General features: G+C 71.4%; 106 protein-coding genes and 1 pseudogene (1 of these 107 only partly in view). 60 read left to right on the top strand and 47 right to left on the bottom strand.

Features of this window, described 5'->3' with window-relative positions:
- Both O2L01_RS01585 and O2L01_RS01580 read right to left on the bottom strand, forming a co-directional pair.
- Window positions 1-1,510: the 5' portion of a sensor histidine kinase gene (locus O2L01_RS01585; RefSeq protein ID WP_270119786.1), read on the bottom strand. It extends 1,019 nt beyond the left edge of the window; only the first 1,510 of its 2,529 coding nucleotides appear in the window; the start codon lies at window positions 1,508-1,510; its stop codon lies beyond the left edge, outside the window.
- A 56-nt stretch (window positions 1,511-1,566) separates the two neighbouring features.
- Complete coding sequence (locus O2L01_RS01580; RefSeq protein WP_270119785.1) at window positions 1,567-2,589, bottom strand: LacI family DNA-binding transcriptional regulator; 1,023 nt, start codon at window positions 2,587-2,589, stop codon at window positions 1,567-1,569.
- A gap of 181 nt (window positions 2,590-2,770) precedes the next feature.
- Here O2L01_RS01580 and O2L01_RS01575 point away from each other — a divergent pair, with 181 nt between their 5' ends.
- The 8 genes from O2L01_RS01575 (at window position 2,771) to O2L01_RS01540 (ending at window position 11,524) form a co-directional block, all read left to right on the top strand.
- Complete coding sequence (locus O2L01_RS01575) at window positions 2,771-4,414, top strand: glycoside hydrolase family 13 protein (protein ID WP_270119783.1); 1,644 nt, start codon at window positions 2,771-2,773, stop codon at window positions 4,412-4,414.
- 62 nt (window positions 4,415-4,476) lie between these two features.
- Complete coding sequence (locus tag O2L01_RS01570) at window positions 4,477-5,826, top strand: ABC transporter substrate-binding protein (RefSeq protein WP_270119781.1); 1,350 nt, start codon at window positions 4,477-4,479, stop codon at window positions 5,824-5,826.
- Window positions 5,827-6,077: 251 nt separating this feature from the next.
- Complete coding sequence (locus tag O2L01_RS01565) at window positions 6,078-6,911, top strand: carbohydrate ABC transporter permease (RefSeq protein WP_270119779.1); 834 nt, start codon at window positions 6,078-6,080, stop codon at window positions 6,909-6,911.
- On the top strand, window positions 6,908-7,795 hold the full coding sequence (locus O2L01_RS01560) for a carbohydrate ABC transporter permease (protein ID WP_270119777.1): 888 nt from the start codon (window positions 6,908-6,910) through the stop codon (window positions 7,793-7,795). Before O2L01_RS01565 ends, O2L01_RS01560 begins: the two co-directional genes overlap by 4 nt.
- A 102-nt stretch (window positions 7,796-7,897) precedes the next feature.
- Window positions 7,898-9,487, top strand: a complete 1,590-nt coding sequence (locus O2L01_RS01555; RefSeq protein ID WP_270119775.1) for an alpha/beta hydrolase — start codon at window positions 7,898-7,900, stop codon at window positions 9,485-9,487.
- A 229-nt stretch (window positions 9,488-9,716) separates the two neighbouring features.
- Window positions 9,717-10,550 carry an undecaprenyl-diphosphate phosphatase gene (locus O2L01_RS01550; protein WP_270120474.1) on the top strand — a complete coding sequence of 278 codons (834 nt, stop codon included), beginning with the start codon at window positions 9,717-9,719 and terminating at the stop codon, window positions 10,548-10,550.
- A 92-nt stretch (window positions 10,551-10,642) separates the two neighbouring features.
- On the top strand, window positions 10,643-11,215 hold the full coding sequence (locus O2L01_RS01545; RefSeq protein ID WP_270119773.1) for a TetR/AcrR family transcriptional regulator: 573 nt from the start codon (window positions 10,643-10,645) through the stop codon (window positions 11,213-11,215).
- Window positions 11,216-11,242: 27 nt separating this feature from the next.
- The gene (locus tag O2L01_RS01540; RefSeq protein ID WP_270119772.1) at window positions 11,243-11,524 is read left to right on the top strand and encodes a hypothetical protein; all 282 of its coding nucleotides are present in this window, start codon (window positions 11,243-11,245) and stop codon (window positions 11,522-11,524) included.
- Window position 11,525: 1 nt separating this feature from the next.
- Here the strand turns inward: O2L01_RS01540 and O2L01_RS01535 are convergent, their stop codons facing one another.
- From O2L01_RS01535 to O2L01_RS01520, 4 genes are all read right to left on the bottom strand, one after another.
- Window positions 11,526-12,470, bottom strand: coding sequence for a DMT family transporter (locus tag O2L01_RS01535; protein ID WP_270119769.1), 945 nt, complete (start codon window positions 12,468-12,470; stop codon window positions 11,526-11,528).
- A 189-nt stretch (window positions 12,471-12,659) separates the two neighbouring features.
- Window positions 12,660-13,817 (bottom strand): aminotransferase class I/II-fold pyridoxal phosphate-dependent enzyme, encoded by a 1,158-nt coding sequence (locus O2L01_RS01530; protein ID WP_270119766.1) that lies wholly within the window; start codon window positions 13,815-13,817, stop codon window positions 12,660-12,662.
- Window positions 13,818-13,858: 41 nt separating this feature from the next.
- Window positions 13,859-14,212 (bottom strand): YdeI/OmpD-associated family protein, encoded by a 354-nt coding sequence (locus tag O2L01_RS01525; RefSeq protein WP_270119764.1) that lies wholly within the window; start codon window positions 14,210-14,212, stop codon window positions 13,859-13,861.
- A 2-nt stretch (window positions 14,213-14,214) separates the two neighbouring features.
- Window positions 14,215-14,613, bottom strand: a complete 399-nt coding sequence (locus tag O2L01_RS01520) for a VOC family protein (RefSeq protein ID WP_270119762.1) — start codon at window positions 14,611-14,613, stop codon at window positions 14,215-14,217.
- Window positions 14,614-14,697: 84 nt separating this feature from the next.
- On the opposite strand from O2L01_RS01520, the gene O2L01_RS01515 reads away from it, so the two are divergent.
- The 3 genes from O2L01_RS01515 (at window position 14,698) to O2L01_RS01505 (ending at window position 17,871) form a co-directional block, all read left to right on the top strand.
- Complete coding sequence (locus tag O2L01_RS01515) at window positions 14,698-15,663, top strand: helix-turn-helix transcriptional regulator (protein ID WP_270119761.1); 966 nt, start codon at window positions 14,698-14,700, stop codon at window positions 15,661-15,663.
- A gap of 76 nt (window positions 15,664-15,739) precedes the next feature.
- Window positions 15,740-16,123, top strand: a complete 384-nt coding sequence (locus tag O2L01_RS01510; protein ID WP_270119758.1) for a maleylpyruvate isomerase N-terminal domain-containing protein — start codon at window positions 15,740-15,742, stop codon at window positions 16,121-16,123.
- Between the two features lie 899 nt (window positions 16,124-17,022).
- Window positions 17,023-17,871, top strand: a complete 849-nt coding sequence (locus tag O2L01_RS01505) for an NmrA family NAD(P)-binding protein (protein WP_270119756.1) — start codon at window positions 17,023-17,025, stop codon at window positions 17,869-17,871.
- A gap of 158 nt (window positions 17,872-18,029) precedes the next feature.
- On the opposite strand, the gene O2L01_RS01500 is transcribed toward O2L01_RS01505, so the two are convergent.
- Complete coding sequence (locus O2L01_RS01500) at window positions 18,030-18,554, bottom strand: MarR family winged helix-turn-helix transcriptional regulator (protein ID WP_270119754.1); 525 nt, start codon at window positions 18,552-18,554, stop codon at window positions 18,030-18,032.
- Between the two features lie 40 nt (window positions 18,555-18,594).
- On the opposite strand from O2L01_RS01500, the gene O2L01_RS01495 reads away from it, so the two are divergent.
- The 3 genes from O2L01_RS01495 to O2L01_RS01485 all read left to right on the top strand — a co-directional run bounded on the left by O2L01_RS01495 (window position 18,595) and on the right by O2L01_RS01485 (window position 22,941).
- Window positions 18,595-19,200 (top strand): mycothiol-dependent nitroreductase Rv2466c family protein, encoded by a 606-nt coding sequence (locus tag O2L01_RS01495; RefSeq protein WP_270119752.1) that lies wholly within the window; start codon window positions 18,595-18,597, stop codon window positions 19,198-19,200.
- Window positions 19,181-20,407 (top strand): MFS transporter, encoded by a 1,227-nt coding sequence (locus O2L01_RS01490; protein WP_270119751.1) that lies wholly within the window; start codon window positions 19,181-19,183, stop codon window positions 20,405-20,407. The genes O2L01_RS01495 and O2L01_RS01490 overlap by 20 nt, the downstream gene beginning before the upstream one ends.
- A gap of 104 nt (window positions 20,408-20,511) precedes the next feature.
- Window positions 20,512-22,941, top strand: a complete 2,430-nt coding sequence (locus tag O2L01_RS01485) for a S8 family serine peptidase (protein WP_270119750.1) — start codon at window positions 20,512-20,514, stop codon at window positions 22,939-22,941.
- Between the two features lie 39 nt (window positions 22,942-22,980).
- Here O2L01_RS01485 and O2L01_RS01480 read toward each other — a convergent pair whose 3' ends face one another.
- A complete protein-coding gene (locus O2L01_RS01480) occupies window positions 22,981-23,286 on the bottom strand; it encodes a hypothetical protein (RefSeq protein WP_270119749.1) in 306 nt (101 codons plus the stop codon).
- 77 nt (window positions 23,287-23,363) lie between these two features.
- Between O2L01_RS01480 and O2L01_RS01475 the strand changes: the two genes are divergently transcribed.
- The gene (locus O2L01_RS01475) at window positions 23,364-24,146 is read left to right on the top strand and encodes a class I SAM-dependent methyltransferase (protein ID WP_270119747.1); all 783 of its coding nucleotides are present in this window, start codon (window positions 23,364-23,366) and stop codon (window positions 24,144-24,146) included.
- Here O2L01_RS01475 and O2L01_RS01470 read toward each other — a convergent pair.
- From O2L01_RS01470 to O2L01_RS01460, 3 genes are read right to left on the bottom strand one after another with little or no spacing between them, the layout of a single operon-like run.
- On the bottom strand, window positions 24,143-24,508 hold the full coding sequence (locus O2L01_RS01470; protein WP_270119746.1) for a hypothetical protein: 366 nt from the start codon (window positions 24,506-24,508) through the stop codon (window positions 24,143-24,145). The genes O2L01_RS01475 and O2L01_RS01470 overlap by 4 nt on opposite strands.
- 20 nt (window positions 24,509-24,528) lie before the next feature.
- Window positions 24,529-25,323, bottom strand: a complete 795-nt coding sequence (locus O2L01_RS01465) for a hypothetical protein (protein ID WP_270119744.1) — start codon at window positions 25,321-25,323, stop codon at window positions 24,529-24,531.
- Window positions 25,320-26,036, bottom strand: a complete 717-nt coding sequence (locus O2L01_RS01460) for an ABC transporter ATP-binding protein (protein ID WP_270119742.1) — start codon at window positions 26,034-26,036, stop codon at window positions 25,320-25,322. Before O2L01_RS01460 ends, O2L01_RS01465 begins: the two co-directional genes overlap by 4 nt.
- Before the next feature lie 58 nt (window positions 26,037-26,094).
- On the opposite strand from O2L01_RS01460, the gene O2L01_RS01455 reads away from it, so the two are divergent.
- From O2L01_RS01455 to O2L01_RS01445, 3 genes are read left to right on the top strand one after another with little or no spacing between them, the layout of a single operon-like run.
- Window positions 26,095-26,493: a GntR family transcriptional regulator gene (locus tag O2L01_RS01455; RefSeq protein ID WP_270119740.1), complete on the top strand. Its 399-nt coding sequence runs from the start codon at window positions 26,095-26,097 to the stop codon at window positions 26,491-26,493.
- Window positions 26,490-27,632: a DUF1648 domain-containing protein gene (locus O2L01_RS01450; protein WP_270119738.1), complete on the top strand. Its 1,143-nt coding sequence runs from the start codon at window positions 26,490-26,492 to the stop codon at window positions 27,630-27,632. The genes O2L01_RS01455 and O2L01_RS01450 overlap by 4 nt, the downstream gene beginning before the upstream one ends.
- Window positions 27,633-27,652: 20 nt before the next feature.
- A complete protein-coding gene (locus tag O2L01_RS01445; protein ID WP_270119736.1) occupies window positions 27,653-28,516 on the top strand; it encodes a serine hydrolase in 864 nt (287 codons plus the stop codon).
- Here the strand turns inward: O2L01_RS01445 and O2L01_RS01440 are convergent.
- A complete protein-coding gene (locus O2L01_RS01440; RefSeq protein ID WP_270120472.1) occupies window positions 28,510-28,809 on the bottom strand; it encodes a LysR family transcriptional regulator in 300 nt (99 codons plus the stop codon). The two genes, O2L01_RS01445 and O2L01_RS01440, sit on opposite strands and share 7 nt — an antisense overlap.
- 92 nt (window positions 28,810-28,901) lie before the next feature.
- Here O2L01_RS01440 and O2L01_RS01435 point away from each other — a divergent pair, with 92 nt between their 5' ends.
- The gene (locus tag O2L01_RS01435) at window positions 28,902-29,864 is read left to right on the top strand and encodes an MBL fold metallo-hydrolase (protein ID WP_270119734.1); all 963 of its coding nucleotides are present in this window, start codon (window positions 28,902-28,904) and stop codon (window positions 29,862-29,864) included.
- Window positions 29,854-30,687 (top strand): MBL fold metallo-hydrolase, encoded by an 834-nt coding sequence (locus O2L01_RS01430; RefSeq protein ID WP_270119732.1) that lies wholly within the window; start codon window positions 29,854-29,856, stop codon window positions 30,685-30,687. The genes O2L01_RS01435 and O2L01_RS01430 overlap by 11 nt, the downstream gene beginning before the upstream one ends.
- On the opposite strand, the gene O2L01_RS01425 is transcribed toward O2L01_RS01430, so the two are convergent.
- Both O2L01_RS01425 and O2L01_RS01420 read right to left on the bottom strand, forming a co-directional pair.
- On the bottom strand, window positions 30,684-31,289 hold the full coding sequence (locus O2L01_RS01425; RefSeq protein WP_270119730.1) for a response regulator transcription factor: 606 nt from the start codon (window positions 31,287-31,289) through the stop codon (window positions 30,684-30,686). The two genes, O2L01_RS01430 and O2L01_RS01425, sit on opposite strands and share 4 nt — an antisense overlap.
- Window positions 31,286-32,512 carry a sensor histidine kinase gene (locus O2L01_RS01420; RefSeq protein WP_270119729.1) on the bottom strand — a complete coding sequence of 409 codons (1,227 nt, stop codon included), beginning with the start codon at window positions 32,510-32,512 and terminating at the stop codon, window positions 31,286-31,288. The genes O2L01_RS01425 and O2L01_RS01420 overlap by 4 nt, the downstream gene beginning before the upstream one ends.
- Window positions 32,513-32,633: 121 nt before the next feature.
- Between O2L01_RS01420 and O2L01_RS01415 the strand changes: the two genes are divergently transcribed.
- Genes O2L01_RS01415 through O2L01_RS01405 form a run of 3 tightly spaced genes read left to right on the top strand, consistent with a single transcriptional unit; the run spans window position 32,634 to window position 34,553 of the window.
- Window positions 32,634-33,551 carry an ABC transporter ATP-binding protein gene (locus O2L01_RS01415; protein WP_270119727.1) on the top strand — a complete coding sequence of 306 codons (918 nt, stop codon included), beginning with the start codon at window positions 32,634-32,636 and terminating at the stop codon, window positions 33,549-33,551.
- A 20-nt stretch (window positions 33,552-33,571) separates the two neighbouring features.
- A complete protein-coding gene (locus O2L01_RS01410) occupies window positions 33,572-34,294 on the top strand; it encodes an ABC transporter permease (protein ID WP_270119726.1) in 723 nt (240 codons plus the stop codon).
- 16 nt (window positions 34,295-34,310) lie between these two features.
- Window positions 34,311-34,553, top strand: a complete 243-nt coding sequence (locus O2L01_RS01405; protein WP_270119725.1) for a hypothetical protein — start codon at window positions 34,311-34,313, stop codon at window positions 34,551-34,553.
- Between the two features lie 143 nt (window positions 34,554-34,696).
- On the opposite strand, the gene O2L01_RS25595 is transcribed toward O2L01_RS01405, so the two are convergent.
- Window positions 34,697-34,975, bottom strand: coding sequence for a cellulose binding domain-containing protein (locus tag O2L01_RS25595; RefSeq protein WP_344468961.1), 279 nt, complete (start codon window positions 34,973-34,975; stop codon window positions 34,697-34,699).
- Between the two features lie 84 nt (window positions 34,976-35,059).
- Window positions 35,060-36,016 (bottom strand): annotated as a pseudogene (locus O2L01_RS01400) (non-reducing end alpha-L-arabinofuranosidase family hydrolase); the annotation flags it as partial.
- Window positions 36,017-36,324: 308 nt separating this feature from the next.
- Here O2L01_RS01400 and O2L01_RS01395 point away from each other — a divergent pair.
- On the top strand, window positions 36,325-36,864 hold the full coding sequence (locus O2L01_RS01395) for a DinB family protein (protein ID WP_270119723.1): 540 nt from the start codon (window positions 36,325-36,327) through the stop codon (window positions 36,862-36,864).
- Between the two features lie 156 nt (window positions 36,865-37,020).
- A complete protein-coding gene (locus tag O2L01_RS01390; RefSeq protein ID WP_270119722.1) occupies window positions 37,021-38,241 on the top strand; it encodes a sulfotransferase family protein in 1,221 nt (406 codons plus the stop codon).
- Here O2L01_RS01390 and O2L01_RS01385 read toward each other — a convergent pair.
- Window positions 38,238-39,350 (bottom strand): DNA glycosylase AlkZ-like family protein, encoded by a 1,113-nt coding sequence (locus O2L01_RS01385; protein ID WP_270119721.1) that lies wholly within the window; start codon window positions 39,348-39,350, stop codon window positions 38,238-38,240. The genes O2L01_RS01390 and O2L01_RS01385 overlap by 4 nt on opposite strands.
- A 90-nt stretch (window positions 39,351-39,440) precedes the next feature.
- Complete coding sequence (locus O2L01_RS01380; RefSeq protein ID WP_270119720.1) at window positions 39,441-40,640, bottom strand: sulfotransferase; 1,200 nt, start codon at window positions 40,638-40,640, stop codon at window positions 39,441-39,443.
- 198 nt (window positions 40,641-40,838) lie between these two features.
- Here O2L01_RS01380 and O2L01_RS01375 point away from each other — a divergent pair, with 198 nt between their 5' ends.
- From O2L01_RS01375 to O2L01_RS01340, 8 genes are all read left to right on the top strand, one after another.
- The gene (locus O2L01_RS01375) at window positions 40,839-41,285 is read left to right on the top strand and encodes a DoxX family protein (protein ID WP_270119719.1); all 447 of its coding nucleotides are present in this window, start codon (window positions 40,839-40,841) and stop codon (window positions 41,283-41,285) included.
- Window positions 41,286-41,402: 117 nt separating this feature from the next.
- Entirely contained in the window at window positions 41,403-41,714 is a 312-nt protein-coding gene (locus O2L01_RS01370; RefSeq protein WP_270119718.1) for an ArsR/SmtB family transcription factor, read from the top strand.
- Between the two features lie 12 nt (window positions 41,715-41,726).
- Entirely contained in the window at window positions 41,727-41,999 is a 273-nt protein-coding gene (locus O2L01_RS01365; protein ID WP_270119717.1) for a hypothetical protein, read from the top strand.
- 168 nt (window positions 42,000-42,167) lie between these two features.
- Entirely contained in the window at window positions 42,168-44,345 is a 2,178-nt protein-coding gene (locus O2L01_RS01360; RefSeq protein WP_270119716.1) for an MMPL family transporter, read from the top strand.
- A gap of 113 nt (window positions 44,346-44,458) precedes the next feature.
- Window positions 44,459-44,947, top strand: coding sequence for an SgcJ/EcaC family oxidoreductase (locus O2L01_RS01355; protein WP_270119715.1), 489 nt, complete (start codon window positions 44,459-44,461; stop codon window positions 44,945-44,947).
- Between the two features lie 165 nt (window positions 44,948-45,112).
- The gene (locus O2L01_RS01350) at window positions 45,113-46,369 is read left to right on the top strand and encodes a wax ester/triacylglycerol synthase domain-containing protein (RefSeq protein ID WP_270119714.1); all 1,257 of its coding nucleotides are present in this window, start codon (window positions 45,113-45,115) and stop codon (window positions 46,367-46,369) included.
- 62 nt (window positions 46,370-46,431) lie between these two features.
- On the top strand, window positions 46,432-47,490 hold the full coding sequence (locus tag O2L01_RS01345) for an AI-2E family transporter (RefSeq protein ID WP_270119713.1): 1,059 nt from the start codon (window positions 46,432-46,434) through the stop codon (window positions 47,488-47,490).
- A gap of 286 nt (window positions 47,491-47,776) precedes the next feature.
- Complete coding sequence (locus O2L01_RS01340; RefSeq protein WP_270119712.1) at window positions 47,777-48,217, top strand: group II truncated hemoglobin; 441 nt, start codon at window positions 47,777-47,779, stop codon at window positions 48,215-48,217.
- A gap of 55 nt (window positions 48,218-48,272) precedes the next feature.
- Here O2L01_RS01340 and leuE read toward each other — a convergent pair whose 3' ends face one another.
- Together leuE and O2L01_RS01330 are read right to left on the bottom strand one after the other, a co-directional pair.
- Entirely contained in the window at window positions 48,273-48,923 is a 651-nt protein-coding gene (gene leuE / locus O2L01_RS01335; protein ID WP_270119711.1) for a leucine efflux protein LeuE, read from the bottom strand.
- A 274-nt stretch (window positions 48,924-49,197) separates the two neighbouring features.
- The gene (locus O2L01_RS01330; RefSeq protein WP_270119710.1) at window positions 49,198-49,872 is read right to left on the bottom strand and encodes a TetR/AcrR family transcriptional regulator; all 675 of its coding nucleotides are present in this window, start codon (window positions 49,870-49,872) and stop codon (window positions 49,198-49,200) included.
- A gap of 120 nt (window positions 49,873-49,992) precedes the next feature.
- Between O2L01_RS01330 and O2L01_RS01325 the strand changes: the two genes are divergently transcribed.
- On the top strand, window positions 49,993-50,364 hold the full coding sequence (locus tag O2L01_RS01325) for a DoxX family protein (protein ID WP_270119709.1): 372 nt from the start codon (window positions 49,993-49,995) through the stop codon (window positions 50,362-50,364).
- A gap of 27 nt (window positions 50,365-50,391) precedes the next feature.
- Here O2L01_RS01325 and O2L01_RS01320 read toward each other — a convergent pair whose 3' ends face one another.
- The 5 genes from O2L01_RS01320 to O2L01_RS01300 all read right to left on the bottom strand — a co-directional run bounded on the left by O2L01_RS01320 (window position 50,392) and on the right by O2L01_RS01300 (window position 56,483).
- Window positions 50,392-51,321: a GlxA family transcriptional regulator gene (locus O2L01_RS01320; RefSeq protein ID WP_270119708.1), complete on the bottom strand. Its 930-nt coding sequence runs from the start codon at window positions 51,319-51,321 to the stop codon at window positions 50,392-50,394.
- A gap of 12 nt (window positions 51,322-51,333) precedes the next feature.
- The gene (locus O2L01_RS01315; RefSeq protein ID WP_270119706.1) at window positions 51,334-51,945 is read right to left on the bottom strand and encodes a cysteine hydrolase family protein; all 612 of its coding nucleotides are present in this window, start codon (window positions 51,943-51,945) and stop codon (window positions 51,334-51,336) included.
- A gap of 164 nt (window positions 51,946-52,109) precedes the next feature.
- Complete coding sequence (locus O2L01_RS01310) at window positions 52,110-53,249, bottom strand: glycoside hydrolase family 53 protein (protein ID WP_270119705.1); 1,140 nt, start codon at window positions 53,247-53,249, stop codon at window positions 52,110-52,112.
- A gap of 82 nt (window positions 53,250-53,331) precedes the next feature.
- Window positions 53,332-54,447, bottom strand: coding sequence for a glycoside hydrolase family 53 protein (locus tag O2L01_RS01305; protein WP_270119704.1), 1,116 nt, complete (start codon window positions 54,445-54,447; stop codon window positions 53,332-53,334).
- 65 nt (window positions 54,448-54,512) lie between these two features.
- On the bottom strand, window positions 54,513-56,483 hold the full coding sequence (locus O2L01_RS01300; protein WP_270119702.1) for a beta-galactosidase: 1,971 nt from the start codon (window positions 56,481-56,483) through the stop codon (window positions 54,513-54,515).
- A 286-nt stretch (window positions 56,484-56,769) separates the two neighbouring features.
- Here O2L01_RS01300 and O2L01_RS01295 point away from each other — a divergent pair, with 286 nt between their 5' ends.
- The 5 genes from O2L01_RS01295 (at window position 56,770) to O2L01_RS01275 (ending at window position 62,744) form a co-directional block, all read left to right on the top strand.
- A complete protein-coding gene (locus O2L01_RS01295; protein ID WP_270119701.1) occupies window positions 56,770-58,119 on the top strand; it encodes an extracellular solute-binding protein in 1,350 nt (449 codons plus the stop codon).
- Between the two features lie 22 nt (window positions 58,120-58,141).
- Window positions 58,142-59,512: a carbohydrate ABC transporter permease gene (locus O2L01_RS01290; protein WP_270119700.1), complete on the top strand. Its 1,371-nt coding sequence runs from the start codon at window positions 58,142-58,144 to the stop codon at window positions 59,510-59,512.
- 2 nt (window positions 59,513-59,514) lie between these two features.
- Window positions 59,515-60,408 carry a sugar ABC transporter permease gene (locus O2L01_RS01285; RefSeq protein ID WP_270119699.1) on the top strand — a complete coding sequence of 298 codons (894 nt, stop codon included), beginning with the start codon at window positions 59,515-59,517 and terminating at the stop codon, window positions 60,406-60,408.
- 5 nt (window positions 60,409-60,413) lie between these two features.
- Window positions 60,414-61,568 carry a glycoside hydrolase family 53 protein gene (locus O2L01_RS01280; protein ID WP_270119697.1) on the top strand — a complete coding sequence of 385 codons (1,155 nt, stop codon included), beginning with the start codon at window positions 60,414-60,416 and terminating at the stop codon, window positions 61,566-61,568.
- 174 nt (window positions 61,569-61,742) lie between these two features.
- Complete coding sequence (locus O2L01_RS01275; protein ID WP_270119696.1) at window positions 61,743-62,744, top strand: LacI family DNA-binding transcriptional regulator; 1,002 nt, start codon at window positions 61,743-61,745, stop codon at window positions 62,742-62,744.
- A 175-nt stretch (window positions 62,745-62,919) separates the two neighbouring features.
- Here the strand turns inward: O2L01_RS01275 and O2L01_RS01270 are convergent, their stop codons facing one another.
- The 5 genes from O2L01_RS01270 to macS all read right to left on the bottom strand — a co-directional run bounded on the left by O2L01_RS01270 (window position 62,920) and on the right by macS (window position 68,033).
- On the bottom strand, window positions 62,920-63,390 hold the full coding sequence (locus O2L01_RS01270; RefSeq protein WP_270119695.1) for a hypothetical protein: 471 nt from the start codon (window positions 63,388-63,390) through the stop codon (window positions 62,920-62,922).
- Window positions 63,391-63,520: 130 nt separating this feature from the next.
- Window positions 63,521-64,351 carry a DUF6999 family protein gene (locus O2L01_RS01265; RefSeq protein ID WP_270119694.1) on the bottom strand — a complete coding sequence of 277 codons (831 nt, stop codon included), beginning with the start codon at window positions 64,349-64,351 and terminating at the stop codon, window positions 63,521-63,523.
- Window positions 64,344-66,233, bottom strand: a complete 1,890-nt coding sequence (locus tag O2L01_RS01260; protein WP_270119693.1) for a 3-oxoacyl-[acyl-carrier-protein] synthase III C-terminal domain-containing protein — start codon at window positions 66,231-66,233, stop codon at window positions 64,344-64,346. The genes O2L01_RS01265 and O2L01_RS01260 overlap by 8 nt, the downstream gene beginning before the upstream one ends.
- A gap of 50 nt (window positions 66,234-66,283) precedes the next feature.
- Window positions 66,284-66,919, bottom strand: coding sequence for a response regulator (locus O2L01_RS01255; RefSeq protein ID WP_270119692.1), 636 nt, complete (start codon window positions 66,917-66,919; stop codon window positions 66,284-66,286).
- Window positions 66,894-68,033: a MacS family sensor histidine kinase gene (gene macS / locus O2L01_RS01250; protein WP_270119691.1), complete on the bottom strand. Its 1,140-nt coding sequence runs from the start codon at window positions 68,031-68,033 to the stop codon at window positions 66,894-66,896. Before macS ends, O2L01_RS01255 begins: the two co-directional genes overlap by 26 nt.
- A gap of 99 nt (window positions 68,034-68,132) precedes the next feature.
- Between macS and O2L01_RS01245 the strand changes: the two genes are divergently transcribed.
- The gene (locus O2L01_RS01245) at window positions 68,133-70,703 is read left to right on the top strand and encodes an Hsp70 family protein (RefSeq protein WP_270119690.1); all 2,571 of its coding nucleotides are present in this window, start codon (window positions 68,133-68,135) and stop codon (window positions 70,701-70,703) included.
- A gap of 44 nt (window positions 70,704-70,747) precedes the next feature.
- Here the strand turns inward: O2L01_RS01245 and O2L01_RS01240 are convergent, their stop codons facing one another.
- The gene (locus O2L01_RS01240) at window positions 70,748-71,680 is read right to left on the bottom strand and encodes a DUF4349 domain-containing protein (RefSeq protein ID WP_270119688.1); all 933 of its coding nucleotides are present in this window, start codon (window positions 71,678-71,680) and stop codon (window positions 70,748-70,750) included.
- A gap of 247 nt (window positions 71,681-71,927) precedes the next feature.
- Between O2L01_RS01240 and def the strand changes: the two genes are divergently transcribed.
- The 4 genes from def to O2L01_RS01220 all read left to right on the top strand — a co-directional run bounded on the left by def (window position 71,928) and on the right by O2L01_RS01220 (window position 75,301).
- The gene (def, locus tag O2L01_RS01235) at window positions 71,928-72,530 is read left to right on the top strand and encodes a peptide deformylase (protein WP_374727652.1); all 603 of its coding nucleotides are present in this window, start codon (window positions 71,928-71,930) and stop codon (window positions 72,528-72,530) included.
- Between the two features lie 318 nt (window positions 72,531-72,848).
- On the top strand, window positions 72,849-73,466 hold the full coding sequence (locus O2L01_RS01230) for a class I SAM-dependent methyltransferase (protein ID WP_270119686.1): 618 nt from the start codon (window positions 72,849-72,851) through the stop codon (window positions 73,464-73,466).
- 115 nt (window positions 73,467-73,581) lie between these two features.
- Complete coding sequence (locus O2L01_RS01225; RefSeq protein ID WP_270119685.1) at window positions 73,582-74,118, top strand: tetratricopeptide repeat protein; 537 nt, start codon at window positions 73,582-73,584, stop codon at window positions 74,116-74,118.
- Between the two features lie 31 nt (window positions 74,119-74,149).
- Window positions 74,150-75,301, top strand: a complete 1,152-nt coding sequence (locus tag O2L01_RS01220) for an NUDIX hydrolase (protein WP_270119684.1) — start codon at window positions 74,150-74,152, stop codon at window positions 75,299-75,301.
- Window positions 75,302-75,372: 71 nt separating this feature from the next.
- On the opposite strand, the gene O2L01_RS01215 is transcribed toward O2L01_RS01220, so the two are convergent.
- The 3 genes from O2L01_RS01215 to O2L01_RS01205 form a co-directional block, all read right to left on the bottom strand.
- Window positions 75,373-75,936 carry a hypothetical protein gene (locus O2L01_RS01215; protein WP_270119683.1) on the bottom strand — a complete coding sequence of 188 codons (564 nt, stop codon included), beginning with the start codon at window positions 75,934-75,936 and terminating at the stop codon, window positions 75,373-75,375.
- A 304-nt stretch (window positions 75,937-76,240) separates the two neighbouring features.
- Window positions 76,241-77,029 carry an oxidoreductase gene (locus tag O2L01_RS01210; protein ID WP_270119682.1) on the bottom strand — a complete coding sequence of 263 codons (789 nt, stop codon included), beginning with the start codon at window positions 77,027-77,029 and terminating at the stop codon, window positions 76,241-76,243.
- Between the two features lie 87 nt (window positions 77,030-77,116).
- Complete coding sequence (locus O2L01_RS01205) at window positions 77,117-77,692, bottom strand: TetR/AcrR family transcriptional regulator (protein ID WP_270119681.1); 576 nt, start codon at window positions 77,690-77,692, stop codon at window positions 77,117-77,119.
- A gap of 160 nt (window positions 77,693-77,852) precedes the next feature.
- Here O2L01_RS01205 and O2L01_RS01200 point away from each other — a divergent pair, with 160 nt between their 5' ends.
- The 3 genes from O2L01_RS01200 to O2L01_RS01190 all read left to right on the top strand — a co-directional run bounded on the left by O2L01_RS01200 (window position 77,853) and on the right by O2L01_RS01190 (window position 82,336).
- A complete protein-coding gene (locus O2L01_RS01200) occupies window positions 77,853-78,671 on the top strand; it encodes an HAD family hydrolase (RefSeq protein ID WP_270119680.1) in 819 nt (272 codons plus the stop codon).
- Between the two features lie 175 nt (window positions 78,672-78,846).
- Window positions 78,847-80,853, top strand: coding sequence for a GTP-binding protein (locus O2L01_RS01195; RefSeq protein ID WP_270119678.1), 2,007 nt, complete (start codon window positions 78,847-78,849; stop codon window positions 80,851-80,853).
- 157 nt (window positions 80,854-81,010) lie between these two features.
- Window positions 81,011-82,336, top strand: coding sequence for a M14 family zinc carboxypeptidase (locus O2L01_RS01190; RefSeq protein ID WP_270119677.1), 1,326 nt, complete (start codon window positions 81,011-81,013; stop codon window positions 82,334-82,336).
- An 83-nt stretch (window positions 82,337-82,419) separates the two neighbouring features.
- Here the strand turns inward: O2L01_RS01190 and O2L01_RS01185 are convergent, their stop codons facing one another.
- Entirely contained in the window at window positions 82,420-84,108 is a 1,689-nt protein-coding gene (locus O2L01_RS01185; protein WP_270119676.1) for an amidohydrolase family protein, read from the bottom strand.
- Window positions 84,109-84,195: 87 nt separating this feature from the next.
- Here O2L01_RS01185 and O2L01_RS01180 point away from each other — a divergent pair, with 87 nt between their 5' ends.
- Entirely contained in the window at window positions 84,196-84,696 is a 501-nt protein-coding gene (locus tag O2L01_RS01180) for a MarR family winged helix-turn-helix transcriptional regulator (protein WP_270119675.1), read from the top strand.
- A 100-nt stretch (window positions 84,697-84,796) separates the two neighbouring features.
- Window positions 84,797-85,609, top strand: a complete 813-nt coding sequence (locus O2L01_RS01175; RefSeq protein WP_270119674.1) for an HAD family hydrolase — start codon at window positions 84,797-84,799, stop codon at window positions 85,607-85,609.
- A gap of 111 nt (window positions 85,610-85,720) precedes the next feature.
- Here the strand turns inward: O2L01_RS01175 and O2L01_RS01170 are convergent, their stop codons facing one another.
- The 3 genes from O2L01_RS01170 to O2L01_RS01160 all read right to left on the bottom strand — a co-directional run bounded on the left by O2L01_RS01170 (window position 85,721) and on the right by O2L01_RS01160 (window position 89,700).
- Window positions 85,721-86,059 (bottom strand): hypothetical protein, encoded by a 339-nt coding sequence (locus O2L01_RS01170; protein WP_270119673.1) that lies wholly within the window; start codon window positions 86,057-86,059, stop codon window positions 85,721-85,723.
- A 205-nt stretch (window positions 86,060-86,264) separates the two neighbouring features.
- Window positions 86,265-87,044 (bottom strand): class I SAM-dependent methyltransferase, encoded by a 780-nt coding sequence (locus O2L01_RS01165; protein ID WP_270119671.1) that lies wholly within the window; start codon window positions 87,042-87,044, stop codon window positions 86,265-86,267.
- A gap of 280 nt (window positions 87,045-87,324) precedes the next feature.
- A complete protein-coding gene (locus O2L01_RS01160; RefSeq protein WP_270119670.1) occupies window positions 87,325-89,700 on the bottom strand; it encodes an autotransporter-associated beta strand repeat-containing protein in 2,376 nt (791 codons plus the stop codon).
- 176 nt (window positions 89,701-89,876) lie between these two features.
- Here O2L01_RS01160 and O2L01_RS01155 point away from each other — a divergent pair, with 176 nt between their 5' ends.
- Window positions 89,877-90,557, top strand: a complete 681-nt coding sequence (locus O2L01_RS01155) for an NAD(P)-binding oxidoreductase (protein WP_270119669.1) — start codon at window positions 89,877-89,879, stop codon at window positions 90,555-90,557.
- Window positions 90,558-90,629: 72 nt separating this feature from the next.
- On the top strand, window positions 90,630-91,556 hold the full coding sequence (locus O2L01_RS01150) for an aminoglycoside phosphotransferase family protein (RefSeq protein WP_270119667.1): 927 nt from the start codon (window positions 90,630-90,632) through the stop codon (window positions 91,554-91,556).
- 116 nt (window positions 91,557-91,672) lie between these two features.
- On the opposite strand, the gene O2L01_RS01145 is transcribed toward O2L01_RS01150, so the two are convergent.
- The gene (locus O2L01_RS01145) at window positions 91,673-91,921 is read right to left on the bottom strand and encodes an SCO4848 family membrane protein (RefSeq protein WP_270119666.1); all 249 of its coding nucleotides are present in this window, start codon (window positions 91,919-91,921) and stop codon (window positions 91,673-91,675) included.
- Between the two features lie 230 nt (window positions 91,922-92,151).
- Between O2L01_RS01145 and O2L01_RS01140 the strand changes: the two genes are divergently transcribed.
- Window positions 92,152-92,454: a hypothetical protein gene (locus O2L01_RS01140; RefSeq protein ID WP_270119664.1), complete on the top strand. Its 303-nt coding sequence runs from the start codon at window positions 92,152-92,154 to the stop codon at window positions 92,452-92,454.
- 70 nt (window positions 92,455-92,524) lie between these two features.
- Here the strand turns inward: O2L01_RS01140 and O2L01_RS01135 are convergent, their stop codons facing one another.
- Window positions 92,525-92,971 (bottom strand): MarR family winged helix-turn-helix transcriptional regulator, encoded by a 447-nt coding sequence (locus O2L01_RS01135; RefSeq protein WP_270119661.1) that lies wholly within the window; start codon window positions 92,969-92,971, stop codon window positions 92,525-92,527.
- A gap of 162 nt (window positions 92,972-93,133) precedes the next feature.
- Here O2L01_RS01135 and O2L01_RS01130 point away from each other — a divergent pair, with 162 nt between their 5' ends.
- Genes O2L01_RS01130 through O2L01_RS01120 form a run of 3 tightly spaced genes read left to right on the top strand, consistent with a single transcriptional unit; the run spans window position 93,134 to window position 95,860 of the window.
- Window positions 93,134-94,009 (top strand): NAD(P)-dependent oxidoreductase, encoded by an 876-nt coding sequence (locus tag O2L01_RS01130; protein WP_270119660.1) that lies wholly within the window; start codon window positions 93,134-93,136, stop codon window positions 94,007-94,009.
- 33 nt (window positions 94,010-94,042) lie between these two features.
- Entirely contained in the window at window positions 94,043-94,735 is a 693-nt protein-coding gene (locus tag O2L01_RS01125; protein ID WP_270119659.1) for a type 1 glutamine amidotransferase domain-containing protein, read from the top strand.
- 30 nt (window positions 94,736-94,765) lie between these two features.
- A complete protein-coding gene (locus O2L01_RS01120) occupies window positions 94,766-95,860 on the top strand; it encodes an NADH:flavin oxidoreductase/NADH oxidase (protein ID WP_270119658.1) in 1,095 nt (364 codons plus the stop codon).
- Between the two features lie 327 nt (window positions 95,861-96,187).
- Here the strand turns inward: O2L01_RS01120 and O2L01_RS01115 are convergent, their stop codons facing one another.
- The 3 genes from O2L01_RS01115 to O2L01_RS01105 form a co-directional block, all read right to left on the bottom strand.
- A complete protein-coding gene (locus O2L01_RS01115) occupies window positions 96,188-97,909 on the bottom strand; it encodes an ATP-binding cassette domain-containing protein (RefSeq protein ID WP_270119655.1) in 1,722 nt (573 codons plus the stop codon).
- 148 nt (window positions 97,910-98,057) lie between these two features.
- A complete protein-coding gene (locus O2L01_RS01110) occupies window positions 98,058-99,791 on the bottom strand; it encodes an ABC transporter permease subunit (RefSeq protein ID WP_270119654.1) in 1,734 nt (577 codons plus the stop codon).
- Window positions 99,792-99,793: 2 nt separating this feature from the next.
- On the bottom strand, window positions 99,794-101,275 hold the full coding sequence (locus O2L01_RS01105) for an ABC transporter substrate-binding protein (RefSeq protein WP_270119652.1): 1,482 nt from the start codon (window positions 101,273-101,275) through the stop codon (window positions 99,794-99,796).
- A 243-nt stretch (window positions 101,276-101,518) separates the two neighbouring features.
- Here O2L01_RS01105 and O2L01_RS01100 point away from each other — a divergent pair, with 243 nt between their 5' ends.
- Both O2L01_RS01100 and O2L01_RS01095 read left to right on the top strand, forming a co-directional pair.
- The gene (locus O2L01_RS01100; protein ID WP_270119650.1) at window positions 101,519-103,450 is read left to right on the top strand and encodes a glycoside hydrolase family 15 protein; all 1,932 of its coding nucleotides are present in this window, start codon (window positions 101,519-101,521) and stop codon (window positions 103,448-103,450) included.
- A 134-nt stretch (window positions 103,451-103,584) separates the two neighbouring features.
- Complete coding sequence (locus tag O2L01_RS01095; protein WP_270119648.1) at window positions 103,585-103,824, top strand: hypothetical protein; 240 nt, start codon at window positions 103,585-103,587, stop codon at window positions 103,822-103,824.
- Window positions 103,825-103,988: 164 nt separating this feature from the next.
- Here O2L01_RS01095 and O2L01_RS01090 read toward each other — a convergent pair whose 3' ends face one another.
- The 3 genes from O2L01_RS01090 to O2L01_RS01080 are packed head-to-tail and all read right to left on the bottom strand — an operon-like array spanning window position 103,989 to window position 106,657.
- Window positions 103,989-104,681, bottom strand: a complete 693-nt coding sequence (locus O2L01_RS01090; protein ID WP_270119647.1) for a GntR family transcriptional regulator — start codon at window positions 104,679-104,681, stop codon at window positions 103,989-103,991.
- A gap of 54 nt (window positions 104,682-104,735) precedes the next feature.
- Window positions 104,736-105,752: a proline racemase family protein gene (locus tag O2L01_RS01085; protein ID WP_270119646.1), complete on the bottom strand. Its 1,017-nt coding sequence runs from the start codon at window positions 105,750-105,752 to the stop codon at window positions 104,736-104,738.
- Between the two features lie 8 nt (window positions 105,753-105,760).
- Window positions 105,761-106,657, bottom strand: coding sequence for a dihydrodipicolinate synthase family protein (locus O2L01_RS01080; RefSeq protein ID WP_270119645.1), 897 nt, complete (start codon window positions 106,655-106,657; stop codon window positions 105,761-105,763).
- A 286-nt stretch (window positions 106,658-106,943) separates the two neighbouring features.
- Here O2L01_RS01080 and O2L01_RS01075 point away from each other — a divergent pair, with 286 nt between their 5' ends.
- A complete protein-coding gene (locus O2L01_RS01075) occupies window positions 106,944-108,467 on the top strand; it encodes an aldehyde dehydrogenase (NADP(+)) (protein WP_270119643.1) in 1,524 nt (507 codons plus the stop codon).
- Between the two features lie 195 nt (window positions 108,468-108,662).
- Here the strand turns inward: O2L01_RS01075 and O2L01_RS01070 are convergent, their stop codons facing one another.
- A complete protein-coding gene (locus tag O2L01_RS01070) occupies window positions 108,663-110,717 on the bottom strand; it encodes an MDR family MFS transporter (RefSeq protein WP_270119641.1) in 2,055 nt (684 codons plus the stop codon).
- Between the two features lie 111 nt (window positions 110,718-110,828).
- Here O2L01_RS01070 and O2L01_RS01065 point away from each other — a divergent pair, with 111 nt between their 5' ends.
- Entirely contained in the window at window positions 110,829-112,415 is a 1,587-nt protein-coding gene (locus O2L01_RS01065) for a cation:proton antiporter (protein ID WP_270119640.1), read from the top strand.
- A 139-nt stretch (window positions 112,416-112,554) separates the two neighbouring features.
- Window positions 112,555-113,307: a copper chaperone PCu(A)C gene (locus O2L01_RS01060; protein ID WP_270119639.1), complete on the top strand. Its 753-nt coding sequence runs from the start codon at window positions 112,555-112,557 to the stop codon at window positions 113,305-113,307.
- The last annotated feature ends 107 nt before the right edge of the window (window positions 113,308-113,414 follow it).

The raw sequence follows: 113,414 nt of genomic DNA, 5'->3' as shown, positions 1-113,414 counted from the left end.
GGCTGCCGCCGCGCAGCACGGTGCCCGCGAGCGTCGCCAGGGTCTGCGCCTCGGCGCTGGCGCGCGCGGCGACCCGGGCCCGTGCGGCCGAGAGGTTCACGACGCTCGCGCCGCCGAGTGCGAGGGCGATGAAGATCGCCAGGGAGATCAGCTGTTCCTGGTCGTGGATCTTGAACGTGTTGTAGGGCTTGGTGAAGAAGTAGTTGAGCAGCAGGCTACCCGCGAGCGCGCCGAGCAGCGCCGGCCACATGCCGCCGGCGAGCGTCAGACCCATGACGGCGGTGAGGACGATGAGGATCATCGTCGTCAGCGAGAGCTCCTCGTGGAGCGGCAGCAGCGCCATGCACAGCGCGGGGACCCCGATGAGCGCCAGCGCGATCCCGAACCCGCGGCGGCCCCGGCCGATCATGCCGCGGCCCCCGCGGCCGCGCTTCACGGCCGCGACCCGCTCGTGGCTCACCAGGTGGACGTCGATCTTCCCGGAGCTCGCCGTGGTCGTGACGCCGACGCCGCGCGAGAGCATCTGCGCGAACCGGCCCCGGCTGGAGGCCCCGAGCACCAGCTGGGTCGCGTTCACGCCGCGCGCGAACTCCAAGAGCGCGTTCGGGATCGCCCGCCCCACCACCTGGTGGTAGGAGCCGCCGAGGTCTTCGACGAGGTTGCGCTGCCGGGCGAGGTTCCGTGCGGATCGGGCGCTGGTGAGGCCGTCGCCGGACGCGACGTACACGGCCTTGAGGTCGGCCCCGCCCGAGCGCGCCGCGATCCGCGCGGCCCGCCGGATGAGCGTGTCGCCTTCGTCGCCGCCGGAGAGCGCCACGACGACGCGCTCCTTCGACTCCCAGGTCGCAGTGATGTGCTGGGCCTCGCGGTACTGCTCGAGCTGGTCCTCGACCTTGTCGGCCAGCCACAGCAGCGCGATCTCGCGCAGCGCGGTCAAGTTCCCGACCCGGAAGTAGTTGGCGAGCGCGGGCCCGACCTTCTCGGGCGGGTAGACGTTGCCGTGGACCATGCGCCGCCGCAGCGCCTCGGGGGTGATGTCCGCGAGTTCGACCTGGTCGGCGCGGCGCACGACCTCGTCCGGGACGGTCTCCTCCTGCGGCACGCCGGTGATCTGGGCGACGACGTCGTTGAGCGACGCGAGGTCCTGCACGTTCACCGTGGAGATGACGTCGATCCCGGCGTCGAGCAGCTCGTCGACGTCCTCCCAGCGCTTCATGTTGCGCGCGCCCGGCGCGTTGGTGTGCGCGAGCTCGTCGACGATCGCGACCTTCGGCGCCCGCGCGAGCACGGCCGCGACGTCGAGTTCCGCGATGCCGTCGAGGACCTTGCGGGGTACGGCCTCCAGGCCGTCGAGCAGGGCGGTCGTGTGCGGCCGCCCGTGCGTCTCCACGAATCCGACGACCACGTCGGTGCCGCGCTCCCTGCGCCGCTGCGCCTCTTCGAGCGCGGCGAAGGTCTTGCCGACCCCGGGGGCCGCGCCGAGGTAGATCCGCAGTTGTCCACGTGACACGGACCCATCATTCCCCGTGCCGGGGGCGGCGGCCATAAAGAAACCGTCAAAGGTGCTCAACTTCGCGGCGGCGCGGCGGTCTCGCGCTCGACGAGGCGCACCGGCAGGGTGGTCGCGGCCGCGGGGCGCGCGTCGCCGGCGAGGCGGCCCATCATGAGCCGCACGGCTTCGGCGGCCTTCCCGGGCAGGTCCTGGGCGACGGTGGTGAGCTTCGGCGTCACGTACGCGGCGATGTCCGCGTCGTCGTAGCCGATCACCGAGACGTCTCCGGGCACGGACCGGCCCTCGGCGCGCAGGCCTTCGACGGTGCCGATGGCGAGGAGGTCGGCGGTGGTGACCACGGCGGTGACGTCCGGTCGCTCGCGGGCGAGCCGCCGCCCGTACGCGACGCCATCGCCGCGGGTGATCTCGACGGCGGACACCAGCTCGGGGTCGTACGCGATCCCGTGCTCGCCCAGCACGTGCCGGTACCCCTCGAAGCGGCGCCGCACGACGCCCGTGGCGGAGAACCCGGGCCCGGCGAAGGCGATGCGGCGGTGCCCTAGGGCCGCAAGGTGTTCGGTGGCGAGGGCGGCGCCGCCGAAGTCGTCGGAGCGGACGCCGAGGGCGAGCGGGTTCTCGGAGTAGCAGTCCATCGCGACGAGCGCGACGTCGCCCACGGTGCGGACGTTGAGGCGGTCGATCTCGGCGTCCAGGAAGCCGAGGAGGACCGCGCCGTCGAGGTGCCATGAGCGCAGGGCCTCGGTGATCTCGGCCCGGTGGGCGATGCCGCGCAGCATGAGGTGGTAGTCGAGGCGGCGCAGCTCGCGTTCGAGCATGCCGATGACCTCGACGGTGTGGGGGCTGATGGTCAGGCTCGCCTCGTCCTCGGCGGGCACGAGGAGCCCGACGAGGCGGGAGGACTTGGCGGCGAGGCTGCGGGCGGAGGCGCTGGGCACGTACCCGCGGTCCTCGACGATCCGCATGATGCGGTCGCGGGTGGCCGCGGAGACGCGGGCCTGCTTGCCGTTGACCACGTTGGACACGGTCATGAGGCTCACCCCGGCCTCGGCGGCGATGTCCTTCAGCGTGACGGCCAAGGGGGTTCCTCCTGATCAGCAGGCGTTGTCGCGGGGGCGGCCCGGCGCCCGCCGTTGACAAGTCTGTCACCCGGGTCTAAGCTACCGAGCTAGGTATAGCGCTAAACCTAGCATGTGCAGGGCTTACATCCCACCCTGCGACATGCCCTAGGCGCGCTCACAGCAAAGGAACGGAGCCGTCTTGCACCCGGCCAACCCCACCGCCGACCCCGCGTCCGCCCCCGACTGGTGGCGGCGCGCGGTGATCTACCAGGTCTACCCGCGCAGCTTCGCGGACGCCGACGGCGACGGCACCGGCGACCTCGCCGGCGTCCGCGACCGCCTCCCCTACCTCGCCGCCCTCGGCGTCGACGCCCTCTGGTTCACCCCCTGGTACCGCTCGCCGCAGGCCGACGGCGGCTACGACGTCGCCGACTACCGCGCCGTCGACCCCGCCTTCGGCACCCTCGCCGACGCCGAGGACCTCATCGCCGCCGCCCTCGACCACGGCATCCGCACCATCGTCGACATCGTCCCCAACCACGTCTCCGACCAGCACCCGTGGTTCCAGGAAGCCCTCGCCGCCCCGCCCGGCCACCCCGCCCGCGACCGCTTCTGGTTCCACGACGGCAAAGGCGAGCACGGCGACGAGCCGCCCACCCGCTGGACCTCCAGCTTCAGCGGCGGCACCTGGACCCGCACCGCCGGACCCGACGGCGCGCCCGGCCAGTGGTACCTCCACCTCTTCGCCCCCGAGCAGCCCGACCTCAACTGGAACCACCCCGACGTCGCCGCCGAACACGAAGCGGTGCTCCGCTTCTGGTACGACCGCGGCGCCGCCGGCATCCGCATCGACTCCGCCACCATGCCCGCCAAGGACCCCGCCCTCCCCGAGGTCCCCGCGCATCCCGAACCCGGCCGCCACCCCCACATGGACCGCGACGAGGTCCACGACGTCTACCGGAGCTGGCGCAAGACCGCCGACTCCTACGCCGAACCCCGCCTCCTCATCGGCGAGGTCTGGCTCGAGGACGCCGACCGGTTCGTGCGCTACCTCCGCGACGACGAGATGCACATGGCCTTCAACTTCGACTTCATGGCCCGCCCCTGGGACGCCGCCGAACTGGCCGAGTCGATCCGGACCACCCTCGCGGCCCACGCCGCCGTCGACGCGCCCCCGACCTGGGTGCTCTCCAACCACGACGTGACCCGGCCCGTCACCCGCTACGGCCGCGCGGACTCCTCGTTCGCCTTCACCGCCAAGCGCTTCGGCACCCCGACCGACCTCGCCCTGGGCTCCCGCCGGGCCCGCGCGGCCGCGCTGCTCACCGCCGCGCTCCCCGGCGTCCTCTACGTCTACCAGGGCGACGAACTCGGACTGCCCGAAGTGGAGGACCTGCCCGAGGGCTCGCGGCAGGACCCCATGCACTTCCGCTCCGGCGGCACCGACCCCGGCCGGGACGGCTGCCGCGTCCCGCTGCCGTGGACCGCGACCGGCCCCGCGTTCGGCTTCAACGACACCGGCGCCGCCTGGCTGCCCCAGCCCGCCGGCTGGGGCGAGTACGCCGCCGCGTCCCAAGCGGACGACCCGGACTCCTTCCTCAACCTCTACCGCGAGGCGATCCGCCTGCGCCGCAGCGAACCCGCGCTGCGGGGCGAGGACTTCGCCTGGATCGCGACCGCACCCGACGCCCTCGCCTTCCGGCGTGGCGAGGACGTCGCCTGCGTCGTCAACCTCGGCGACGCACCCGCGGACCTGCCCGCCCACACCGAGGTCCTGATCGCCAGCGCGCCGCTCGCGAACGGCCGCCTGGCCCGGGACGCCGCCGTGTGGCTGCGGACCTGAGCCCGCCCCTCCCTCAACGCCCGCAAGAAGGCTCAATGATGAACCGACAAGGAGCACTACCGATGAAACCCTCTCGCACCGCCGCCGCGGTGGCGGCCGCGGCCCTCGCCGCGGTCGGCCTCGCCGCCTGCTCGGACGACGAACCCGACGACGGCCGCACCCACATCACCGTCACCATCGACGCCGGCCTGGAGCAGGCCGCGATCGACGCCTTCGACGCCCGCATCGCCCAGTTCGAGGACGCCCACCCGGACATCGCCGTCGAGACCCAGGAGTACACCTGGACCGCCGGCACCTTCACCGCGCAGCTCGCGGGCGGCACCCTCCCGGACGTGTTCACGGTGCCCTTCACCGACGGCCGCGGCCTCATCGAGCGCGGCCAGATCGCCGACATCGGCGACCTCACCGCCGAACTGCCCTACCGCGACAGCTACAACCCGAACATCGCCGCCGCCGGCGAGGACGCCGACGGCGACCTGTGGGCGATCCCGATCGCCGCGTACGGCCAAGGGCTGCACTACAACCGCACCCTCTTCGAGGCCGCCGGGCTCGACCCCGACGCCCCGCCGACCACGTGGGACGAGGTCCGCACCGCCGCCAAGGCCATCACGGACGCGACCGGCGAGGCCGGGTACGCCGTGATGACCAACGACAACACCGGCGGCTGGATCCTCACCACCGTCGTCAACGCCCTCGGCGGCCGCACCGAGGCCGACGGGCAGGCCACGATCGACACGCCCGCGATGCGCGAGGCCCTGACCCGCCTCCACGACATGCGCTGGGAGGACGGCTCGATGGGCGACGACTTCCTGTACGACTGGGCGACCATCAACCAGGCCTTCGCCTCCGGCCGCATCGGCATGTACGTCTCGGGCGGCGGCAACTACGGGAACCTCTTCACTCAGAACGCCCTCAACCCCGACGACTACGGCCTGACCGTGCTTCCGCTCGCCGCGAGCCCCGACGCGGGCGTCCTCGGCGGCGGCACCCTCGCCGCCGTGAGCCCGAACGCCGAACCGGACGAGCAGGCCGCCGCCGTGGAGTGGATCGACTTCTACTACATGGAGAAGCTCACCGACCAGGCCGCGGCGGTCGCGGACGCCGAGGTGAAGGCCGAGACCGGCCAGCCCGTCGGCGCCCCCGAACTGCCCGTGTTCGACAAGGCCGCCTACGACGAGGCGCGGTCCTGGATCGCCGAGTACGTGAACGTCCCGGTCGACCAGATGGCGCCGTACACCTCCCAGGTGTTCGACCAGCCGCTGCTCACCGAGCCGGTGCACGCCACCCAGGAGGTCTACGCCGTCCTCGACGCCGTCGTCCAGACGGTCCTGACCGAGGAGGACGCCGACGCGGACGCCCTGCTCGCCCAGGCCCAGACCGACGCCCAGGCCGCGATCGACGCGGCCGCGTAGGGGACACGACCGACATGACCTCGATCGACACCCGCCCCGCCGGTGTCACCGGCGTGCGGGGCGCCCCGCCCACCGCGGGCCGGCCCGGCCGCCCCGGGGCGCCGGCCCCCCCCCACCCCCCCCCCCGCCCCCCCCCCCCCGCCGGGCCCCCGGCCGCCCGGCCCCCCCCCCCCCCCCGGGCCCGCCCCGCACGCCGCGGGCCGCTGGCCCGCGCCCGCGGCGGCCTCCCGACACTCGTGTTCCTCGCGCCGATGCTGCTCGTCTTCGGCGTGTTCTCCTGGCTCCCCATCGGCCGCGCGGTCGTGATGAGCTTCCAGCGCACCAATCTCGTCGCCGATCCCGTGTGGGTCGGGTTCGCGAACTTCCAGCAGGTCTTCGCCGACCCGCAACTGTGGACGGCCGTGCAGAACACCGGGTACTTCGCGGTGCTCGCGCTGGTCTTCGGCTACCCCGTCCCGCTCGTGGCCGCGATCCTCATGAGCGAGGCCCGCCGCCTGCGCGGCCTCTTCAGCGCCCTCGCGTACCTCCCGGTGGTCGTGCCGCCGGTGGTCGCGGTCCTGCTGTGGAAGCTGTTCTACGACGCGGGGGAGGACGGCGTGTTCAACACCGTCCTCGGCTGGATCGGCCTGGGCCCCTTCGCCTGGCTGCAGGACGCGGACATCGTGATGCCCTCGCTCGTGCTCGAGGCGACCTGGGCCGCCGCGGGCGGCACCGTCATCATCTACCTCGCCGCCCTCACCGGCGTCGACCCGAGCCTCTACGAGGCCGCCGAGATCGACGGCGCGGGCGTGTGGCGCAAGCTGTGGCACATCACCCTCCCGCAACTGCGCGGCATCCTCCTCATCACCTTCATCCTGCAGATCATCGGCACCGCGCAGGTCTTCCTCGAACCGTTCCTGTTCACCGACGGCGGTCCCGCGAACCGCACGCTCACGCTCCTGCTGCTGATCTACCGGTACGCGTTCACGAACTCCCTCGGCGGCGACTACGGCGCGGCGGCGGCCCTCAGCCTCCTCCTCGCGCTCGTGCTGACGGCGTTCTCCGCCCTGTACTTCCGCCTCACCCGATCCTGGAGCGGCTCATGAGCAATGCCATTGACCGCGGCCTGCTCGCGCCCACCGACTGGAAGCGCCCCAGCGTCCGATGGACCGCCCGCCTCGCCCACGGCGCGCTCCTCGCGGGCCTCGCCGTCGCCGGGCTCGGCCCGATGCTGTGGCTCCTCAAAGCCGCCGTCACCCCCACCCAGGACACCCTGCGCACGCCGATGGTGTTCTGGCCCAACGGCTTCGACTTCGCGAACCTCGCGGAGGCCTGGACCCGCGTCGAGATCGACAAGTACTTCCTCAACACCGTCGCCCTCGCCGCCGGCTCCTGGGCCGTGCAGCTCCTCGTCGCCGCCACCGGCGGCTACGCGCTCGCGATCCTCCGCCCCCGCATCGGCAAGTACCTCTCCGGCGCGATCCTCGCGACCCTGTTCGTGCCCAGCGTGGTCCTACTCGTCCCGCTCTACCTCACCGTCCTCGACCCGCCCCTGCTCGGCACCTCCATGCTCAACACGTTCTGGGCCGTCTGGCTCCCCGCCGGGGCCAACGCCTTCAACGTGCTGCTCATGCAGCGGTTCTTCGCGAACCTCCCGCGCGAGGTCTTCGAAGCGGCCCGCGTGGACGGCGCCGGACCCTACCGCCTGTTCTGGTCGATCGTGCTGCCCATGTCCCGCCCGATCATCGGCGTCGTCTCCGTCTTCGCCGTGATCGCCTCCTGGAAGGACTTCCTCTGGCCGATGCTCGTGCTCCCCGACCCCGAGCTCCAGCCGCTCTCGGTGCGCCTGCCGATCCTCCAGCAGTTCGTGGAGCTCGACGTGTTCCTCGCGGCCCTGGCGATCTCCTCGCTCATCCCCATCGGCCTGTTCCTGGTCTTCCAGCGGCTCTTCCTCAACGGCGCCAGCCTCGGCGGCGCCGTCAAGGGCTGACCCTTGATCACCTGAAACCATGCCGAACCGGACGCCGCCGACTTAGAGTGCGTGCAACACCGCACGGGACGCGGCACGGCCGCGCGGGCACAAGGAGTCGGCATGAAGCGAACGGCCACGCTCAGCGCCGCCGCCGCGGTCCTCGCGGCGGCGGCGCTGGCCGCCTGCGGCCAGGACTACGACGGCAACGGCTCGGCCAAGGCCCGCAGCGGCGTCGCCACCGTCCAAGAGGAGGTCACCGGCGTCGAATGGGGCGACTGCGATCTCGCGGACATGTACGGCGACGCCGAACTGAACGCCGTGCAGACCGCGTGGGCCGAGGCCCTCGAATGCGGCGCGGTCACCGTCCCGGTCGACTACGAGGACACCGGCGGCGACCGCGTCGCGATCGCCATGGTCCGGCACCCCGCCACCGGCGACCGCACCGGCTCGCTCCTCGTCAACCCCGGCGGGCCCGGCGGCTCCGGCATCGAACTCGCCATGTCCCCGTTCCTGCCCGCCGACGTCACCGCCGCGTTCGACGTCGTCGGCTTCGACCCCCGCGGCGTCGGCGCCAGCCGCAACCTCACCTGCGGCAGCGACGACGCCTTCGACGCCGCCCTCACCCAGGTCTACACCGACGAACCGGCCGCCATCCCGGACGCCGAGGCCTCCGCCCTCGAAGACGGCGCCGCCACCCTCGCCGAAGGCTGCACCCAGGAGGTCAAGGCCGACTTCCTCGCCAACATGGGCACCGAGAACGTCGCCCGCGACATGGAGGTCATGCGCAACGCCCTCGGCGACGACGCACTCACCTACCTCGGCTACTCCTACGGCACCTACATCGGCCAGATGTACCTCTACCTCTACCCCGAGAAGGTCCGCGCCATGGTCCTCGACGGCGTCATGCGCACCTCCGGCTCCGTGCTCGACCTCGCCGAAGGCCAGGCCACCGGCTTCGAGACCGCCTGGCACGACTTCATCGCCTACTGCCTCACCATCGAAGGCTGCCCGTTCACCAGCGCCGACACCGCCGACGCCCAGCTCAAGGCCATGCTCACCGACATTCAAGGCGCCCTCGGCGGGCAGCTCACCGTCGGCGACATGCTCAACATGGTCTCCGAGAGCCTCTACAGCGAGGCCAAATGGGCCGCCCTCGAGAAGCTCCTCGCCGCCGCCGGCACCACCGCCGACCGCGAACTCGCCCAGCAGCTCGAAGACCTCGCCGGCGCCACCGGCGCTTCCCGCTTCCAGCCCCGGCGGCTCCCGCCGCTCCCGCTGCCGCGCCGCGACACCGAGGCGAACTTCTACGGCGTCCAATGCGTCGACCGCGACAACCCGGACCACTTCGACGACTACCAGGACAGCGCCCAGACCGCCTACGGCAACTCCGACCTCTTCGGCGCCGGCATCGCCTGGAGCTACCTGCCCTGCGCCTCCTGGTCCGCCTCCGAACCCGGCCCGGAGTCCGTGAGCGGCAAGGGCTCGCCCGCGGTCGTCCTCGTCGGCAACATCGGCGACCCCGCCACGCCCTACGACTGGGCCCAGTCCGTCGCCGACGGCCTCGACGACGGCGTCCTCCTCACCTACGAAGGCAGCGGCCACACCGCGTACGCCTTGGGCCACAAGTGCATCGACGACCCGGTCACCGCCTACCTCGTCGACCTCGACGTCCCCGCCGCCGGCCTGAAATGCCCGCAGGAACTCCGCTGACCGCACCCCCGAACGGGTCCGCGTCCCCTTAGGGCACGGGCCCGGCGCGCCTCACTCCCCGCCGTGTGTGTCGTCCGGTCACAGTCCGAGTCTGGCAAGATGTCCCCGTCGCGCGGCGAGCCGCGATGAGCCCCCCGCGACGCCTGACCGTCGATGTGACGAAAGAAGCGCCAATGCACACGTCCCCCCGCAGCACCCGTGCCCGGAAGGAGGCCTCCCCGTGGTCGACATGACCTGGTTCGAGGCCATCGTGCTCGGGGTCGTCCAGGGCCTCACCGAGATGCTGCCGATCTCCTCCTCGGCCCACCTGCGCCTCACCTCGGCCCTGTTCTTCGAAGAGGACGCGGGCGCGTCGTTCACCGCGGTGACCCAGCTCGGCACCGAGACCGCCGTCCTCCTCTACTTCTGGAAGGACATCGTCCGCATCCTCGTGGCCTGGTGGAAAGGCCTGTGGGACAAGGAGCAGCGCGGCGAGACCGACTACCGGCTCGGCTGGTACGTCATCATCGGCACCCTCCCCATCGTGTTCTTCGGCCTCATCTTCAAGGACGCGATCCGCGACGGCGCCCGCAACCTCTGGCTCGTCGCCTTCAGCCTCATCTTCTTCGGCCTGCTCCTCGCGCTCGCCGAACTGGTGGGCCGCAAGACCCGCACCTGGGACGACTTCCGCATGAAGGACGGCCTCATCCTCGGCTTCGCCCAGGCGGGCGCGCTCATCCCCGGCGTCTCCCGCTCGGGCGGCACGATCACGGCCGGCCTGTTCATCAACCTCGACCGCACGGTCGCGGCCCGGTACTCGTTCCTGCTCGCGATCCCCGCCGTGTTCGGCGCGGGCATCCTCAGCCTCGGCGACGTGTTCGACCCGGCCACCGAGGGCTCGGTTCCGAGCGGCGCGCAGATGCTCGTGGCGACCATCATCGCGTTCTTCGTGGGCCTGGCGGCCGTGCACTGGATGCTCAAGTGGGTCGCCAAGCACAGCGTCTTCATCTTCGTCTGGTACCGCTGCATCCTCGGCGTCATCGTCGTCATCATGCTCGAGACGGGCTACCTCTCGGCCCACTGAACCCCAGCACTGCAACGAGGGCCGGTCGCATCGACCGGCCCTTTCGCGTCTCCGGATTTGACAATCTGACGAAATAAGCAAAGAATGTCAGTATGACAGCCGAGACCACCCGTGACGCGATCGTGGCCGCCGCTGTGCCGGTGTTCGGCCGCTACGGGTTCCGCAAGACCACGATGGACCTCCTCGCCCAGGCGGCCGGCGTCTCCCGCCCGGCGGTCTACCAGTACTTCCCGAACAAGACCGCCGTCTTCCGCGCCGTCGTCGAAACCGTTGGCGCCGAACTCCACGCCGCCGCGCTGGCCGCGAGCGCCACGGGCGTGACCACCGCCGACCGACTGTTCGCACTGCTCCGGGTGAAGCTCGACTTCGCCGCGAGCACCGTCGCCGCCGACTACCGGCAGGAACTCGTGCGCGAGGCCGCCGCCCTCGCCGCCGACCTGGTCGCCGAGTCGGAGGCGCGCTACGCGGCCCTCGTCACTGCAGTACTCGAGGACGCCCCCGAACTCGACCTTCTCGGCGACGCGATGTCCGCCGAGGACGCGGCGGTGCTGCTCACGGACGCGATGGTCGGGATCGCCCGCTCATCGGCCACCGCCGAGCAGATGCGCTCGCGCCTCCGACAGCTCGTGGACCTCGCCGTGCGCGGGCTCACGAGCCGACCCTGACACCAAGCGACAGAACGGAACACGGCCATGACCCAAGCGATCCTTCTCGGCCTCCTGGCGGGCCTCATGATCGGCAACGGCATCCCGCACTTCATCAAGGGCATCACCAAGGAGCGGTACCCGAGCGTGTTCGGCGGCGGCCCCGTGCCCAACCTCGTCGCCGGCTGGACCGGGATCTGCCTGGGCGCCTTGGCGCTCGCGGCCGCCGACCTCCCCGCCGAGCCGTGGCCCGGCGGGGTGTCGATCGCGGTCGGCGTGCTCCTCATCGGGCTCTTCCACGCCCGGATCGGCGCGTTCGGCCGCGAGTGAGTCAGCGCCGCGACTCGGCCAGCGCGAGCGCCGTGATCGAGCCGAGCAGGACCACCGCGCCCGCGACCGTGGCGAGCGTGAGCGGTTCATGCAGGAGCGCCACTGCGAGGAATGCGGCCGTGACCGGCTCGATGAGCATCATCACCGAGGCCGTCGTGGCCCGCACCCGCGCTGCGCCCGCGAAGTACAGCGGGTACGCGAGCGCGGTGGTGAACGCCGCGAGGTAGCCGACGATCGCGAACGTCAACACCGGGTCGCCCGTGGTCGGAGTCAGGCCCTCGAACCAGGCGGGCACGAAGAGGACGGCCGCGCCGATCCCGAAGGACCACATGGTGAGCGTGAACGGGTCCTCGCCGTCGCTGCGGCGGCCGGTGGCGCGGCCGAGGAGCGTCACGGCCGCGTACCCGGCGGCGGAGAGCAGCGAGAGCGCGACCCCGGCCGGGTCGATGACCCCCGCGCCGTTGCCGAGCACGAGCACCCCGAGGCCGGTGACCGCGCCCGCGACGGCGAGCGCGCCCCCGCGGCCGAGGCGTTCACCCAGGAGCAGCCTGCTGCCGAGCGCGGTGAGGATCGGCCCTGATCCGAGCGTGAGCAGCGTGGCGGCGGCGACCCCGGTGGCCTCGACGGCCGCGAAGTACGCGGTCTGGAAGACCGCCATGCCGATCCCGACGCCGATCAGGAGCGGCGCCCGCCGCCGCAGCGGCGCGGCCGCCGTGACCCGGTTTCGCTTGGGCCGCAGCGCAGTGAACGCCAGGAGCAGGACGAGGCCGCCGAGGTGGCGCCAGAACGAGACGGCAGACGGGCCGAGATCGCCGGCGCGGTAGACGAGTTCGGCGGCGGCGCCGGTGGTGCCCCAGGCGAGGCCGGTGACGGTGAGGTACCCGAGGCCGCGCCGGGCCCGGGGTTCGGCGGGTCGGGCGGGCAGGGTGGACGTGGCAGTGGACATGCGGTCTCCGAAAGAGCGTCGCGGACGGTGGACTCACGTCTGCGGGCATGCCTCAATCAGCGCGAGGCTCAGAACGCCTTGCGCGGCAACGGCTCAGATGCCCGCCTCAGGCGGCGGGCGGGGGAAGGAAACCCAAAGGCATGCGCGCCACCCTACCGTCCGGTCCCGGCCCGGTCCAGCCCCGCGGCCTCACAGCCCCGCGCGGAGCCGCTTGAGGCCCTCCTCGATCACGTCGAGCCGCTTGCAGAACGCGAACCGCACCTCGGCCCGGGGCGCCTGGTCAAGGTAGAACACCTGGGTCGGGACGGCCACGACCCCGCAGCGCTCGGGCAGCTCGAGGCAGAACCGCAGCCCGTCCTCGTGCCCGAACGGCGCGATGCCCGCCGTCACGAAGTAGGTGCCCTCCGGTTCGTGCACGTCGAAGCCGATCGCCGCGAGCCCGGCCACCATCACGTCGCGCCGCTCCTGGTACCCCGCCGCATACTCCCGGTAGAACCCGTCGCCCGAGGCCAGCGCCTCCGTGATCCCGTACTGGAACGGGGTGCCGGACGCGAACGACAGCCACTGCTTGACGTCCTTGACCCGTGCCACGAGCTCCGCCGGGCCGGTCGCCCAGCCGATCTTCCAGCCGGTGACCGAGAACGTCTTCCCGGCCGAGCCGATCGTCACCGTGCGGTCCCACATGCCCGGCAGCGTCGCGAGCGGCACGTGCTCGCGCCCGTCGAAGACCAGGTGCTCGTACACCTCGTCCGTGACCGCGATCAGGTCGCGCTCGACCGCGAGCGCCGCGATCGCGCCCAGCTCCTCGCGGTCCAGGACCGTGCCCGTGGGGTTGTGCGGCGAGTTGACGAGCAGCAGCCGCGTCCGATCGCTGACGGCGGCGGCCAGGCGCGCCGGGTCGAGCCGCCAATGCCCTTGCGCGCCTTCAGGGGCGTCGAGCCGCACCGGCACGAGCGTCCCGCCCGCCATGGCGACCGCGGCCTTGTAGGAGTCGTAGCTCGGCTCGAGCGCGATCACCTCGTCGCCGGGATCGACGAACGCGAGGATCGCCGCCGTGAGCGCCTCGGTGGCCCCGGCCGTCACGGTGACGCCCTCGTCCGGATCGGGCGCGAGGTCGTACCAGTGCCGCTGGTGGGCCGCGATCGCCCGGCGCAGTTCGGGAATGCCCGCGAGCGGCGGGTACTGGTTGTGCCCGTCCCGCATCGCCCGCGCGGCGGCCTCGATGATGTGCGACGGCCCGGACTCGTCGGGGAAGCCCTGCCCCAGGTTCACCGCGCCGTGCCGCTGCGCGAGCGCGGACATGGTGGTGAAGATCGTGGTCTCGGGCCGCCGGCCGGGTCCGCTCATGGTGCCTCCTCGTCGCAGCCGTTGCTGCGGCCATCATGCCATCAAGCCGCGTCGGGCCACCGCCCCTCGGCCTTCGCGCGTTCGATCTCCGCGAGCCCGGCGGGCCGCATCCGGCCCGCCGCGACGAGCGCTTCGGCGATGCCCCGGTTCCGCCGCGACCACGGGCTGCGTTTGGTGCGCGGCGAATACCGCTGGAGGAACGAGTCGCCGTCGAGGGCCTTGCGGTGGCCGTCGATCCACCCGAAGCACAGCGCGGCTTCGAGCGCCGGCCCGATCCGCAGCCGCCCCTCGGGCGAGCGCTCCTTGCCGATCCGCAGCCACACCGACCGCTCGCCCGGGTGGGCCGCGAGCCAGGCCTCCCACTCGTCGCGGTCGGCGAGGTCCAGGTACTCCATGATCAGGACCTCGCCGCGAGCGTGTCGAGGTAGTGCCGGTTGAACATGACGCCGAGGACGTTCCCGAACGGGTCGAGGAACGAGGCCGTCTCGAACCCCTCCCCGCGCGCCGTCCGCGGCTCGTACGCCTTGGCGCCCATGGCCTCCAGCCGCTCGATCACGGCCCCGAGGTCGTCCACGTGCCAGTACGCGATCGCGCCGCCGGGCGCCGCGCCCAGATCGTGCCGCGCCCAGGCGCCCTGCACGATCCCCAGCTCGTGGAGGTAGTCGCCCACGCGGAACTCGACGTAGCCGCCGGGCACCTCGAAGTACGGCTCGACGCCGAGCAGCTCGGTGTACCAGGCCTTGGCGGCCTCCAGGTCCTCGGCGAAATAGCTGATGGTGCTGATTCCTCGCAGCATGTGCGTCTCCTTCGTCGTCGTCGAACCCCAAGCTATGACCCACTGCGGAAGATTCGCTTCCTCAATGCGTGCGAGAATCGGGAAATGCTGGAGACCTCCGCACGCCTGCTCCGCGTCCTCGCCCTCTTGCAGGCCCAACGCGACTGGACCGGCGCGGCGCTCGCCGCCCGCCTCGACGTCACGACCCGCACAGTGCGCAGCGACATCGACCGGCTCCGGCAGCTCGGCTACCGCGTGCACTCCACCACGGGCAGTGCCGGCGGCTACCGCCTGGAGGCCGGGAACGCCATGCCGCCCCTGCTGCTCGACGACGAGGAGGCCGTCGCGGTCGCCGTGGGCCTGCGGGCGGCGGCCTCCGGCTCGGTCGCCGGGATCGAGGAGACTTCGCTGCGGGCGCTGGCGAAGCTCGAGCAGACGATGCCCTCGCGCCTGCGCCACCGCATCGACATGCTCAGGGCCGCAACGGCTTCAGCGGCAGGCGCGGGTCCGACCGTGGACGCGGAGGTCGTGACCGCGATCGCGGAGGCCGTCTACCGGCACGAGCAGCTGCGGTTCGACTACCGCGACCGCGCGGGGGAGGAGTCGCGCCGCCGGGCCGAGCCGCACCGGCTCGTCTACACCGAGCGGCGCTGGTACCTCCTGGCCTGGGACGTCGACCGCGAGGACTGGCGCACCTACCGCGCCGACCGCATCCGCCCGCGAATCCCCAACGGCCCCAGGTTCACTCCGAAGGAACCGCCGGAGGGGGCCGTCGCGCACGTCCTGCGCGGGCTGGGCCACAACGCCTGGCGGCACCAGGCCGTGATCCGCCTCCACGCGCCCGTCGAACGCGTCGCCGCGATGCTCCCGCCCGGCAGCGGCCTCCTCGAACCCGCCGGGGACGACGCGTGCCTGTGGCGCACCGGCAGCGACTCCCTGAGGGACCTGACGAACTACATCACTGCGCTCGATCTTCCGTTTGATGTGGAAGGGCCGCAAGCACTCCGGGACCATCTGCGGGTCCTGGCCGCGCGATACGCGGCCGCCGCCGAAAATACCTCCGGCATGTAATGGAATAAAGCATTCCGTTCTGCTATGCTTATCGTATGGAAGCCGGAACATCCGGCAGAATCGAAGGAGTTACGACATGACCGCTTGGCCCCTCCTCGCCGAAGCCCACAACGCTCTGCTCGACACCGTCAAGGGCGTCGGCGCCGACCAGTGGGACCTGTCCACGCCGTGCGACCAGTGGACCGTCACTCAGGTGATCCAGCACGCCGCGGGGGACCAGCTCGCCTACTACGCCGCGATCACCGGCGGCGACGGCCCGGCCGAGAACCCGTTCGCCCCTTCGGGAACGCTCACCACCGACCCGGTCGCGCTCGTCTCGGCCGCGACCGAGGCCGCCGCCGAAGCCTGGGCGATCATCGCCGAAGATGATGCCGCCGTCGCCGTTCCCGTGCCGCCCAACACGCTTGACGCGGTGACCGGCATCGGCGCCTGCGCCCTGGATGCGGCGGTGCACGCCTGAGACATCGCGAAGGCGACGGGTCAGGCCCAGCCGCTCACTGAGGAGGCTGCGAGCGCGATTCTGGTGGCGGCCAAGCAGATCGTCGAGCCATTGCGTGCTTGGGGCGCCTACGCTGCCGCGTTGGAACCGCAGGAGGGCGATGACGCCGTGGCCGCCCTGCTGCGGTACCTCGGCCGCGATCCGGAGTGGACCGCCTCCGCCTGAGAGCGCGTGAGGCTGGGCGGTGTTGGCCGCCCGGCTTCGGGCCGCTGCCGTGGCCGGGGGTTTGGTGGGGCCGGGTTCAGGCGGGCGGCGACGACGGGGCGGCGGGTCTGATCGGGTGGGATGGCGGGGCTCGGGTCGGGTTCGGGGACCGGGCGGGTTTCCTTGCGGCACAGCGGGTCCGGCGCGGAATGTGAGGGTCTTGTATCCCTTTGGGTGATGACGGTGGGTGTTGAGCGGCGGATACTTGAGGTACGTACAAGGACAGGGAAAACGTACAGGTGTTGAGTAGGTGCAAGCAGACTGAGCCAAGCCTCTGGCCTCTCGCAAACCGGACCGATTCCGAGGCGACGACCCGGTAAGTCAGGGTTCTCCTCCTGTTGGGGGCGTCCGATCTCATCCTCTCGTGCTATCGCGTTCCGCAGCTGACTACGGCCCCTTGATGGGTCGTACTGGGCGGGAGATCGTCGGTCGGGATCACCTCGACCGGCGGCAGTGCTCCGAACGAGGCACATGTCAGGCGAGTAAGTCCTGAGCAGCGGCAAGGTTCGGCCGGGCAGTAGAGGACCCGTGCAACTGAGTCGGTTGTGCAAGGCACGCACCATCTTCCAAGGATCGAAGGGGGCGTAGACGAACGCACATGGATCGTGGCGTCCTAGCGATGGGAAGTCCACCCCGGATCGACTTGACTGGGGGACATGAGCAACGAGAACGAAATCATCCTGGTCACCGGCGCTACCGGCAAGGTCGGCCGCCGCCTCACCGCACAGCTTCGCGAAGCCGGGCACAGCGTCCGGGCCGTCTCGCGGAGCACCGAGATCCGCTTCGACTGGCATGACGAGTCGACGTGGGCGGCCGCCTTCGAGGGCGTTTCGGCCGCCTACCTGATTCCGCCGGACGAGCCGTTCCCGGCAGAAGCGGTCGCGGCATCCGCGGCGAAGGCCGGTGTGCGCCGCCTGGTCGCCCAGTCGGGCCGCCGTATCGAGGTGCTGGCCGAAGCGGCCGGCGTCGGTCCCGAAGCAGTCGGGATGTATGCGGCTCAGGAGGCTGTGAAGGCCTCGGGGGTTGAGTGGACTGTGTTGCAGGCCAACAACTTCAACCAGAACTTCAGCGAAGGGGACATGCTGGAGGCCATCCGGGCCGGCGAGCTGTTCCTGCCGGTGGAGGACACGGTGGAGCCGTTCATCGACGTGGAGGACATCGCGGCCGTTGCCGCGGTCGTGCTGACCGAAGACGGCCACCACGGCCGCACGTACGAATTGAGCGGCCCCGAGTCGCTCACGTTCGAAGCGGCGGTCGAGGCGATTGCGGAGGCCGCAGGCAAGGCCATCGTGTTCCAGCCGGTGAGCCCCGAGGACTACGCCGCTGCGCTGCGCGCCGAGCAGCTGCCCGAGGACCTGGTGTTCTTCCTGGATGTGATGTACCGGGTCATGCGCGAGGGCAAGATCGGCGACGTGGCCGACGGTGTCGTGCAGGTGCTCGGCCGGAAGCCGGTCGCCTTCGCCGATTGGGCGAAGCGCGCGGCGGCTGAAGGCGCCTGGTCCTAGCGGCCGGGGGGGCCCGCCCGGGGGGGGGGGGGGGGGGGGCGGGGGGGCCCCCGAGGGGGCTCCGCGCGGGGCGGCTGAGGGCGCCGGGTCCTAGCGGCCGGCGCGACCGGCCGGGCCTCGGTGATCGTCATGTCACGGGTCCGGCCGGTCGCGACCGCTCACTGCGTTGCGAGCTTCTTGAGCAGGCGTTCCAGTTCGGTGCGCTCTTCGGGGGACAGGGTTTCGATGAGCCTTCGCTGGTTCGCGAGGTGGACCTCCATGAGTTCGTCCGTGAGCCGCAGGCCCGCTTCGGTCAAGGTGATCCGGCGGCCGCGCGAGTCTTCCTCCGCCACTGAGCGGTTCACCCAGCCGGCGGCTTCGAGCCGGTCGACCCGCTTCGTGATCGCGCCGGTGGTCACCAGCACGGTGCGGCTCAGCTCGCCCGCCGAGAGCGCGTGAGGCGCACCGGCCCGGCGGAGTGCGGCGAGCACGTCGAAGTCGCCGTTGCCCAGGCCCGCTTCGGCGAAGGGCCCGCGCAGCTCGCGGTCCCAGGCCCCGACGAGCCGGAACATCCTGCCCACCACGAGCATCGGCGAGGCGTCGAGGTCCGGGCGCTCGCGCCGCCACTGTCCCACCATCGCTTCGACAGCGTCTTCTTCGGCAGTGTCTTCTTCAACCGTGTCGGTCGTCGCATCCGCGTTCATGACTTGCATTGTACCTTCCGCGGAAGATAGTATGTCTTCCATGGAAGATAAAACCGTGGTCGACTGCTACTTCGACCCCGCCTGCCCCTTCGCCTGGATCACCTCCCGCTGGCTCCTCGAAGTCGAACGCGCCCAAGCCATCGAGCTCCGCTTCCGGATCATGAGCCTCGCCGTCCTCAACGAGCACCGCGAACTCGAACCCTGGTACCGCGAGTTCAACGACCGCGCCTGGGGTCCCGCCCGCGTCTGCGCCGCCGCCGAACGGCACGCCGGGCCCGGCGTCCTCCGCGACCTTTACACCGCCCTCGGCACCCGCATCCACCTCGGCCGCGACAAGGACTTCGACCGCGTCATCGCCGCCGCCCTCGCCGAGACCGGCCTCCCCGCCGAACTCGCCGCAGCCGCCCACGACACGGCTTTCGATGCGGCCCTGCGCGAGAGCCACCAGAACGGCCAGGACGCCGTGGGCGAGGAGTCCGGCACGCCCCTCACCGTCATCGACGGCATCGGCCACTTCGGGCCCGTCCTCACCTCGATCCCCAAGGGCCGCCAGGCCACCGACCTCTTCGAAGCGTTCCGGACCCTCGCCGGCCTCGACGCCTTCGCCGAACTGAAGCGGAGGCGCAATGCGCTCGACCTCTCCTAGCGCCCGCCGCCGGTTCATCGCCGCGAGCTTCGTCGACGCCATCGGCAACGGCATCTACGTGCCGCTCACCATGCTCTTCGTGCACGCCCTCACCGGCCAGTCCCTCACCGCCATCGGCACCGGCCTCACCCTCGCCGGCCTCGGCGCCCTCGCCGCGATGCCCGCCGTGGGCGTCCTCATCGACCGCCACGGCGGCAAGCGCGTCTACATCGGCTCGCTCGCCCTCCGCGCCGTCGCCTTCGCGCTCTACCCCCTCGCCACCTCCTACCCGGCGTTCCTCGCCGTCGCGCTCGCCGTCGCCGTCGGCATGTGGGCCTCCGCGCCCAGTCAGCAATCCCTCATCGGTGAGATGGCCGAAGGCGCCGAACGAGACCGGCTCCTCGCCTGGAACCGCAGCCTCCGCAACGGCGGCATGGGGTTCGGCGCCCTCGCGGCCGCCGCGATGCTCGCCGTGGGCGGCGGCACCGGCTACCTCGCCGCGGCCCTGGCCCTCGCCGCCGCCTTCGCCGCAGCCGCCGTCCTCGTCGCCCTCGTTCCGGCGCAACGCGACACCACCGCGCCCGAAACGACCGTGCGCGCGGAAGGCGGCTATCGCGACGTCCTCGCCGACCGCCCCTACCTGAAGATCACCGTCGCGAACTTCCTCATCGGCTTCGGCTACACCGCCCAGGCCATCGCGCTCCCGGTCTTCCTCACCCGCGACGTGGGCATCCCCGACGCCGTCGCCGGGCTCGTCTTCGCCGTCAACACCGCCCTCGTCGCCGGGCTCGGCGTCCCCGTCGCCCGCCGCCTCATCCGGGCCCGCCGCGGCCGCGCCGCCGCCCTCGGCACCGCCGTCTTCGCGCTCTCCTTCGCGGCCTTCGCACTCCTGCCCGCCCTCGGCGGCACGATCGCGATCGTCGCCGTGCTCGCCACCGCGGTCGTCTACACCGCGGGCGAACTCATCCACTCCGCGCCCGCCGAAAGCCTCGCCGTGCACGCCGCCCCCGACCACATCCGCGGCCGCTACCTCGCCGTCTACCAGCTCTCCTGGTCCCTGTGCCGCACCGTCGCCCCCATGGTCCTCGGCCTCCTCCTCGACGCCGGCACCTGGCAGCTCTGGGCCGCCCTCGCCGCCGCCGTCCTCACCGGCGGCGCCCTCCTCCTCCACACCGACCGCACCCGTTCCGCCCGCGTCACCGCCCAGCCCGTCGCCGTCCCCGCCTGACCATCGCGAGGACCCTACGCAACGTGATCGGGGCGTAGCCTGAAAGGAGCCGCCCGCCACCGCCCTGACAGGACGGCCGGCAACCCCCTCCGAAGAAGGCCCTCATGTCCAGACTCCTTGTGACCCTTCGCAACAGCGACGACCGCGCCACCGTCCACGACACCGGCGCCGAAGTCCTCGCCGAATACCCCGATCAGCTCCTCGTCACCGGCACGCCCCGGCAGGCCCGCGACCTCGCCGCCCGGGGACTCGAGACCACGCCCCTGCCCGAGCAGCCCGTCCAGACCGCCGGCGCCAGCTTCCGGTTCGCCGCCGCGCTCGACGCCCAAGCCGCCGTCACCCTCGCCCCCGAACCCGGCCGAACCGCCTACTACCTCGTCAAACTCATCGGCCCGCCCACCGCCGCCTGGCTCGACGAGCTCACTGAGGCCGGCGCCGAGCTCCACGGCAGCCTCTCCGGCTTCACCATGCTCGCCGGGTTCCTTCCCGAACGCGCCGAAGCGATCCGGGCCCTCGCCTGCGTCGAGGAGGTCACCCCGTACCGCCCGGCCATGAAGGTCTCCCCGAAACTCCACCCCGCGCCGCGCCGCGACCTCGACGCCGCCTACCTCGCCGCGGTCGACCCCGACGACTTCGCCGACGACGGCCCGCAGATGATCGAGGTCGCCGTCTTCCCCGGCGAGGACACCGCCGCGCTGGCCCGCCGCATCCGGGACGCGGGCGGCTCGGTCTTCACCGCCCTCGCCAAGTCCCTCGTCGCGAGCGTGCCCCGCTCCGTCATCGCCGCACTCGCCGATGTCGAAGGCGTGCAGGCGATCATGCCGTACGCGTTCTCGCAGACCAGCAACGACCAGGCCGCCGCGATCATGGGCGTCCCCGCCGACCACCGCTTCGGCGACCTCGCCCTCGCGGGAACCGGCCAGATCGTGGCGATCGCCGACTCGGGGCTCGACAACGGCGACCCCGAGACCGTGCATCCCGACGTGCGCGGCCGGATCAGGGGGATCACCTCGTGGCCCACCCGGGAAGTCCTGGCGCCCTTCACGAACGACCCGCCCGGCCACGACGACGGCCCGGCCGACACCGACTCCGGCCACGGCACGCACGTCACCGGCTCGGTCCTCGGCAGCGGCGAGGCCGCCCGCCAAGCGGGCGCGGGCGTCGTCCCGGCGGGCATCGCCCCCGAGGCCACGCTCTTCTTCCAGGCGATCAACCAGAAGATCCGGTGGAAGTCCCGCGCCGAGCTCGCCGCCGCCGGCCTTCAGCCGTTCACGAACCCTTGGCCCCCACCGGCTTCGGGCCTGTACGGCATCCCCGGCGACATCGGCGCCCTGTTCGCCGAGGCCTACGAGGCGGGCGCCCGCGTCCACACCAACTCGTGGGGCGCGCCGCTCGCGGGGGAGTACGGGCAGAACGCGCGCGCCGTGGACGAGTTCATGTGGACGCACCCTGACATGCTGGTGCTCTTCGCGGCCGGAAACGACGGCGCGGACGCCGACAGCGACGGCCTCATCGACCCCGACTCGATGGGCTCGCCCGGCACCGCCAAGAACTGCCTCACCGTGGGCGCCAGCGAGAACCGCCGCCCCAGCGGCTCCGAGCCGCCGCCCGGCATCGACCGCAACTGGAGCCAGCTCGGGCGCTACCCGAAGCTCGGCGCGGCCGGGCACGTCTCGGACGACGCGGACGGCATGGCTGCGTTCTCCTCGCGCGGCCCCACCGACGACCTGCGCATCAAACCGGACGTGGTCGCCCCGGGCACGAACATCCTGTCGATGCTCACCTCGGTGTACGCCGGGGACGACGAGCCGCTGTGGGGCCGCCTGCCCGAGGGCCACCCGCTGCGCGACCGGTACTGCTGGAGCGGCGGCACGAGCATGGCCACACCGCTCGTCGCGGGCGCGGCGGCGCTGGTCCGCCAGCGCCTCACCGAGCAGGGCCACCTCGCGGACGGCCGCCGTCCCTCGGCGGCCCTGCTCAAGGCGCTCTTGGTGAACGGCGCGGTCGCGATGCCCGGCCAGTACCCGGGCGAGGTCCCCGAGGGCCCGAACCCGGTGAGCGGCTTCGGCCGGATCGACGTCACCCGCGCCGTCGGCCTCGCCGACCGCAGCCGCTTCGCCGACGCCCCTGACGACGCGGTCGCGACCGGCGAGATCCGCCGCTACCGGCTCGAGGCCGCCGACCCGGCCGCGCCGCTGAAGCTCACGCTCGTGTGGACGGACGCGCCCTCACTGGAAGGCCTGGGCGGCTTGGTGAACGAGCTGTACCTGCAGCTCGAGACCCCGTCCGGCGCGGTCCTGAACTGGGACGCGAACCCGGCCACGCGCGTCACCAACAACGTCCAGCAGATCACCGTGGCCGCACCGGAGGACGGCGTCTACACCGTCCGCGTGCGCGGCGTCTCGGTCACTCAGCACGCGCCGGGCGCGGCCCCCTCGGACGGCCTGCGCCAGGACTTCGCGCTCGCCGCGTCGAACGCGATCGCCGAAGCCGACGGCGACGCCGCGCTCGCCCCCATGCCCGCCTCCCGATGAACGGGAACGGCGGGCCCTCGGCCCGCCGTTCCCCCTCGCTCAGCCCAGCGGAGGGCGGGACAGGACCTCGACGTAGACGATCCGCTCGTCCACGACGTCGAGGATGAGCATGCCCTCCTCGGGATCCAGCAGCACGTTCCGATGGCCTGGACCATAAGGCGTGCCTGGAGGATGCTCGGAGGTGCGGAAGCTCTGGCAGAAATCGTCCCCGCACCCGCACGGCGCGACGAGCCGGAGGTCGTGCGCCACGATCGCCAGGTACCGCTCGCCCTCGGCCTCGAGCAGCCGGGCCAGCTCGGCGACCAGCTCCGGGTAGACCTCCCGGACCAGCGGATACTCCTCCATGAACGCCAAGCATAATGACGCCTCTCCCGCGGCGAAACACTATTGCCCTCGGGCTCGCGCTTCCCTAGGCTGCGGAGATGGAATGGGTCGAGGACTTCTACTCCCGCACCGGACGCTGGTGGGGCGAGGCCGAATCGGGCATCGGCGACCGCGATCGCGACCGCGTCGAACGGTTTCGCCGCGTCTGCGGCCCCGAACCGAAGCGCGTGCTCGAACTCGGCTGCGGCTACGGGAACACCGCCGCCGCGTTCGCCGACGCCGGCCACCGGGTCGTCGCCGTCGAACTGACCGACCGCGCCGACCGCGCCAAAGCCCACACCGAGCGCCTCGGCCCCGACCGGCTCCGCGTCGTGCGCGGCGACTTCTACACCGCGGCCTTCGACAGCCGTTTCGACGCGGTCACGTACTGGAACGGCTTCGGCATCGGCTCGGACGCCGACCAGCGCCGCCTGTTGCGCCGCATCGCGACCGAATGGCTCGCCCCCGGCGGCACCGCCCTCGTCGACGTCTACAACCCCTTCGTGTGGGCCGCCTGGAACGGCGATGTCGAGCTGCTGCAGGCGAACCCCACCCGCGGCTACCACCACGAACTCCAGCAGCACCTCGAGTTCGACCCCGTCAGCGCCACCGCCGTCGACACCTGGTGGGACACCGCCGAGCCCGAGCGCCGCATCACCCAGCGCCTGCGCTGCTACAGCCCGGCCGACCTGCGGCTCCTCCTCGAAGGCACCGGCCTGGCCCTCGCCGGGGTCCTGGCCGGCGGCGAACCGGTGGATCTCGCCGCCGACCTCACCGGCGACGCCGCCTGGCTCAGGGACCACTACGAATACCTCGCCGTCCTCACCTCGGCCGCCGACTAGCGACGCGAGGCCTCAACGGCGGCAAGGATCTCCGCGACGCCCGCCACCGGGTCGTCCACTTCGAGGAGCAGCCGGTCGTATCGGGCGCCTTCGAGTTCGACGACGATCGCGAGGTCGGGATTCGCGACGTCCCAGAAGTCGCGCTTGCCACCGCGCCGGAAGGACCCCACGTTGACGACGCCGGGGATGTTGGTGGCCACGCCCCAGCGCGCGCCGGGGAAGGCCCGCGCCGCCGCCGGATCGGCGCGGACGGCCGTGACCGCCGCGAGCGGGATCATGAGGGGACGCCGGCGTCCGAAGGCCCGCCGGACCCCGGTCAGCCGGACGGTCAGGTGCGTGTCGGTGCAGTGCAGTTCGGCCATGTCGTTGCCCTTCTCGGAGTTCAGGTGACGTCGCGCCGCATGGGCAGCAGCACGGCCGCCGCGGCGGCAAGGAGCGCGTACGCCAGCAGGACCGCCGCGCCGACAAGGGGCGGCAGCAGGTGCGCGGCCGAGCCGGAGACCTCGACGGCGGCCTCGCCCATGAGGCTCGCCTGGGTGAGCGCGGCGGTCGCGCCGCCGGGCAGGAACGGGTAGACCGCGCCGACGCCGGGGATGAGCGCCAGCAGGTGCTCGACCATGTACAGGTACGCGCCGAGCACCGCGAGCGTCGCGGTCTGGTCCCGCAGAAGCGCTCCGACGCCCACGCCGATGACGGTGTAGGCGGCCATCGCCGCCGCGAGACTCGCGAGGATCCCCGCCACGGTCTCGGGGGAGGCTCCGATCGCGACGCCGCGCACGGACGCCGCGCCGTAGAGCGCGGCCGCCGCCGATCCGGCGACGATGAGCCCGTACCCGGTGCCCGCCAAGGCATAGGCCGCGAGTTTCGCCGCGAGGACACGGTGCCGCCGGGGCGCGAACAGGAACGTGTACGTGATGGTCCTGTGCCGGTACTCCGAGGTCACCGCGAGCGCTCCGAAGAGCGCGGGCGCGAGCACGGTGAGCCCGATCAGGCTGAGCACCAACCGAACGCCCGCCTCGGTGCCGATCCCGGGCATGGGCGGGTCGAAGTGCTCGGGGCCGACGAGCACGGCCATCGCCGTGAGCGCGCCGCCGGACAGGAGGGCGACGGGCGGACCCCATCGCCACAGCGGGGTGGAGAAGAGGCGGCGCAGTTCGGCGCGGACGAGGCGGTTCACGCCGCGGCTCCCGTCAGTCGGAGGAAGGCCGCTTCGAGGCCGATGCCATCGGCGGTCAAAGCGGCGAGCGGGCCGGTGGCGAGGAGCCGGCCGCGGCGCATGACGACCACGTCGTCGACGAGGCGTTCGGCTTCGGAGAGGACGTGGCTCGCGACGAGGACCATGCGGCCTTCGCCGGCGAGCCGCCTCAGGAGGCCGCGAAGCCAGGCGATGCCCTCGGGGTCGAGGCCGTTCGTGGGCTCGTCGAGGACGAGGACGGGCGGGTCGCCGAGGAGCGCGGTGGCGAGGTTGAGGCGCTGGCGCATGCCGGTGGAGTAGCCGCCGGCCCGGCGGTGGGCGGCGTCGGTGATGCCGGTGAGCGCCAGGGCCTCTTCGACGCGCGCGGTGGGGACGCCGAGCATGTCGGCGTAGACGCGCAGGTGGTCGCGGCCGGTCCGCGCGGGATGGAAGTTCGAGGCCTCCAGTGCCGCGCCGACGGTGCGCGCCGGCTCGGGCAGGTCGCGGTAGCGGCGGCCGCCGATGCGGGCGGTGCCCCCGTCGGGGGCGACGAGGCCGAGCAGCATCCGGAGGGTGGTGGTCTTGCCGGATCCGTTGGGGCCGAGGAAGCCGGTGACGCGCCCGGGTTCGACGTCGAACGTCAGGTCGGTGACGGCCTCGACCTTCCCGAAGCGCTTGGTGAGGCCCCGGATCTCGAGGCGGTGCGGTGGGTGCATCGCATAACTCCATCTCTTCTATCTGTTCTAGTTCATGTATATCAGATAGACTTGACGGATGCGCATCACGCTTGCGGTGGACAGCGAGACCCCGATCTATCAGCAGATCCGGGACCAGATCGTCACCGCCATCGCCACGGGCGAGCTCACCGCCGAGACGCCGCTGCCCTCCACCCGGCAGCTCGGGGCCGACCTCGCGGTCAACTTCCACACCGTGAACAAGGCCTACGACCTGCTCCGGCACGAGGGGTTCATCCGCGTCAACCGCAAGAGCGGTGCCGTGATCCGCCGCGACCGGACCACCCCGCCCGACCCCGGCGTCGCCGACGCCTGGCAGGAGCGGCTCGCGATCATGCTCGCCGAGGCCGTCGCCCACGGCCTCGACCGCGACGAGGTCCTGGCCCGCACCGCGCAGACGCTCGAGGCCTTCACGGCCGCAGAGAGGACCGGCCCGTGACCCTCCCGCTCATCACCCTGCTGGTGGCGATCGCGCTCGTGACCGCCGTCTGGCGCTCCGTGCCCGCCCTCGCCCGTCCCTCCCTCCCGTTCGGCGTCGCCGTCCCGCCCGACCGCGTCGCCGACCCCGCGATCGCCCAGGCACGCGACCGCTTCTCCCGGACCGTGCTCGCCTCCGGCGCGATCGCGGCCGCGCTCGCGCTCCCCTTGGCGCTCCTGCTCGATCCCGAGCCGGTCATCGCCGCCGCCGTCACCGCCCTGGCGCTGGCGGACACCGCCGCCTACACGCTCGCGGGCCGCCGCGTCCGCGCCGCGAAGGCCGCCGGCGACTGGTACGCCGGGGCGAAGCAGGCCGTCACCGCCGACCTGACCTTCCGCACCGACCCCGTCCGCGTGCCCTGGCACTGGGCCCTCCCGGCCGTCCTCGTCCTCGCGGCGACCATCGCGATCGGGCTCGCCCGCGCCGGATCACTCCCCGCCACGCTCCCGGGCCTCGACGGCGTCGCCCTCGACGGCGGACCCCGCGTCCCCACATGCTTCCTCGCCGCCGCCAACCCGGTCCTCGCCCAAGCCGCCATCACCCTCGCCGTGCCGCTCCTGCTCGCGGCGATCGTGAAGTCGCGCCCCGAGATCGACGCCGCCCGCCCGGCCGACTCGGCCCGCCGCTACCGCGTCTACCTACGGGCGCTCGCCGGCCTGCTGCTGTTCGCCGCCGCGTGCGCGAACCTCACGCTCCTCGGGATCGCCTTGCGCCTCTGGGAGATCCTGCCGCCCTCGGTCCCCGCCACCGTCGTGATCTTCACGCCGCTGCTCGCGCTCGCCGTCGCCGCCGTGGCCCTGGAGATCCGCGTGGGCGCCGGCGGTCACCGCCTGCCCGGCGGCGCACCCGAGGACACCGGACTGGTGCAGCGCGACGACGACCGCCACTGGCACCTCGCCGGCTTCGTCTACGCCAACCGCGACGACCCGGCGGTCCTCGTGCACCAGCGCGCGGGCGGTCTCCAGTGGACCGTCAACCTCGGCCACCCCGTCGGCTGGGGCGTCACCGCGCTCCTCGCGCTCATCGCTGCCGCGGCCATCGGCGCCGCCGCCCTCGACGGCCTCGGTATCGTCGACCTCCCGAACACCCGCGGCCTGTGACGGGCGGACCAGGAGCCTCCATGGATCTCGACCAGTACTTCGACCCCTTGGGCGCGAAGGTGTCCGCCCATATCAGGGACCTCTCGGACGGGCGCGGGCTCGGCGTGCGCGAGAGCGACCCGGTGATCCTCGTGTCCGTCGTGAAGCTCTTCATCGCCTGGGAGTTCCGCTGCCAGGTCGAGGCGGGACTCATCGACCCCGCCGCGCCCGTGCGCGTGACCCCCGCCGACCGGCTCGGCGGCACCGGGGTGGCCGGGTTCCGCTACGACTCGCAGATCTCGGTGTGGGACCTCGCATCCCTGATGATGGAGGTCTCGGACAACTCCGCGGCCGACCTCGTCGTCAAGCAGATGGGCGCCGGCGCACTGCGCAGCCTCCCGGCCCGGCTCGGGCTCAAGGACACCCGGCTGCTCGGCTCGCCGCGCGTGATCCTCGAAGAGGTCGCCCGCGACCTCGACATCGCCGATCTCGAAGCCCTCGCGCACGTCCTCGAGAGCGGCGCGCTCACGACCGAAGAACTGCGCGCCACCAGCGCATGGGACCCCATGCGCACCAACGCCTCCACGCCCGCGGACATGACCGCGTTCCTGCGCCACATCTGGGACGGCCCCGCGCCCGTGGCCGCCGACGTGCGCCGCTGGATGGGCCGCCAGCTCACCGGCGGCCGCCTCTCCCGGCTCGCCCCGAGCACCGTGAAGCCCTTCGGCCGCTCCGGGTCGCTCCCCGGCTGGCTCAACGAGGTCGCCGTCTGGGAGTGGCCCGATGGCCGCCGCCACGCCCTCGCCATCTTCGCGCAGGTCACGCGCCGCAACTTCCGGGAGGTCGAACTAGCGATGAGCCGCGCCGCCCTCGCCCTCACCGAAGCGCTCGCCGAAGGTCAGTAAAGCGAGGACCAGGGCCGCGGCGGGTTCGCCGGGTCGGTCTCGGCCGCGCGCCGCACCAGCGTGCGCATCCGCTGATGCGCCCGCAGCAGCTCCGGCGCCTCCCGCATGAGCACGTGTCCCGCCGGGGTGAGCTGCACCTGCCCGCCGCCCCGGTCGAACAGGTCCGCTCCCAGCTCCTTCTCCAACCGCCTGATCCGCTGGCTCAGCGGCGGCTGCTCCATGCCCAGACGCTCGGCGGCCCGGCCGAAGTGACGTTCTTCACCTACCGCCAGGAAGCATTCCAAGTGCCGCATGATGTCCACGCGGCAACGATATCAACGCAGATATCGGCCCATAGGCGCGTTGATATTGGACGGAACGGGACACGGCGGCTTGAATACCACCCATGACCACACCCGCTGATCCCACTCCGCCGATCCGCCGCCGCGGCCTGCTCATGGGCACCGGCGCGGCCGCGCTGGCGGCCACCGCCACCGCGGGCGGCATCGCCGCCGCGCAAGAGAACGACGCCGAGTCCGAGGCCGCCCCGAAGGTGCGGCTGCGCTGGCTCGGCACGAACGCCTGGGAGTTCACCACCGACAAGGCGACCGTGCTCATCGACCCGTGGGTGAGCCGCTTCCCGACCGGCGCCTACACCTCCGAGGGGGCCGACCCCGAGACCGACATCGAGGTCCACGAGGACGTCGTCGACGAGCACCTGCCGAAAGCGGACACCATCCTGGTGACGCACGGCCACTGGGACCACATCGCCGACGTCCCCTACCTCGCCGAGCAGACCGGCGCCACCGTCCTCGGCACCGAGACGCACCTGAACCTGCTGCGCGCCATGGAGGCCCCCGAGGCCCAGCTCTCGCAGCTCGTGGGCGGGGAGCTGTATCAGTTCGACGGCTACACCGTCGAGGTGTTCCGGTCCTCGCACTCGGCCAGCGGCGAGCACAAGCAGATCCTGTTCGGCGGCACCAGGCCCGGAGCGGTACCCAAGCGCCCCAAGAAGATCAAGGACCTGATCGAAGGCGGCAGCCTCACCTACCTGCTGGACTTCGGCGGCGTCTCGTTCTTCAACGCCGGCTCGGCGAGCTTCCACGAGCCCGAGATCGCCGGGATCCGCCCGACGGCCGTGTTCGTGCAGCCCGGCGGCAAGCACACGCCCGCGTACGTGGAGCGGCTGCTGGAGGCCACCGGCTTCCCGCCGTACGTGATCGCGACGCACTGGGACGACTTCGACAAGCCCCTGACCGAACCCGCCGTGGCGGGCGGGGACGTGGAGGCCCTGCGCGAGCGCGTGGCCGCCGCGAGCCCCGATTCCGAGTTCCTGCTCATCGACCACCTGGAGAGCCATGACTTCTGAGGTCACCGTCCGCTGGCTGGGCACCAACGCCTGGGAGATCACCTGTGACGGCGCCACCGTGCTCGTCGACCCGTACGTCTCGCGCACCTACACCGGCGCGACCAAGCCGGGGGAGTTCAACCCGGACACGCCGATCGCGATCGACGAGGCGGCGATCGACGAGCACATCGGCGCCGCCGACTCGATCCTCATCACGCACGCCCACTTCGACCACATCGCCGACGTCCCGTACGTCGCAGAGAAGACCGGCGCCACGGTCCTGGGCACCGAGACGCACCTGAACCTGCTGCGCGCCATGGACACCCCGGAAGAGCAGCTGTCGCAGGTGGGCGGCGGCGAGCTGTACCAGTTCGAGGGCTACACCGTGGAGGTCTTCCGCTCCTCCCACGGCGTGACCGGCAAGCACAAGAGCCTGCTGTTCCCCGGCACCCGCCCGGGCGAGACCCCCGCCCGGCCCGAGGTCATCAAGGACCTCGTCGAAGGCGGCAGCCTCGCCTACCTCGTGACCTTCGGCGAGGTCTCGCTGTTCTTCAACGGCGTGCCGTCGTTCCACGAGCGGGAACTCGGCGGCATCACGCCGACGGTCCTGTTCATGCAGGGCCCCAACCCGAACTACCCGAACTACGTGGAGCGGATGCTCGCCGCCACCGGCTTCCCGCCGTACGTGGTCCCGACCCACTGGGACGACTACGAAGCGCCCCTGACGGAACCGGCCGTGGACCTCTTCGGCGCGGAGAAGCTGGGGGAGCTGGTCGCCGAGGCCGGCCCGGACTCGCAGTGGGTCCTCCTGGACCACCTCGAGTCGTACACCTTCACCGGCTAGATCCAGCCCTGCTCCCACGCGTACTGGGCGGCCGCGTGCCGGGTCCGCTTGTCCAGCTTGCGCATCGCGGTGGACAGGTAGTTCCGCACGGTCCCCGGCGCGAGGTGGAGCTGGGCGGCGATCTCCTCGACGGTGCCGCCGCCCCTGGTCGCGCGGAGCAGGTCCAGCTCCCGCTCGGTCAGGGGCGAGCGGTCCTCGGTCAGGGCCGTCGCGGCGATCTCCGGGTCGATGTAGCGGCGGCCCTGGGCGATGTCGCGGATGATCTGCGCGAGCCGCTCGGCCGGGGTGGTCTTGGGGACGAACCCCGAGACGCCCGCGGCGAGGGCCCGGCGCAGCACGCCGGGCCGCGCGTGCCTGGTCACGAGCATGACCTTGACGCCCGGGTTCGCCTCGCGGATGCGCTCGGCCGCCCACAGGCCGTCCTGCGGCGGCATCTCCAGGTCGAGCACGGCGATGTCCGGGAGCCGCGTCTCGGCGAGCGTGACGGCGTCGGCCCCGTTGTCCGCCTGGGCGATCACGGTGATGTCGGGTTCGAGCCCGAGGAGCACGGCCAGCGCCTCGCGCACCAGCGTCTCGTCGTCCGCGACCAGGAGCCGGATCACCGCCGCGCCCGCTTCCGCGCGAGCCGCCGCACCGGCGCGGCCCGCTTCATCGGCGGCGCCTGCCGCTGCTGGGGCGGCTGCGGCTTCGGCACGGTCCCCTTGAGCGTGAAGCGGTCCCCGTCGTGGTCGTGCTCGACGCGCCCGCCGGCCTCGGTGAACCGCTCGGCGAGCATGCCGAGCCCGTTGCCCGATCCCGCCGGGGACGGCGCGCCGTTGTTCGTGATCGTCACCGTCACCTCCGCGTCGACCTCCACGATGGACACGTCCGCGGCGGTCGGCTCGGCGTGCCGGATGAGGTTCGTCGTCGCCTCCCGCACGAGCAGGCCGAGCAGCTTCTCGGTGTCCTCGTCCAGCGACGGCGCCGCGTCCGGCACGGTCGCCTGTACCCCCGCTGACTTGAGAATCCTTGCGGCCGAGTCGATCTCGTCCGCCAGCGCGACCTTCCGGTACCCGCCCACGACCTCGCGCGTGTCCTTCATCGCGGTGCGCGCCAGTTCCTCGACCGCGCGCATCTCGGCCTCGGCGCGCTCGGGGTCGACCGCGACGAGCCGCCGCGCCACCTGCGCCTTCAACGTGATCGCCTGCAGGTTCCCGCCCTGCACGTCGTGCAGCTCCCCGGCGAACCGCAGCCGCTCCTCGGCCACCGCGAGGTCCGCCGCGAGGCCGCGGGCCTGCTCGAGCTCCCGCGCGACCTGGTAGTGCCACAACTGGCAGACGACGCCGACCGCGATCGCGGGCACGAGCAGGATCGTTATCACCACCGTCTGCGCCTCGGCCAGTCCGGCCTGCGCGAGCGCGATCACGAGGCCCGCCATCGCGGCCGCCCCGATCACCAATGCCAGCGACCGCCTCCCCGGACGCGCCCACAGCGACGCCTCGGTCAGCAGCAGCGCCGCCGGCGCCGTCCACGCCGGGCTGATCGGGCCCGCCTGCGCCTCCCACACCGCCCCGCACACCAGGATCGACAGGGACACTCCCCAGAGGACGCGCCGCCGCCACGGCCCCTGCCCGTGCCAGTGCAGGGCGAGCGCCGCCGTGCACAGCGCGACCGAGACGGTGATCGCCCCGCCCGCGACCGGCAGCGCCTCGTACGGGAGCGGCGAGTACGCGAGGAACATCGCGGCCATGAACAGCGCCAGCGGGCCTGAGCCGATAACAGTGAAGAAGGTGTACGTGCGCAGGCGCCGCAGGCCGCGTGTGGAGGACTCAACTTCTGGGGGCACTCCGAGATTCAACCACCCCGGCCCCGAATGACATTTGTCAGACCGCCCCCACACGTCCGTCACCTGGACCGATGCGGTTCCGGCACTACCTGCGGCCCAAGGAAGAACGCAGGATTGAGCCATGAACGCGACCACCCATGAGGACCGCCCCGCCGTCGAGGTCCGCGACCTCGCCTGCCGCTACGGGACCTTCACCGCCGTCGACGGCGTCTCCTTCACCATCGCCCCCGGCGAGCTCTTCGCGCTCCTCGGCACCAACGGCGCCGGCAAGACCACCACCGTCGAGACCGCGGTCGGGCTCCGCCGCCCCGCCGCCGGCACGGTCCGTGTGCGCGGCCTCGACCCGCACCGGCACCGCCGCGACCTCGCCGGGCGCGTCGCCGTCATCGGCCAGGAGACCGGCTTCGCCGACGACCTCACCGTGACCGAGACGCTGCGCCTGTGGACCGACCTGCACCGCCTGCCCGCCCGCGACGACCTCGTCGAACGCGTGGACCTCGCCCACCGCGCCGCCGTGCGCGTCGCCGCGCTCTCCGGCGGCGAACGCCGCCGCCTGGACCTCGCGCTGGCGCTCGCGACGGACCCGGCCGTGCTGTTCGCGGACGAGCCGACGACGGGCCTCGACCCGGCCTCCCGCCGCCGCACCTGGGCGCTCCTGCGCGAACTCACCCGGCGCGGCACGGCGGTCCTGCTGACCACCCACTACCTCGACGAGGCCGCCGAACTCGCCGACCACGTGGCCATCATGGACCGCGGCCGCGTCGTCCGCTTCGGCACCGTCGCCGAGATCACCGCCGCCCACGAAGCCCGGATCACGGTGAGCCCCAAGCCGTTCGACCCGCTCGCGCTGCCGGTCCTCGCCGGGCGCACCGCCGTCGCGGACGGGCGGCTGACGATCCGCACCACCGAACTCCAGGCGGACCTGCACCGCCTCCTCGACTGGGCCGCGCGCGGCGGCGTGGACCTCGGCGACCTGCGGGCCGGACCGGCCACGTTGGACGAGATCTTCGCCGAACTCGAAGCCCAGCCCGCCGTCTGAACCCGAACGGAGCCCTGACCATGACCGCACTGACCCTCGCCGTCGCCGAGACCCGCCTGATCCTGCGCAACCGCACCGTCCTCGTGACCGCCGCGATCCTCCCGATCGCCATGGCGTTCCTGCTGAGCCGTTCGGACGTCGCCGTCTTCGCCGCCTCCCCCGGATCGCTGGCCGCCGTCCAACTGGGGATGCTGCTCATGTTCGGCGTGTTCATGACGAGCACGATGACCCTCGCCGCGCGCCGCCAGCAGCGCTACCTCAAACGCCTCCGCAGCTCCCCGGCATCGACGGTGTCCATCGTGGCCGGACTGGCCGGTCCGCTCGTCCTCGTCGTCGCCGTGCAGGGCCTGCTCGTGCTGGCCTACACCGCCTGGGAGACCGGCACGGCCCCGGCGCACCCCGAACTGCTCGTCCTCGCCTTCGCGACCGGCGCGGCCGCCTCGGTCGCGCTCGGCTTCCTGACCGCCTCGTTCACGAAGACCCCTGAGGCCGCCCAGATCACGGTCCTGCCCGGCACGCTCGTGTTCATGGCCGGGATCGTCATGGGCCTCATGAGGTTCGAAGGCGCAGAATCCGCGCTCGCCGCCGCCGTCCCCGGCGCGGGCCCGACCGAACTCACCCGCCTCGCGTGGGACGGCGGCGACTACACGGCCGCGCTCGAACCGCTCCTGCTCTCCGTGCTGGCGGCCGCCGCCGCGGCGCTCCTCGCCGCGCGGCTCTTCCGCTGGCAGCCCCGCGCCTGACCCGAAAGGAAGTCCCGTGTTCCTCGAAGAGTTCAAGCAGTCGCTGCTCTACGCCAAACTCCCCACCCACTGGGCGGTCGAGGCCGCCGTCGCGGCCGCGACCTTCGCGGTCCTGGCCGCCGCGTACCTCCTCTTGGACGCGAGCGACCGGACCTTCGCGGTCCTCAGCGCGATCGCCGCCGTCTGGTTCGGCGCCCGGATCGCGATCGTCGCGGTCAGGGGCCGCCGCCCGCCGATGGGGCCAGGCCGCATCGACTGAACAGCCATTTTCCAAACCGTTGCCGCCCATGCCTTGCCGCCGGGGCCCGCCGGGCCCTAGCTTGAAACCCAGACCCCGTCCCCCGTGCACTCCGGTGCCCGCTCCCCAGATCCGGGGGAGCGGGCACCGGCTCCGTTGCGGGCCTAAGCCGCCGAGCAGGTCACCGCCGGGGTCGCGCTCGGCCCCGAGGCCACGAACCCGAAGCCCTCACGCGACTGGCCCGCCGCGACCGCGCCGTTCCAGCCCACGTCCCCGGCCGTCACCGCGGTCCCGGACTGCGTGTACTCGACGTTCCAGGTCGACGTCGCCTTCTGCGCGCCCGGCCAGGTCCACTTGAGACTCCAGCCGTTCAGCGCGGCGCTCCCGGCTGTCACGTCCACCCGGCCCTGCCAGCCCGAACCCCAGTCGCCCACCATGGTGATCGTCGCCGTGCAGTCGCCCGCGGGCGGCGGCGTCGTGGTCGGAGGGTCGGTCGTCGGCTCCTCGCCGGTGCCGCCGCAGTCGGGGCTCGAGTTGGTCTGCGTCAGCAGCCCCAGCCGCCACGGCAGGTTGTTGTAGTCGCCGGACGCGTTCGGGTCGACGCCCTGGTACAGGTACTTCATGTTGCAGGGGCTGATCTCCATCTTCTGGTTCACCCCGGCCCGGATCATCTCGCCGTGGCTGATGTCCTTCGTCCACGCCCCGCCCGGGAACGTCACGTTGGACGCGGCCGCGAACGGGTTCGCGTTGCTGTCCGCCAGCGGCGTCCACGGCCCGGCGATGCTCGTCGAGGTCCACGACCGGAAGTACCGGCCCACGGTCCCGAACGCCTCCACGATGAGCATGTACTGGTCGGTGCCCTGCACCTTGTAGACGTTGCTGGCCTCCCACAGCGCGTACTTGTTGCTGTCCTGCATGGCGATCACGGGTTCGCTCATGCCGTTCGGGAAGTTCGCCACCGAGGTCTGCGAGCGGTACAGGTGCCCGTTGTCGTCCGAGGAGAACAGGTGGCAGTTCACGTCGTCGCAGGTCACCCACATGTCGACCCAGTAGCCCGAGCCGATGTTGTCCTTGATGATCTGCGGCATGCCCGAGTAGAAGTGCTTCGGCGCCGTCCACCCGGCGGGGTTCGAGATGTCCGGGTTGGTGGAGTAGGCGGCGTTGCCGTCCTGGTAGACGAGGTACCACACGCCGTCGGGCTCGTAGTAGAACACCTCGGGCGCGGCCCGGTATCCGGTGCCGATCCCGGACCGGTCGAGGTAGTAGTGGGTCGCGTTCGCGGCCTGGTTCCAGTCGGTGAAGCTGAAGTACACCATGTTGTACCCGGCCGAGCTCGCGATGGACGCGAACACGTGCCACTTGCCGTTGTGGAAGACCACCGAGGGGTCCTTGAGCCCGGCGATGTTCGGGTGCGCCGAGTCGGGCTTGGGGCCGGCGAGGATGCCGCTGGAGCTCCACTGGTAGCTCGCGGGGAGGGCCTCGGCCTGCGCCGGGGCGGCCGGGTCCTCCTCCGCGCCCTGCGCGTGGGCCGTCAGGCCCGCCGCCATGGTGGCGGCCATCGCGGCGGCGAGCAGTGCGATTCGCACCGCCCGCAGCCTCGTCCGGATGGGAATGCTCATGATTCGTCTCTCCTTGGGGTACAGGCGTTCACGCCCGAAATCCGAAACTTTCAGGAGGTTCCGGAAAAACCGGAAGCGCAGGAACAGGTTACCGATAAATATCGATGCCTGTAAATGCCTCGCGAGCCTTTGAATAGTTTCGGAAGTTGCGGAGCCCCAGGTACAGTTCCGAAATGACCATCATCGACGCCCAAGGCCGCCCCGAACCGCCCGCCGACGGCGACGAGGCCGCCACCCTCATCGGCTTCCTCGACTTCCAGCGCGCCACCCTCGCCTGGAAGACCCGCGGCCTCGACGCCGCCGCCCTCGACCGCACCGTCGCCGCCTCCACCATGACCCTCGGCGGCCTCCTCAAGCACATGGCCTATGTGGAGACGAGCTGGTTCCTGCGCTCCCTCTACGGCCGCCCCATGGGCGAACCCTGGGACTCCGTCGACTGGAAGGCCGACCGCGACTGGGAATGGCACTCCGCCGCCGACGACACCCCCGAAGCCCTGCACGCCATGTGGCAGCGCGGTATCGAGATCGCCCGCGCCTCCGTCGCCGAAGCCCTCGCAGACGGCGGTCTCGGCCGCCCCGCGCACCTGGTCTGGCCGAACGGCAAGAGCCCGTCGCTGCGGTGGATCCTGTGCCACATGATCGAGGAGTACGCCCGCCACAACGGCCACGCCGACCTGATCCGCGAGGTGATCGACGGCGAGACCGGCGAATAATTCCGAGCGGAACAGTCTGAAATGGAGGTGGGGGCGGTGGGTGCGGCGCGGCCCTGATTGCCTGCCGCGCAAGGCCTTCAAACGGCGGGTCCGTTGCGCTACGCTCCGGTGGCGTCACCCCTTTTGGCGTGAATGCCAACGCAGAGAGGACCTTTCATGCGCCGGACCACCGCACGACTGCGCCTTGTCAACGCCCTCACCGCCCCCGCCGCGCGGGCGCGCCACGACCCCGACCGCTACTTCGACCGCCTCCTCCAGACCCAGCGCGCCGCGAACGCGGGCGTGCGCCTGACCGAAGAGGACGAGTCGGAGCTGCTGCTCCTGCGCCGCTTCCTCGGGTTCATCGCCGACGTCCCGTCCCTGAGCGGCGTCGGCTGGCTCTCGGTGCAGGACATGGTGAAGACCCGCATCCGCAACCGCTTCCTGGTGCGCCGCCTGCAGGCCGAGCACCCCGAGGTCCGCGAGGAGCGGATCGAGGCGCCCGTGTTCGTGATCGGCCTGCCCCGCACCGCGACCACGCTGACGCACAAGATCCTCGCGAACGCCCCGGGCGGGCGCGGCCCGTACATGTGGGAGATGGACAACATCGGCCTGCCGCGGCCGGACGACGAGGTGGCGAAGCTGCGCCGCCAGACGCAGAAGCGGCTCGACCAGATCCTCATGCTCAGCCCGTCGTGGTCGCGCATCCACCCGGTGCGCGCCGACTGGGTGGAGGAGATCTACTTCCTGCTCAACCAGAGCCGCCTGCACAACACCATGGCGCCCATGCCGAGGTACGTGGAGTTCCTGCGCTCGTACGACGCCCGCCCGGACTACCGGTTCGTGCGGGAGGTGCTGCAGATCCTCCAGTTCCGGCGTCCGACGCCGCGCTGGATGCTGAAGCACCCGGACTGCCTGGGGGAGACGGCGGCAATCCACCACGTGTTCCCGGACGCGAAGTTCGTGTGGACCCACCGCGACCCGCACACCGTCATGGGCTCCATGTGCTCGATGGCCGAGTCCCTCGGCTACCTGCACAACCAGCCGAAGTCGGTGGACCCCCACCGGATCGGTCAGGTGTGGCTCTCGATCCTCCCGGAGATGGTCGAGCGGGCCCGGCGCGAGCGCATCCAGATGCCGCGCGAGGCCACCGTGGACGTCGCGTACCACGCGATGATGGCCGACCCGTTCAAGTACGTGCCCGAGCTGTTCGACAAGCTCGACCTGAAGTGGACGGACGCGGACGAGCGCAATCTCGAAGAGGCCCTGAACCGCCCGCGCGACCAGCGCGGCCACGAGTACTCGATGGTGCACTACGGGCTCGAGCCGGCCATGATCGACGACGCCTTCGGCGACTACGGCCTGTTCGTGGACAACCTGGCCGCCAGCGCCCGTTAGGGCTGCGACGTGTAGTCGAGGCCGGTGAGGGCCGTGCCGCGGAACGCGGCCAGCTTCTCGGCCTCGGCTTCGACGAGCTTCCGTTCGGCGGGCGCGAGGTCGCGCCAGGGTTCGACGGCGACGTTGAACTTCTTGCCGGACTTCCGCGGCCGCCACAGGCCCGCGATCTCGCCGTCGATGAGGACGGCCCCGGGCCGCCCGAGCACCGGCCAGAGCGCCTTGACCTTGGCGGCGTCGCTGACGAGGGTCGCCCGGTCGCGTCCCTGCAGGTACAGGTCGTAGGGGCCGAGGAGGCGCGTCCCGGAGGACTCGGCGCCCTGCAGCGCTTCGACGTCGGCGTCGAGCATCCACCGGGTCTCGCCGTCGACCTGCACTTCGACGGCGTCTTCGGGCCAGTGCGCCTTGACCTCGCGCACGGGCGCGTCCACGTACTCGGCGACCTGCTTGTGGGTCGCGGGCCCGAGCAGGTGGAGGTAGGCGCGAACCGGGTCGAGCCGGTCGTCGTAGTCGGGCGCGACGGCGAACCCGGGCATGGGCCGCAGGACGGGCGGCGAGGTGTCGGGCACGAGTTCGAGCCCGGCCCGCACCGCGGAGAGCCGGAACGGCATCTCGTAGAGGTGCACGGCGTCGCAGACCTTGCAGTACCGCTGGTAGTGCTCGGGCATGGCCTCGTGCAGGCGGGAGGACATCTCGCCTTTGACCATGGGCTCCTTGACGATCGCGCGCATCTGGTCGGTCAGGGTGTCGAGCGCTTCGAGCACGGGGACCCCGGCTTCCTTCAAAGGCCGCGAGGCGTCGAAGATCCGCTTGGCGGCGTCGGCCTCCGACCACGGGGCGGCGGCCGCGGCGATCTGCGCGGCGTCGGCGCGCCGGTAGCAGTGCGGCGCGCCGCGCAGGGTCCACAGCCACACCAGGTCGTCGTGGTGCTCGGCGGCGGCGCCGAGCCCGGCCGTGTCCACGCCGCGCACTTCGAGCGCCCAGAGCGCCCCGTCGGGCCCGGTGTCCTGCGCGCCGATGTCGAGCACGGCGGTGTCGGCCACGGCCCCCTGCTCGCGGTCGAGCTGCTGGGCGTGGACGCGGTAGTGCCGCACCTGCTGACGTTCGATCATCCCCCCACGCTAGCCCCGGGGACCGACACCTGGGCTCCATCCGAAGCCCCCTGCGCGCGTTTCCCCGGGAAGTGAGTGGCGGGCCTCACCTCAGTGCAGGACCGCGATCCGGTCGATCGTGCGCGGGTAGTCCCCGAACGCGGCCTCGACGTCGGCGAAGTCCACCCCGTAGCGGGCGAGCTCGTGCTCGTGCAGCCGCCCGGCCTCGGGCCCGGCCGCGGCCCGCGCCAGGTTCGCCGCGTCGGCCTCGCTCCAGCGGCTCCCGACCCGCTCGTACAACCACCGCCACACGCCCGCGTCCGAGGCGAGCCGCTCGTACGACACGTCCACGATCGCCTCGCGCGGCAGCGCCAGCCGCGCTTGACGGGACCGCTCGATCGCCTTGGACGCCAGAGCGAGCCACACCGGCCCGATCGCGCGCGGGTCCGGGCGGCGCTGGTGCAGGGCCCACGAGGCCTCGACCAGCCCGCAGTGCGAACCGAGCACGGTGAGCGGATCGCGGTGCACCCAGACGATCACCGCGTCGGGGAAGACGCGCCGGATCGCCTCGAACCGGCCCAGGTTCGCGGGCGCCTCGACGATCCACCGCGCCGGCGGCCGCCCGTGCTGGAGGACCTGCAGCGCCTGCTTGAGGAACGCGTAGTCGGCCGTGAAGTCCCTGCCCGCCAGCCATTCCCGGTACTCGGGCAGGTCGGCGCGCAGGAGGTGCTGCGCACCGTGGGGGAGCAGGTGCGCGCAGTCGTTCGGGCCCTCCGGGACGAGCGCGGACACCTCGTCGCCGCCGGGCACGAGCCGCCCGAGCGACCGGTAGAGCCGCGCGGTCCTCTTGAAGCTTCGGCGCCGGTCGGCCTCGGCGCGCCCGGTCTCGGTGCAGCCCATCTCCCACAGCAGCGGCGCGCGGTGCGCCGCCGACTTCGCGAGGACCCCGCGTACCAGCGCGGTCGCGGTGCGCGGCAGCGCCGCCACGAACACCGGGGCGCGCACCGGTTCGCGGCCGATCGCGGGCTCGGCGCGATGGGCGCGGCGCACCCGGATGCGGTTCTCCACGCGCACTTGCAGGTCCATCAGCGCGGTCTGCCAGCCGAGTGCGGTCAGGTCCTCGCGGCGCGCGAAGGCGCCGAGCAGGAACCGGAGGTCGTCGAAGGCGGTGTCGTCCTCGTCCTGGACGCCGAGCGCGGCCCGGGCCTCGGCGACCATGCCGTCGAACACGGCGTCGGGCGTGCGCTGGCTGGCGAGGGTGGGGGTGAGGAAGGCGTTGAGGAGGCGGGTACTGGCCGGGACGCTGGACATGCGTTCCTCCGAAGGGGGCCTTTGGGGACGGGGCACGGGCACACTACTGCCGGTAATCCTATCTGAATAGTAGGAGTATTGCGGTGATGGATCGCCGCGAAGATTTCTGCTCGAGCGCGATGAATCCGCGGAGCGGGCCTCGTCTACATGGGCAAGAGCCCGACAACCCCGGCTGTTCCTCTTTGAAAGGCAAGCATCATGACGACCAACGGATACACCGCCGACGAGACCGTCCTCGCCACCACCGACGCCGCCGGCCCCGGCAAAGCGCTGAGCATCACCACCTGGGTGTTCCAGATCCTCCTGGGCGCCTTCATGATCGTCGCCTCCGGCGCGCCGAAGCTGTTCGGCGCGGAGGCCGCCGCCGAAGGCTTCGACACCATCGGCTGGGGCGACTGGTTCATGTACTTCGTGGGCGCCCTCGAGGTCGCCGGCGGGATCGGCCTGTTCATCCCGCGCGTCTCCGGCCTGGCCGCGGGCGGCCTGGGCCTGCTCATGATCGGCGCCGCGATCTTCAACGCCGCCCTCCTCGACTTCCCGGTCGTGACGCCCCTGATCCTGCTCGTCCTCTTCGCGGGCATCGCCTGGGTCCGCCGCAACCAGACCCAGCGGTTCTTCAAGCACGGCTTCAAGTCCGTGCGGTGAACCCGCGCGACGAGGGCCGGTGACATCGTCACCGGCCCTTTCGCATGCCCGGAAACCCGAGTCCTGCAAAGCAATCGAGGCACCTGCTAACATTCACTTGCAGGTATTGGAGGCCGCATGGACGAAGGCATCCCGACCGGGGACGACCTGGTCGCGCTCCTGGCGGCGCTCGCCAGTCCGCACCGGCTGCGCGTCGTGGCCGCCCTCGCCGGCGGGCGCAACTACGTGAGCCAGTTGGCGCGGGACCTCGGCATCAGCCGGGCGCTGCTCCAGGTCCACTTGAAGAAACTGGAGGCGTCCGGCCTGGTCACCTCCACCCTCGAGGTGTCCGAGGACGGCAAGGCCATGAACTACTACGAGCTCGTCCCGTTCGCCGTCAACCTCACCCCCGCGACCGTCGAGCGGGCCTCGACGACGCTCACCCTCTAGAAAGGACCCGCCATGGACAGCCCCTACGACTGGCAGGAAATCATCGGCACCACCGCGCTCTTCACACTGCTCATCACGGTCGTGCTGTCCCTGATCTGGCGCAAGGCCTTCCTCAAGCGCGCCGAGATGCAGATCAGGCAGGACGACGAGTACAAGAAGCTCGCCCAGCGGGCCGACGAGCGCCAGACCGAGATCGCCCAGCAGCTCGCGGCGCTCAACGAGCGCCTCGCGCGGATCGAGACCAGCAACGCTTCGATCGAGGAGACCCTCAAGGTCGTCGAATAAGGCCCGGCATCGGTCCGGGCCGTCGAGCGGCAACTCGACGGCCCGGGCCCGGGCAGGCAAGGCCGGGCGGCAACCCGGCGCTTCACACCCAGGGAGACGAACCACCTCGCCGCGCACGAAACCGCGGCGAGTTCCGCAGGGACGCCCCCACGAACAGGAAAGCAGACCGTGCTGCACGACATCACCGCAGACCCCCGTGCCCGAAAGGCCCCGCACACCACCCGCCGCGGCATCGTCGCCGCCGTCGCCGACTGGTCCGCCCGGCACCGGGCCCTCGCCATCGGCGGCTGGCTCGCCCTCGTCGCCCTCGCCGTCCTCTCCGGCGCGCTGCCGCTGGGTGAGGACGCGCGCGCCACCGACCCCGGTGAAGCCGGCGTCGCTGAAGCACTCATCAACGCCGAAGGCGGCTACGCCGTCCGCGAGAACGTCCTCATCACCGGCGACCCTGCTGCTTCGCAAGCCGCCGTCGCCGACCTCGTGGCCGCCCTCGCGGCGTCCCCGGACGCCGTGGGCGACATCGGCTCCCCGCTCAGCGACCACGGCGAGCGCTGGCAGCGCGAGGACGCCGCGCTCGTCACCTTCGCCGTCCTCGGCCCGGACGCCGCCTACGAGTCCAACTCCGCGACCGTCCTCGACGCCGTCGCCGAAGTCCAAGCGGCCCACCCCGACACCGAAATCCTGCAAGCGGGCGACGCGACCCTCTCCGGCGCCGTCGACGCGGGCATCAAGGACGACATGCGGCGCGCCGAGACCACCTCGCTGCCGCTCACCGTCCTCGTCCTCCTCGCGGTCTTCGGCTCGCTCGTCGCCGCCGGGCTCCCGCTCCTCCTCGCCGCGACCAGCGTCGCCGGGGCCTTCGGACTCCTCGCGCTCCTCGGCCACTGGGTCCCGTTCAACGGCGCGGGCTCCGCGATCGTCCTGCTCATCGGCATGGCCGTGGGCATCGACTACTCCCTGTTCTACCTGCGCCGCTTCAGAGAAGAACGCGCCGCCGGCCACGACCCGGCCGCCGCGCTGCGCACCACCGCCCGCACCTCCGGGCACGTCGTCGCCGCCTCCGGCCTCACCGTCATCGTCTGCATGGCCGGACTCCTCATCACCGGCATCGACGTCCTGAAAGGACTCGCGCTCGGCACCGTGCTCGTCGTCGGCCTCGCCGTCCTCGGCTCCGTCACGTTCCTGCCCGCCGTTCTGGCGACACTCCGCAACCGCGTCGACGCCGCCCCCCTCCCATGGCTCGGCAAGCGCCGCATCCAAGCCGCGCCCTCCCGCTTCTGGGCGCGCATCGCCGCCACCGTCGTCCGCAAACCGCTCACCACCGGCGGCCTCACCGCCGTCCTGCTCCTCATCGCGGCCACGCCCGTCATCGGCCTGCGCCTCCAGGACGCCGCCGTCACCGCCAGCCTCCCGCCCGGCATCTCCACGGCCGTCGACAACGCCGAGGCCATGCAGCGTCACTTCCCCGGATCCGCCACCAGCGCCCGAGTCGTCATCGCCCTCAACGGGAACGGCACCCTCGACCGGGCCGCGATCGAAAGCGGGATCGAGACGCTCCACGCCGAAGCCGCCGCCAGCGGCGGCCGCCTCCTCGAACCCATCACCGCCACCGCGGCCGGCGACGCCCTCGTCGTCCGCGTCCCCCTCGCCGGGGACACCACCGACCCCGAAGCCGACGCCGCCCTCGCCTACCTCCGCGACACGGCACTCCCGAACGCCTTCGGGCACACCGACACGCAGATCGCCGTAACCGGCAAGACCGCGCTCCCGCACGACTTCACCAATCAGCTGCTCAACCGCACCCCGTACGTGCTGGCGTTCATCCTCGTGCTCGCCTTCGTGCTCCTCGCGTTCACGTTCCGCTCCTGGGCCATCCCGCTCGCCTCGATCGCCTTGAACCTCTTGTCGATCGGCGCCGCCTGCGGCGCCCTCGCCTGGATCTTCCAAGGAGGCCACCTCGAAGGGCTCCTCGGCTTCACCTCGTACGGCGGCGTCGTGAGCTGGATCCCGCTGTTCATGTTCATCATCCTGTTCGGACTGAGCATGGACTACCACATCTTCGTGCTCTCCCGCGTCGCCGAACGCCGCCTCGCCGGAGCCGCGAACCGGGACGCGATCGTGGGCGGCATCGCCGCCAGCGCGGGCGTCGTCTCGAGCGCCGCGCTCATCATGACCGGCGTCTTCTCCGTGTTCGTGACCCTCTCGGCGATCGAGTACAAGATGCTCGGACTCGGGATGGCGCTGGCGATCCTCATCGACGCCACGGTGGTCCGCGGGGTCCTGCTCCCGGCGGCCCTGTCGCTCATGGGCGACCGCGCGTGGGGCCGGGCGGCTGCTCCCGCGGGCTGAGTCCCGGAGCCGCCGCTACATCGGAGGTCTCGGCCCGATCGCGACGTGAGGGGGACGCGCGAGCCGTGCGCGTCCCCCTAGCGTCGGTCCTCCATCGAGCAGAGGAGGAACCGATGCGCAAGTCGATCAGGTTCGCGGCCGTGGCCGCCGCAGCGGCGGGGCTGCTGGCCTTCGGGGCGGCCGCGGCCGCCGAGGACCGGGGCCGCGGCGGCGACCAGGCGGCGTTCGACGCGATCCGGGAGGCCCAGGAGGCGGCGTGGATCGCGGAGGACGGGGCGGCGTTCGCGGCGACGTTCCACGCGGACGGGGACGTGGTGACGTTCAATGGCGACCACCTGCGCGGACGCGAGGGCATCGCCGAGGGGATGCAGTACTACTTCGACGGGTACATCGAGGGCTCGCGGCTGCACATGCTCACCGAGCAGGTGCGGTACGTGGAGCCGGACGTGGTGGTCATCGTGCGCGAGAGCTGCCTGATCGACGAGGGCGAGACCGAATGCCGCGCGGATTCGCTGTCTACCAACACGAACGTGCTCACCCGTGAGCGCGGCGAGTGGCTGCAGACCTCGTTCCAGAACACCCGGCGGTTCGGGTTCGAGTGAGCGATGAGGGCCGCCCGGTTCCAGGCCGGGCGGCCACTCGCGAACCGGTCAAGATCACGCTCGACACCGGCGCCCGCTCACCCCGCGCCGTCTCCATCCGTTGGTACCGTGCGGAGAGCCGCCGCGACACCGCGGCGGCGCCCATCGATCGTGCGAGGGAAATCCTTGAGCGCCAACGCGAAACGACCGGGACCGCGTCTCGACGCGATGGACGCGGCGCTGTGGGCCGTGCCCGTGCGCTCGGTCCAGACCCGGCCGCACATCGGCGCCGTCCTCCATTGCGAAGGCACCGCCCCGAGCCTCGACGAGGTCAAGGCCGAACTCGCGGACCGGCTGCCGAATTGCGCTTCCCTCCGCAGCCGCGTGAACCTGCGCGCGAAACGCTGGGACCCCGTATCCGTCGACCTGGAAGACCATGTGGCCGAAACGGTCCTCGCACCCGGGCCGGACGCCGTCGACGACGCGGTCCGCCGCCTCATCCACCAACCGCTCCCCGCGAACGGCCCCCACTGGCAGCTCCACGTCCTGCACGGCCACGAACCCGGCCGGTACGCCCTCCTCTACCGCGTCCACCACGCCCTCCAAGACGGCGCGGGGATGCTCGGCGCGCTCGAATCCCTCTTCGGCGAGCCGGATTCGTCCGTGTCCTCAGCGGGCTACCCGTTCCCGCAGTCGCCCAAGGTGACATTCGCCGAAACGGGCCGGACCGTCGCGGCCCTCGGCTACGCCTTGCGCCGCAAGGGGATCTGGGCACCGGCGAAGGTCGAGTTCTCGAGCCGACGCACCCTCGCCTGGGCCGACGTCCCGGCCGACGCGCTGCGCACCGCCGGCCGCCGCCACGGCGGCACGGCGAACGACGCGTTCCTCGCCGCACTCGGCCACGGCCTCGCCGAATGGGCTGGCGGGCAGTACGGCCCCGCGATCGCCGCGCCGCCGGTGACACTCCTGATCCCCGCTAACGTCCGCCGCGAACCCGACGCCCCCGGGAACCGCATCGCCCTCGCCGTCGCCGAGGTCCCCGGCGGCCGCCTCACCGCCGACGAGCGGCTCCGAGCCGTGGCGGCCTCGACCACCGGCCTGAAGTCACCGACGCGCCGAGAAGCCCTGCGCCGCATTGCCGCAGCAGCCCCAGCCTGGCTCATGATCCGCGTCCTCGCCGCGCTCCGCAGCCCCGCCCGCACCGGCGCGCTCGCCTCGAACCTGGTGCTGCGCAGCCCGCTTCGGTTCCGCGGCGACCCCGTCACGCGCGTCGTCCCCGTCATGTGGACCCCCGAGGGCGTGCCGCTGACCGCCCTGCTCATCACCTACCAGGGCACGACGTCGGTCTGCTTCACCACCGACGCCGCCATTCCCGGCCTCGACGGCATCCACGAGCGCTGGCGGCGGACCGTCGAGTCCTGGACCGCGCCCGCGCGAACTTGACCGATATTGCACCCGGCGCGTGCCGGACCCCGGCCCGAGCACGCATCTGCTAGACATCTTCCATGGCTGACAAACCCGGATTGCCCCTGCGCAGAAGTCTCTCGAACACCCCGCCGCTCACCGCCGGCATCCTCTTCGGCGCCGGTCTCGCCGTCGTGACCGCCGCGGTGTGGGCTGTGCAGGAGCTCGGGACGGTCATCACCGCCCTCATCGTGGCCGCCTTCCTCGCCGTCGGCCTCGAGCGCATCATCGGCGGGATGACCAAGCGCGGCATGCCCCGCTGGCTCGCGATGACCCTCCTCTTCCTCGGCGTCGTCATCGTCTTCTGCGGCGGCATCGCCGCGATCATCCCCGCGATCGCCCGCGAGTCCGCCGAGTTCGTCGACAACGTCCCCGGCTACTACGACACGTTCATGCACAGCCAGCTCGCCGACCGGTTCGGCGGCGAGGACGGCCTCCTCAAACGCGCCGAGGGCGTGCTCACCGCCGGGAACATGACGAAGGCCCTCGGCGGCGTCGCCGGCGGCGTGGCCTCGTTCTTCGGCGGTCTGGTGTGGACGGTCACCACGATCCTGCTGACCATCTTCATCCTCGCCTCCTACGTCCAGCTCCGCCGCGGCATGGTCCGCCTCTTCGCCGCCTCCCAGCGCGAGCAGACCGACCGCATCATCGAGGGCATCCTCCGCCAGATCGGCGCCTACCTCATCGGCGCGCTCGCGATCGGGGCGCTGGCCGGCATCTCCTCGTGGATCTTCATGGCCATCGTGGACATCCCGTACGGCGCGCTGCTGGCGCTCCTGGTCGCGCTGCTCGACCTGATCCCGCAGATCGGCGCCACGATCGGCGCCGTCGTCGTCACGCTCGTCGCGCTCGCCGTCTCGCCGATGACGGCCGTGGCCTCGGCGATCTTCTTCGTTGCCTACCAGCAGCTCGAGAACTGGGTCATCTACCCGACGGTCATGCGCAGCGCGGTGAAGGTCTCGAACCTGGCGGCGATCGTCGCCGTCCTCGTGGGCGGCACCCTCTTCGGCGTGGTCGGCATCGTCCTCTCGGTCCCGATCTACGCCGCGATCCGCTTGATCGCCAAAGAGATCGTCATCCCGCGCCTCGACAACTCCTGACCGACAGCCGAACGCGACGAGGCCGGGAGCGCATACCCGCACGCGCCCCCGGCCTCGTCTTCGCCTCCAGGATAAGCGGTCCCCGCCAGCCCTTCTGCTCTGACCTCCCCGAACGCGTTCCCGGAGCACCGGACCGCACCGCTCCGAAGCCGCAACCTTCACCCCCGGCTCGGCCGCGCCAGCGCGCTTCGCGGCGCTCGGATGGCCCGCCCGCCCGGAACCGGACTACAGTCGACCGTGAGAGCCCTTGGGGGACAAGGACTCCACCCGCTGAAAGGACACCCCGATGAGCGACGGCGATACCACCACGATCTACGAGCAGGTCGGCGGCGAGGACACCCTCCACCAGACCGTCGACGCCTTCTACGGCTCGGTCCTCAAGGACCCGGTCCTCCAACCCCTGTTCGGCGCGGGAGCGGCCCACCACGTCGACCACCTCACCGCGTTCCTCGCGGAGGTCTTCGGCGGCCCTTCCCGCTACACCGACGAACTCGGCGGCTTCGGCACGCTCCTCGCCGCCCACCGCGGGCTCCAGATCACCGACGAGCAGCGCGCCCGCTTCATCGAACTCTTCGACAAGGCCGTCAGCGAGCACGCACCTGGGGACGACAAGCTCCGCACCTCGCTCCACGACTACATCGTCTTCGGCACCGAAGTCGCCCAGGTCAACTCGCACGCCAAGGGCGAGGACGACCTCCACCCCTGCCAGGAAGTCCCGCGCTGGTAGCGAAGGCGGTGGCGCGTCACCGGTGACATGTCACATGGCACCGGGCGCGCCGCCGTCAGCCGGTGGCGAGTTTGGCGGCGAAGGCGATCATGACCGCGCCGACGACGCCGTTGCCGGCCGCGGCGAGCCGGCGGCGACGCCGGAAGGTCTGGGCCAGGCCGTCGCCCGCGACGATCAACGTCGAGAGGTACACCATCGAGCAGCACTGCAGGATCACGAACAGCACGCCGTAGCTGAGCACCGGCCACGCGTAGCCCGGATCCACGAACTGCACGAAGAACGCCACGAAGAACAGGATCGCCTTCGGGTTCAGCAGACTCGCGATGAGCGCCCGCACGAACGGCCGCTCGTTCGCCGACCCCACCTCGAGGACCTTCGCCTCCAGCGGCTCTCCGCGCCGCGCCGCGCGCCAGGTCTTCCAGCCGCCGCGCAGGAGACCGAAGGCCAGGTACGCGAGATACGCGACGCCCGCCCAGCGCACCAGGTTGTACAGCACCGGCGAGGCCGCGAACATCGACGCGAGCCCGGCGGCCGACGCGACCATCAGCACCGAATCGCCCAGGAACACGCCCGAAGCGGCCTGGAACCCGGCCCGGCGGCCCTTGCGCGACGCCACCGACAGCACGTACAGCGAGTTCGGCCCCGGCAGCAGGATGATGAGCACGGTGGCGACGACATAGGTCCACAGGTCGACGGTGCCGAACACGGGCGGATCCTCTCGGGGCGAACGGTCGAGCGGGGCACGGCAGACCTCGGCGGCCGAGGCCTCGGGCCCGCCGCCGAGCGAAACCCCGTCAGTCTATTGGCGGTCCGGCGGCAGCGGCAACCGTGATCTCGAGCGCAAGGCGGGTCCGCGAACGCGGAGAGCGCTGCGACCACTGCGACGGAGTCTTCTGCGGCACGGTCCCCACCGCCTCAAGGCCGGAGCTCCGACTCCTGAGGTAGGTGACATATCACCGGTCACATGCCACCACGGACGCTCAGGACTCGGCGGACCGCCGCTGTCGCGCGATGCCGCGCATCAGCGCCTTCGAGCTCGGGGCGGGCGGCAGCTGCTCCGTGCCGCTCTCCGAGAACGCGCGGAGCATGTGGCCCACCAGCCGCTTCGACGCCTCGGGCGCCGCGTCGCCGACCGCCCGCAGCACGCCCGCATTCGCCATCAGGAGGATCGGCAGATCCTCGGGGGAGAAGTCCTCCCGCAGGCGCCCCTCCTTCTTCGCGCGCCCGATCAGGTCCGCGAAGGCCCGATACGTCTCCTGGCGCTGGCGTTCAAGCGACTTGAGCGCGCCGTAGTTCATGGTCAGGACCTCGGCGAACCCGCGATTCGCCGCCTGCAGCCCGCACACCGTCTCGACGAACTCCCGGAAGCCGTCCCAGGCGACCTCGGCGTCGCGCGCGGCCACCGCCGCGTCGCGGCATTCGCGGAGGGCGTCCTCGAAGACCGCCGCGATCAGCTCCATGCGGGTCGGGAACCGGCGGAACAGCGTCGCGATCCCGACCCCGGCGGCGCGCGCGATGCTCGCCATCGAGACGCTCAGCCCCTCACGCCGGAAGGCCGCCCGGGCCGCCTCGACGATCCGGTCGCGGTTCTGCTCGGCGTCGCTGCGCAGCCGCTTCACACGCTTGCACATGCCGCTCTCGGCACTCGGTTCCATCCCGACATCCTAACCAAGTGGAATGCCCTATCCGCTTAGGTTGTTACACTGGCCGACGTTAACGGATAGGGCGTTCCACTTCTGGAGCCGCCCCGCGCAACAGCCAAGGAGATCGCCCCCATGAACGTGTTCCTCTGGATCCTGCAAGGCCTGCTCGCCGCCGCCTTCCTCTACTCGGGCTCGCTGAAGGCCACCCAGCCCAAGGAGAAGCTCGTCGGCAACTTCCCCTGGGTCACCGACTTCCCGCTCGCCGCGGTCAAGCTCATCGGCACCTCGCAGGTCCTCGCCGCGATCGGCCTGATCCTGCCCGCCCTCACCGGCATCGCCGTGATCCTCACCCCGCTCGCCGCGGTCGGCCTCGGCCTGATCATGGTGTTCGCCGCGATCTACCACTTCCGCAAGGGCGAGTACTCCAGCATCACGATCAACGCCGTGATCCTGATCCTCGCCGCGATCGTGGCCTGGGGCCGCTTCGGCCCCTACAGCTTCTAACCCGAACGGCCGCAATCGAACGGCGGTTCACGCTGCGGCGCCCGCCCGCAGGCGCCGCAGCATCCTCGCGTCAGCGAACCCGACCGCCCGCGCCGCCGCGTCGACCGTCGCGCCCTGCCCGATCAGGTGCTCGGCGCGTTCGAGCCGCAGCACCGACTGGTACCGCAGCGGGGTCATGCCCGTCGCCTCCGCGAACTGCCGCGTGAGCGTCCGCTGCGAGACCCCCGACGAGGCCGCGAGATCGGGCAGGCGCAGCGGCTTCGTGAACTGCGCGTCGATCCGGTCCTGGACCCGGTGCACCGCGTCCGAGAGGTGCGAGCGGTGGCGGAGCATCGCGCTCGCCTGCGGGTCGTCGCCGTTGCGGCGCGCGAAGACCACCATCTCGCGCGCCACCCTCGCGGCCAGCGCCGGCCCGTGCCGCACCGCGACGAGGTGCAGCGCCAGGTCGATGCCGCTGGCGATGCCCGCCGAGGTGACCACGCGCTCGTCCTCGGTGTAGAGGACGTCACGTATCACTGACGCTTCAGGGAAGCGGCTCGCCAACTCCTCCTGCAGGTCGTGGTGCGTCGTGCACCGCCGCCCGTCGAGCAGGCCCGCCTGCCCGAGCGCAAAAGCGCCCGAGCAGACGCTCGCCACGGTGCCGCCGATGCGGTGGTGGTCGAACAGATGCCTCGCCTGCGCGGCCGTGAGCCGCGGCCCGCCGGCCGTGCCGGGGGAGCGCCAGCCCGGTACCATCACGAGATCCCCGGGGCCGAGCCGCGGCCAGGCCGTCTCAGCCTTCACGGGAAGCCCTTGCGCCGTGGGCACTTCCGGATCCTCGGCGACGTACCGCAGCCGGTAGCCCCCGGCCGTGCCCGATTCGGCCAGCTCGTCCGCCGCGGTCGAGAAGACCTGCGCGGCGCCCGCCAGATCGAGCAGGTGCAGCTTCGGCACGAGCAGGAAGACCACCTCGGACACCGCGTTCACCCCTCACTCGCGACCGGAAGCACGATCCTGCCACTCGCGCACCAGCGCGTCCACCCCCGTGACCGTCGCGAACCGCCCCGCCAGCGCGTACTCGGTCCGCTCGATGATCTCGCGCGTGCCGAGCGTGCGCGGGTCCGCCAGGATCTCGGCGAGGTCCCGGCCGGGCGGCGCGTCGCGGTGCTCGATCGGGTTCGTGGAGGTCGCGTCGGTGACGAAGACGGTCCGGTACCCCAGGTCCGAGGCGACGCGCGCGGTCGTTTCGCAGCACTGCTCGGTGCGGATCCCGGTCACGGCGACCTCGCCGACCCCGTGCTGCACGAGGATCTGCTGCGCGTTCGTCGTGGTGAACGGGTTGTGGGAGGTCTTGACCAGTTCCGGCTCGCCCGCAAGGGGTTTGAGGCCGGGCAGGTACTCGACGAACCCCCGCGCCGGGTCGAACACGTTGCCGGTCCCCGGCTCGACGTGGCGGACCCACACCACGAGGTCGCCGTTGTCGCGGGCGGTCTCGACGAGCGGGTTGATCGAGTCGACGATGCCGGGGTTCGACATGGCGGCCCAGTTGGGGCGCTGGCGGAAGGATTCCTGGACGTCGATGACGAAGAGTGCGGTTCTCATGCGGTCAATCCTCGTCGCCGGGAACGCCTGCGGCCAGGCACGATCACGCCTGGCGGCGGGCGGATCTGGTCACGGTCAAGGCCGTGCCGCCCGGTCTTTCACCGCCCTGTCTCGACCCGGTGGGCGGCGTCCGATCGGACGGCACGGCCGTCCTCGTGAGGGGTCTAGAGGCCGCCGAGGGTCCGCAGGCCGGGGAGCGCCTTGCCGTCGAAGTCGAACAGGGCCTGGTTCTCCCAGCCGTTGCCGCTGGCGGGATCGGCCGGGTCCCAGCCCGCGCCGGCGACGCCCGTCCAGGTGGCCTCCCACCAGAACAGGCCCTTGCCGAGTCCATCGGGGACGGCTTTGACGACGTCTGCGATCGCCTCGATCCAGTACGACTGGTTCTCCGGGCTCGACGGGAAGCCGGGCACCGGTTCGGGGTCGGTCATGATGTTCGCGAACCCGTCCGAGTCCTCGGTGGTGAACGGGTAGGCCGTCTCGACCACGTACAGCGGCTTGCCGTACCGGGTCGCGAGGTCGTTCAGGTTGGCGGCCAGGCCGCTGAGCTCGCCGTGCCAGTACGGGTAGAAGGACGCGCCGATCGCGTGGAACGGCACGCCGTTCGCCACGGCGTTGTCGAAGAACCACTGGAACGCGCCGCTGTTGCCGCCCTCGGCGAGGTGCAGGATCGTCCGCGCCTTGGGGAGCACGTCCGCGACCGCGTCGCAGCCGGCGGTGAGCAGCTCCGCCATCTGCTCGAGCTGGTCCCAGCGGCCGTCGGGCCAGATGAGCCCGCCGTTGGTCTCGTTGCCCACCTGGACGAGCGAGGGCTTGACCCCGGCCCGCTTGAGGGCGGTGAGCACGTCCGCGGTGTGCTCGTAGACGGCCGTCTTGAGGTCGGCGAAGCTCATCGCGGTCCAGGCGGCGGGTTTGTACTGCTTGCCCGGGTCGGCCCAGGTGTCGGAGTAGTGGAAGTCGACCAGGAGGTCCATGCCGGCCCGCTTGGCGCGCTTGCCGAGTTCGACGACCTGGGTCTTGGTGTTGTAGCCGTCGGCGGGGTCGACCCAGACCTTGGCGCGGATGCAGTTGACGCCGTGCTCGGCGAGGATCTCGACGGCGTCGCCGCGGCTGCCGTCGGCGCGGCGGTAGACCGCGCCGAAGTCCTCGTTCTTGATGAGGCCGGAGATGTCGGCGCCGCGGACGAAGCCCTGCTCGGACGGGCGGTCGCTTCCGAAGGACTCGGCGAGGGCCGGGGTGGCGGCGGCGGCCGCGCCGAGGCCGAGGACCCCGGCGCCGGCGGCGGTGAGGGCGGTTCTGCGCTTCATGCGGTGCTTTCCGTTCTGGGGGAGGGGGATCGGCGGGCCGGTCGAGCGCAGTGCGGCGCGGGACCGGCCCGCCAGGGGGTGGCTAGAGGGTGCCGAGCGTCTTGAGCGCCGGGGTGGCCTTCCAGGCGAAGTCGAACAGGGCCTGGTTCTCCCAGCCGTTCTTGCTGTTCGGGTCGTACGGGTCCCAGCCGTTGCCGGCGACGGCGGTCCAGGTGGCCTCCCACCAGAACACGCCCGCGCCGCGGCCGTTCGGCACGTTCTTCACGACGTCGGCGATGGCGGTGAGCATATTGGACTGCCCGGTGTAGCTGGCCGGGTAGCCCGCGACGGGCGTGGCGTCGCTGATGATGTTGCCGAAGCCGTCCCGGTCGCCGGGGTTGAACGGGTACGCGGTCTCGACGACGTACACGGGTTTGCCGTAGCGCGAGGCCATGTCGTTGAGGTTCGACTGGAGGCCCGAGAGGGAGCCGTGCCAGTACGGGTAGTACGAGGCGCCGATGGCGTCCCAGGTGACCCCGCGGGACTTCATGGCGTCGAAGAACCAGCGGAACACGGAGTTGTTGCCGCCCTCGGCGAGGTGCAGCATGACCTTCGCGGCCGGCACGGTGGCGCGCACCGCGTTGGCCCCGGAGATGAGGAACTGCGCGAGGTTGTCGAGCTGGTCGTAGCGGCCCTGCGGCCACAGCATCCCGGCGTTGAGCTCGTTGCCGACCTGCACCATCTGCGGGGCCGCGCCGGCGGCGCTCAGCGCCCCGAGGACGTCGGCGGTGTGGTTGTACACGGCGGTCTTCAGTTGCGCGACACTGTAGTTCGTCCAGGCCGCGGGCTTGGTCTGCGCGCCCGGGTCGGCCCAGGTGTCGGTGTAGTGGAAGTCGACGAGCACGTTCATCCCGGCGGCGCGGGCGCGCTTGGCGACGTTGACGACGTGCGTCTTGTCGTTGTAGCCGTCGGCGGGGTTGACCCAGACCTTGAGGCGGATCCAGTTGACGCCGCTCTTCTGGAGGATCCAGACGGCGTCCTCCTTCCAGCCGTCGGCCCACATGTACACGCCGCCTTTGGCTTCGGACTTGGCGAGGCTGGAGATGTCGGCGCCGCGCGCGAACGCGGTCTGGGCCTGGGCGGACTCGGCGGCGCCGAGTGCCAGGGCCGGCGCGGCGAGGGCCGCGGCGGCGGTGGTGAGGGCTGTTCGTCGCTTCATTGCGATCACGTCCTTCAGAGGTGGTGGTGGGGGAGGCGGCCCCTCGGGCCGCGGCGGGTTCGGCGCTAGTGCGCGACGATGACGACCGCTCCGGCGGGGACCGGGACGCCGTCCGCGTAGGCGGCGCCGGTGAGCGCGTCGGTGCCCCGGAGGTCCGGGACGTGCTGGTCCTGACCGGTGTGGTTGATCAGGAAACTCAAGGGGCCGCGGCGGACCGCTTCGAGCCCGTCCGGAAGGCCTTGCGGCCGTTCGACTCCGGCGGCGTCGAGCACCTCCGCGAGGAGTGCCCGCAGGCCAGTGGCGTCGTCCAGCGCGGTGGCCGAGTACCACGCGGTGCCGGAGCCGACGCGGTGCCTGGTGATAGCCGGGCGGCCAGCGTCGGGGCCTTCGGCGAACGCCGCCAAGGCCTCCGCGCCGTCGAGCCGCACATGCTCGGACCAGATTCGGCCGGTGCCGACGGGTTCGGAGCCCTCCGAGGTCAGGGCGAGCCGGGTGCCCTCGTGCAGCGGGTGGAACTCCTCGACCCACAGGCCGAGCGTCTCGCGCAGCACGGCGGCGTGTGCGCCGGGGTGGACCATGTCGTGCTCGTCGACGATCCCGGAGAAGTAGGAGACGAGCAGGTGCCCGCCGCTCTCCACGTACCCGCGCAGGTTCTTCGCCGCGGCGGCGGTGAGCAGGTACGAGGACGGCGCGATCACGGCCTTGTAGCGGCCGAGGTCGGCCTCGGGGTGCGCGAAGTCGACGGTGACGTGCTGCTTCCACAGCGACCCGTAGTAGGCCTCGACGCGCTCGCGGAAATCGAGCTCCACCGAAGGGCGCCATTCGAGTTCGAGGGCCCACCAGGACTCCCAGTCCCACAGGACGGCGACCTCGGCGTGCACGTCCGCGCCGACCACGGCCTTGATCTTCTCGAGGTCGTTGCCGAGGGCGACGACGTCGCGCCACACCTGGGTGTCGGTGCCGCCGTGGGGGACCATCGCGGAGTGGAACTTCTCGGAGCCGGCGCGGGAGGCCCGCCACTGGAAGAACATGAGGCCGTCCGCGCCGCGGGCGACGTGCGAGAGGGAGTTGCGGCGCATTTCGCCGGGGGTCTTGGCGATGTTGCGCGGCTGCCAGTTCACGGCGGACGTGGAGTGCTCCATGATCATCCACGGGCCGCCGGCGACGGCGCGGGTGAGGTCGGCGCTCAGGGCGAGCTCGATCTCGTGCTCTTCGCGCTCGGCGATGAGGTAGTGGTTGTTGGAGACGACGTCCACGTGCTCGGCCCAGCGGAAGTAGTCCATGTCCTTGCAGTTGGGCACCATGAAGTTCGTGGTCGCGGGCGCCTCGGAGTGCAGGGCGATGATGTCGCGCTGGAGCCGGTAGTTGGCGATGTGCGCGTCGTTGGAGAAGCGCATCCAGTCGAGCTGCAGGGCCGGGTTGACGCCGGGCGGGGCGATCGCGGGGGCCTCGACCTGGTCGAAGTCGCGGTACGTGAGGCCCCAGAAGGCGGTGCCCCAGGCCTCGTTGAGCGCGTCCACGTCCCCGTACTCTTCCGCGAGCCAGCGGCGGAAGTGCGCGGCGGAGACCTCGCAGTAGCACTGGACGTTGGCCCAGCCGTACTCGTTGTGCAGGTGCCACATCTCGACGGCCGGGTGCTTGCCGTAGCGGGACGCGAGCTGCTCGACGATGTGAGCGCACGCGTCGTTGTAGACCGGGTGGGAGGGGCACACGCCGTGGCGAGAGCCCGGGGCCATGGCGCGGCCCTCGCGGTCGACGAGGCGGATCTCGGGGTGGGCGCGGCGCAGCCATGAGGGCGGGGCCGAGGTGGGGGTGCCCATGTCGACGCCGATGCCGTTCCCGTGCAGGAGGTCGACGACCTTGTCGAGGCCGGTCCAGTCGTATTCGCCGGGGGCGGGTTCGATGAGGCCCCAGTTGAAGACCCCGAGGCTGACGAGGTTCACCCCCGCCTCCCTCATGAGGCGGACGTCCTCGTGCCAGACCTCCTCGGGCCACTGTTCGGGGTTGTAGTCGCCTCCGTAGCGAATGGTCTGCACCGTGTCTCCTGTGAGGTTCCTTGCATCAATGCCTGTGAACGTGCACAGTACTCGACGCCTGACGATCGCGCAACCTGAGGTTCTGTCGAGCGCTGTTTCAAAATTGTGATCGTTTCATGAAGAATCTTTGTTCTAAAAGCGGACATTAGGCGCAAAACTTGGTTGCCAAGTGAGTCGCGGGTCGCTAGATTCGTGTAAACGTTCACAGCAACGATCACGACCTGGTGGCGCGCTTCATACGCCCAGCGCCGACCAGGCCCACCACTCACCGAGACAAGGACTTGACATGCGCAGCAACGGTGCTCACGCGGGACCCTCCCTCAACCGCCGCAACCTCCTCGCCCTCGGCGGCGGCGTCGCCGCGGCCGGGACCCTCGCCGCCTGCGGCGGACCGGAAGAAGACGAGAACGCCCAGAGCGGCGGCCTCGAGTGGGACGCCGACGCCCAGCAGTACGTGATGGAGGAGGACATCGCCTCCGGCAAGGCCTCCCTCAAGGTCTGGTTCGAGCAGGACTACCTCGCCGAAGCCATGATCGCCGCCTTCACCGAGCAGTTCCCGGGCGTGAAGGTCGAGTACGAGCTCGTGCCCCAGAACGACGCCGTCGAGAAGATGACCACCGCCGGCGAGGCCGGCCAGGGCGCCGACGTCTACATGTCCTTCTACGACCAGCTCGCCCGCGCCATCGACCAGGGCGTCGCCGCGCCGCTGGGCGAGTACGAGACCGTCTTCAAGGGCCGCATGAGCGAGACCTTCACCGGCGTCGTCTCCGGCGGCGAGGACGACACCATGCACGCCGTCCCGGTCACCACCGAGTCGATCGCGCTGTTCTACAACAAGACCCTCCTCAAGCAGCTCACCGGCTCCGACGTCCCGGCCGCCACCTGGGAGGAGATCAAGACCCTCGCCGCCGAGTACAACGACGCGTCGAAGAACCAGTGGACGATCCAGTTCACCCCCGGCGAGATCTACCACGCCTACTCGATCCTCTCCGCGACCGGCTGGCAGCTCTACCCCGACCTCGACCCGGCCAAGCCGAACTTCGACGACCCGAAGCTCATCGCGGCCCTCGACTACTACGCGGGCCTCCGCGAGGTCTTCGACGTGCCCGCCGCTGACGCCACCGAGGAGAACATCCGCCAGGAGTTCGCCGCCGGCAAGACCCCTTACGCCATCAACGGCCCCTGGGCCTTCGCCGACTCCGACACCGGCGCCGAGGCCAACGGCTTCGAGTACGGCGTGACCGTCCTGCCCAGCGTCGACGGCGGCGAACCCGCCAGCTCCTTCGCCGGCATGCACACCGCCGTCGTCTCCGGCTACACGAAGTACCCGGCCGCCGCCCGCGTCTTCGCCGCGTTCCTCGCCTCCGACGCCGGAGCCGCCGCCCTCTACGCCGCGACCGGCCAGATCCCCGCCCTCAACTCCGACCTGCTCGCCGGCATCGCGGGCCTCGCCGACGACCCGCACGTGGCCGGCATCGTCGAGCAGTCCGCCCAGGCCGACCTCATCCCGCAGGTCCCCGAGTACTTCTGGGAGGTCGGCAACACCCTCGCCGTCGACGTCTGGGACTCCCTGAGCTCCACCGCCGACGCCCAGACCAAGGCCGTCGACACCTACAACGAGCTGCACGGACTCTAGGACCACCGGGACTTATCGCACGATGAGCAACGCTCCGAGCGGTCGACTCCCCGCACTGGTGCCGGGCCTCGCCTCGGCACTGGTGTGGGGGGCCGGCCAGCTGATCAACCGCCAGGCGGGCAAAGCCGCCTTCTACTTCGCGTTCTTCGCAGGCCTGGTCGGCTGGGAGATCGCCTCCGGCAACTACTACGCCGGAATGGACTACACGCCGCGCAGCAACGGCGGGTTCTTCGTCAAGGGCCTCTGGGGCCTGTTCACCCTCGGCACCCAGTCGCGGCAGATGACCCTCACCGGGCTCTCCGAAGGCGACAACTCCGTCACCCTTCTGGCCAGCGGCCTCATCGCGCTGCTCGTCCTGGCGCTGCTCGCGATCATCTGGATCTGGGGCGTCCGCGACGCCGCCGGGTACCGCGCCGCCCTCAACGCCGGCGGCCCCCGCGAATCCTCCGCGACCTACTACAAGCGCCTGTGGGACAACGCCTTCGCGTACATCATGCTCTCCCCGGGGCTCGTGCTCGTCGTCTTCATGTCCGTCCTCCCGGTCCTCTTCGTCATCCTCGTCGCGTTCACGAACTACAACCGCGACCACCTGCCGCCCAAGAACCTCGTCGACTGGGTCGGCTTCGACAACTTCGGCGCGATCCTCTCCGGCTCCGCCTGGACGGACACGTTCCTCGGCGTCCTCGCCTGGACCTTCGTGTTCGCGCTCGTCACCACCGTCGCCTCCTACGCCCTCGGCTTCTTCCAAGCCGTCCTCCTCGCAAACAAGAAAGTCCGGTTCCCGCGCGTCTGGCGCTCGATCTTCCTGCTGCCCTGGGCCGTCCCCGCGATCGTCTCGGCCCTCGTGTTCCGCTCCATGTTCAACGGCCAGTTCGGGCCCGTCAGCCAGTGGCTCGTCGACGTCGGCCTCACCGACGACCGCATCTACTGGTTCACCGACGCCTCCAACCCGAACCTCGCCCGCACCGTGGTGCTCCTCATCAACCTGTGGCTCACCTTCCCGTTCTTCATGGCCCTCGTCGGCGGCGTGCTCACCAACATCGACGCCAGCTACTACGAGGCCGCCCGCATGGACGGCGCCAGCGCCTTCCAGCAACTGCGCCACATCACCCTGCCGGTGGTCCACAAGACCGTCGCGCCGCTGCTCATCCTCTCGTTCGTCTCGAGCTTCAACAACTTCGGCGTGGTCTACTTCCTCACCGAAGGCGGCCCCGACAACGCCGACTACCGCTTCGCGGGCAGCACCGACCTACTCGTCACCTGGCTCTTCAAGCTCACCTTCGAGACCCAGCTCTACAACATCGGCGCCGTGATGAGCCTCTTCATCTTCCTCATCGTCGGCACGATCTCCGTGTGGAACCTCAACCGCTCCAAGGCGATCCGGGAGCTCTGACCATGACAACGCAACTTGCCGAACGCCCCGCCCCGAGCGGGACCGCCGCACCACGCGGCCGCCGCAAACCCCGCCGCGAGGGCCTCTCCACCGTCCTCATCCACCTCGAACTCGCCGTCGTCGCCGCCATCGTGATCTTCCCGCTCCTGTGGGTCGTCGGCGCCTCGCTCAGCCCCGGCGACGGCCTCGGCGAGGTCTCGCCGTTCCCGTCCGAGGCGACCATCGCGCACTACGCGGACCTCTTCACCGAGACCTCGTACGGCCGCTGGTACCTCAACTCGCTCTACGTCGCCGTGTTCAACATGGCCGGCTCGGTCGTGCTCGCCGCGATCTGCGGGTATGTGTTCTCCCGCGTCAAGTTCAAGGGCCGCAAGGCCGGCCTGCTGAGCATCCTCATCCTGCAGATGTTCCCGGCCTTCCTGGCCGCCATCGCCGTGTACATGCTCTTCCTGAACTTCGGCCTGCTCGACTCGCTCACCGGCCTCGCGCTCGTGAGCATCGCCGGGGCCCTGCCGTACAACATCTGGCTCATGAAGGGCTACACGGACAACCTGCCCGCGAGCCTCGACGAGGCCGCCGCGATCGACGGCGCCGGGCGCCTCACGATCTTCGCGCGCATCATCCTGCCGCTCATGCGCCCCATGCTCACCTTCGTGGCGATCACGCAGTTCACGCTGCCGTGGATGGACTTCATCCTGCCCCGGCTCGTGCTGCAGAGCGCGGACAAGCAGACCGTGGCCCTCGGCCTGTTCAACATGATCAGCTCCGAGTACGCCAACTCGTACACCACGTTCGCCGCCGGCGCCGTGGTCCTCGCCCTGCCGATCACCGTCCTGTACATCGTCCTGCAGCGGTACCTCGTCACCGGTGCCGCCGCGGGCGCGGAGAAAGGGTAGTCGCAGTGCACATCGACGGCTCGCAAGCGTCGCCGAAGTCGCCGCTGCCCATCCGGGGCGCCGACGTCTCCATGACCGCCGAGATCGAGCAGCGCGGTGCGGTCTTCCGCGCCGCAGGCACCGCGCACGACCTCTTCGAGCTCCTTGCCTCGCAAGGCGTCAACTGGATCCGCCTGCGACTCTGGGTGGACCCGCGCGACGACCGCGGCGAACCGTACATGGGCGGCACGAACGACCTCGCGACCACGATCGCGCTGGCCCGCCGCGCCAAGGCGGCGGGCCACGCGGTCCTGCTCGACCTGCACTACTCGGACTTCTGGACGGACCCGAAGAAGCAGTCCACGCCCAAGGCGTGGCGCGGCCTCGCCGGGGCCGCACTCGAAGCGCGCGTGCACGACTGGACCTCCGACGTGCTCGCCGCCCTCGCGGCGGCCGGCGCGTCCCCGGACATGGTGCAGGTAGGCAACGAGATCACGAACGGGATGCTCTGGCCGGAAGGCAAGACGCCCAAGTTCATCGACGCCGAGCGGCGCTTCGAGCGCGAGGACCCCGAGGCCTTCGACCGGCTCGCCGGGCTCCTCGAGGCCGGGATCGCGGCGGTCCGCGAGGCGGGCGGGGCGCGGGTGATGATCCACCTCGACTTCGGCGGCGCGAACGAGCTGTACCGCGGCTGGTTCGACCAGGCGACCGCACGTGGCCTCGACTTCGACGTGATCGGCCTGTCCTACTACCCGTACTGGCACGGCACCCTGAAAGACTTGGGCGCCAACCTGAACGACCTCGCCGACCGCTACGGGAGCGACCTCGTCGTGGTCGAGACCGCGTACGCGTGGACCGGGGCCTCCCCGGCCGGGCACCACCAGGTGTTCAGACCGGAGCTCGCCGAAACCGGAGGCTACCCGGCCTCACCCGAAGGGCAGACGGCGTTCCTGCGCGACCTCTACACCACTGTGGACGCCGCTCCCGGCGGGCACGGCCTCGGCGTCGTCTACTGGGAGCCCGCGTGGCTCCCGGTCGACGGCACCACCTGGGCCTCGCGGGCCGGCATGGAGTACGGCGACGACGTGGTCGACGAGCACGGCAGCTCCTGGGCCAACCAGGCGCTGTTCGACTTCGACGGGAACGCGCTGCCGTCCCTGCGGGCACTGGGGGGCGGGTGACCGCCGTGCGGCGCAACGGTTCGAGCACCACGTGCGGCACCTGCCGAGCGGCCGCCGTCCCCTTGGGCGGCCGCCCCGCACACCGCTCGGCTCGGGACTCGGAGCGGGCCTCGGCCCGAGCCGAAGGCCGAGGCGAGCGATAATCGAGTGAGACACAAGGGAGAGCTGAGCATCTTGACACGGAAACGACCGACGATCCACGACGTGGCCGAGGCCTCGGGCGTCTCGCGCGGCACGGTCTCGCGTGTCCTCAACGGCAAGTCGAACGTCTCGCTGTCCGCGGAAGCCGCGGTGCGGCGCGCGGTCGCAGAGACCGGATACGTCGTCAACCGGGCCGCGAGGAGCCTCAAGACCAGCCGCACCGGCTCGATCGTCATGGTCCTCTCGGAGCCGCAGGAGCGGCTGTTCGAGGACCCGAACTTCTCGGTGCTCATGCGCGTCGCCACGAACCAGCTCGCCGAGCGCGACATGTCGCTGGTGCTCATGATCGCCGGCGACGACGGCGGCCGGGAGCGGGTGGCCCGCTACCTGCGCGGCGGCCACGCCGACGGCGCGCTGCTCATCTCCACCCACGCGGGGGACCCGCTGCTCGACGAGATCGAACGGGCCGACGTGCCCGCGGTCGCGCAGGGCGCGGTCCTCGGCCGCGAATCGGTGATCCCGTACGCGGCGGCCGACGAGCGCGGCGGCGCCCGCGCCATGGCCGAGTACCTGGTCGAGCAGGGACGCCGCAAGATCGGCATGATCACCGGCCCGCTCGACACGCCCGGCGGCTCGCTCCGCCTGGAAGGCTTCACGAGCGTCCTGGGCCGCAAGGCCGGGAAGCAGATGGTCGTGCACAGCGACTACACGCAGGCCGGCGGCGAGGCCGCCATGCACCGGCTCCTGCAGAACGTGCCGGACCTCGACGCGGTCTTCGTCGCCTCCGACCTCATGGCCGCCGGGGCACTCCAGGCGCTCCACGCGGCCGGACGCCGCGTCCCCGAGGACGTCGCCGTCGGCGGCTTCGACGACTCGGCCATCGCCTCGGCGACCCGCCCGGCCCTGACCACCGTGCGCCAGCCCCTCGCGAAGGTCGCGGAGGAGACCGTGCGGCTCCTCATCGCCCTGCTCGACGACGAGGCAGTCGAGCCGGTGATCCTCCCGACCGAGCTGGTCATCCGCGACAGTGCCTGATGAAGACCAGGCCTGATCGAAGCCGGGCCTGATCAAGGGCAGAGCCAGGCCTGAGCCGGCGAACGACCTGGGCAAGGACGAAGGCGGGGCGCCCCGGTGAGGTGGGCGCCCCGCCTTCGCGGTGCATGGCATGTGACATGTGATGTGGTACCGCCTCTCGCCGTGAGCGGTGTGCTCAGAGCGAGGCCTTGCCGGTCCGGTGGCGCACCGGGACGGGCTCGGGGATGTTGGCGGCGAGCGCCGTGATCGAGCCGGCGGCGACGAGGAACAGCCCGACGGCCGCCACGACTTCGCCGACGGCGAGCGAGCTCGCGGGCAGGTCTTCACTGATGAGGAGGTCGGTGCCGTACATGATCATGGCGCCGGCGAGCGAGCCGAAGGCCCACACCGAACGGGTCTCGTGCGTGTGCAGCGTGAAGTACAGCGCGCACCACACGACGAGCAGCAGCATGAGCGCGAGCGACAGGACGTAGGTCTTGGTGTCGGGCTGGACGCCGTCGACACCGGCGAGGTGCCAGTAGTCGAGCGAACCGCCTCCGGCGGTGTCGACCCAGGGCATGAACATCGAGCCGACCATGAGCACCGAGCCGCCGAGGGCGGCCAGGCCGCCGACGCGGGAGTACGGGGTCGAGGGCGTGCGCTCCATCTTCCACCTCCGGTAGAGATCCGATGATGTCTCAAGCGCACCACTGCGATTGTCCAGCGTCAACGTTCTTGACGGGTTCTTGACGTGAAACGGACGGGTCTGTCGGGAACCGGACAGATCAGCCGTGTTCTCACATTCGTTTCGCGAGTCTGGCAAGGTGCGCGTGCGCGTACTCGCACACCACGGCGTGCCGGTACACCGCGTGCGGGACGTCGGTGTTGGAGTCCGCGCGGATCGAGAGGTCGCCGTTCTGCCAGCGCAGGAACGTCGGGTCGCCGGTGAGGTCGGCCAGGATCGCGAGGATCGAGTCGTCGAAGCGCATGGAGTGCACGGCCCGCCGGTACTCGTCGGGGGTCAGGCACGCGGCGAACGGCAGGTTCATCAGGCACAGCGCGGTCTGGATGTCGAGCCGCATGAGCCGGAACCGGTGGGGTTCGGGGTCGAGCGGCGGCATATCGAGCCCCTCGAAGTCCAACTCGGCGAGCGGCCGGGCGGGCGTCATGTCGAGGGCGGCGAGCACTTCGTAGACGTTGATGTCGTGCTCGATGACGGCCCGGTCGCCGAGCCCGGCGAGGTTCACCGGCCGCAGCGCCACCGGCTCGATGCCGGTGGCGGTGTTGCGGACGATGAAGTTGAGCAGGTTGGTCTCGATCACGAAGTGGCGGATGAGCAGTTCGACGGCGAGCGGGGAGACGAAGCGGCGCAGGAACCACAGGCAGAGGCGGTCCATCAGCCGGTGGGCGGTCCAGCGCACCGGAGTGAGGCGCTTGAGGGCGACGATGACGAGGGCGAGCACGCGCGAGACGGGCCGCAGAACCGGGTAGATCCAAGTGCGGGTCCATCGCCGCTGGTCGTCGGTGACCATGCTGGCGACCTCGGGTTCGAGGGGCATGGCGGGGTCGGCGATCATCGCGTCCCACATGGGCGGGTCGGCGAGCGGCCCGCCGGCCGGCTTAGACATGGTCGAGTTCTTCCAGTTGGAGGGCGTAGAGGCGGGCGACGACCTTGGCGGTCTTGACGATGGCGTCGGCGGCCGCGGCGTCGACGCGCGGCGAGTCGAGGATGGCCTGGAGTTTCGCGAAGTGGTCGTCGTCGGCTTCGCCGTGGTAGGCGAGGAAGCTGACCTGGTCGTCGCGCAGCCGCAGGGTCTCCTTGAAGCGGGCGGCCCATTCGGAGGCCTTGCCGGTGCCGAGGCCTTCGATGATGAACATGGCGCCGAGGAGCCCGATCGGGTCGGGCTGGCTTGCGGTGTGGAACATGTACGCGGACAACGCTTCCGAGCCGATGTTCTTCTCGCCGGAGCGGATGTCCTCGATGGAGCCGCCGCAGGCGGCGTAGTCGCGTTCGATCATCATGAAGTCGCGGTGCTCTTCGGCGGCGTGGCCGATGGCGGCGCTGCGCAGGTCGAACAGGTCGACGGAGAAGTTGGAGGCGGCGCGGGAGATCCAGCGGGCGCCGTCGGCGACCTGCTGGCGGAGGTTGAACAGGAGCCGCCGGTAGTCCTCGATGGTGGCGGTGCCCTCGCCGAGGCGGTGCATGACGGGCACCTGGTCGAGCCGCTGCTCGAACTCCTGCCACACGGCGGCGAGGCGGTCGTGGACGCTCTCCGAAGCGCTGTCCGACCGTGGTGCGACACGGGTGACGACGGCAGTCGCCGCTCGCATCGTCGGGACTGCCGCCGCGGCAGGGGTCTCCGCTGCGGCGTCCACACAGGTCAGATGGGCGAACCCGAAGGTGAACCGGCCCGATTCGGGCACGGCGAGCAGGATGGTCTGGCCGGGTTCGAACCGGCCGGTGCGCCAGCATTCCTCCAGGGCGATGAAGATCGAGGCCGCGCCGGTGTTGCCGCGCGTCTCGAGGTTGGAGAACCAGCGGTCCGTGTCGATCTGCGCCCCGGCGGAGGCGAGCTGATCGAAGACGATGTCGCGGAAGGCGTTCGTCGAGTAGTGGCACAGCACGTGGTCGAGTTTGCCGAGGTCGATGAGGCCCTCGCGGGCGAGCGACTGGAACTCGCGCAGCCCGGCCTCGGCGAGGGCGCCGAGCGCGCTCGTGTCCTGGCGCAGCAGCATCATCCCGGCCTGTTCGGCGGCGGAAGCGCTGCCCATGTCCTGCCAGGTGCGCCCGGCGGCGGGGGAGGGGCCTTCGCCCATGCCGGCGCGCATGCACACCTCGTGGGCGTGGGCGAGCGAGACGGTGCGGACCCAGTCGACGCGCAGCGAGGGCCGGTCGGGGCGCGGCTGCGCCTCCACCAGGACCGCCCCGGCGCCGTCGGAGAGCATCCAGCGCAGGAAGTGCGCGTCGGCGTCGCCGCCTCCCGTGAACCGTGTGCCGCGCAGCCATCGGCTGGAGAGCTCGCTGCCGACGACGGCCGCGCGGCGCCGGTCGCCCAGGCGTACTTTCGCCACGGCCGCATCGAGGGCGGCGAGGCTGGAGGCGCACACGCCGGCGGCGGAGAGCACCTGCATCGGCCCGCCTCCCAAGCGGCCGTGGACCATCGACCCGAAGCCGGGCACGAGCAGGTCGCCCTGGGTGGTGGCGGTGGCGAGCATGTCGAGGTCGGCGGCGCCGAGGCCGCGTTCGTCGAGGGCGGCGTGAAGGGCGTTGGCGGCCAGCTCCTCGTTCAGCTCGGTGGTGTTGCCGTGCGCGTCCATGGCGTAGTGGCGCTTGGCGATCCCGTTGGCGGCCAGGATGCGGCGGCGCAGCCGGTCGCCGCGTTCGTCGACCCCGCCGAGGCGCGCCGCGATCTCGTCGTTGCCGACCGGGGGACCGGGGAGGTACGCGCCGGCGGCGGTGATGTAGGCGTTCATGCCTCCATTGGACAAGGCGCGGAGGGGTTCGCGCATCGGCGCTTCTACTCAAAAAGCAGGTCCGAAAGTACTCAGTCGCCGGATGCTCAGTCGCCGTCGATGCCCTGTTCGATCGCGTACCGCACGAGCTGGGTCCGGTTGTGGAGCTGGAGTTTGGTGAGGATGTGCTGCACGTGGTTCTGGACGGTCCGCTGCGAGAGCACCAGTCGTTCGGCGATCTCGCGGTAGCTCAATCCTTTCGCGACGAGCCGCAGCACCTCGGTCTCGCGCTCGGAGAGCTTCGGCCGCTCCTCGACGTCGGCGTTGGCGAGCCGCCGGTACTCGCCGAGCACGAGCCCGGCCAGGCCCGGCGTGAACACGGCGTCCCCGGCCGCGACCCGTTCGACGGCGTCCGCGAGTTCCGCCGCCGAAGCGGACTTGACGAGGTAGCCGCGCGCCCCGGCCTTCATCGCTTCGAGCACATCGGACGATTCGCCGCTGGCCGAGAGGATGAGCGCGGCCGTCGGGCAGTCCTCGCCGAGCGCCTGCAGCACGGTGACACCCGAGAGGTCCGGGAGCTGGAGGTCAAGGATTGCCACGTCGGGCCGGAGCCCGCGGATCGCGGTGAGCGCGGCCTTGCCGTCGCCGAGGACGGCGAGCACGCGGTGCCCGGCGGCGGTCAGGTCGCGGGCGATCGCCTCGCGCCAGATCGGGTGGTCATCGACCACAATGAGCGTCGCCATCGGCGTCCCCTTCCGTTCTCGGACGCGGCACCCGCATCTCGATCTCCGTGCCGATGCCCGGTCCGGACACGACGGTGACGGCCCCGCCGAGTTCGCGCACGCGGCCCTCGATCGACTGCGCCACACCGAGACGCCCCTCGGCGGCGGCCTCGGCCAACCGGCCCGGTGCGATGCCGGGCCCGTCGTCGCGCACGCTCACCGTCACGGCCTGCTCGTCGTCCTCGACGAGCAGCCACACGCGCGTCCCGTCCGGGCAGTGCTCGCGCACATTGTCGACCGCGCTCGCCACCGCCGCCGCGACCTCGCGGGCCGTCGCGGCGGGCAGCCGCACCGGGGTCGCCGGGGCCGCCACGGTCACGGCCTCGCCCGCGTGCCGTCCGACCAGTTCGCGCAGGTCTCGCCGCCCGTCGAGGGGGTGCCGGTACGCCTCGGAGGAGATGAGCGCCCGCAGCGCCTCCTCCTGGCGTCCGGCGAGCCGCCCGAGTTCGGCCGCCTCACCGCCGATCTCGTTGCCGCGCCGCTGGACCAGCGCCAGCACCTGCAGCACGGAGTCGTGGATGTCGCGGGCCAGCCGCTCGCGTTCCCTCGCGGCGGCGGTGCGCTCGGTCGCCCGCCGCGTCCGCTCCTCGGCCTGCACCCCGAGCCGCACCAGGTGCCCGACGGTGAACCCGGTGAGCACCAGCAGCGCCGCCTCGTTCACGGTGTTCTCGCTGATGCCGCCCCGGAACACCATGCCGAACACGGCGATGACGCCGCCGGCGACGGCCCCGCTGCGGCGGCCCCACGCCGCGCCCCACGCGAGCACGACCCCGGCGAGCCACGGCCCCAACGAGATCGGCACCGCCCGTCCGTCCACGGCCAGCGCCCACGCCGAGGCCGCGACGGCCAGCGCGGTCACGGCGAGGTCGGCGTGGACGACCAGGTCCTCGTACCCCTTGCGGGTGTACCGGTAGCTGACGGCGGCCGTCCAGGCCACGAGCGCGAGCACCAGCACGGGTGCCGCGACCGGGTGCGCGAGGTCGTCGAACGCCAAGGCGCCCAGGAGCACCGGATAGCCCAGAGCGGCGAACCGGAACACCGCGATCGCCCGCCGCAACTGCGTCTGCAAACCCACCCGCGCATTCTCCCAGGCGCGTGCGAAGCACACGGCCCCGCGCGGAACGGGAGTTCCCTCCACAACCGCCGCTGGACCCAGGTCACTACAGTTGCGGGCATGTCCTTCTCCAACCCCCGACCCGCCTCGATCAGCGTCGACTTCGGCACCTCCCATACCGTCGCGACCATCCGCCGGGCCGACGGTCGCGTGCACCAGCAGTTGTTCGACGGCTCCCCGCAGCTGCCCTCCGCGGTGTTCATGAACGACGAGGGCGGTCCGGTCGTCGGCGCCGACGCCGTCCACTCGGGACGGCGCAAGCCCGACCGGTACGAGCCGAACCCGAAGCGGCGCATCGACGACGCCCAGATCCTCCTCGGCGAGACCGAGATCCCCGTCACCAGCGTCATCGCCGCCGTCCTCTCCCGCGTGGCCCGCGAATGCGAGCAGACCCTCGGCACGCTCGGCCCGGTCACCGTGACCGTGCCGGCCGCTTGGGGCCCGACCCGCCGCCACGTCGTCGCGGACGCCGCCACCGCCGCCGGACTGGGCACTGTGGACCTCGTGGCCGAGCCCGTCGCGGCCGCGAGCTACTTCGTGGAGACCCTCGGCGCGAACGTGGCGCCGGGCAGCGGCGTCGTCGTCTACGACCTCGGCGGCGGCACCTTCGACGCGACCGTGCTGCGCCGCGCCACGACCGGCTTCGACGTGCTCGCCGTCGACGGCGCGGACGACCTGGGCGGCCTCGACTTCGACCAGGCGCTCGCCGAGCACCTCGCCGCGACCGTGCATCCGGCCGGCATGAGCGACGCAGCCGAGCGCTGGGCGCGGCTGACGAACCCGACCGAGCAGGCCGGCCTGCGCCACCGCACCGCCTTCATCGACGAGGTCCGCCAGGCCAAGGAGCGGCTCTCCCGCAGCGCCTCGACGGAACTCACCATCCCGCTCCTCGACGTGGACGTCCATCTCACGCGCGAGGAGCTGGAGCAGGTGTGCACGCCGCTCGTCGAGCGCACCATCCGCGTCACGCAGGGCGTGATCCGCGAATCGGGGCTCGCGAAGGAGCAGATCGCCGGGCTCTTCCTCGTCGGCGCGGCGAGCCGCATGCCGCTCGTCGCCACTCTCCTGCACCGCGAGCTCGGCATCGCCCCCTCGGCGATCGAGCAGCCCGAACTCGCCGTCTCCGAGGGCGGGCTCGTCGCCCAGCACACGATCAGCACCCCGATCTCGGTCCCCAGCCCGGCCCTGCCGCCGCAGACCGCGACCCCGGTCGTCGCGCCCGTGCCGAGTCCGGTGAGCGCCCCGACCGGCCAGACGATGCGGCTCCCGCATCCTTCGGCGCCCCCGATGGCCTCGCAGCCGACGGCGCATCCGACGACCTCGCAGCCGCCGGTGCATCCGACGGCCTCGCAGCCGACTCCGCAGGCCATGCCGGGCGTCCCGCCCCAGCCGTACACCCAGCCGCACCTGGCCCCCTCGCCGCCGCCCGGCCCGTACCCGACGGGACCCGTCGCGCCCCAGAGCGGCCCGTGGATCAAGTCGAAGCAGGGCGTCCTCGTCCTCTCGGCCGCCGCGGCCGTCGTCGTGATCGCCATTGCCGCCGTCGTCATGCTCCCGACGGTGCTCGCCGGACGCGACAACGACAATCCGAGCGACGCATCGGGGACCACGCAGAGCGACGACGCGACCGAGGCGGGCGCCGAGGCCACTGAGGACGACACGGACGGCTCGGCCGGGACCGGCGACGAGGACGGCCCCGTGCCGCTCGCCGAAGCCGTCCAAGGCGACCTGGTCGCCACGATGGCCTCCCAGCACGTCGGGGCGATCACGCAGGTCGAGGTCGCCCAGCTCGACGGCGCGAACGTCGTGCTCACCGGCGGCGAGGACGCGATCGTCCGCATCTGGGACCCCGCGGACGGCAAGCTCATCGACGACTACCGCGGCCACGAGGGCCCGATCACGAGCCTCGGCGTCGTCACCGAATCCGGTGGACGCGTGGCGGTCTTCTCCAGCGACGGCACCACCGACGACACCTGGTACCTCGACGACCCGGGCACGCCCGTCGCCGACCGCGACTCGCTGTACGACTCGATCTACTGGTACGGCCTGTGGGACGGCACGCCCGCCTACGCCACGGACTACGAGGTCAAGCAGTTGTTCACCGGCAACGTCATCACGGACATCTCGACCTCCTACGGCGAGGGCCTGCAGCTCGCGGACGTGGGCGGCACCCTCCGCGCTGTCACCTACTACGAGAACCGCGTCGTGGTGACCGACCTGGCCACCGGCGAGCCCGTGGGCGGCACGTTCGACCAGCTCGCCTACGACATCCTGGCGCTCGCGGCGGGCCAGGCCGCCGGGAAGAGCCTCGCGGTCACCGTCACCGGCGAAGGCACCATCCAGGCCTGGGACCTCGCGACCGCCGAACCGTACGGCCAGCCCGCGCAGGAGCTCTACCAGACCGTGAACGCCCTCCGCGTGATCGAGATCGACGGCAAGGCCGTAGTCCTCGCCTCCGGCGACAAGGGCCTGAGCCTGTTCGACCTCGCGACCGGCGCGCAGATCGGCGAGAGCTTCGCCGAGCACACCACCGACGACGCGATCACCGCCGTCGAGGTGACCGAGATCGACGGCCACCAGGTCGTCGTCACCGGCGCCACCTTGGGCGAAGTCGAGGTCTGGAGCCTCTAGACGTGCAAAGGCGCGGGCCCGGTCGGGGCCCGCGCCTTCCGCTGTCAAGAACTAGGAATCCGCTGCTCCACGGCCTCGGCCGGAGCCGCCGCCGTCGGGTCGCTCATGCGAGCCAGGTTCCGCTTGCGCACCAACCGGATCGGGACGATGACCGCCGCGGCCACGAGCGCCGCGAGGGGCAGGAACGGCAGCAAGATGCCGATCACCACCGAGATGCCGACGACCAGGCCCACCGCGCCCTTGAAGCCGACGACGATCCCGTCCCAGAACGAGTCCGGACCGTCATAGCCCGCCGCCTCCTCGGGCGCTGAGGGCGCGACGATTGTGAAGTCGATGGTGGACAACGCGACCCGGTCCTGCAGATCCTCCAACTGCGCCTGCAACGACGCCAGTTCCCCTTCGCGCTCGGCGAGCTCGGCCTCCAGATCGAGGATGGCCGTCACCGAGGTCGCCTCGGCGAGGAGCCCGCGCACACGCTCGACGCTGGCGCTCTTGGTCGCGATGTACGACTCCAGGTCGACCGTCGCCTCGGTGACGTCCTCGGTGGTCACCGCCCGGTGCCGCTCGGACTCGCCGAGTGCGGCGAACGCGTCCATCGCCTCGGTGAACCGCTCCGAAGGCACGCGCAGCACCAGGTGGGCGCTGCTGTAGGAGGCCTCCTCACCGGTCGCGCGGTCGCGCTCGTCGGCGGTGACGAACCCGCCGAAGGACTCGGCGAGGTCCCAGGCCTCCTCGGCGGCGGCCTCGGGGTCGGCGTCCTCGATCTCGAGCGAGGCCTCGTAGACGATCGCGCGCTCGCCGGTGTCGAACTGCGGGTCCGCGGCGCCTTCGGCGGCGTCGTCCTGTCCCTCGGCGACGTCGGCGGCCTCGGGCTCGGCGAGTTGCGAACCACTGCCGGAGTCGTCGCCGGAACCGGCGCAGCCGAACAGGAAGAGGGACGCCGCGGCGAGCACCGCGGCGGATTTGAGGGATCGCATGGTCAGCCTCGCAAGGGGTGTCGGAATGGCGGCGAGGGTGCCGCCCAGTGTCTCCAATGGTCTTCCCGCTGAGTCACGAATCGAGCGCAGTGCCCTCTCGATAAGGGAGGAACGGCCTTCGGCGCCTATGAGACGTCCACGGAGGGCGGCGCGTTCCCGTTCACTCGCCGGGTCCCTGGAAGCGAGGCGGGCCGTGAAATCTGTTGCAATATACTTGCAATAACCGCGGCGGCGTGTGACATGTGATATGCCACCGCCCCTACTAGAGCAAGCCCAAGAGGGAGACCGATTGGCGGATGAGGAGACACCGGTGACCGACCACGAGCACGACGCCCCCGGCGAGCACGGCCGGGTGCACCCGATCACGCAGTACGGCGAGCCCGTCCTGCACCGCGCCTGCAAACCCGTCGAGGCCTTCGACGACGCGCTGGCGACCCTGGTCGAAGACATGTTCGCGAGCATGTACGCGGCCAACGGCGTCGGCCTGGCGGCCAACCAGATCGGCGTCGACGCCCGGGTCTTCGTGCTCGACTGCGAGGACGCCGAGGGCGAGCGCCACGTGGCCGCCGTCGTCAACCCGGTGCTCCACCTGCCGCCCGCGCCCCGCGAGCTCATGGTCGACGACGAGGGCTGCCTGTCCGTGCCCGGCGCGTTCGAGGACACCCCGCGTTCGGCCACCGCCGTCGTCGAAGGGTTCGACGCCGAGGGCAAGCCGGTGCGCATCGAGGGCAGCGGGACCCTGGCCCGCTGTCTCCAGCACGAGTACGACCACCTCGAGGGCACGGTCTACGTCGACCGCCTCCCGAAGAAGGCCCGCAACCGCGCCCTCGCCGAGGCCGGCCTCCGCTAGTCCCCGTACCGGAACCAGCGGTTGGCGGCGGGCGTGAACAGGCATACGACGACGGCGACCGGCAGCGCCACGAACGCCATCGACCAGACGCCCGCCATACCCGGCCGCGAACAGGACCCACAGGAGCATCTGCGCGGCGGTGACGGCGTCCGGTCTGCCGACGCGGCGCGCCGCGTCCTCGCCGGACCTTTCGACGGCGGCGGCGGGGGTCTCGTACACGGCGCTGCCTCATCACGGTGAAGGGTCGGCGGACCGGACCACCATAGGGGAGTAGCGCCAGACCCGCCCCCGTCGGACCCCTCTGGCATCATCGGGCCGGTGGACTACCGAGCACTGAAACAGGAACTACGCCAGGCCTACGACGCCGAAGCCGAAGCCCGCGAGGGCATGTCCGACACCCCCTGGAAGGCCGAGGAGCGCGCGCGGTTCGCCGCCCGCCTCCGCGACGCCGGCGCCTCGCGCGTCCTGGAGATCGGTGCAGGGCACGGCATCAGCGGCAGGTACTTCGCCGACGAGGGCTTCGAGGTCACCTGCGTCGACCTCTCGCCCGAACTCGTCGCCCACTGCCGCGCCAAGGGCCTCGACGCGACGGTGATGGACTTCGGCGACCTCGCCTTCGACGACGGGGCCTTCGACGCCGTGTTCGGCATGAACTGCCTCCTGCACGTCCCGAAGTCCGAACTCCCGGTCGTGCTCGCCGAAGTGCGCCGCGTCCTCGCCCCCGGCGGCCTGTTCTACTGGGGACAGTACGGCGGCCAGGACCACGAAGGCGTGTGGGAGACCGACCGCTACGAGCCGAGGCGGTTCTTCTCGTTCTTCACCGCCGAGGCCATCGAAGCCGTTGCGGCCGAGCACTTCGACCCCGTCGAGACGAACCTCGTCCCCCTCGACTCGGACATCGGTGAGTACCAGGGGCTCATCCTCCGCAACCGGTGAAATCGGCGAGCTACGGTTGATGCAGGGCTTGGGGCTGGGCAAACGCCCTGTCCCGCTCTATCCTCGCCTCAGGCCGCCTCACGGCCTTCCCAGGCGCGGAACGGGGGACACGCCATTGTCTGCTGAGCAGCAACAGATCGCCGAACGCATCGCCATCGGCAACGACGGGCGCATGTACGCGACCGAGCCGGGCCGGTTGCGCCGGCTCGTGCGCTACGAACTCGCCCGCGAAGAGCGCCTCGCCCAACCCGAACTGCGGCAGGCCGGCGTCGGGCTCATCGCCCTGGGCGAGTACGCCGAGGCGCAGCGCGTCCTCGCGCTCGCCCTCGACCGGGCCGCGACCCCGCACCAGCGCGTCGCGGCCCTCATCAACCTCGGCGACGCCTACCGCTACCCCGGCGATCTCGCGGCCGCCGAGCCCCTCTACGAGCAGGCCATCGAGATCGCCCGCGCCGAAAGCCCCAACACCCTCCACTTCGCGCTGCAGCACTACGGCAAGCACCTGATCGACGCCCGCCGGCCGCACCTCGCCCTCGAGGTCCTCACCGAGGTCCTGCTCATGCGCCGCAGCATCGGCGACCCGGCCCTGATCGCCTCGACGCAGGACGCTTTGAGCGCCGCCCGCGCGGCCGTCGGACAGCGTACGATCTGATCCCGTCCGCACCGCCGAGCACAGGAGCGCCATGACGACGAACCCCGCCGATCCCGCGCGGCCCGAGGCGATCGGCCTCGCCCGCCTCGCCGACATGCTCCGGGCCGAAGCCGCGAACGGGCTCTACTGGGGCGCCGAACCGGGGGAGGAGGCCCGCCTGCGGGCCCTGCGCGATCACGCCGCCGCCCTGCTCGCCGAGGTCGACCACCGCTCCTACGAGGAGATCCGGGCGATCTTCGCGACGGACGCCCTCCTGCGCACCCCGATCCCGGGCACCGAGTTCCGCATCGACTGCGGCGACGGCTCCCGCCTCGTGCACCGCCGCCGCTTCCGCGCCGACACCCTCGCCCAACGCGTCGAGGCGACCGCCGCCACCCTCCGCACCGAGGTGCCCGCCGAACCGGTCGCGATCGCCGACACCGACCTCGCCGACCTGCCGTGCCCCCACACCTACCTGCTCGTCTACGAGTTCACGACGGACCTCGACGCCGACGCCGCCGAGAAGCTGCTCGACCCGGCCGACCCCGACCTCGCCGGCGACCTGCCGACCTACGCGCCCGCCGCGAGCGCCGTCGTGCGCGAGCGCGGCCCACTGCGCGTCTCCCCGGCGGCCAAGCGGATCCTCGACAACGTCGCCGCAAGCGCCCGGGAATCCCTCGCCGCCGCGACCAGTCCGTACTCGGTCGAACGCCACCACCGCGTCGCCGCCCACTGCGCGCGCACCGTCGAGGCCGATCTCGCCTACCCGCGCATCGACTGCGGTGACCTCGCCGCCCACGGCGTCCCGACCGGCGCCGACGCGGCGGTCTTCGACGACGAGGGCCGCGTCCTCGTCATCAAGCGCACGGACACCGGCCAGTGGGCGGTGCCCGGCGGCGCCGCCGAGGTCGGCGAGCCGGTCGGGCTGGCCGCGGTCCGCGAGGCCTTCGAGGAGACCGGCCTGGACGTCGAGCTGACCGGCCTGTCGTGGGCGTTCGACAAGCGCGACACGAACCTCGGCGACAGCCGCATGCCGATGATCATGAGCTTCACGGCCCGCGAGGCCCGCCCGGGCCAGGAGATCCGCCTCGAGCCGCTCGAGGCCTCCGACCACCGCTGGATGACCGAGGCGGAAGCGGCGGAGGCCGACCTGTTCAAGGGCCACGAACTGCGCATCCCCGTGGCCTTCGCCAAACAGCGGTGAGCGAACGCGAAGGCCCGCAAGCCGATCGGCTTGCGGGCCTTCGCGTCGTCTCTCCCCTCAGGGCGAGTGCCTCAGAAGATCAGGCCGGCGCAGGAGACGTCGATGGCCTCCAGCGCCGCGGCCTCCTCGTCCGAACCGGCCGGGGTGCTGTAGTAGTCGTTCAGGTCGTCGATGCACGCGCGCATCTCCTCCGCTTCGGCGGCGGGACCCTCCAACTCCGCCACCTGCGACTCGGCCGCCTCCAGGTCCTCCTGGAGCTGTGCGATCTCCTTGTCCCGGTCGTCGACGCGCGCCTCCACGTCCTCGAGGTCGCCGCTGGACTTCAGCCACAGCGCGATCGAGACCGCGGCGGCGGCCAGGCCGATGGCCATGACGGTCGCGAGGATCGCCACCACCGGCGACTTGCGGGGCGCCGTCGGTGGCGGCGGCTGCAGCAGCGGCTGCGTCGGATACGCCGGCTGGGCCGGGATCCCTGGGGCCGGCGCCGAGGGTTGGACCGTGAGGGGCGGCTGCGGCGCGTACCCGGAGTCGTACGACGGCTGCTGCAGCGGCGAATAGGAGGGCGGGACGCTCTGCGGGTGCTGGGGCTCGCTCGGGCCGCCGAGGTTGTAGTGCGGGGGCGGGTTGTAGGCCATGATGGGCTCCTTCAGGGGACGGTCGCAGTCCAGGGTAGAGCGGCCGTGCGAATCGACGACCTCACCAGTGTGACGACTGTGAAGCGGGACCGGTCCCCGTCGTTACCCAAACTTGACATCACGACTCTGCACATCACGACTCTGCACATCACGACTCTGCACATCACGACGTGCACATCACGGCTCTGCACCTCACGACAGCGCTACGACAGTCACATCACGACACCGCAATCCACGACACCGCTACGGCAGCGTCCAGAGTGGCGAGGGCGGACGCGATTGGACCCGCGCCCGCCCCGGCCCCCTACACCGCCTTGAGGGTGCCGCCGTCGATCACATGGTCGGCGCCGTGGATGTTCGACGCCCGCTCCGACAGCAGGAACGCCACCAGGTCGGCGACCTCCTCGGGCTCGCCGATGCGGCCCGACGAGATCCCGAACTGGCCGGGGATCGCCTCGAGGAAGTCGCCGTGCGCGACCCCGTACGCCTCCGCGAGCTTGCCGCCGAACCGCTCCTCGTCCCGCCACAGCGACGAGCCGATGACACCGGGGGAGACCGTGTTGACCCGCACGCCCTGCGGCGCGAGCTCCTCGCTCAGCCGCTTGGAGAACGACGTCAGCGCGGCCTTGGCCTCGCTGTAGCCGACGGGGCCGGCCGCCGGGAGATACTTGTTGATCGAGGAGATGTTGACGATCGCCCCGCGGCGGCCGATGATCTCCGGCAGCGCCGCCCTCGTGGTCCACACGACGCTGAACAGGTTGAGGTCGAAGACCGCGCGCCACTGCTCGGCCGGGATGTCGAGGAACCCGCCCACGACCATCTTGTCGACGTCCCCGCCGCCGACATTGTTGACCAGCAGGTCGATCCCGCCGACCGCGTTCACGGCCTCGGCGACGATCCGCTCCGCGCCGTCCTGGGTGGACAGGTCGGCGCTGACGGTCGCCGCGGCGACCTTCTCGAGCTCGGGGGTGATGGTGCGGGCGACGCCGACCACGCGCACGCCTTCGGCGGCGAGGGTCTCGGCGATCGCGAGCCCGATGCCACGGCTGGCGCCGGTGACGAGGGCGGTCTTGCCGTTGAGTCCGAGTTCCATGTGGGTGCCTTTCGTTATTTTTGAACTTGAGGTCAAAAATTGGGTCCGGAAAAACGCCCTCGTGCGAGGGCGTGGGTGTCCCGGGGGTCAGAGGCCGGCGACGGCCGTGTCGATGATCTGGTGCAGGACCGCGCTGTCGTGGGTCTGGACCATGATCCGCAGGCCCACGACCGTGTTCATCAGGAAGTGCGCCTGAACGTCCGCGTCGACCTCCTTCGCGACGTCGCCGTCGCGCTGGCCCTTGCGGATCCGCTCGGTGAAGAGGCGGATGGTCTCGTTGGTCATGCGCCGCACCGCCTCCGTCGCCTCGGCGTCCTTGCCGCCGAGTTCCAGCGCGGTGTTGGCCGCGAGGCAGCCGCGCGGCGCCGGGAGGCTCAGGTCGGTGTCGACCAGGAGCTCCAGGTAGGCGCGGATGCGCTCCTTCGCGGTGCCCGGCTCGTCCAGGAAGTCCCGGGTCATCTCGGACCCGGCCCGCCCGTACAGGTCGAGCGCCTTGCCGAACAGCTCCCGCTTGGAGCCGAACGCGTGGTACAGGCTGCCCTTGCCGACGCCGGTGGCTTCGGCGAGGTCGGCGGGGGAGGTCGCCGCGTAGCCCTTGGTCCAGAACGTCTCCATCGCCTGCGCGACGGCCACGTCCGGTTCGAAGTTCTTCGGCCTGCCCATGCCCTGAACCCTACAACATTGTTGAACCAGAGGTCAACAATGGGGTCGGGGTTTCGCTTCGCGACCGTGAATCCGCTGGTGCGCAAGGGATCCGAACGGTGCGGTGATCGTGCCGTTTCGTACGGTTGCCGCACTTGCCGCGCCGGGCGATACTGGAACCGTGCTCAAACCCCTCGTCATCGCCTCCGACCTGGACGGCACCCTCCTCGCCCCGGACGGTGCCCTCTCCGAGCGGACCCGCGACGCCCTCGCGGCCGCCCGCGCCGACGGGCTGGCCGTCGTCGCCGTCACCGCCCGCACCCCGTACGGCGTGGACATGCTGCCGGACCTCCTGCCCTATCTCGACGGCGCGGTGTGCGCGAACGGCGCGATCGTCTACGACCCGGCCACCCGCCGCATCCGCATCCTCCGCTCGATCCGGGTCTGGCAGGGCCGCAAGGTGGTCGCGGCGATCGCCAAGCGCCTGCCGGACGCGGTGTTCGCGGTGGAGAACGGCACCGGCATCGTCGGCGAGGAGGCCTACCGGGCGCTCGTCGGCAGCTCGAACTGGGAGTTCGCGCCTGATGTGGACGGAGTCTTCAAGCGCGCCAAGCGGGCCGTGAAGATCAAGGCCTACTGCGCGGGGCGCACCGGCGAGGAGATGGCCGCCGCCGTCGAAGGCGCGGACCTGGGCGGGCTCTCGATGTGCCACTGGGGCGACTTCGGGATGCTCGACCTCAACGCGCGCGGCGCGGACAAGGCGTTCGGGCTCGCGACCTGGTGCAAGGAGCGGCGGGTCGGGCCGGACGCGGTGGTCGCGTTCGGGGACATGCCGAACGACGCGCCGATGCTGGCGTGGGCGGGCCGCTCGTACGCGATGGGCGACGCCCACCCCGAGGCCGTCGCGGCCGCCACGGACCGTGCGGCCACCAACGCCGAGGACGGGGTCGCCCAGATCATCGAGGGTCTGCTCGACAGCGACACCGCGGCGGCCGCCTGAGCGGGCACCACTGCACTGAATCGATCCGGAATAACCCGTTGCGGGCCGCCGCCCGGTCTGCTGGACTGGGCGGTGCGCGGCACTGCCGCGTCCGTCTCGCGAAAGGGTTCCAAGATGCGCCAACAGTTCATGTCATTCGAGAAAGGTCACCACGAACTCAAGGACATGACTGCTGTTGCGCACGCTCAATCTCGGAATCCTCGCCCATGTCGACGCCGGTAAGACCAGCCTGACCGAGCGGCTGCTGCAAGCCGCCGGGGTCATCGACGAGGTCGGCAGCGTCGACGCGGGCAGCACCCGCACCGACTCGCTCGACCTCGAACGCCGCCGGGGCATCACCATCAAGTCCGCGGTGGTCTCGTTCGCGCTCGGCGACGCCACCGTCAATCTCATCGACACGCCCGGCCACCCCGACTTCATCGCGGAGGTCGAGCGGGTGCTGAACCTGCTCGACGGCGCGGTGCTCGTCGTCTCCGCCGTCGAGGGCGTCCAGGCCCAAACGCGGGTCCTGTACCGGGCCCTGCGCCGCCTCGGCGTCCCCACCGTCGTGTTCGTCAACAAGATCGACCGCGCCGGCGCCCGCACCGACTCGCTGCTGCGCGACCTCGCCGCGAAACTCGACCCGGCCATGGTCGCCATGGACACCGTGGACGGCCTCGGCACCGCCAGGGCCGCAAGCGAACCGCGCGAACGCGATGCCGCGTTCGCGGAGGACCTGCTCGAAGCGCTCCTCGACGACGACCTCCTGGACGCCTACCTCGCCGACGCCGCGACCTCCCCGAATATCAGTGGTATGTCACATGTCGCGCGTGACGCGGCCCTGGACTCGGCGTTCGAGGCGCGCGTCGCGAAGGCCCGGGCCCACCCGGTCCACTTCGGCTCCGCGATCACCGGCGCCGGCGTCGACGGCCTCATCGCGGGCATCCGCCGCTTCCTGCCCGGCTCGGAGGGCGACGCGACCGGGCCGCTCTCCGGCACTGTGTTCAAAGTGGAGCGCGGCCCGGCGGGGGAGCGGATCGCCTACGCCCGCCTGTTCTCCGGCGCGGTCGCGGTCCGCGACCGCGTGCCCGTCGGCGGCCGCGACGCGAAGGTGACCGGGATCAGCGTCTTCGAGGACGGCGTCGACCGGCCGCGGGCCCGCGCCGAAGCCGGCCGGATCGCGAAGTTCCGGGGCCTGGGGGAGGTCCGCATCGGCGACGCGATCGGGCAGACGCCCCGGCTCCGCACCGAGCACTTCCTGAGGCCCGCCCTGGAGACCGTCGTCGCGCCCGTCCACGAGCCCGACCGACCCGCCTTGCACGCGGCGCTCACCCAACTGGCCGAACAGGACCCGCTCATCGGCCTGCGCCACGACGAGGCCCGCCGCGAGCTGTCCGTCTCGCTCTACGGCGAGGTCCAGAAGGAGGTCGTCGGCGCGACGCTCGCCGAGGAGTACGGCCTCGAGGTCGAGTTCCGCGAGTCCACGGTGATCTGCGTCGAGCGTGTCACCGGCACCGGCGCGGCGGCCGAGTTCATCGCGAAGGCCCCCAACCCGTTCCTGGCCACCGTCGGCCTCGCGGTAGCGTCCTCGGACGGCCCGGGCATCGACTTCCGGCTGGGAGTGGAGCTCGGCTCGATGCCGTTCGCGTTCTTCAAGGCCGTCGAGGAGACCGTCCACGACACGCTCCGCGAGGGCCTGCACGGCTGGCAGGTCGAAGGCGCCACGGTCACCATGACCCACTCGGGATACTGGGCCCGCCAGTCCAGCGCCCACGGCGGCTTCGACAAGAGCATGTCGAGCACCGCCGGCGACTTCCGCAACCTCGTGCCGCTCGTCCTCATGGAGGCCCTCCGCGAAGCGGGCACGGTCGTCTGCGAACCGTTGCACCGCTTCCGCATCGAGCTGCCCGCCGCCGACCTCGGCGGCGTCCTCGCCGCGCTCGCCAAGCTCCGCGCCGTCCCCGAGCCGCCCGAGATCCGCGGCGGCCGCTGCGCGCTCGAAGGCACGATCCCGGCCGAGGCCGTCCACGGACTCGGCCAGCGCCTCCCGGGCCTGACCAGCGGCGAAGGCGTCCTCGAGAGCGTCTTCGAACGGCACGAGCCGGTGAGCGGCCTCGTCCCGGCCCGTCCCCGGACCGACGCGAACCCGCTCGACCGCGAGGCCTATCTCCTCGCAGTCTCGCGCCGCGTGACCGGGGCCTAGGCCTTCCCGAAACCTTCACTCCGAAGTGGAATCCATTGTGTCCCAATATGTTGGCTATTTGAGGAGTTGCACCGCAAATGTATGATTAAGATCCCTTGACCGCCCCTTCGTCCCGTCGGTACCCCCGGTTGGGCGAGAACAGAACGGACACAAGCACATGAAGCGAAGGCTCGTCACCGCGGGCGTCGCGCTGGGGGTCGTCGTGGCCGCCACCGGCGTCGCCACCCTCACCGCCCAAGCCGACCCGATCGATCCGGCCAGCCCAGAACTCTCCACCTGGACTGTCCCGCGCCTCACCCCCGACGAAGCGGCCGAACTCGAAGCGCTCGGCTTCACGCTCGCCCACGAACACGGCGGCGAATCCCACATCATCGGCGACGAGGCCCTCGCCGACGAAGCCCGAGAACTCGGCTACGACCCCGAATTCCTCGACACCGTCTACAAGGACGTGCCGCCCAGCGCCGAGCAGGAGGGCACCTACTACGGCGGCTACCGCACCGTCGACTCATACGAGGCCGACCTCCAGGCCGTCGCCGACGCCAACCCCGACCTCGCCAGCCTCCACGACATCGGCGACTCCTGGCTCAAGACCCAAGGCCAAGGCGGCCACGACGTCTACGCCATCTGCCTCACCAAGATCGCCGCCGGCGACTGCGAGACCGACCCGGACTCCGCCAAGCCCCGGTTCTCCCTCATCGCCCAGATGCACGCCCGCGAGATCGCCACCGGCGAAGTCGCCTGGCGCTGGATCGAGAAGCTCGTGAACGGCTACGGCACCGACGCCGAGGTCACCGAGCTCATGGACACCACCGAGATCTGGGTCGTGCCCGTAGCCAACCCCGACGGCGTCGACATCGTCGCCTCCGGCGGCGACGACCCGATCCTGCAGCGCAAGAACGCCAACGACACCGCCGGAAGCTGCGGCGACGCCATCGGCGTCGACCTCAACCGCAACTCCAGCTTCGCATGGGGCGACGACTCCACCAACCCCTGCTCCGAGACCTACCAGGGCGCCTCGGCCGCATCCGAACCCGAGACCAAGGCCGTCGAGGACTGGCTCCGCGCCCTCCACCCCGACCAGCGCGGCGAGAACCCGACCGACGCGGCCCCCGCCGACGCCCGCGACGTGTTCATCACCCTCCACTCCTACGGCGAGTACATCATCGTCCCGTGGGGCTACACCTCGGACGTCGCCCCGAACGACGCCGGACTGCGCGCGCTCGGCAAGGCCATGTCCGACTCAAACGGCTACTTCGTCGGCACCAACGACGACACCGTCGGCTACAGCACCAGCGGCACCACCGACGACTTCGCGTACGGCGAACTCGGCGTCGCCTCCTTCACCTTCGAGATCGGACCCGACTCGGGCAATTGCGGTGGATTCTTCCCCGCCTTCTCCTGCGTCGACGACTCCCTCTGGCCCGAGAACGAGGGCGCGCTCATGACCGCCGCCCAAGCCGCCGCCGCGCCTTACGCCGGCTAGCGACACGGGTCCCGGCGGTGGGGTGACGCCGCCGGGACCCTCCGGAACACGCGGCTCGAACTGAAGCAGTACCGCTGCGCCGGTTAGAGATACGTGATGCCGTGCGCCTCGGCCGTGGCGTTGAGCGCCGCCGGATCGAGCGCGCCGCCGGCCGCCACCGGACCGCCTGCGGCGAACATGTCCTCAATGACCCGTTCCCAACCGCCGGGGGAGGAGAGCTGCAGCACCCGCGGCGGCGGGGTCGAGCCTGGCCGCAGCGCGTGCGGCACGCCGTGCGGCAGCAGCACGAACTCCCCGGCGCCGAGCGAGTGGGACCCGCCCTCGAAGTCCGCGATCAGTTCGCCCTCGAGCACGTACACGCACTCGTCGGCCGAATGGTGGACGTGGCGAGGAATCGGCCGGGCCACCACGACCTCGAGCACCGACAAGCGCCCCTCCGTGTCTTCGGTGGACGCCTTGACCAGGAAAGCCGGAGGCAGCGGGACCCGCGTCGGCCGCGATTCACCCGTCCCGACCTTCAGAAAACGATGGTTCGACACAGCAGTCTTCCTTTCACTCAACGGGACAGGCGCGCACCACGGCGCCAGACCTCGACTATGGAACGGAGCGCGCACGTCCTCGGTCGGATCGCCCTCCACCAGCAGCAGATCCGCGCGCAGCCCCGCGGCGACCCGGCCTCGATCGACCAGCCCGAAATGCTCCGCGGGCGCGCGAGTCGCCGCCCTCAACGCCTCCTCCGGACGCAGCCCGGCCTCGGTGAGCAGGAGCAGCTCCCGCAGCAGCGCCGCGCCGTGCACGGGACCGAACGGCGTCGCATCGGTCCCCGCCAGCACCGGCACGCCCGCACGGTGCAGCAGCCCGATCGCGGCGGACGCCCGCGCCGACTCCGGCGTCCGCCCCGGACCCGAGGCGGCGGCGGGCCCGGGGCGCAGGTGCTCGGGGATACGCGGCCCCACAAGCGGATCGGCGAACAGCTCCCGCCCGCCGCCGCCCGTAACCGCCTCGATGTACACCAGAGTGCTCACGACGAACACCCCGTGGGAGGCGATCCTCGCCGCCAGCCCTTCCGCCTCCGGGCCCTCGCCGAGGTCGGTGTAGACGTGCGCGAGGCCGTCCACGCCCGCGTCGAGCGCGATCCGCGCGTCTTCGGCCTTCCACACGTGCGCAATGGTCTTCAGGCCATGCGCACGTGCCGCGGTGACGAGCGCCTTGGCGATCTCCGGGGCGAGGACCGGCAACGCCTCGCCCGAATGGGTCCCGTCGTCGAAGACGACCTTGAGGTAGTCGGCTCCCTCGGCGATCCGCGCCTCTACGAACGGCTCGGCGTCGGCGACCGAAGCCACTGGTGTGAACGAGTCGATCGAGTCGCCCAGGAACGCCAGGGCCTCCGGCGTCAGCAGCCGGCTCGGGTGCCCGCCCGGCGGCGTCGCCAGGACCCCGGCGCTGCGGAGGTCGGCGACGGCGTCGCTGCCGCCGGCCAGGGCGCGCTGGCGGGCGAGGTTGTTCGGGAGGCAGAACATGTCCAGTTCGGTGGTGACGCCGAAGCCGACGGCCAGCGCGAGGTCCCCGTCGGCGACGTGCGTGTGGGCGTCGATGAGCCCGGGGAGGAGGGTCTTCCCGGTCCCGTCGACGACTTCGTCGACCAGACCGTCGGTGTCGCCGTCAGGTCCGGTGCGGACGGCGGCGATCCGGGTGCCGTCTATGAGCACGTCGGCGCGGGGGAGCACGGTGTCCCCGGTGAAGACGCGGCTGTTCTGGATGAGGGTGCGCACGAGCGACTCCGATCAATTCGCTTCCGAAAATATCTTCCAGTTGATAGTAAGCTAGAAAACTATCTCCATGCGAATAGAATGTGACGCATGACCCTGGATGCAGCAGAGGACGCCGTCGACCGCTTGCTCGCCGATTGGAAGCGTGAGCGCCCCGAGCTCCCGACCGAGCGGCTCGCGACCTTCATGCGGCTCGCCTACGTCGCGCAGCACGGCGTTGGGCCGGTAGGGAACGAGGCGATCGGGAGGCATGGCCTCCAGCAGGGGGAGTTCGATGTGCTCGCGAGTCTGCGTCGCAGTGGCGCGCCCTACACGCGGACGCCGTCGGCGCTCTCGGCTGAGCTGATGATGTCGCGGGCGGGGATGACCAAGCGCATCGACGGCCTGGAGGCGGCGGGCCTTGTGGAGCGCGCATTGTCGGCCGACGACCGGCGCAGCTTCCAGATCACCCTCTCCGCCGAGGGGAAGCGGGTGGTTGACGCGGCCCTCGAGGACCTGGTGGCGAGCTTCGGCGACCTGATGGGCCGCATGACGAAGCGTGAACAGGAAGGCCTCGACCGAGCCCTTCGGGCCCTCATGCCGCCGAACTGACCCGAGCTCCGACCCCGTCGGGACGGCAATCGGTGATGTCCGCCGCACTGGCGCCCGAACTGAGTTGCCGACGGGGGAGCACGGCATCGATACTCGGGCGGTGAACTCGCTCAAGGTGATCGCCACCGATCTCGACGGGACCCTGCTTCACCGAGGCAACCTCTCGCAACGCAACCACAAGGCCCTGCTCGCCGCCCGAGAGCGGAACATCCTGGTGGTGGCCGTGACCGCCCGGGCCCCACGCGGGGTCCACCGACACCCGGAACTCGCATCGTCCATCGACGCCGCCATCTGCTGCAACGGCGCCATGGTCTACGACTTCGCGGCCGGGGCCACCGCGTTCCGCCACCCCATGCCGATCCCGACCGCCCGCGAACTGCAGCGACGCCTCCTCGACGCGATCCCGCAGGCGCTCTTCGCCATCGAGACCGGCGAAAGCCAGATCGCCCAGGACCCGCAGTTCGAAGTCGGCGTGCACCTGCACGACCCCTGGCGCTTCGTCGACCCGGACGCCGACCTGTTCGACGGCGTCGACACCGTCGCCACCCTTGTGGTCAGAGCCCCGGGATTGGACGCCGCCGCACTGGTCGCACGGGCCCGGCGGGTCGAGATGCCCGGCGTGCAGATGTGGCACTGGGGAAGCTATCCGGAGATCGAGTACAGCGCTCAGGACGCCACCAAGGGCCGAGCGCTGGCGGCCTGGTGCGCCGGGCGCGGTATCGGCCCGGAATCGGTGATCGCTTTCGGCGACATGCCGACCGACGTGTCGATGCTCGCCTGGGCCGGCAGGTCCTTCGCCATGGCGGATGCCAACGCCGAAGCCCTCGCCGCCGCGACCGACCGAACCGCGGCCTGCGCCGACGACGGTGTGGCCCACGCGATCGAGACGATCCTCGATCTACGAGTCACCTAGACGATCGACCGAGGCCGGCGTTCCGGCTCACGCTGCCCTCGTGCCTCGCGCGGTGCAGGGGCCCGGGGCACCGCCAGGGGCGAACGTGCCGGACCGATCGGCCCGGCCTGCTCATTCGCCGTCGAGCGCGCCGACCAGACGCCGGAACGTCCCTTCGACGTCGCCAGGGGTGCAGTCGATCGCCGTCGCGTGCGGTCGCAGCCGCGCGAGCTCCTCGATGCGGTCGACGTACGCGGTGAGACCGGCCTCGCCGTCCCGCAGCGTCTCGCCCGCGTCCACATGGGTCGGATCGGCCGCGAGTCGGGTGCGTTCGGTGAAGCGCCGCACGATGCTCGCTCGGTCGTCGAGCAGGTACACCTCGCAGAACCGGGCCCCGGCCTCGGAGGCCGTCTCGGCGAGGCGTTCGATGAACTTCGACCCGCCCCACGAGTTGCGGCACCACCACGTCATGCCCCGATGCGAGGTGGGCCCGGGCGGCCGCGATCGCGACGGACCGGGCCAGCAGCCCGGCCCTGCCCGCGTCCTCGCGCCACCGCCCGAGCATCCTGCGAACCTTGTCGATGTCGAGGACCAGCGTGAACGGACGGTCCTCGGCGAGCCAAAGTGGACTTGCCGACGGCGGGTGCGCCGTTGAGCAGGATCAGCCGCGCCACGGCTACCGGCACCGGTAGATGATGAGGCCCTTGTTGTATTCGAAGTGGTCGTGCATGGCGAAGTGCGTGTCCAGTTCCTCGCCGATCGCCGCCATGATCGCATCGAACGCGGTGTCGTCGATGTCGAAGAACGAGCGGGTCGAGTCGATGAACGCCAGGAGCGGACCCGGTTCCGGCACAGCGACTGTGCCGTGGTCCTCGAAGGACTCGACCGAGTCGAACTCGGCCTCCAGATAGCCCGGGGCGTTCGCGGAGTTGAAGAGGACGTTGACGCTGTCCACCGGGGGAGCGTCCGGGCCCAGGACTTTCGTGAACGCCCGCTTCATCAGGGCGAAGTAGGCGCCCTTGTCGGTGTCGACGTTGGTGGAGACGAGGAGTGTGCCGCCGGGTTTGAGCACGCGACGGAACTCGGCGACGGCCTTCGCGATATCGGGTACGTGGTACAGCATGTGCATCGCGAGCACCGCGTCGGCACTGGCGTCGGGATACGGGATCGCCTGGGCGTCGGCCACCATGATCGGCGGCTCGACCTCGGCGAGCATCCCGGGCGCGGCGTCGATGCCGACGACCACCGCTTCCGGGTGGTCCCGGCGCAGCCGCTGCACGTACCGGCCGGAGCCGCAGCCGACGTCGAGCACGAGGTGCGGGTCGGCGGGCATGAGTTCGGCCGCGAGGTCGGTCGGGTCGATGCGGGGCGTGCGGTAGTCGTAGATGCTGATGCGGGTCTTGAGGTTCCTGGTGTCGCGGTAGTTGCTCATCGTGCGTTCGACGTCGAAGGTCATTGAGCGCCTCTCTGTTGCGGTCGCTTGCGCGCTGCCGCGGACGGAGCTGAGAGCTGAGAGCTGAGAGCTGACTACGCTAGCGCGCCGGCCGTCCAACTGCGAAATGCATTCACGTGCAACGCCTCCGGGCGGCGATGCCGGTCGAGGACGATTGTCGTAACCCGCGGGTATTTTTGATCCAGGGGTCCATCTTATGTCCGATTTATGGAGACGCGCCGAGGCGCTCACGGACGCGCCCGACCTGAAGGCGGCTTCAGCCGCCTTCAGGTCCGCTTCAGGTTCAGGCCTTCAGTGTTGGTAGCTCCAGTGTCGCGTCGTCGGGTACCAGACCGCTGCGGCGGCGGCGCCGGAGCCAGAAGAGCAACGCGAGAGCGACCAGGAGGAGGCCTATGGACACACCCACTGCATAAGCCCACCAGGGCGACCCGGCTGCGCCGGGGCCGGCGCCCGCCGCTTCTGCAGCAGCCTCCTGCGGGGTGTCGGTCCGGAGGACGACCTTGTCGGCCTCGTAGGCGATCCGGTAGGTCGTGCCGCCGATCTCGAGTTCGGCGTCCTGGGCGAGGTTCGCGAAGGTGCCGGTGGCGCCGGCCGCCGCGGTGACGACGGTGATCTCCTCGGGGAGCGCTGCACCCTCCTCGTAGGCGACCGCCAGCGTCCCGCCGAGGGTGGCCTCGCCCGCGACAGCGAGCCCCCCGTTCGAGCCCACGGTCAGGGTTGAGGCCTCGCCGAGCGACAGATCGCCGCCGACGACGCTTGCGGCACGGACAGTCAGGCCCTGGTCGACGACCAGGCCACCCGCGAGTTCGGCACCGACCTCAGTGGCACCTTCGGCTGGAGCGCTGCTCTCGGCGCCGTCCTCAGTGGCACCGCCGTCGGGGGCGCCGCCGAGGACGAGCGTGCCCTCCGCGACCGTCCACGCGCCCGTGGCGGTGCTCGTGCCCGCGTAGGTCCAGGCACCAGGGCCCGTCTTGACAAGGCCGCCTTCGCCTTCGACGGAGCCCGCATACGCGGTGTCGGTCGCGCTGGCCAGTGCCAGGTCGTCGGCGCCGAGCCGCAGCGCGGCTCCGGCGACGCCGCTGAGGTCGTGCACCGTCTGGCCTTCGACCTGCGAGAGGTCGAGCACGGCGGACTCGCCGGAAAGCTCGACGTGCTCGGACGCGGCGAGGTCGCCGCCGGTGAGGGCGAGCGTGCCGCCGGAGACCGTGGTCGCGCCGGTGTACTCGATGCCGCCGGTGAGAGTGACCGTGGCCGACCCTGCCTGCTCGAGGCTGCCCGCGCCGCTGATGTCCTCGAGCGAGGCCTCATGCTCGACGTTGTCGACCACGAGTGCGCCGTCGTCGACGATCGCGGTCTGTTCGCCGCCGGTGAGGAGCCATCCGTCGCCGCCGTCCTCGCCCGCGCCGAGCCTCAGGATCGCGTCGGACTCGATGGTGGTCGCGCCGTCGTAGTTCTGCTGGTCGGCGAAGGTCACGTCGTTCCCCGCGGTGCCCGCGATCGTGACGTCGCCGACGCCGACGGCGGACATGGTGTCGTGGAAGATCCCGCCCGAGATGGGCGCGTCGAGACGGACCGGCCCGTTGTAGTTCAGGATCAGGTGGCTGCGCATGCGCCTGGCGTGCATGTTGATGTACACCGTGTCGCGGTTGCCCGGGAGGAAGAACTCGTTGTCGGTCCCGTCCCCCCACTGCACCAGCGCCCCCTCGATATTGATGCCGCGCTTGTTGTGGTTGTGGGCCACGACCTCGTAGTTCAAGTCCGGGTCCGACAGGGACGGGTCGGTGTCCGGACCGGAGTCGGCCCACGAGTAGACGCCGGACATCACGACTTTGCTCCCGAAGATCTGGGAGTGGAAGTTGATGTCGTTGCCCCATTCTCGTGAATAGAAGTCGGCGTCGAGGACGGTGTCGTTGCCGTCCTGGGTGTCGATGATGAACGAGCCCTGGTTCACGATCGTGTCCACTTCGGGCATCGTCGACAGGAACTCGCGCTGGCTGTAGTGGACGGCGGTGCCGTTGTAGAGCACTCCGGAGAAGGTGTGGTTGCCCGCCAAAGCGAGCCCGTCCCAGGTGCCGCGCGGCTGCACGATGAAGCCGGACCCGCTGAGGTTGCCGGGGTGGTAGCGGCCGCCGTGGACCGCCACGATGAGGGTGCCGTCTACCTGGTGGTTCAGGGCGTTCCACTCGAAGTTCGGCAGGTCGTACGGGTAGTGGCCGAGGGTGCCGGTCGTGCTCGTGCCGTCGCCGTACTGGAGCGTGGCGCCGGCTTCGATCGTCACGGCGGGCGGGTCGGGGTTCTCGATGGTGTTCCACCACCAGGGCTCGCCGCGCGCCTCGACGGTCTGCGTCTGCCGGTCCTCGGGGATGCTGAAGTCCGAGTTGGCCGTGAGGATGAGCTTGCCCGAGCCGCTGATGGTGAGCGTGCCGACGCCGGAGAAGTGCCCGCCGTAGGTGATCTCCTCGCCGTCCCCGAGGTTGACGACCGCGTCGCCGTTGAGCACGACGTCCTGTCCCGCGCGGATCTGACCGGTGATGTCGTTGGCCGCCTGTGCCGGGGCGGCGGCGAACGGCGCGGTCAGGAACGCGAGAGCGGCGGCGAGCAGCAGGCGCGCCCCGATTGCGGGGCCGCGCGGCGGCCCGAGGGTGTGCGAATCCTTCACGTTGCAACAAGTTACTCGGTGTTTTTCAACGGTTATCGGTGGGTCGCGCGGGCCTGGCCGTTTCCGGTGGCCGCGTTGGCTTCGGTGGGCAGTGCAGGCGCGCCGTGTTCGTGAGGACGGCTCCGGTGCGGCGCAGAGCGGCACGCGCCGCCGCGCGCGGGGTTATGGTGGGCCGTATGCATGTCGTCATCGCCGGAGGGCACGGACAGATCGCGCTGCGCCTCACCGAGATCCTGGCCGCCGAAGGGCATTCGGTCACCGGCCTCATCCGCAACCCCGACCACGCCGAGGACCTGACCGCGATCGGCGGGCGTCCCATCGTCCTCGACCTGGAGCAGGCCGACGCCGAGCACCTCGGCGGCCTGCTCGCCTCCGAGATGTACGGGGAGGTCGACGCGGTGGTGTTCGCGGCGGGCGCCGGGCCGGGCAGCGGCGCGGCCCGCAAGGACACGGTGGACCGGGCGGCGTCGGTGCTGCTCGCCGAGGCGGCCGAACGCGCGGGCGTGCGCCGCTTCCTGCAGATCTCCAGCATGGGCGCCGACTCGGAGCCCGACCCGAGCCGGGACGAGGTGTGGGCGGCGTACATCGCGGCGAAGGCCGCGGCCGAGGAGGATCTGCGCGCGAGGGACCTCGATTGGGTCATCCTGCGCCCCGGTTCGCTCACGAACGACCCGCCGACCGGCCAGGTGCACCTCGCCGAGCCTCCGGTGGGTCGCGGCGCCGTCACCCGCTCCGATGTGGCCGCCGTGGTGGCCGAACTCCTGCGTCGACCGGAGGTGTCTCGCCTGGTCCTGGAGGTGCGGGGCGGTGACATCGCGGTCACAGAAGCGGTGGAGGCGTTCGTCGCGGAGGGCTGATCACACCTGTCCGCTTGCCTCCCATGCGTATGCGGATTGCGGCGGCAAAAGGCGTTGCTCGATACTGTACCGATGCGATTCGGTGTGGTTCCCTCCTCCGTCCGCCGCGACGTCCTCGCCTGGCACGGCAGTGCCGGTCAGGCCTGGCTCGACGGCCTCCCCAAGACGGTCTGGCGTCTGCAGCGGCTGTGGTCGTTGCGGACCGACGGGCCGCCCTACGGCGGCGGCAGCCACTCCTATGTGGTCCCGGTCCGGCGCGAGAACGGCGAGCAGGCGGTCCTGAAGGTCATCTACCGCGATGCGGAGAACGCCGCCGAACCGACTGCGCTGCACCAGTACGCGGGCGACGGTGCGGTGCGGCTGCACGAGTACGACCCCGAGACGGGAGCGATGCTCCTGGAGCGGGCCGTGCCCGGCAACCGCCTGAAGTCGACCCGCTTCTTCGGCCACCGCACGCCCGAGGCGGCGTGGCGGCGCATCGGGATCGCGTGCGGCCTCTACCGGCGGCTGTGGCGGCCCCTGGCCGAGCAGAACGGGTTCCCGGCGCTGCCGGCGGCCACGGACATGCTCGACCTGTGGCGCGAGGAGTACGGCGACCGGAGCGGCGCGGCCCGCAAGGGCCCGGGCGCGGCCCGCCTGGACCTCGCCCTCGAACTGTGCGACCGCCTCTCCGACCCGCCCGAGCTCGGCATCGGCAACCGCGACACGCACCTGGCCAACATCGTGTCGGCCGAGCGCGAACCCTGGCTCGTCATCGACCCCAAGCCGTATCTCGCCGAGCGGGCCTTCGACGGCGGGTTCCTGCTGTTCAAGCTGCAACTGCTCGGCCCGCACAGCGGCACCGTGCTCCTGGACGCGGTCGCAGAGGGCCTCGGCGTGGACGTGGAACGGCTCCGCGCGTGGGCGCTGCTGCGCGCCATCGACCACCTGACCGAGGTCGAGACGGAGCGTGACGTGGCCGCCGCCGAGGCGACCGTGGCGGCGCTCGAACTGGCGTGAGTGTTCCGGCGGCCACGAGCGCGAGTGGCCGCCGCGGCACGTTCGGGTGAAAAAAGTCGGGTCGGATTTCCGACTCGTGAACGAGTCGTCCACTCGTCGGAAGCTCCTTTGAGGAGTCAGCCGCGCCGCGCGCGGCGGTCGGCCAGGAAGCCGCGCAGGCCGATGACGCCGACGGCGACGCCGAGACCGAACGAGGCGACCGCGAGTGCCAAGTGGACCCAGAAATAGGCCGTCGGATCGCCCGCGGCGTCGAACGCCAGGCCGCTGACGTCTTCAAACAGGTTCTTCACGAACGTGGTCCAGATGAACACCGACCACACGCCGAAGGCGAGCAGGAACACCGAGACCGGACGGCTGAGCTTCATGCGACCAGTATCCGGCCGCCCGCGGGACCGGTCATTCCGGGCGCGCCACGGCGGACGCCGGTCACGTTCGGGCCTGAGCCGCCCAGTCTCCGGTGTACGGTCCGCCCAATGCTCCTACTATCCTGGGCTTTGCAGACCAGGTGTCACTCTGTGCGGCACTTGCGTGCATACCGTGGTCTGCGATGATGGAGACCGGAATGTCATCAATGCATGGAATGGCTGGCCCGGATATGAGCGGACCTGACGACGCCTCGCTGCCAGGCGGGTATCCCGATCCCGAGGTCGTGGGCTGGGCCCGGATCGAGGATCTCGAGTTCGCGGACTTCCACATCAGAATGACGATCACTCCGGGGGAGCGGATCGTGCAGTTGTGGGAGCTGGTCGACGGGCATCCGGTGCGCTGGTTCGGCAATGTGTTCCGCATCGACTCGGAACCGCCGGTCCTCTATGTCAACTACCGTTACGAATCGCGTCTGAACCGCGCGCAGCGCGACGTGCTCGCCCGCACCGGCGCCAAGTTCTGGAAGGGCTGAGCCGCAAGGCCTTCGCCCGGCTCCAGTAACGACACCCGCGGCCGCCGGCGTCCTCAGCCGGCGGCACCGCCTATTCCGCGATGCGCTCCAACGCTTCTACGAGCGGCGTGAACTCGGGGTTCTTGCGTGCTTCCACAAGCGCCTCCGCCAGGGCCCGGTCGTGCGTCGGGGTGGCCTCCGCGAGGAGCTTGCGCCCGGACTCGGTGACGTCCGTGTAGATCCCGCGCCGGTCGTCGGCGCAGATGGTGCGCTGCAGCAGACCCCGATCCTCCATACGGGTCACGAGGCGCGTGGTCGCGCTCTGGCTCAACACGATCGCCTCGGCCACCTGCCGCATCTGCAGGTGCCTTCCCGGTGCCTGCCGGTCGAGAACGGTGAGCAGGGAGAACTCGCGTACCGAAAGTCCATGGGCGGCTTCGAGTCGGCGCTCGATGTGGTCCGCGATGCCTTCGTGGAGAGCGGACAGGGCGCACCAGCGCTGGGCCAACGCGGTGCTGGGGGACGCTGCTGCGGTCACGGTGCTCCTCGGTGTCGTCGCGAACGTGCTCAATACTAGCGTACAGCGATATAAGTTACAGGCAAGTAATCGTCGCTTGCATTAGTCGGCGTCTGCAAGTAATGTGGGTTCCGGCAGTTTCGCGACCGACCACGCCCGCGAGGGCGGCGAACAGGAGAACCGATGAGCGACAAGCCGAACGTGACCGTCCTGGGCACCGGCATCATGGGGGCCGCCATGGCCCGCAACCTCGCCCGCGCCGGGCACGAGGTCACCGCCTGGAACCGCAGCCGCGACAAGGCCGAACCGCTCACCGCCGACGGCGTCCGCATCGCCGACACCCCCGCCGAAGCCGTCGCGAACGCCGACGCCGTCATCACCATCCTCCACGACGGCCCCGCCGCCCTCGACGTCATGCGCCAGGCCGCCCCCGACCTGCGCCCCGGCACCCGCTGGATCCAGTCCACCACCGCCGGCATCGAGGGCATCACCGACCTCGCCGCCTTCGCCACCGAACGTGACCTCGTGTTCTTCGACGCCCCCGTCCTCGGCACCCGCGAACCCGCCGAAGCCGGCAAGCTCACCGTCCTCGCCTCCGGCCCCAGCGACGACGCGGCCGCGAACGCCGTGTTCGACGCCATCGGCGCGAAGACCGTGTGGATCAGCTCCGACGGCGCCGACGGCGGCGCCTCGCGCCTCAAACTCGTCGCCAACAGCTGGGTCTTCGTGCTCACGCACGGCATCGGCGAGGTCCTCGCGCTGGCCGAAGGGCTCGGCGTCGACCCGCAGCGGTTCTACGAGGTCATCGACGGCGGTCCGCTCGACGCCGGGTACGCCCGCGTCAAGGGCGGCCTGATCCTCAACGGCGACGCCGCGAACACCAGCTTCGGTCTCGACACCGCAGTGAAGGACGCCCGGCTCATCGTCGAGGCCGCCCGCGCCAGTGGCGTCCGCCTCGACCTGGGCGAGGCCGGGGCCGAGCGCTTCCGCCGCGCCTCCGCGCAGGGGCACGGCGACGAGGACATGGCCGCGTCCTACTTCGCGAGCTTCAACGAATAGCCAGCACTGCAACGACAACGAGAAGGAACGACCGTGGCGAAGATCCTGTTCATCATGACCGGGGCCGACGAGTGGACGCTCAACGACGGCACCGGGCACACCACCGGTTACTGGGCCGAGGAGGCCGTGGTCCCGCTCGAGGCGTTCAAGCACGCCGGGCACGCGATCACCGTGGCCACTCCCGGCGGCGTCGTCCCGCCCGTCGACCCGGCCAGCCTCACCGACGAAGCCAACGGGGGCGCCGAGACCGCCGCGCACCTGCGCACCGTCATCGCCTCCGCCGCCGAGTTCGCCAAGCCCGCCGACCTCGCCGAGATCAACCTGGACGAGTTCGACGCGGTCTACGCGCCCGGCGGCCACGGCCCCATGCAGGACCTGGCCGTCAACACCGACGCCGGCCGCCTCCTCGCCGCCGCCCTCCGCGACGGCAAGCCGGTCGGCCTGGTGTGCCACGGCCTCGCCGCGCTCCTCGCCGCCGAGGACGAGACCGGGAACGCCTTCGCCGGCTACCGCGCCACCGGGTTCACCAACGCCGAAGAGCGCCTGGCCCAGTTCGCGGACAAGGCGCCGTGGCTCCTCCAGGACCGGCTCGAAGCCGCCGGCGTCGCCTTCGTCGCCGCCGACCCGTTCACGCCGCACGTGCAGGTCGACCGCAACCTCGTCACCGGCCAGAACCCCCAGTCGTCCCACGCCGCCGCCGAGGCCCTCACTGCCCTCATCGGCTGAGCCCCATTCCATGACCCAAAGGGAGCCAACATGACCAGCAACCTGTTCACCCCGATCACCCTGCGCGGGACCACTGTTCCCAACCGCATCTGGATGGCGCCCATGTGCCAGTACAGCGCCGCCAACGAGGGGCCCGACACCGGCGTCCCCAACGACTGGCACCTCCAGCACTACGGCTCCAGAGCAGCCGGAGGACCGGGCTTGATCCTCGTGGAGGCCACCGCGATCGTGCCCGAAGGCCGCATCAGCCCCTACGACCTCGGCATCTGGAACGACGCCCAAGTCGAAGGCCACCGGCGGCTCACCGCGTTCATGCGCACCCAGGGGGTCGTCCCCGGCATCCAGATCGCCCACGCCGGCCGTAAGGCCTCCACCGACAGCGAACTCCACGGCGGCCGCCCCCTCGGCCCCGACCAGGGCGGCTGGGAACCCGTGGGGCCCAGCGCGATCGCCTTCGACGGCGACCACGCCGTCCCGCACGAGCTCAGCGCTGAGGAGATCCGCGGCGTCGTCACCGCCTTCGCCGAAGCCGCCCAGCGCTCCCTCGACGCCGGGTACGAGGTCATCGAAGTGCACGCCGCGCACGGCTACCTCGTCCACGAATTCCTGTCCCCGGCCTCGAACCGGCGCGAGGACGAATACGGCGGCGACTTCGAAGGCCGCACCCGCCTCGCCCTCGAGATCGCCGACGCCGTGCGCGCCACCGTGGGCGAGGAAGTGCCGGTCCTGTTCCGGCTCTCGGCGACCGACTGGATCGAACCCGAAGGATGGACCGCCGACCAGACCGTCCGCCTCGCCGCGCTCCTGCGCGACCACGGCATCGACCTCGTCGACGCCACCACCGGCGGCAACCTCCCGAACGCCCGCATCGTCGCCGGGCCCGGCTACCAGGTGCCGTTCGCCGAGCGGATCCGCCGCGAAGCCGGGATGCCCTCGGCCGCCGTCGGCATCATCACCGAAGTGCAGCAGGCAGAGAAGATCATCGCCGACGGCGGCGCCGACGCCGTCCTCCTCGGCCGCGAACTCCTGCGCAACCCGTACTGGCCCCGCCAGGCCGCGCTCGAGCTCGGCGCCGAGCACCCGCTCCCGCTCCAATACCGCCGCGCCGAACGCAGACCCGCCTGACCCGCACGGGAGGCGGCCCGCCGGGCCGCCTCCCGCCGACGCACCTTCCCGATGCACCGCCCGGCCGCACCTCCCGGGATCGCGCCCGTAAACACTTATCCCTTTCGTCCTGAATGCACGACCGCTCAGGCCTGAAAGGACACCCATGTTCGGCAGGTGCTAAGCGCATCCGTCGGAGCCCGCGCCCGATGAGTCATAACGGGCGCTGGCGTGAGCCCTTCGCAGACTTCCTATGAGGCATCGATCGGTGAGGCCAAACCGTTAGGCCGCATCGGGCACCGGTGCGCCGTCTTGCGCCGGTGGGCATCCCCGGGGGCACCCGAGCTCTTACACCTCCGCGGGCGCCGACGACTGCCCCATGAGCTCGTCGCAGACCTCCTGTGTCGGTCCGCATCGGACGATCTTGCCGCGCTCCATCACTGCAACCCGGTGCGCGAAGCCGCGAACCGCTTCAAGGTCGTGGCAGATGAACAGGTAACTCAGACTCAGCCGGTCCTGCAAACCGATCAGCAGCTCGAAGATCTCCCGGCGCAGTGGGGCGTCGAGCGCCGAAGTCGGCTCATCAAGCACCAGCAGGCGCGGCTCGCTCGCCAGCGCTCGCGCGATGTTTACGCGCTGGCATTGACCGCCCGAGAGCTCGTGCGGGCGTCGGTCCGTTAGCTCGGGGTCGAGCCCGGTGAGCGCGAACAACTCTCGTACCTTCGACGGGCCCGTCGCCGGGTCCCAGCGGCGCTGCACTCGCAGCGGCTCTGCCACGGCCTCCCCAGCGGAGAGGCGCGGACTGAGGGAACCGTACGGGTCTTGCAGTACCGGCTGGAAACGCCGGCGCAGCGGGCGCAGTTCTCGGTCAGTCATCCTGGTGAGGTCTGTGCCTTCGAAGCGGACAGTGCCGCTCGCGGGCTGGAGTAGTCGCAGCACTGCGGCGGCGGTGGAGGACTTGCCCGAACCCGAAGGCCCGACCAGCGCCAAGGTCTCCCCGGCTGCGATTTCGAACGAAACGCCGTCCACGGCGCGGCTCGCCGACCGCCTGCGGGAGCGCGACAATGCGTTGCCGTTGCCGTTGCCGTTGCCGTTGCCGTTGCCGTTGCCGCGGTCGGCGGATCGGCCAAGTGCGCCTTCGCGATCCACATCGGTCCTGCCCGCTTCGCCGACGAGATCCGATTCGGTGTGTTGCCCGGCGGGTGCATCGTCCCGCCGCGGGACACTTGCACCGCGCCCGCGTCCCAAGCCGAATCGATGGTGAAGCGGCACATGTGACATGTGATATTCCACCGTCAGATCGCGAACCTCAAGCAGTGACGGCGCATCTCCAAGCGGAGTGCGCGGCGAGACGTCCGGACGCTCCGGAGCCGTGTCATCGAGCAGTCGACCGTCCGCCATGGCGAGGACCCGATCCGCGTACTCGTCGACGACCGCCAGATCGTGGGTGATGATCAGCATCCCGGCCCCCATTGCGGTGCAACGGTCCCGGAGCAGGTCGAGGATCTGCGTCCGGGTGCGCACGTCGAGGGCGGTGGTCGGCTCGTCGGCGACGATCAACCTGGGGGAGGCGGCTGTGGCGAGCGCGATGACGGCTCGCTGGCGCATGCCGCCGGAGAACTGGTGCGGGAAGTCGCGGGCGCGCGCGGCGGGGTCGGGGATGCCGACGGTGTCGAGTGCGTTCACTGCGGCGCGCCGGGCGGCTTCTTTGCCGATGCCGCGCACTGAGGCGATGGCTCCGGCTATCTGGTCGCCGACCCGGTGGACCGGGCTCAGCACGGTGAGGGCGTCCTGTGGCACGTACGCGAGGGCGCGTCCGCGCAGCGCGCCGAGTTCCGATCGGCTCGCGCCCAGGATTTCGGTCCCGTCGACCACCGCGCTGCCCGAGGCGTGCGCCGCCGGCGGCAGGAGACCGAGGACGGCCTTGGCGGTCAACGACTTCCCGGCGCCCGATGCGCCGACGAGCGCCACCGTCTCTCCGGGATCGATGCTGAAGGAGATGTCGCGTACGGCTTCGGTCCGTCCGATCGCGACATGCAGGTCGCGGACCTCGAGTATGGCTGCGGTCACGGGGCTTTCACCTTTTCGAGTGACACGTGGAGGCGCTGGATCGTCGGACCCGGCGGGCATCGTTGAAATCGGGGGGTCCCCGAGTGTCCGGTTTGAAGGCTGACGCCGGGAATGTTGGGAATGCCCGTCGGAGTGGAAACGCGAGCGGTCATGCGAACACCGCCTTCCGACGCGGCAGGCGCGTGAGGTTCGCGCTCGAGACTGTCAGGGCGGCAAGGAAGGCGATCGCGGCGGCCGGAGCCAGGGCTGCAGCGGGCGCGACCTCCACATAGGCGCGGGATTCGTCCAGCAGGAGACCCCATTCGGGCGTCGGCGGCTGCGTGCCGAGTCCCAGGAACCCCAGCGAGGCGATCGCCAGCGCGGTGCCGGGCAGCCGCAGCACCGCATGACGCGCCAAGAGACCGGCCACTTCCGGCAGCACGTGCCGGATCGTGATCCAGCGCGGGCTCGCGCCGAGGGCCCGCTGTGCGGTGAGGTACGAGGCGGCCCGCGCCTCCTGCGTCAGCGCAGCCGCGTGCGCGGTCAGGTTGGGCCAGGACACGGCTGCGACGGCAATGGCCGCGCCGATCGTGCCCGGGCCGAGCGCCGCCGCGACGAGCACGCCCGCGAGGACGGCCGGGACCGCGTTCGCGACGTCGGCGACGCCCGCTGAGGCCCTGGGCGCGAACCCCAGCGCGAGCGAGAGCGCGAACCCGAAGGCGCACACCGCGAACGCCGAGCCGACCGTGTTGGCGGCGCCGTGGCCGAGCCGGGCGAGCACGTCCCGCCCGAGCGCGTCCGTGCCGAGCGGGTGGCCCCACGACGGCTGCAGCAGCTTGGCGGTGACGTCCACGGTGAGCGGGTCGCGGAGCATGCCCCACACGACGACCAGCGCCAGGACTGCCGCGAGGGCCACCGGCACCGCATACTGGCGCGGGCCGGACGGGTTGCGCGGCGGCGGGGGCGGGCTGAGTGCGGCATCGCGCAGGCCCGAGCCGAGCATCGCCCGCCGGGCCAGGTGCCCGAGTGCTCCGGCGGCGAGGCCGAGGCACATGAGCGCGAGCACGCAGCCCTGCAGGAGCGGCAGATCCTGGGATTTGGCCGCCCCCAACGCGGTCCGGCCGATCCCGGGGACCGCGAAGATCGTCTCGACCGCCACGGCCCCGCCGGTCAACGCGACGACGACCATGCCGAACTGCGGCACGACCGCGGGCAGGGCGCGGCGGAGCACGCCGAGCGCGATCCGCCCTTCCGTGACACCCGCCGAGCGCCACAGGGCGACCCACCGCTCGTCGAACGCGCCGGGGAGGGCGTCGCCGACGAGCCGTCCGAGCATCCCCCCGGCCGGGATGCCCAAGGCGACCGCGGGCAGCACGAGGTTCGCGGGCCCGGCCCAGCCCGAGGTCGGCAGCCAGCCGAGCCAGACGCCGACGACGATGAGGCCGACCGTGGCGATGAGGAATTCGGGGCACGCGACCAGGACCGCGCCGATCGCGCCGCCGGGCCGGCCTTCGCCGAGGGTGCCGCGCGCGCCCCGCCACACGGTCCGCGCACACAGCACGGCGGCGAGGAGCAGCGCCACCGCGAGTGCGCATGCCATGAGCGTCAACGAGGTTCCGAGGCCGGACGCGACGGCGGGCCCGACCGGGTAGCCGGAGACCCACGAGGTGCCGAGGTCTCCGCGGAGCAGGTCGGCGGCCCAGCGGCCCAGGAGGGCCAGGGGCCCGGCGTCGAGGCCGAGGTCGGCGCGGATCGCGTCGAGCGCCTCCGGGGTCGCCTCCTGCTCGGCCGATTTGGCGCGGAGCACGGTGAGCGCCGGGTCGTTGCGGGAGAGCCACGGCAGCAGGCCGATGACGGCGAGCAGCGCCGCGAGCGCGCCGAGCCGGGCGATGGCATGGCGCATCGCTAGGCCACGCGGGTCTCGGGGCCGACGAGCTCGCGTTCGCGCGGGTCCTTGATGGACCCGGTCACGCCTGCCGCGTCGCCCTGGATGACCCGCTCGTGCAGGAGCGGGATCGCCGCGTCGGCGTTGAGGATCGCCGTCTCGGCGGCCAGGACGGCGGAGCGCCGCTCCGCGCCCGGCACGGCGGCCGAGGCCGTGTGGAGGGCCGCGTCCACACCGTCGTCGGCGAACTGGGAGAGGTTGAACGAGCCTTCGGAGGCGAAGTCGGAGAACAGGTACGCGACCGGGTCGCCCGAGTCGAGGACTGTCGCGCGCGAGAGTAGGAACGCGTCGAACGCGCCGTCGAGCGCGTCCGCCTCGATGTTCGCGTACTCGCGGATGTCGAGCTCCACGGTGAACCCGGCGTCCTGCAACTGCTGCTGGAGGACCTGGGCGACCTCGGGCAGTTCGGCGCGGTCGGTGAAGGTGCCCAAGGTGATCGCGGTCCCGGCGGCGTCCGCGGCGGTGGCGGGCGCGGTGCGTCCGTCGCGTTCGGCGGCCCACGGGATCGCCGGTCCGAGCAGGCCTTCGGCGAGGTCGGCGCGGCCGTCATAGACGCCGTCCACGATGGAGGACGCGTCGATGGCCTCGCGGGCGGCGGCGCGCACGCCCGGGTCGGTGAAGGGCCCGGTCGAGCAGTTGAGGTAGAGCGTGCAGGTGCGCGGCATGGGCACCTCGGTGATCTGGCCCGGTTCGAGCAGGCCCGCCTGGGAGACCGGGATGGACTCGACGATGTCCGCCTCGCCCGCGCGGAGCTTCCCGGCGCGGGCGGTGCCGTCGGGGACGAACGACGCGTCGATCCCGGCGGCGAGGACCTCGCCGCCCCACCAGTCCTCGTTCCGGTCGAGGGAGGCGGAGACGGTGCCGTCGACTCCGGTGAGGACGAACGCGCCGGTGCCGGCGCCCACCGGGTCGACGATGCCGTCGTGGTAGGCCCTCGCGGCGAGGATCGCGAGCTGGGGCGAGGACAACCGGTGGGGGAGCAGCGGATCGGCTTCGGCGGTGGTGACGGCGACGGTGTTCCCGTCGGCCGCCACGGTGAGGTCGATGCCGTCGAGGATGCGCGGTTTCGGGGCGGCCTGGGCTGCGACGGTGAGCGAGTTGGCGACCGCCTCGGCGGTGAACGCGGTGCCGTCGTGGAAAACCACGTCCTCGCGGAGCGTGAAGGTCCAGGTGTTGCCGTCCTGGACCCATTCGGTGCCGAGCCAGGGGAGCGCGTTGCCGTCGGGGTCGAGCACGACCAGGGTCTCGGCGGTGGCCCAGCGGGAGAGCTTGAACGCGTCGTCGGACAGCGGGGAGAGCCCGGAGCGGGGCGGCAGCATGTGCGCGACCCGGATGCGGCCGGTCGCGCCGGCGCCCTCGGACCCTTCGGAGAAGCAGGCGGCCAGGCCGAGGACGGGCGCGGCGGAGGCGGCCGCGAGGAGCGAACGGCGGGAGACAGGCAAGGGAGGACTCCAACGGGGAGGTTCGGACGGTGCGTCCCGGAACCATATACAAATGAAAACCGTATTCATTTCTATAGGCCGCGGGGACTTGCCCCGGATCACAACTCCGGAATCCGACTCACCTGTCGCACATCGCGGATGCGCCCAGTGGTATGTCACATGTCGCATGGCATATGGCACCGAAAGCGGCCGCGGCTCCCGCTGCGCGCCATAGAATGCCGCCAGAAGGCGAGGAGCCGCATCATGGACCGACACGACGACGCCCAAGCGAACGCGGCCTCAGGTCGCCCGATCGAGGACTACGCCCTCCTCTCCGACCGCCACGGCGCCGCCCTGGTCTCGATCGACGGCTCCATCGACTGGCTCTGCCGCCCCCGCTTCGACAGCCCCGCCGTCTTCGGCCGCCTCCTCGACCCCGAAGCCGGCCACTGGTCGATCCGCCCGGCCGCGCCCTTCCGCACCGAACGCTCCTATGTGGGCGACAGCTTCGCCCTGCGCACCGTCTTCACCACCGACACCGGCACCGCCCACCTCACCGACGCGCTCGCCCTCGGCCCCACCGGCACCGGCGACACCGGAACCGGCACCGAGCAGGCCCTGCCGCCCGCGAGCGACCCGGACGACGACGACGCCGACGATCGCCTCCTCCTCGCCGCCCACGCCCCCATCGCGACCCTCCGCGTCCTCGAATGCACCGCAGGGGAGATGGAACTCGACTTCACGTTCCGGCCCAGACCCGAGTACGGCCTCGTCACCCCCATCCTCACCGCCGTCCCCGGCGGCGTCCTCGCCACCGGCGGGCCCAACCGCTCCGTCCTCAGCAGCCCCGTCACGCTCGACTTCGGACACGCCGGTGCCACCGCCCGCCTCCACCTCCGCGCCGGCGACCGCCTCCGCTTCGCCGCCCAGACCACCGGACTCGCCGATCAGCCGCCCGCGACCTGGACGCCTGAGGCGATCGACGCCGCCCTCACCGAGACCATCGACGGCTGGCAGGCCTGGTCCGGCGCCCACCCGCCCTGGGAGGGCCCCCTGCCCCATCTCGTGCGCCGCTCGATCCTCGTCCTCGAAGCGCTCCGCTTCCAGCCCACCGGCGCGATCGTCGCCGCGCCCACCACCTCGCTGCCCGAGTCCGTGGGCGCCGGCCGCAACTGGGACTACCGGTACGCGTGGGTGCGCGACGCCAGCTTCACCGTGCAGGCGCTCGCCGGCGCCGGCTGCCACGGCGAGGCCGTCGAGTTCTTCGAGTTCATGACCCACGCCGCCGCGCACTACCGGCCCGAGTCGGCCCTCCAGATCATGTTCGGCATCGGCGGCGAGCACGACCTGTCCGAACGCGAACTCGGCCACCTGTCCGGCTGGCGCGCTTCACGTCCCGTCCGCGTCGGCAACGCCGCATGGCAACAGCCCCAGCTCGACGTCTACGGCGAACTCCTCGACGCCGCCTGGCACCTGCGCGGCCACCTCGGCCGGCTCGACGAGACCGGCCGCCAGTTCCTCGCCCGCGTCGCCGACGCCGCCGCCGACCAGTGGGAGCAGCCCGACCAGGGCATCTGGGAATCGCGCGGCGCGCCCCGCCACTACACCTACTCGAAGCTCATGTGCTGGGTCGCCCTCGACCGCGCCGTGAAGTTCACCGACCTCCTCGACATCGAAGGCGACGCCGCAACCCGCTGGGCCGCCGAACGCGACCGCATCCGCGAGGCCATCGAGACGCGCGGCTGGAACCCCGCCGCCGGCGCCTTCTGCGCCACCCTCGACAGCACCGCCGACGGCCGCGCCGACCTGGACGCCGCCGTGCTCAGCATGCCCGCCGTCGGCTTCCTCCCCGGCGACGACCCCCGCCTCGTCTCGACAGTGGACGCCATCGCCGACCGGCTCCTCGACCCCCGAGGCCTAGTGCGCCGCTACGAATCCGGCGTCGACGGCCTCGACGGCGCCGAAGGCTCCTTCGTGATGTGCACGTTCTGGCTCGCCCAGGCCCTCGCCCTCACCGGCCGCCCCGAACGCGCCCGCGAGGCCTTCGCCCTCGCCGCCGCCTGCGCCAACGACCTCGGCCTCATGTCCGAGGAGATCGACACCGCCACGGGCGAGATGCTCGGCAACTTCCCGCAGGCCTTCAGCCACATCGGCCTCATCAACGCCGCCGTCGCCATCCGCGACGCCGAACGCTGACCGCCCGCGCATGTCGGGAACCCGGCCCCGGATCGAGAAAGGGCCTCCTAACGGGCGCCCGCCGCCGCGACGGTGGCTGGGGGCCGCGCCGTCGCGCCGGCCCGCAACGGGGAAAGACTGAGGAGGGCGGCGACATGGCCGCGCACAAGGAACACGCCGGGCACGACCACCACCACGGCAAGGACTGCGGGCACGTCGCGGTCCTGCACGGCGACCACACCGACTACGCCCGCGACGGCCACCTGCACCGGATCCACGGCGACCACGTCGACGAATGCGAACCGCAGGGCCACCACGTCCACGACGGGCACGCGCACCAGCACGCCAAGGGTTGCGGGCACGTCGCCGTCGCCCACGGCGACCACACCGACTAAATGCACGACGGACACCGCCGCGCCCCTCACGCCGGGCATTGGGACGACCACTGACGCTGCGTACAGCGAAGCGGGGGGGGGGGGGGGGGCCCCCCCGCGGGGCCCGGCGGGGGGGGGGGGCCCCCCCGGGGCCGGGGCCCCCCCCCCCCCCCCCGCTTCCACGTTCAGGAGGGCTGGGCCCACGAACCTCGGACGTGGCTGAGGTGCAGTTCCATCACCTGTCGCACGTACTCGGGGTCGCGGGTCAGGAGCCCGTGCAGGATCTCGAGGTGCTCGCCGGCCGACTCCTCCAGCTCGCCCAGTTCCATGAGGGCCGTCAGGCCGTACAGGCGTGAGCGCTGGCGGAGGTTGCGGACGGTCTCGACGAGCGTGGCGTTGCCCGAGAGCGCGAGCATCTCCAGGTGGAAGCGCATGTCGGCCTCCACGTACGCGATGAGGTCCTCTTCGGCGGCGGCGTCCACGATCGCCTGCGCGAGCGGGCGCAGCGCCTCGATGTCGGCGAGGTCCGCGGTGGTCGCGAGCGCGACGGTCGTGGGGATCTCGATGAGCTCGCGCAGCTTCGTGTACTCGTCGAGCTGCGCCTCGGAGACGACCTTGACCCGGAAGCCCTTGTTGGGCACCGGTTCGACCAGCTCCTCCTTGACGAGGTCGAGCATCGCCTCGCGGACGGGCGTGGCCGAGACCCCGAACTGCTCGGCGAGGACGGGCACTGAGTAGACCTTGCCCGGGGCGAGCTCCCCGGCGATGACGGCGGCCCGCAGGGCCTCGCCTATGCGCTCCCGGTAGCTGGCGCGGCGCCCGCCCATCTCGGGCAGGGTCATCGCGACGGCTGGCGCGGCTCCGGCTCGAGCTGGCATCAGGACCTCCTCAGTGGTATGTCACACGTGGCGCGTCACAGTATGCGGGAAGGCTCAGAGGATGAATCCGCTGGGGAAGGGGTCATCGGGGTCGAGCGTGTACTGGGCGGTACCGGTTATCCAGGCCCGGCCGGTGACGGACGGGACGACAGCGGGGATCCCGGCGACCTCGGTCTCGCCGATCAGGCGGCCGGTGAAGCGCGAGCCGATGAACGACTCGTTGACGAAGTCCTGCCCGAGCCCGAGCAGGCCCCGCGCGTTGAGCTGCGCCATACGCGCCGAAGTGCCGGTGCCGCAAGGGGATCGGTCGAACCAGCCGGGGTGGATGGCCATGGCGTGCCGGGAGTGCTTCGCGTCCGAGCCCGGTGCGGTCAGGTAGACGTGGTGGAGCCCTCGGATCGACGGCTCCAGCGGGTGCACCGGCTCCTGCTCGGCGTTCACGGCCGCCATGATGTCGAGCCCGGCGGCGATGAGCTCGTTCTTGGCGGCGCGGTCTTTGGAGGCCCCGTCGAACGGCAGGCCGAGGTCGTCGAGGTCGACGAACGCGTAGAAGTTCCCGCCGAACGCCAGGTCGTAGCGGATCTCTCGGCCGTCCTTCAACGTGACCGTGCGGTCGAGCCCGACCGAGAACGCCGGCACGTTCACGAGCGTGACGGCCTTGGCCGCGCCGTCCTCCACCTGGACGTCGACGGTGATCAGGCCCGCCGGGGTGTCGAGCCGGACCGTCGTGACCGGCTCGGTCACCGGCACCATGCCTGTCTCGACAAGGACCGTGGCCACGCCGATCGTGCCGTGCCCGCACATCGGCAGGCACCCGGAGACCTCGATGAACAGGACGCCCCAGTCGGCGTCCGGCCGCGTCGGCGGCTGGAGGATCGCGCCGCTCATGGCGGCGTGCCCGCGCGGCTCGTTCATCAGGAACTCGCGGACGTGGTCGAGGTGCTCGACGAAATGGTCGCGGCGTTCCATCATCGTCGCACCGGGGATCGGGGCGACGCCGCCGGTGACGACCCGTGTGGGCATGCCCTCGGTGTGCGATTCGACGGTCTGGAGCACGAGCCTGCTGCGCATGTGGCCTCCTAGGCGAGTCCGGCCGCGAGGGCCTGCTCGGTGGCGGTGCGGACCTCGGCGGCCTGCTCGGGCAGGAGCGGCACGCGCGGCAGGCGGCACTGGCCGCCCTTGCGCCCGACGATGTCCATGGAGAGCTTGATGGCCTGCACGAACTCGACCTTCGAGTCCCAGCGCAGGAGCGGGTGGAGCTGCCGGTACAGCGGCAGGGCGGTCTCGAGGTCGCCCGAGACGGCCGCCCGGTAGAGCGCCACAGTGGACTTCGGGAGGGCGTTGGGGTACCCCGAGACCCAGCCGACGGCGCCCGCGACGGCCAGCTCGAGCAGCACGTCGTCGGCGCCCACGAGCAGGTCGAGGCCGGGCGCGAGCTCGGCGATGCGGTAGGCGCGTCGCACGTCGCCGGAGAACTCCTTGACGGCCTGGATGAGGCCCTCGGCGTGGAGCTTCGCCAGGAGCTCGGGGGTGAGGTCGACCTTGGTGTCGATCGGGTTGTTGTAGGCCACGATCGGCACGCCGGCCTTCGCGACCTCCTCGTAGTGGGCGATCACGGAGCGCTCGTCGGCCCGGTAGGCGTTGGGCGGCAGCAGCATGACCGCGCCGCACCCGGCGTCGCGCGCCTGCTCGGCCCAGCGGCGGGCCTCGGCGGCGCCGTACGCGGCGACCCCGGGCATGACCCGCTCGCCGCCGATCGCCTCGACGGCGGTGGCGACGACCTGGGCGCGCTCGGCCTCGGTGAGGGTCTGGTACTCCCCGAGGGAGCCGTTGGGGGTGACGCCGTCGCAGCCGTTCGCCACCAGCCAGGCGCAGTGCTCGTCGAAGGCCGCGAAGTCGACCGACCCGTCGTCGTTGAACGGCAGGGCGGTGGCGACGAGGACGCCGCGCCAGGGGCGCGATTCGAGTGCCGACATGGGGCTTCCAATCTCGATGACGTGTGACATGGTACTGCCGCAGCCGCCCGGAACGACCCGGCGACGATGGGCGGCGGCAGCGGCCGCTCACCGATCTGCATCAGTAATATGTCACATACTATAGTCGGATCGGGGGGCCCGCGAGCAACGGGGAGTGACAAACCGCGGACCAGCACGCGAACTCCGCTCTTCGAGGCCCCGAACGCCGGTCGCAGGCTCATCGAAGAACATGTAGAACAGCGCCCACACCGCCACCGCACCACGACCGAACGGACAGGACACACCCATGGCCGACACACTGCGCAGCGTCAACCCGACCACCGGAGCGGCGTTCGGCGAACCGATCGCCGAGACCGCGCCCGACGAGGTCGCCCGCATCGCGGCCGCCGCCCGCGCCGCCGCACCAGGCCTCGCCGCCATGCGCCCGACCGAACGCGGCAACCTCATGCGCGCCATCGCCACCGCCCTGACCGACCACGAGGACGCCCTCGTCGCCCTCGCCGACGCCGAATCCGGCCTCGGCGAGACCCGCCTCCGCGGCGAACTCGCCCGCACCACCGGCCAGTTCGATCAGTACGCCGCCTACGCCGAGACCGGCGCGGCCCTCGACGTCGTGATCGACCACGCCGCCCCGCGCGCCACACCGCCCCGGCCCGACCTGCGCCGCTGCAACATCCCGCTCGGCCCCATCGCCGTCTACGCGGCCTCGAACTTCCCGCTCGCCTTCGGCGTCGCCGGCACCGACACCGCCGCCGCGCTGGCCGCAGGCTGCCCGGTCGTCGCGAAAGCCCATGCCTCGCAACCCGCCACGGCGGTCCTGCTCGCCGAGATCATCACCGAAGCCCTCGAGAAGCACGGCGCCGACCCGCGAGTGTTCGCCGTCGTCAGCGGCTTCCAAGCCGGACTCGACCTGATCCGCGACCCGAACATCAAGGCCGCAGCCTTCACCGGTTCGATCGCGGGCGGCCGCGCGCTCGCCGAAGAGGCCGCAGCTCGGCCCGAACCCATCCCGTTCTATGGCGAGCTCGGCAGCCTCAATCCCGTGGTCGTCACCCCCGAAGCCGTCGCGCAGCGCGGCCCCGGCCTGGTCGAGGAGTTCGCGGCGTCGATGACTCTCGGCGCCGGCCAGTTCTGCACCAAACCCGGATTGCTTTTCCTTCCCGAAGACCACGGACTCGACGACGCGCTGGCGGCTGCCGTGCGCACCAAGGCGGTCCACCCGATGCTGAACGCCCGCATCCGCGAGGCTTATACGGCGGAGGCGGCCCGGCTGGCGTCGCACCCGCAGGCGTGCTTCGCGGTCGAACCCTCGTCAGTCGACGAGGGCTTCGCGGTGACACCGGGCCTCATCGCGGCCCCCGTTGCTGCGATCGACGGCGACGACGCTCTCCTTCACGAGTGCTTCGGCCCGACCGCGCTGGTGCTCACTTACACCGACATCGCCGAGCTCGAACGGGTGCTGCCGCAGCTCCCGGGCGGTCTCACCGCGACGGTCCAGCTCGCGACGTCGGCGGACCCGGTCGCCCGGGCCGCGCTCCCGCTGCTGGCGGAGCGGTCGGGTCGCGTCATCGTGAACGGCTGGCCGACCGGCGTGGCCGTGACCGACGCGCAGCACCACGGCGGCCCGTGGCCCGCGACCACGAACGGCCGGCACACCTCGGTCGGCACGGGCGCGATCGCGCGCTTCATGCGCCCGGTGGCCTACCAGTCCACTCCGGAACCGCTGCTGCCCGAGGCGCTCCACGACGACAACCCGCTCAGCCTCCAGCGCCGCGTCGACGGAACCATGGAGCCTGCCGCGAAAGTCTGAACGGCGAGAACCGGAACGGCTCATCGCTCGACCTCGCCGCGAAGGCCCGGCCGGCCGGGCCGCGATCGGCGGAGCCCGCGGGCCCACCTCGAAGCCTCAACGGCGAGAACGGGATCGGCGGGGAGCTCGATGTCGCCATTGAGGGCTTGCAGTCCGCTGGAGCGGCTGACCGCTTCGAGGTCGTGTGGGCGTCGGTCAAGTCTTGGTGGCGGCCTCTTCGGGCTGGGGCCAGGTCTGGGCTTCTTCGGCGGTGATCGCGCGGGCGATGCGGGTGACCGCCTTGTCGAAGACCTTGCGGTCCTCGGGGTCGGCGAGGTTCCAGTCGTCGAGGTGCGTGTCGAGCCAGTGCCGCCACACCGCGATGAACCGCTCGAACTCGGCGCGGCCGATCGGCGTCACCCGCAGGCGTCCCTTCTCGACGGCGATGAGTCCGGCGCGCACCGCCTGCGTGAACACCGGCGTCAGCACTTCCGGCGGCACCCGGTGGGCTGCGGCGATCTTGCGGACACTCGCCTCCTCACCGGCGCGCTCGAGTACGTACACCTGGCGCAGCGCCCAAGCGTCGGCCCGGTCGAGGAGGCTGTCGGTCGCGCGGTACACGTCCGTGAACACCGTCTTGCGTTCGCGCTGCATGACATCGGCGATCATCCGCGCCAGCCGCTCCTCCGACGGCGCCGGGTCCGGGGCACCGAAGCCCTCGCCCATGTCGGCGGCGCGGCCGCGCGCCGCGTCGTGCAGGGGCCGCTCGACGAGGAACCACGCCACGATGAACCCGACCGCCGCCACCGGCACGGTCCAGAGGAACACGAAGTTGATCGAATCGGCGTAGGCCTGCACGATCGGCTCGATCACCGCGTCCGGCAGGGCATGCAGCGCCGCCGGGCTCGCCGCGACCGCGGGGTCCACTCCCGACTCGGCGTACGCGGCGGCCAGCAGCGGCGTGCTGTGGTTCGTGAAGAGCGTCCCGAAGATCGCGGTGCCGAAGGTGGAGCCGACGGTGCGGAAGAACGTCACGCCCGAGGTCGCCGCGCCCATCTGCGCGTACGGCACGGTGTTCTGCACGGCGATCGTCAGCACCTGCATCGTCAGCCCGAGCCCGATGCCGAACACGAGCATGTACAGCGACTCCTCCCAGACGTCCGAGTCCGTGCCCATCGTCGACATGAGGTAGAGCCCGAGGCCCATCACGGCGGTGCCCATGATCGGGAACATCTTGTACCGGCCCGTCTTGCTCACCACGTTGCCCGACAGGATCGACGTGAACATCATGCCCGCGACCATCGGCAGCGTCCGGTACCCCGACACCGTCGCCGACGTCCCGTCCACGTACTGCAGGTACGTCGGCAGATACGTCATCGCCCCGAGCATCGCGAACCCCACGATGAAGCTCAGGATCGACGAGACGGTGAACACCGGGTTCGCGAAGAGCCACATGGGAATGATCGGTTCGGCCGCGCGGCGCTCGATGACGACGAACAGGACGATCGCGACCGCCGCGCCCCCGAACATGCCGAGGATCGTCGCCGAGTCCCACGCGTACTCGTCACCGCCCCATTCCAACGCGAGGATCAGCAGGGTCGTGCCGATCGCGACGAAGATCAGGCCCAGGTAGTCGATCACCGGCTTCACGACCGAGCGCACGCGCGGGATCGTGGCCGCCGCCATCGCGATCATGACCACCGCGATCGGCACGTTCACATAGAAGCACCACCGCCACGACAGGTGGTCGGTGAACAGGCCGCCCAACGTCGGGCCGAGCACCGTGGTCACGCCGAACACCGCGCCCATCGCGCCCTGGTACTTGCCCCGCTCGCGCAACGGGATCACGTCGGCGATGAGCGCCATCGCCGTCACCATCAGGCCGCCCGCGCCGAGTCCCTGGATCGCCCGCGACACGATCAGGAAGACCATGTCCTCGCTGAACCCGGCCAGCGCCGAACCGCCGACGAACACGACCGCGCTGATCTGGAAGATCGCCTTGCGCCCGAACATGTCGCCGAACTTGCCCACGATCGCGGAGGCGATCGCCTCCGCCAGCAGATAGGACGTCACGACCCAGGCGATGTGCCCGGCGCTCCCGAGGTCGGCCACGATCGTCGGCAGTGCAGTGGAGACGATCGTCTGGTCGAGCGCGGCCATGAGCATGCCGAGCATGATCGTGACGAACACGAGGTTGCGGCGGGACTTGCTCAGCACGGGCGGCGCCGGCTCGGCGGCCTCCATGCGCTCGGCAGTGTCGACAGTGGCCATAAGCGGCACAATAGCGGCAAAACGGCGACGCCACGGCCGAGTGCGGGCGATCCTGATCCGGCGGGCGTAGGGTGTGCCCGAACAATCGAGTCCGCCCGCGTCGGAGGCTGCATGGAACTGGTCGCGATCCTGTTCGCGCTCGCCGTCGGCGGGCTCCTCCTGACCGCCGCCGCCGAATGGATGCGCGTCCCCGCCCCGGTTCTCATCTGCCTCTACGGACTCGCCCTCGGCCTCATCCCCGGCGTGCCCGCCCTCGACCTCGACCCCGAGCATCTGCTGCCGGTGCTGCTGCCCCCGATCCTGTGGGCCGCCGCCCGCAAGTCCTCATGGCGGCACTTCGCCGCGAACTGGCGGCCGATCCTCTTCCTCGCGGTCCTCCTCGTCTTCGTCACCACCGCTGCGGTCGCGGCCCTGGCCGCCACGATCAGCCCGGTCCTGCCCGTCGGCGCGGCCGTCGTCCTCGGCGCGATCTGCGCTCCTCCCGACGCCGCGGCCGTCACCGCCGTCGCCGACCGCCTCGGACTGCCCCGCCGCCTCGTCACCATCCTCGAAGGCGAAGGCCTGTTCAACGACGTCACCGCCCTCACCCTCTACAACGTCGCCGTCATCGGCGTCGTCACCGGCACCGTCTCGGCTCTGTGGACGGCGGGCCTGTTCGTGTACTCCGCGGTCGTCGCCGCCGCGATCGGCCTGGGCGTCGGCTGGCTCCTCGTCAAACTCGGCTCCCTCGTGGACGACAGCCGTGTCCGCACCGCCCTGGGCCTCACCGCCCCCTACATCGCCTACCTGCTCGCCGACGTCGTCAAGGCCTCCGGCGTCCTCGCCGTCATCTGCGCCGCGTTCTATCTGGTCGCCCGCTCCAACGACCCCGACGACTTCGAGGGCCGCCTCGTCCAGGGCTCGGTGTGGGACGTCCTGGAGACCGGCCTCATCGCCCTCACCTTCGGCCTGGTCGGCATGGAGTTGATCGACATCATCGACGCCATCGGATCGGGCGTGTCCGACCTGCTGTGGAAGGCCCTGGCCGTGGCGGGCGCCGTGATCGCCGTCCGCGCCCTGTGGCTCGCCATCGCGATCGTCCTGGGCCGCAAGGGCATCGGCTGGACGAGCCTGGGGGACCAGCCGCGTCTGGCGGTCGTCACCGCCTGGGCAGGGATGCGCGGGGTCGTCACGGTCGTGACGGCGCTGGCGATCCCGCAGGCCACCGCGGACGGCTCGCCGTTCCCGGGGCGCGAGCAGATCCAGTTCTTGTCCGTTGCGGTCGTGCTCGCGACGCTCGTCGCGCAGGGCCTCACCCTGCCGGGTCTGATCGCGTTCCTCGGCGTGCGCGCCGACGAGGAGAAGGAGTCCGCCGCCCTGCGTTCCCTCATGCGGGAGGCGGGGAAGGCCGCCACGGCGCGGCTCCGCGAGCTGCGCCGCGAGGGCGAGGTGGACGACGAGGTCGCGGCCGCGATGGAGCGCCGCTTCGACCACCGGACCGCGCAGATCACCGCCATGGTCGAGGAGCGCGAGGACCCGGAGACCGAACGCCTCGCCGAGCGGTTCGACACCTTCCAGCGCATCGAGAGCGAGATGCTCTCCGCCGCGACCGCCCGTGTCCTGCAACTGCGGTCCTCGCCGGGGCACGACCCGGTCCTCGTCGACCGCGTCCTCGCCGCCCTCGACCACCGTGCGGTGAGCCGCCGCCACTCGGCCTGACCGCGACCCGCCGCAACCCGGTCGGTGCCATGTGGCATGTGATATGTCACGCGGCACCCGGTCGGTTCGGGAAGGGCGGATCCGTTGCCCGGTATGTCGCGGCCGGGCGCGGCGCCCTTCCGCGCTTAAGGTGGCGCTTGTGGAGAGACGAGAAGCGAGCGCGGCGGCGGCCCGGGTCCGCTGGGCCGCGGCCCTGGCGGTAGTGGGTCTGGCCCTGGCCGGCTGCGGAGCGAGCAGGAGCGCCCAGACGGGCGAGACGAACTCGGCCATTTCGGGGATCGACGTGGACGCGGGCGTGATCGCCATGCGCGACATGCAGGTCGACTTCGGGGAGCGGGGTTTCTACCTGGAGGGCGGGCAGGCCCCGCTGCGGATCTGGATGGACAACCAGAGCACCGAGTCCGTGGTCCTCGAAGCGGTGACGAGCCCGGTCGCCGACGCGGTGATCCTTGCGACCGACGTCGTGGCCGAGGAGACGCCTGGAGCGGGCGAGTCGGCGACGCCTTCGGCCGATGCCACCGAATCGCCTTCAGCGGGGGCCTCCCCTTCGCCGACGGCGAGCGACTCGCCCTCCGCCGGTGCCTCGGACTCGGCTTCGCCCACGGCCGGCGCTTCGGAGTCGCCGTCCGAATCGCTGTTCGCGGAAGTGGTGGGCGAGCGGGACTTCGAGATCGAGATCGCCCCGGACTCGTACGTGCGCCTGGCGCCGACCACGGGTTCCTTCCTGCTCCTGGACGGCCTGAACCAAGACGTGAAGATGGGCTCCAAAGTGGAGGTCACGTTCGTGTTCTCGAACGGCGAGGCGGTCACCGTGGACCTGCCGATGGGCACCCCCGAGGTCGCCCCGTCCCGCTCGTACTTCGAACCGCGGCACGAGGAAGGCGCCGAGTAGCGGCCCACCCGAGACGAACGAGAGCGAATGGCGGGGGGGGCTCAGCGCCGCCCCCCGTAGGGCTTCAAAAAGGCGGGGCCCGCGACCCCCCCGCGGGGGGCACGCGT

Source organism: Glycomyces lechevalierae, from assembly GCF_027622945.1.
Lineage (GTDB): Bacteria > Actinomycetota > Actinomycetes > Mycobacteriales > Micromonosporaceae > Glycomyces > Glycomyces rutgersensis.
This window is presented reverse-complemented; position numbering and strand designations above follow the sequence as displayed.

Coding starts and splice junctions, on each gene's coding strand:
- O2L01_RS01495 (WP_270119752.1), top strand. CDS start 18,595: ATGGAAGATAAAACCGTGGTCGACTGCTACTTCGACCCCGCCTGCCCC.
- O2L01_RS01315 (WP_270119706.1), bottom strand. CDS start 51,945: ATGAGAACCGCACTCTTCGTCATCGACGTCCAGGAATCCTTCCGCCAG.
- O2L01_RS01340 (WP_270119712.1), top strand. CDS start 47,777: ATGAGCGACGGCGATACCACCACGATCTACGAGCAGGTCGGCGGCGAG.
- O2L01_RS01265 (WP_270119694.1), bottom strand. CDS start 64,351: ATGTCTAAGCCGGCCGGCGGGCCGCTCGCCGACCCGCCCATGTGGGAC.
- O2L01_RS01095 (WP_270119648.1), top strand. CDS start 103,585: ATGGCCGCGCACAAGGAACACGCCGGGCACGACCACCACCACGGCAAG.
- O2L01_RS01205 (WP_270119681.1), bottom strand. CDS start 77,692: ATGGGCAGGCCGAAGAACTTCGAACCGGACGTGGCCGTCGCGCAGGCG.
- O2L01_RS01490 (WP_270119751.1), top strand. CDS start 19,181: ATGCGCTCGACCTCTCCTAGCGCCCGCCGCCGGTTCATCGCCGCGAGC.
- O2L01_RS01565 (WP_270119779.1), top strand. CDS start 6,078: ATGCTGCTCGTCTTCGGCGTGTTCTCCTGGCTCCCCATCGGCCGCGCG.
- O2L01_RS01245 (WP_270119690.1), top strand. CDS start 68,133: ATGTCCTTCTCCAACCCCCGACCCGCCTCGATCAGCGTCGACTTCGGC.
- O2L01_RS01430 (WP_270119732.1), top strand. CDS start 29,854: ATGACTTCTGAGGTCACCGTCCGCTGGCTGGGCACCAACGCCTGGGAG.
- O2L01_RS01325 (WP_270119709.1), top strand. CDS start 49,993: ATGAACGTGTTCCTCTGGATCCTGCAAGGCCTGCTCGCCGCCGCCTTC.
- O2L01_RS01305 (WP_270119704.1), bottom strand. CDS start 54,447: ATGAAGCGACGAACAGCCCTCACCACCGCCGCCGCGGCCCTCGCCGCG.
- O2L01_RS01505 (WP_270119756.1), top strand. CDS start 17,023: ATGAGCAACGAGAACGAAATCATCCTGGTCACCGGCGCTACCGGCAAG.
- O2L01_RS01145 (WP_270119666.1), bottom strand. CDS start 91,921: ATGAAGCTCAGCCGTCCGGTCTCGGTGTTCCTGCTCGCCTTCGGCGTG.
- O2L01_RS01290 (WP_270119700.1), top strand. CDS start 58,142: ATGAGCAACGCTCCGAGCGGTCGACTCCCCGCACTGGTGCCGGGCCTC.
- O2L01_RS01470 (WP_270119746.1), bottom strand. CDS start 24,508: ATGGCCGAACTGCACTGCACCGACACGCACCTGACCGTCCGGCTGACC.
- O2L01_RS01440 (WP_270120472.1), bottom strand. CDS start 28,809: ATGCGGCACTTGGAATGCTTCCTGGCGGTAGGTGAAGAACGTCACTTC.
- O2L01_RS01500 (WP_270119754.1), bottom strand. CDS start 18,554: ATGAACGCGGATGCGACGACCGACACGGTTGAAGAAGACACTGCCGAA.
- O2L01_RS01540 (WP_270119772.1), top strand. CDS start 11,243: ATGACCCAAGCGATCCTTCTCGGCCTCCTGGCGGGCCTCATGATCGGC.
- O2L01_RS01415 (WP_270119727.1), top strand. CDS start 32,634: ATGAACGCGACCACCCATGAGGACCGCCCCGCCGTCGAGGTCCGCGAC.
- O2L01_RS01545 (WP_270119773.1), top strand. CDS start 10,643: ATGACAGCCGAGACCACCCGTGACGCGATCGTGGCCGCCGCTGTGCCG.
- O2L01_RS01295 (WP_270119701.1), top strand. CDS start 56,770: ATGCGCAGCAACGGTGCTCACGCGGGACCCTCCCTCAACCGCCGCAAC.
- O2L01_RS01520 (WP_270119762.1), bottom strand. CDS start 14,613: ATGCTGCGAGGAATCAGCACCATCAGCTATTTCGCCGAGGACCTGGAG.
- O2L01_RS01090 (WP_270119647.1), bottom strand. CDS start 104,681: ATGCCAGCTCGAGCCGGAGCCGCGCCAGCCGTCGCGATGACCCTGCCC.
- O2L01_RS01560 (WP_270119777.1), top strand. CDS start 6,908: ATGAGCAATGCCATTGACCGCGGCCTGCTCGCGCCCACCGACTGGAAG.
- O2L01_RS01515 (WP_270119761.1), top strand. CDS start 14,698: ATGCTGGAGACCTCCGCACGCCTGCTCCGCGTCCTCGCCCTCTTGCAG.
- O2L01_RS01375 (WP_270119719.1), top strand. CDS start 40,839: ATGACGACCAACGGATACACCGCCGACGAGACCGTCCTCGCCACCACC.
- O2L01_RS01285 (WP_270119699.1), top strand. CDS start 59,515: ATGACAACGCAACTTGCCGAACGCCCCGCCCCGAGCGGGACCGCCGCA.
- O2L01_RS01190 (WP_270119677.1), top strand. CDS start 81,011: ATGAAGCGAAGGCTCGTCACCGCGGGCGTCGCGCTGGGGGTCGTCGTG.
- O2L01_RS01530 (WP_270119766.1), bottom strand. CDS start 13,817: ATGAGCGGACCCGGCCGGCGGCCCGAGACCACGATCTTCACCACCATG.
- O2L01_RS01155 (WP_270119669.1), top strand. CDS start 89,877: ATGCATGTCGTCATCGCCGGAGGGCACGGACAGATCGCGCTGCGCCTC.
- O2L01_RS01570 (WP_270119781.1), top strand. CDS start 4,477: ATGAAACCCTCTCGCACCGCCGCCGCGGTGGCGGCCGCGGCCCTCGCC.
- O2L01_RS01075 (WP_270119643.1), top strand. CDS start 106,944: ATGGCCGACACACTGCGCAGCGTCAACCCGACCACCGGAGCGGCGTTC.
- O2L01_RS01445 (WP_270119736.1), top strand. CDS start 27,653: ATGGATCTCGACCAGTACTTCGACCCCTTGGGCGCGAAGGTGTCCGCC.
- O2L01_RS01110 (WP_270119654.1), bottom strand. CDS start 99,791: ATGCGCCATGCCATCGCCCGGCTCGGCGCGCTCGCGGCGCTGCTCGCC.
- O2L01_RS01365 (WP_270119717.1), top strand. CDS start 41,727: ATGGACAGCCCCTACGACTGGCAGGAAATCATCGGCACCACCGCGCTC.
- O2L01_RS01345 (WP_270119713.1), top strand. CDS start 46,432: ATGGCTGACAAACCCGGATTGCCCCTGCGCAGAAGTCTCTCGAACACC.
- O2L01_RS01215 (WP_270119683.1), bottom strand. CDS start 75,936: ATGGCCTACAACCCGCCCCCGCACTACAACCTCGGCGGCCCGAGCGAG.
- O2L01_RS01085 (WP_270119646.1), bottom strand. CDS start 105,752: ATGCGCAGCAGGCTCGTGCTCCAGACCGTCGAATCGCACACCGAGGGC.
- O2L01_RS01370 (WP_270119718.1), top strand. CDS start 41,403: ATGGACGAAGGCATCCCGACCGGGGACGACCTGGTCGCGCTCCTGGCG.
- O2L01_RS01480 (WP_270119749.1), bottom strand. CDS start 23,286: ATGGAGGAGTATCCGCTGGTCCGGGAGGTCTACCCGGAGCTGGTCGCC.
- O2L01_RS01475 (WP_270119747.1), top strand. CDS start 23,364: ATGGAATGGGTCGAGGACTTCTACTCCCGCACCGGACGCTGGTGGGGC.
- O2L01_RS01525 (WP_270119764.1), bottom strand. CDS start 14,212: ATGGAGTACCTGGACCTCGCCGACCGCGACGAGTGGGAGGCCTGGCTC.
- O2L01_RS01330 (WP_270119710.1), bottom strand. CDS start 49,872: ATGGAACCGAGTGCCGAGAGCGGCATGTGCAAGCGTGTGAAGCGGCTG.
- O2L01_RS01065 (WP_270119640.1), top strand. CDS start 110,829: ATGGAACTGGTCGCGATCCTGTTCGCGCTCGCCGTCGGCGGGCTCCTC.
- O2L01_RS01555 (WP_270119775.1), top strand. CDS start 7,898: ATGAAGCGAACGGCCACGCTCAGCGCCGCCGCCGCGGTCCTCGCGGCG.
- O2L01_RS01310 (WP_270119705.1), bottom strand. CDS start 53,249: ATGAAGCGCAGAACCGCCCTCACCGCCGCCGGCGCCGGGGTCCTCGGC.
- O2L01_RS01220 (WP_270119684.1), top strand. CDS start 74,150: ATGACGACGAACCCCGCCGATCCCGCGCGGCCCGAGGCGATCGGCCTC.
- O2L01_RS01150 (WP_270119667.1), top strand. CDS start 90,630: ATGCGATTCGGTGTGGTTCCCTCCTCCGTCCGCCGCGACGTCCTCGCC.
- O2L01_RS01380 (WP_270119720.1), bottom strand. CDS start 40,640: ATGTCCAGCGTCCCGGCCAGTACCCGCCTCCTCAACGCCTTCCTCACC.
- O2L01_RS01100 (WP_270119650.1), top strand. CDS start 101,519: ATGGACCGACACGACGACGCCCAAGCGAACGCGGCCTCAGGTCGCCCG.
- O2L01_RS01260 (WP_270119693.1), bottom strand. CDS start 66,233: ATGCGCGAACCCCTCCGCGCCTTGTCCAATGGAGGCATGAACGCCTAC.
- O2L01_RS01510 (WP_270119758.1), top strand. CDS start 15,740: ATGACCGCTTGGCCCCTCCTCGCCGAAGCCCACAACGCTCTGCTCGAC.
- O2L01_RS01535 (WP_270119769.1), bottom strand. CDS start 12,470: ATGTCCACTGCCACGTCCACCCTGCCCGCCCGACCCGCCGAACCCCGG.
- O2L01_RS01170 (WP_270119673.1), bottom strand. CDS start 86,059: ATGACGTGGTGGTGCCGCAACTCGTGGGGCGGGTCGAAGTTCATCGAA.
- O2L01_RS01080 (WP_270119645.1), bottom strand. CDS start 106,657: ATGTCGGCACTCGAATCGCGCCCCTGGCGCGGCGTCCTCGTCGCCACC.
- O2L01_RS01140 (WP_270119664.1), top strand. CDS start 92,152: ATGAGCGGACCTGACGACGCCTCGCTGCCAGGCGGGTATCCCGATCCC.
- O2L01_RS01120 (WP_270119658.1), top strand. CDS start 94,766: ATGACCAGCAACCTGTTCACCCCGATCACCCTGCGCGGGACCACTGTT.
- O2L01_RS01165 (WP_270119671.1), bottom strand. CDS start 87,044: ATGACCTTCGACGTCGAACGCACGATGAGCAACTACCGCGACACCAGG.
- O2L01_RS01270 (WP_270119695.1), bottom strand. CDS start 63,390: ATGGAGCGCACGCCCTCGACCCCGTACTCCCGCGTCGGCGGCCTGGCC.
- O2L01_RS01455 (WP_270119740.1), top strand. CDS start 26,095: ATGCGCATCACGCTTGCGGTGGACAGCGAGACCCCGATCTATCAGCAG.
- O2L01_RS01485 (WP_270119750.1), top strand. CDS start 20,512: ATGTCCAGACTCCTTGTGACCCTTCGCAACAGCGACGACCGCGCCACC.
- O2L01_RS01130 (WP_270119660.1), top strand. CDS start 93,134: ATGAGCGACAAGCCGAACGTGACCGTCCTGGGCACCGGCATCATGGGG.
- O2L01_RS01460 (WP_270119742.1), bottom strand. CDS start 26,036: ATGCACCCACCGCACCGCCTCGAGATCCGGGGCCTCACCAAGCGCTTC.
- O2L01_RS01355 (WP_270119715.1), top strand. CDS start 44,459: ATGCGCAAGTCGATCAGGTTCGCGGCCGTGGCCGCCGCAGCGGCGGGG.
- O2L01_RS01435 (WP_270119734.1), top strand. CDS start 28,902: ATGACCACACCCGCTGATCCCACTCCGCCGATCCGCCGCCGCGGCCTG.
- O2L01_RS01390 (WP_270119722.1), top strand. CDS start 37,021: ATGCGCCGGACCACCGCACGACTGCGCCTTGTCAACGCCCTCACCGCC.
- def (WP_374727652.1), top strand. CDS start 71,928: ATGCCACCGCCCCTACTAGAGCAAGCCCAAGAGGGAGACCGATTGGCG.
- O2L01_RS01070 (WP_270119641.1), bottom strand. CDS start 110,717: ATGGCCACTGTCGACACTGCCGAGCGCATGGAGGCCGCCGAGCCGGCG.
- O2L01_RS01410 (WP_270119726.1), top strand. CDS start 33,572: ATGACCGCACTGACCCTCGCCGTCGCCGAGACCCGCCTGATCCTGCGC.
- O2L01_RS01395 (WP_270119723.1), top strand. CDS start 36,325: ATGACCATCATCGACGCCCAAGGCCGCCCCGAACCGCCCGCCGACGGC.
- O2L01_RS01240 (WP_270119688.1), bottom strand. CDS start 71,680: ATGCGATCCCTCAAATCCGCCGCGGTGCTCGCCGCGGCGTCCCTCTTC.
- O2L01_RS01550 (WP_270120474.1), top strand. CDS start 9,717: ATGACCTGGTTCGAGGCCATCGTGCTCGGGGTCGTCCAGGGCCTCACC.
- O2L01_RS01255 (WP_270119692.1), bottom strand. CDS start 66,919: ATGGCGACGCTCATTGTGGTCGATGACCACCCGATCTGGCGCGAGGCG.
- O2L01_RS01210 (WP_270119682.1), bottom strand. CDS start 77,029: ATGGAACTCGGACTCAACGGCAAGACCGCCCTCGTCACCGGCGCCAGC.
- O2L01_RS01385 (WP_270119721.1), bottom strand. CDS start 39,350: ATGATCGAACGTCAGCAGGTGCGGCACTACCGCGTCCACGCCCAGCAG.
- O2L01_RS01180 (WP_270119675.1), top strand. CDS start 84,196: ATGACCCTGGATGCAGCAGAGGACGCCGTCGACCGCTTGCTCGCCGAT.